The organism is Rhizobium sp. A22-96, from assembly GCF_053521805.1.
Genome location: NZ_JBNWDQ010000001.1, coordinates 573,453 through 687,434 on the forward strand (window position 1 = coordinate 573,453; position 113,982 = coordinate 687,434).

The window sequence follows — 113,982 nt, forward strand, 5'->3', positions numbered from 1 at the left end:
CACGGGCGCTGCCGGTGGCGTCGGCCAGGCGCTGCGTCCGCTTCTGTCGCAAATCGCCGAGAGCGTCGTTCTCTCCGATCTCACGCCGATACATGATCTGCGGCCCAACGAGCGCTTCGTTGCCTGCGATCTCGCCGATCGCAGCGGTGTCGACGAACTGGTTTCCGGCGTCGACGGCATCATCCACCTCGGTGGCATCTCGGTGGAGAAGCCCTTCGACCTGATCATGCAGGGCAATATCCTCGGCCTATACAATCTCTATGAGGCAGCCCGGGCAGCAGGCAAGCCGCGCATTGTCTTTGCAAGCTCGAACCACGCGATCGGCTTCTATCGCCGTGACGAGCGGATTGACAACAAGGTGCCGACGCGGCCGGATTCTCTTTACGGTGTCTCCAAGGTATTCGGCGAAGCGGTCGCGAGCCTCTACTTCGACAAGTTCGGTCAGGAAACTTTGACCGTGCGCATCGGCTCCTGCTTTCCCGAACCGCGCAATCCGCGCATGCTGGCCACCTGGTTCAGCGCAAGGGATTTTCTGTCGCTCTGCGGCTGCGCCTTCGATGCGCCCCGGCTCGGACATACGATCGTCTACGGCGCTTCGGACAATGACGAGCAATGGTGGGACAATAGCCAAGCGGCCTTCCTGGGCTGGCGGCCGCGTGATAGTTCCGCCCCGTGGCGCGCCGAAGTTCTCGCAAGAACACCGCAGGAAGACCCCAACGATCCGGCAGTCATCTACCAGGGCGGCGGCTTTGTCTCAGCCGCTCATCCCGAGGATTGACCGAAGCCGGCCAATCTGTGGCGAACGGCAGGCCGTCAGCCACCGTTGCGGAACAGCTTCCACTTGGTCGGCCGGAAGGCGATGCGGTTACGGTCGAGCGCATCGGCCTTGTTCGGCGGCAGCTCGATCTCGATATGGTCGTGGTTTTCGCCGATATTGATTTCGAGATGCCGCGTGCCAGCAACGCGCCGGCTGGAAAAGAGCAGGCCGGCAATCGCACCGCCATCGCCTTCATGCAGCTCGATATCGTGCGGGCGGAAATAGAGATAGGCATCGCCATCCGGCTCATGCGGCGTGCTCAATCCGAGCGGCCGGTCCTCGAACCATATTTCCCCACTGGTAACGCGCACCTTGACGCGATTGGACTGGCCGATGAAGCCGTACACGAAGGGGGAATTCGGCGTATCGTAGATCTCGTCTGGAGTACCGACCTGCTCGATGGCGCCCTTGTTGAGAACGACGACCCTGTCGGCAAGTTCCAGTGCTTCCTCCTGGTCATGCGTCACGAAAACCGTCGTGTGACCAGTGCGATCGTGAATTTCCCGCAGCCACTTGCGCAGATCCTTGCGCACCTGCGCGTCAAGCGCGCCAAATGGCTCGTCCAGAAGCAGCACATTCGGCTCGACCGCCATGGCGCGTGCCAGCGCCACACGCTGCCGCTGACCGCCTGAAAGCTGCGCTGGATAGCGCTTCTCCAGCCCGTTGAGCTGCACCAGCTCCAGCAGCTCCGTGGCGCGCCGGTAAATTTCCGCGCGTGGCGGACGGCGAGAGGCCGAGCGAACCTTGAGACCGAAGGAGATATTTTCCAGCACGGTCATATGCCGAAACAATGCGTAATGCTGGAACACGAAGCCGATATTACGCTGCTGCACGGTCTTTCGCGAAGCATCCTCCTCACCGAAGAAGATCTGGCCTTCCGTCGGCGTTTCCAGCCCGGCAATCAAACGCAAAAGCGTCGTCTTGCCGGAGCCCGACGGACCGAGAAGCGCAATCAGTTCGCTCGAACGGATATCCAGAGAGACGTCATGCAATGCGGGAAAGCGACCGAATTCCTTGCGCAGGTTTTGAACGCGAACTTCCATCAAAAATTCCTTCAGTGACGCCGGCTGGCTGCGATCTCTTCGCTATAGCGCATTTCCAGCAACGTCTTCAGTATAAGTGTGACAAGGGCAAGCAGGGCCAGCAATGTGGCAACGGCAAAAGCCCCCGAGAAATTATAGTCGTTATAAAGGATCTCGACCTGCAGCGGCATCGTGTTCGTTTCGCCGCGGATATGACCGGAGACGACCGAAACGGCGCCGAACTCGCCCATGGCGCGGGCGTTGCAAAGCAATACGCCGTAAAGCAGACCCCATTTGATGTTCGGCAGCGTGACATACCAGAAGGTCTGCCAGCCATTGGCCCCGAGCGAGAGTGCCGCCTCCTCGTCCGCATTCCCTTGTTCCTGCATCAGCGGGATCAATTCACGGGCTACGAAGGGGAAAGTGACGAACATCGTCGCCAGGACCAGGGCTGGAACAGCAAACAGGATCTGTATGCCATGGCTCTGCAGCCAGGGCCCGAGTGTGCTGCTGGAACTGAACAGCAACACGAACACCAGACCGGATATAACAGGCGAGACGGAGAACGGCAGGTCGATCAAGGTGGTCAGGAACGCCTTGCCCTTGAACTCGAACTTGGCGATCGCCCAGGCTGCTGCGACGCCGCAGACAAGGTTCAGCGGCACGCTGATACCGGCCACGATCAATGTCAGCCGGATGGCGGCGAAGGTCTCGTCGTCGACCAGGGCATCGAAGAAGGCCTCGATACCCTTGCGGAAGGCTTCGACGAAGACTGCAGCCAAGGGCAGCAGCACCATCAGCGTCAGAAAGGTAAGCGAAATAAGCACGAAAATGATGCGTGCCGCACGGCTTTCGGTGATGACCGGATGCTCCAGAGCGGAGGCGGCAGAAAGATCATGTGCCATAGCCATACCTCCTTCTGCTCCAGGACTGGATGAGATTGATGATCAAAAGCATGGTGAAGGAAATGAACAACATCACCGTCGCGATCGCCGTTGCCGCCGCGTAGTTATATTCCTCGAGGCGGATGACGATGAGCAAGGGTGCGATTTCCGAGACATAGGGCTTGTTACCGGCGATAAAGATCACCGAGCCGTATTCGCCGGCGGCACGCGCAAAGGCCAATGCGAAACCGGTGAGCGCGGCGGGCGCCAGCCCCGGCAGCAAGACCCGGGTGATCGTCTGGAAACGGGTCGCCCCCAAGGTTGCGGCCGCCTCTTCGACTTCACGGTCGATCTCTTCCATGACCGGCTGAGCCGTGCGCACCACGAAGGGCAGGCCGACGAAAATCAGCGCGATGACGATGCCAATCGGCGTGAAGGCGATCTTGATGCCGAGCGGCGCCAGGAACTGTCCGATCCAACCGTTCGGCGAATAGAGCGTCGTCAGCGCGATACCAGCCACCGCCGTCGGCAATGCGAACGGCAGATCGACCATGGCATCGATGATGCGCTTGCCGGGAAAGCGGTAGCGCACCAGCACCCAGGCCATGATAAGGCCGAGGACGGCATTGACGAGCGCTGCGATGAAGGCGCCGCCAAAACTCATGCGCAGCGCATAAAGCGTGCGCAGATCAAGAGCCAGGGCCCAGAATTTATCCCAGCCGAGAGAGCTGCTTTTCCATAGCAGTCCAGACAGCGGAATGAGGACGATGAAGATGAGCCAAGCCAAGGTAACGCCGAGCGCCAATCCGAAGCCCGGAATGACACTCGGCTGCCGAAACCGCCACCGTTTGCGGGTTATGGAATGCATTCAGAGTTATTTTCCCGGCTTGTAGACCTGATCGAAGACGCCACCATCGTCGAAGAACTTGGGCTGAGCTTTAGCCCATCCGCCGAAATCGTCAATCGTTGCGAGCTTCAGGTTCGGGAAGCGGGCGATATCCTTGGGATCGGCTGCCGCTGGCTTGATCGGCCGGTAGTAATGCTTGGCAGCGATCTTCTGACCTTCGTCAGAATACAGATAGTTCAGATAGGCTTCGGCGATCTTCCGGGTGCCCTTGGTATCGACATTGCCGTCGACGACAGCGACCGGCGGATCCGCACGGATCGAGAAGGACGGGGTTACGACCTCGAATTTATCCGGGCCGAGTTCGTCAAGCGACAGATAGGCTTCGTTCTCCCACGCGAGCAGAACATCGCCGAGGCCCCGCTGTACGAAGGTCGTCGTTGCGCCGCGCGCACCGGTATCGAGAACCGGGACGTGCTTCAGAAGCTGCGTGAGATAGTCCTGCGCCTTTGCATCGTCGCCGCCATTCGCCTGCTTGGCCCAAGCCCAGGCCGCCAGAATGTTCCATCGCGCGCCGCCCGATGTCTTCGGGTTCGGGGTGATGACTTCCACGCCGTCCTTGACCAGATCAGACCAGTCCTTGATGCCCTTCGGATTACCCTTGCGCACTAGGAAGACGATGGTCGAGGTATAGGGAACGGAATTATTCGGAAACTTGGTTTTCCAGTCGGCCGGAATCTTGTGCGTCGCCTTGGCGATCGCATCGATATCGCCTTCCAGCGCCAGCGTGACGACATCAGCGTCGAGACCGTCGATAACCGAACGCGCCTGCGCGCCGGAGCCGCCATGCGAGGCCTTGATGTTGATAGTCTCGCCGGTATCCTTCTTCCACTTCGCCGCGAATACGGTGTTGAAATCCTTGTACAACTCACGCGTCGGATCGTAGGAAACATTCAGAAGCGTCTTGTCGGCGGCCCATGTCGGCGCAACTGCCGCAACGGAAAAACTGCCGATCAGAACTGCGGTGGCGAGAAGCCGGGAAAGCTTTATCGTCTGCATGGAAAACCCCCTTCGTTAGTTCCTAAACCCTATCAACTTGGTCGTATAAAGTAACGAAGACCGTTCCCGTTTTAAGGAACTCCGGAGAACACCATCCCATAGAATCCAGAAAAGTGAAATCACATTCCCGCTTGGCCGCGGGGGTCCACAATCAGCGGTATCAAACGATGGAGTCGGACATGAAGACGGAGTAGAGTTCGTCCGCCGTTTTTGCCTTCAGCATCGCGGTCAGCACGCCCTCTGTCCTCAAGCGCCTGGCGATTGCGGCAAGCACGTTCAGATAATCGCTGCGACCGCCCTCTCCGAAAAGCAGCACAAAGGCCCATCTGGTCGGGGCATCGTCGATCGCCTCGAAATCCACGGGATGCGCGAAGCGAACCAGCAGGCCACGCGGCCTGGTCATGCCGGCGATCGCCGCATGCGGAACCGCGACACCATTGCCGATACCGGTCGTTCCCAGCTTTTCCCGTGTCTCAAGAGCCCTCAGGACAGTCCCCTCATCCAGGCCAAAACAGCTTGCCGCCTTCGATGACAACATCTGCAGCGCCCGCCATTTGGTTGGGGCGGACACCCCTATGAAGACGTGTTCGGGCAAGATGATAGTAGAAAGGGCCATGGTCGCTCTTGAGGATCGGACAATCGTTAATGCTGGTGTTCATGCGACGGCGATGAGGATCAGGGCGCCTCATCGCGGGGCCGGACAGCGGCTCATTCCGGCTCGCGAAGACGATAGCCGACGCCTGTTTCGGTAGTGATGTAATGCGGCTGATCGGGGATCTGCTCGATCTTCTGCCGGAGCTGGCGGACATAGACGCGCAGATATTGCACGTCCGCGGCCGGCCCCCAGATCTGCTTCAACAGGAACTGATGGGTCAGCACCTTGCCGGCGTGCTGGGCAAGCACCCGCAGAATATCGTATTCCTTCGGCGACAGCTTGATCTCCTTGCCCTCGACCTTGACGATGCGCTTGACGAGATCGATCGAGAGGGCGCCGGTCTGGAAGATCGCCTTTTCACCCTGCTGCTGCAGCCGGTGGCGCAGAGCGACACGAATGCGCGCCGCAAGCTCATTGACGCCAAAAGGCTTGGTGACATAGTCGTCCGCCCCGCTTTCCAGCGCCTTGACGATGCCGGCCTCGTCCGTGCGGCTCGACAGGATGACCACCGGAATCTGCACGCCATCCTCGCGCCATTCCAGCAGCAAATCCTGGCCGGATTTATCGGGCAGTCCGAGATCGAGCACGATCAGGTCCGGTCGGTCCTCATCGACGGAGGCTTTCGCGGCGGCAGCATTCTGCGCCTCGTTGACCGTATAGCCTTGGGCACCGAGGCCGACGCGCAGCAACTTGCGGATCGGCGGCTCGTCATCGACGACGAGAATCTTGACGGCAGTCGTGTTCATTTCAATTCATCCAGCTTCGGGACATCCGTTGGTCTTGGCAGGCGGATGGTGAAGACCGCCCCTTGGCGATCGGTTCTGTTGCCGGCGGCAATCGTGCCGCCCATGGCTTCGATGAAACCGCGGCAGATGGAAAGGCCGAGGCCGGTGCCCGCCCTCACCTGATCACCCTTGCGCACGCGGTAGAAGGTGTCGAAGACGCGCTCGAGATCGGCGGGCGGAATGCCCGGCCCCTCGTCCATGACCCTGAAAACGATATTGTCGATATCCGCCCATGCTTCGAGGCGGATGGCCGAGGCCTCAGGCGCGTATTTCGCGGCATTATCGAGCAGATTGAACAGCACCTGCTCGAACAGCACCGGATCGACCCGCACCATCGGCAGGTCGACAGGTATCTGCACCTCCAAGCGATGGTGGCTCAGAATCTTCTGCGCGCGCCGCAAGGCGCTGCCAACGATATCGCCGCCATAATGCAGAGCATAATTCGGCTCCATCGCGCCTGATTCAATCTTCGTCATGTCGAGCAAATTGACGATGAAACGGTTGAGGCGTTCGGATTCATCGATGACGGTCGACAGAAGATCCACGCGATCTTCATGCGGCAGCGTTTCCAGATAATCGCGCAGTGTCCCGGCGGCCCCCATGATCGCGGCAAGCGGCGTCTTCAAATCATGGGAAATGGAGGTCAGCAGCGCCGAGCGCAGCCTATCCGCCTCGACGGCCAGTTTCGCGCGATCAACGTCTGCCACAAGTTGAACGCGCTCGACGGCGAGCGCGGCCTGATCGGCGAGCGCATCGAGCAATCGTTGCTGCTCCGGCGTGAGCAGCGGCCCATCGCGACGATCGCTATCGAGGCCGATGACGCCGACCGCGGTGCGGCCCGTTCGCAGCGGAACGTAGAGGCGGCGGGCGCCAGGCAAAGTATCCGCGCCGCGCCCTGCCGCATGATTGTGCTCCCAGGCCCAGCGCGCCGCGGCAATATCGGCATCGTCGAGCGTGTCATCAGGTGGATAACCGGCCTTGACCGCGATCGTGCCATCCTCCGGCAGAAGCAGCACGACACGCAGCTTCAGCATCGAGGCGAGCTGAAAAGCCGTTGCCCACAATACGTCGTCAAGCGTGCCGGTGCCGGCGAGCTTCTTGGAAAAGAGATACAGATCTTCCGTCGTTCGCGCCCGCTGGCGTGCAGCGGCGGCCTGCCGCTGCACGGTCGCCGTCAGATTGCTGGCGATGATGGCGACCCCCAGGAAGAAGAAGAAGGCGAGCACGCTTTCCGGATCGCTGATCGTCAAGGTGTAGCGCGGCGGCAGGAAGAAGAAATTGAAAGCCAATGCGCCGAGAATGCAGGAATAGAGTGCCGGGCGCAGCCCTTGCGTCACCGCGGTCGCCAGCACCGCCATCAGGAAGACAAGCGCCAGATTGCGCACATCCAACACCTGATCGAGGATGACGCAGAAGCCGAGCGCAACGGCTACATAGAGCGTTGCCAGAACATAGCCGCGCAACTGGAAGGGAGGAGGCGAAGGCGCTGCCTTGACGCCTCGGCTGGCGGGCTGTCCCTCAGCATCCGTGCCGGAAATGACATGGACGCTGATATCGCCGGCCTTGCGGATCAGATCATAGGAAACCGAACGCCGCGACCAATCCCGCCAGGATCCAATTTTTGGCGAGCCGATGACGATATGGGTGACGTTGTTGCTGGCAGAATGGCGGATCAGTTCCTCTGCCACTTCGCGGCCCGGAATGGTGATGGCTTCGCCGCCGAGCTGTTCGGCAAGCCGCAGCGTTGCGGCTATGGTGTCGCGCTGCACCTCCGTCAGACTGATCGAGCGATTGGTTTCGACATAGACGGCGGCCCAGGGAGCCCGCAGGCGCGAAGCCATCCGCGCGGCATAGCGCACCAGCGAGGCGGAACGCGGATGATGATCGATGGACACCAGCACCCGCTCGCCTGCAGCCCACGGGCCGGAGATTGCATGGGCCTGCATGTGGGTGAGCAACTGATCGTCGACGCGCTGCGCCGTGCGCCGCAGCGCCAGCTCGCGCAGCGCCGTCAGATTGCCGGGCGTGAAATAATTGGTCAGCGCCCGCTCGGCCGTTTTCGACACATAGACCTTGCCGTCATGCAGCCGTTTGATCAGATCATCCGGGGTCAGGTCGATGATCTCGACATCATCGGCCAGATCGATGATCGAATCCGGCACGGTCTCCCGCACCCGGACGCGCGTGATCTGCGAAACGACATCGTTCAGGCTTTCGACATGCTGGATGTTCAGCGTCGTATAGACGTCAATGCCGCGCTCCAGGAGTTCCTTGACGTCGAGGTAGCGCTTCGGATGACGGCTGCCCTGCGCGTTGGTGTGCGCTAGCTCGTCGACCAGCACAAGCTGGGGCCGGCGCTTGAGAATGGCGTCGAGATCCATCTCCTCGAGCGATCGTCCCTTATAGTCGACATCGACACGCGGGATGATTTCGAAGCCCTCGATCAGAGCCTCCGTCTCGCGCCGCCCATGGGTTTCGACCACACCGACGACGACATCAACGCCATCGGCGATCTTCGCCTTGCCGGAAATCAGCATCTCATAGGTCTTGCCGACGCCGGGCGCCGCACCCAGAAAGATTTTCAGCCGCCCGCGTGCCTCGGCCTTCGCTTTTTCCAGAAGCGCGTCGGGTGAAGGCCTGCTCATCATGTCGCGGCTGTCATCTGCCATCAGTGGGTTCGTCTTCCGTTACAAGGTTGAGACGGCCATTGCCGTCCCAACCTTCACAACCTATTGATTCATAGAGGCATCGAGCGCTTGGTTCAATGCCAGTACGTTGACGACAGGCTCACCGAAAATACCGAGCTCCCTGGATTCGACAGCCGCGTCGACGATCGACTTGAGCTTGGCTTCATCCATGTTGCGCGCCTTGGCCACGCGCGGGATCTGAAAGTAGGCATCCTCAGGCGAAATATGCGGATCGAGACCACTGCCCGAGGTCGTGACCAGGTCGATCGGAACCGGCATGTTCGGGTTCTGAGCCTGCAGCGCCGCGGCGTCACCCTTGATGCGGGTCATCAGCGCAGCGCTGGTCGGACCGAGATTGGAGCCGCCGGAATTGGCCGCGTTATATGGAGCAGCAACCGATTTGGTTGGGTCATTCGGGTCCGTTCCTGTCGTCGCCGATAGGCGACCGTGGAAATAGCGGTCTGTGGTGAAGCTCTGGCCGATCAGGCTGGAGCCGATGACCTTCCCATCCTTCTCCACCAAGCTGCCATTGGCCTGATGGGGGAAGAGAGCCTGGGCGACGCCTGTCATGGCGAGCGGATAGGCAAGGCCGGTCAAAACGGTCGTGGCGACGATCATGACGATGGCAGGTCTGATTTGTTTCAGCATGGGAAATCTCCTTAGACCAGGCCAATGGCGGTAATCGCCATGTCGATGGCCTTGATGCCGATGAAGGGTACGATGATGCCGCCAAGGCCGTAGATCAGCAGGTTACGGCTCAGCAGGGCGCCGGCACCGATCGGGCGATAACGAACGCCCTTCAGCGACAGTGGGATCAGCGCAACGATGATCAGGGCGTTGAAGATGATCGCGGAAAGGATGGCGCTCTGCGGCGTGGCGAGCCCCATGATGTTCAGCGTCTTCAGCTGCGGATAGAAGGCAATGAACATTGCCGGGATGATGGCGAAATACTTCGCGATATCATTGGCGATCGAGAAGGTGGTGAGCGCGCCGCGGGTCATCAGCAACTGCTTGCCGATTTCGACGATCTCGATCAGCTTCGTCGGGTCGCTATCGAGGTCGACCATGTTGCCGGCCTCGCGGGCGGCCACGGTGCCGGTGTTCATGGCGACGCCGACGTCGGCCTGGGCTAGAGCCGGGGCGTCGTTGGTGCCGTCACCGCACATGGCGACGAGCTTGCCCTTGGCCTGCTCTTCGCGCATCAGCGCCAGCTTCATTTCCGGAGTTGCCTGGGCGAGGAAATCGTCCACCCCGGCTTCGGCGGCGATAGCAGCAGCCGTGAGCGGATTATCACCCGTGATCATTACCGTGCGGATACCCATGCGGCGCAATTCTGCAAAGCGCTCGCGGATGCCGCCCTTGATGATGTCCTTGAGATGGATAACGCCGAGCAGGCGGCCATCACGGGCAACAGCAAGCGGCGTGCCGCCGGCCTTGGCGATCTCGTCGGCGATCCCCTGCAGCTCGCGAAGCGTCTCGCTGGTGGTACGCGAGATGACAGCCGTGCCATCGCTGCCGCTATTGGCAGCACCGTCCACATAGGCAAGAACCGCATCGACAGCGCCCTTACGGATCGACGAACCCTCGAGATCGACACCGCTCATGCGGGTCTGGGCAGTGAAGGGCACGAAGGTGGCCTTGAGGCTCGTCATGTCGCGACCACGGATGGCATACTTCTCCTTGGCAAGCACGACGATGGAGCGCCCTTCCGGCGTTTCGTCGGCAAGCGAGGCGAGCTGGGCAGCATCGGCCAGATCCTGCTCGCTGACACCCCGAACCGGGCGGAAGGCGGTAGCCTGACGGTTGCCGAGGGTGATCGTGCCGGTTTTATCGAGCAAGAGCGTGTCGACGTCGCCGGCTGCCTCGACGGCGCGGCCCGACATGGCAAGCACATTGAAGCGCACCAGACGGTCCATGCCGGCGATACCGATCGCCGAGAGAAGCGCACCGATTGTCGTCGGGATCAGCGTCACGAACAGGGCAACGAGCACGACCGTCTGGATCGAGCCGCCGGCATAGGCCGCAAAGCTCGGGATCGTGACCGTGGCAAGCACGAAGATCAGCGTCATGCCGGCAAGCAGGATGTTGAGCGCGATCTCATTCGGCGTCTTCTGACGTTCGGCACCCTCGACCAGTGCGATCATGCGGTCGATGAAGGTCGAGCCGGCTGCTGCCGTGATGCGCACGCGGATCTCGTCCGACAGGACCTGCGTGCCGCCCGTGACGGCCGAACGGTCGCCACCCGATTCACGGATGACCGGGGCCGATTCACCTGTGATCGCCGCTTCGTTGACCGAGGCAACGCCTTCGATGACTTCGCCGTCCGACGGGATGATGTCGCCAGCTTCGACCAGCACGACGTCACCGACCTTGAGGCTGGTGCCCGGCACCATCTTGTAGTCGGTGCGGCTGGTGCCGCTCAGAAGCTTCGCCTGGGTCTCCGTGCGCGATTTGCGCAGCGAATCCGCCTGCGCCTTGCCACGGCCTTCGGCGACAGCTTCAGCGAAATTGGCAAACAACACCGTGAACCACAGCCAGATATTGATCTGCAGGGAGAACGCGAGATTGCCGCCGCCGACGATCAGGTCGCGCAGAAACAGAACGGTCGTCAGTGCCGAAACGACGGCGACCACGAACATGACGGGGTTCTTGGCAAGCGTGCGCGGGTTCAGCTTTTTGAAAGCAGCGCCGACCGCCGGAACGAGGATGCGAGAATCCAGAATACTCGCTGATTTTAACTGGCTCATAAGAGGCTCCAGCGTGAAGAGGAAAACGTCAGATCGGAACGCACCGATCAGCCGATTAGAAATCCGAAGATGACAAGGCCGAGAAACAGGGTGACCATCGCCAACAGAATGGCGTCGGAAGCACAGGTCGTTCCCGCCGGGCCACGCCCCCTGTCGAAGGGGCGTGGGTCGATGACTTTTCTAAGCTTGCTCAAAAGCGGCTGGCTCATGGCCTTCACCCCTTAAAAGGTCTGGCCGGCGATCATTGCCAGGTGGTCGACGATCGGTCCGAGCGCGAGGGCCGGGAAGAAGGTCAAGCCGCCGACGATCAGGATCGTACCGACAAGCAGGCCGACGAAGAGCGGGCCATCGGTCGGGAAGGTGCCGGCCGAAGCGGGGACGGTCTTCTTGGTAATCAGCGAACCGGCAATCGCAAGAGCGGGAACGATGACCAGGAAGCGGCCGATCAGCATGACCATGCCGAGGGTGATGTTGTACCAGGGCGTATTGCCGGACAGACCGCCGAAGGCCGAGCCGTTGTTTGCCGCAGCCGAGCTATAGGCGTAGAGGATTTCCGAGAAGCCATGCGGACCGGAATTGCCGACCGAGGCCACTGCCGAAGGCAGCACGACGGAGATCGCCGTGAAGATCAGCATGCCGAAGGGCAGGCAAAGCACGGCAAGCATTGCCATCTTCACTTCTTTGGCCTCGATCTTCTTGCCGAGATATTCGGGCGTGCGTCCAACCATCAGGCCGGCAACGAAGATGGCGATGATGACGAACATCAGGATGCCGTAGAAACCGGCGCCGACGCCGCCGACGATGACTTCGCCAAGCTGCAGGTTGATGAGCGGGATCAAGCCGCCAATCGCGGTGAAGCTGTCGAGCATGCCGTTGACCGCGCCGCAGGATGCAGCCGTGGTGATGACGGCAAACAGTGAGGAGGCGGCGATGCCGAAGCGGACTTCCTTGCCTTCCATGTTGCCGCCCTGCACGCCAAGTGCATGGATCAGCGGATTGCCGGCAGCCTCGGCCCAATAGGTGACGATCACGCCCGCAATGAACAGAGTGCCCATGGCGGCGAGGATGGCCCAGCCCTGACGCTGGCTGCCGACCATACGGCCGAAGACGTTGGTAAGCGCAGCGCCGATGGCGAAGATCGCCAGCATCTGAATGAGGTTGGAGATCGCGTCCGGGTTTTCGAACGGATGGGCCGAGTTGGCGTTGAAGAAGCCACCGCCATTGGTGCCGAGCATCTTGATGGCAAGCTGCGAGGCAACAGGGCCGACAGCGATGGTCTGCTGTGCGCCTTCAAGCGTCGTCGCGTTGACATAGGGCCCGAGCGTCTGCGGCACGCCGAGATAGACGAAGGCAATCGTCAGGACGATGCAGATCGGCAGCAGCACGTAGAGCGTCGCTCTGGTCATATCGACCCAGAAATTGCCGATCGCCTTGCCCGAGGCGCGCGCAAAGGCGCGGATCAGGGCAATGGCTATGGCAATGCCTGTCGCCGCAGATACGAAGTTCTGCACCGTCAGGCCGGCCATCTGCACGAGATAGGACATCGTGCTTTCACCGCCATAGTTCTGCCAGTTGGTATTGGTGACGAAACTGGTGGCCGTGTTGAAAGACAGTTCCGGCCCGACCGCCGTCATGCCCGCCGGGTTATACGGCAAGCCGGCCTGCAGTCGCTGCAGCGCATAGAGCACGAGGAAGCCGGCGAGGCTGAACAGAAGCATGGAGATCGAGTAGGTCGTCCAGTGCTGCTCTTCGCGCTCGTCCGTGCCGGCGAGACGATAAAGTCCCCGCTCCACCGGGCCGAAGACATAAGAGAGAGGTGTGCGCTCGCCGGTAAAGACACGCGTCATATAACCGCCGAGCGGTTTGACGAGCAGGAGAAGGATCCCGATATAAATGAGGATCTGAAGCCATCCGTTGAGGGTCATGGAAGTAACTTTCCCTATCCAGCGCTGTTAGAAGCGCTCGGGGCGAATGAGAGCGTAGATCAGATAAGCGGTGAGAAATAGCGTCACGCCGCCACCGAGGATGTAATCGAGAAGCATTGCCGTCTCTCCGACTAAAGGCTGTCGCAGGCCTTGGTGTAAGCGACACAAATGAGGAAGAATAAAACGCCGATCCCGATAAGAATGATGTCCATCATCGATCGCATTCCTTGCTTGTTATTGTTGACTGCAGAAGCGATGGGAGCGCTCCGGATGAGAAGCACCTCTTTTCATTCTGCCGAGGGAGAAGACCCACTTCGCGTGTATCTTCGCCATACTATATGCGGCCGAACCGCATTAACGTTCGAGACGGCGGGATGAAGGAAGATATAAAAATCTTATAAATGCCGATGTTGCTGACGGCGGCTGGTACACATGCCAACACGATGATCCCACGCCCACTCTCGTTGCCAAATTCATCTAGAGAATCGGGCATGCTCCGTAAGTGCGCCGCCGCTATTTCATTGAATTTCCTTGGTCATCCTCCCAAGACGCCAAGGTCGAGCAAGCGATACAAGCTACCCTCAATGATTGCATGATACAATATGAATTAATGCTAACATAGCTGAAATCAGTGTGATGACATATAAGGCCGTATGTATCGTGCTTGATGCCGCATCCTGCCGATGATCTAGTCCGAGACGAGATGGGTTGCGCCTCCCATAGCCATTCGACCGCCAAACAAAAGAAATGCGAGCCAGTGACGACCAGCATAAGACATATCGCCAAACTCGCAGGAACATCGGTGTCTTCGGTCTCGCGCGTCCTCAACAATAGTGGTTATGCCTCCCCCGAACTCCGCGAACGCGTCGAGACGGCCATCCGCACGCTGAATTACACACCGAGCAAGGGTGCCCGTATGCTGCGCGGCGCGCCGAGCCGGATGATCGGGCTCATGCTGCCGTCAATCGACGTGCCGTTTTTCGGCATACTGGCCCATACCATCGAGCAGGAGTTGTTCCAGCGTGGCTATCAGACGCTGATCTGCAGCACCGCGGAAAATATGGAACACGAGGCGCGCTACATTTCCATGCTGCTGTCCCAGCGCGTCGACGGCGTTATCGTCGCTAGCGCCTTTGGCAGCATCGAGCATTTTGGGGTCTTTCGCGATGCCGATATTCCGATCGTCGCCATCGATCGCGAACTGAACGGCATCGCCGAAGACGCCATCATGGCCGATCACGAGGAGGGTGGACGGCTGATGGCGCGCCATCTGCTTGGTCTTGGCCATCGCTCGATCGCCATCGTCGGCGCGCCATCACATAGTCAGCCGGTCCAGCTTCGCCTTCGAGGCATCACGGCGGAAATGGCGGAGAGTGGGGTCTCGCCCGCAGCCGTTGGCATGGCGGACGAACATAGCTTTGCGGCGGCCTATGGGCTCGCGACCGAGGTTCTTGCCTCCAGGCCCGATATCACAGCCATCATCGGCACATCTGATATTTCGGCCATCGCCGTCATTCATGCGATCCAGGATCGCGGCTTCTCCGTGCCGCGCGACTATTCGGTGATCGGTTTCGACGACCTGCCCGAAACTGCCTATGTATTTCCCCGGCTGACGACCGTGGCGCAGCCGATCCGCGAAGTCGGCCAGCAAGCCACCCGGCGGTTGGAAGCCTTGATCAGGGATCACCAGATGGGGCATGAGCCGGCGACCGGCGCCATCATCAGGGTACCTGTCGCCTTGATCGAGCGTGATTCAACAGGGCCTGTACGCAGCTGATGCGGCCAAGCTCAGGGCCGGACGATGACCTTGATTTCACCGGGTAGCGGCGCGCTGCCGACTACTTCGGCAACATCTTCGAGAGAGATCGTCTTCGTTACCAGCGAATCCAGCTCCAACGCCCCACTCGCCACCATCGCCGCAGCCCGCGCATGCGTGAACGGGTTGAGATAGGCGGCCCTGATCTCGACTTCGTTGACAAGCAGATCGAAAGGCAAAACGGGCACTTCAAGCCCCGCTGGCGTCACGCCGAACAGGACGAAGGTGCCACCCCGCCGCAGCATCTTCACGCCCGTCTGCAACGTCTCGGGGACCCCGGCACACTCGATGACGATGTCGGCGCCGCCTTGCGTCACCTCTCGCGTCAAAGCTACCGTGTCGGAGGCCGTCGGATCAAAGGCGTGTGTGGCGCCCAGACGCAATGCCGCCTCGCGTCTCGATAGTTGTCGTGTGATCAGGATTATCTGGCCTGCACCGGCCTGACGCGCCAATTGCACCATCAGCAGCCCGATGACGCCGCCACCCAGGATGGCGACACTATCTCCCGGGATGATCCTTGCTTTGTCCATCGCATGAATGCAGCAGGCCAGAGGCTCGCAGAAGGCACCATGGACCGGATCGAGATCGGAAGGCAGGATGAATGCCTGGCCACACGGCACCGCGACATATTCGGCAAAGCCGCCATCCCGAGTCACTCCGATAGCATTCAGATTCGCACAGAGGTTCGGGCGCCCACGCCGGCAGGCCGGGCAAGTGCCGCAGGCTATATTCGGGTCGATGGTGACGAGTTCACCACCGGTAAACGACGAGACGCCATCGCCAACCTCCTCCACCAGACCGCAGAATTCATGGCCGAGGGTCACCGGGATCGCTGTCGGATACTCGCCCTTGAACATATGACGATCCGAGCCGCAGATGCCGGCTGCCAGCACCCGGATAACGAGCTCACCCGGTCTGGCGCTCGGCCGCTCGACGCTGCGCATGGCCATGGATCCGGTGGATTCCAATCGTACTGCTCTCATTCTCCTCCTCCGGACATAAAGTTCTGTTGACGGGTGCCGCAGCACCACTCCCCTGAGTACTGTAGCATTGAATGATGCCTGGTAACGACTTCAAGCCGAGCCGTTAGTCATACCGGATGCATCTCCTTCACGTCCGCCAGAAGAACCGACATATGGGGAACGCCATCTGTCGCGGTTGCCCCGGCAAGGCAGCGGGCAGCGGCGGCATGCGCGATGGCGCAAATTCTCTCGACCGGCCAATTCTCATGCAGGCCATAGAGCACCGCGGCACAGAAGGCGTCGCCGGCGCCCACCGTACTGACGATCTCGGTTGGATCGACCGGCCTTGAGCGTGTAACCACAGGCGCGGCACCGGGCGTAAACCAAAAGCAGATCTCCGGCGCATGAATGATCGCCCCTTTAGCAACGCCTGCCGCCAGCAAACGCTCACCGGCCGTCAAAAGACCAGCCTCGATCAAGTCGCCGTTTGCATCGCGAACGGTCACGCCAGTTGCCCGCCCCGCCTCGATCTCATTGATGATCAGGAAATCACAATAGGGCAATGAAGCGCCGACCTTCGCCGCAAACTCCGGATCCTCGCTCGATACGAAATCGACACAGGTGGTAAGACCGGCGTCGCGGGCCGCCTCCAACAGGCGCGATGCTCCCGACCGGCCATCGGCATCGATCCCGTCAAGGCTGGGCAGCAACATGAGATAGCCGAGATAGAAAAGCCGGTAGCCCGCCTCCGCGAAAACCACTGGTGAAATGAGCGCGTCCGTCACGGCATCATTGGCGCCGCCATGATAGAAGAAGGTGCGGTTCTGGCCCGGCACATTCATGACGTGGGTATGCGCCGTCGCCCGACCGGAAAGCACCTGCAAACCGCCGATATCGATGCCGGCGTTCACAAGACGCGTCTTGACGATCTCTCCGTCGATGTCAGCACCGATGCATCCGGCTGCCCCCAGCTTGCCGGGAAAGCCGAGCGAAGCCAAGTCGGCCACAACGTTGGCAGCGCCGCCGCCGACACCAACATCCTGATGGACGATATGGGCGAGATTACCCTGCTCGGGCCAGTAGGACAGCGTGTGAACGCGGTCGACTATGAAGTTTCCCGCGCAAACGATGCCTCTCCGGCTCTGCTTTTCGCTGTCGCGAACCTCCTCCCCGGTTCGCATCAGCCACCTGCCTCGTTCCACAAAGGCCTGAGCGGCGGCTCGTCTTCCTCGATCGCGGCGAAACGCCCGATCGGCTCCAGAAAATAATTATCGCTATTGTCATCGTTGACCTGGCTGACCTCGCCGACGAAGACCGGCCCGCCACCCTTTCGACCATAGAAGCGATGGTAGAGGCCGGTGTGGATCGTCACGCTCTGACCCGGCGACAGAACCAGGGGCTCCCATGCGGCGAGCTTGCGCGGCAATCCGTCCACGGGGACGGTTATATCGTCGTCCAGCACCTTGCCTTCGGCATCGGCCGCTGCAAACTCGATGACGAGATCGCCGCCGGCGCGATTGATGATATCTTCCATCTTCGCCGCATGGCGGTGGGTCGGCGTCACCTGCCCTTCCTCGACGAACAGCAGCTTCTCGGCATAGGTGCGCTCGCCCTCGACACCGACGATGCCGTTGCGCAGGCAGAACAGCACGAGGCCGCATTCGGCGAACCGGCCTGAACCGAAGTCCGTTACGTCCCAGCCGAGTTGATGGCTGCGCAGGTAGCTTGCCGCCTGCGGATTGGCGGCAAAATCCGCCGCATTCCAATATCCCCATTCCGGCAGCGCCCACCGCCAGTGCTCAAGCGTCTTGGTTGCCCGCCGCAACGCCGCGTTGATCTCGGATCGCTTCATCAGGCAGTCTCCCCTTGGTAATTGACGGGCACCACGATGTTTTCGCGACCGGATTTGAGAGCTGCCGTCAAGACGGCGTGATGCGCCTGCGCTTCTGCCGGCGTGGCGCAGCCAAAGCCGTTGGCATTTCCGCCTGCCAGCTCATCGACGAAAGCTGCCCACATCTGCTGGATGGCGTCGGCAAAGCCGAACTCGAAAATCTTGCCGGTTATGGCGGGAAACAGCGAGCCATATCCGAGATCCTCGGTGCTCCAGGCCTGCGCACCGCCGGTATAGTCCATCCACTGCCACTGACGCGGCGATTTCGTGCTGAAGAAGGCGCTCTTCTTCATGCCGAGAACACGAATGTACCAGCTGTTGGATTCGCCGGGCGCGATGCGCCAGGTCTTGAGCACCATCGGGAAATCCTGATCCGCCGTCTGCACGCGACTGCTGATCGTGGCATTGTCCCAGGTGGTGCACGGCGTCATCCCGCCCTTGCCATCGGGGCGCTCGGTGACCTTCTTGACCAGTTGCGCATGCAGCGTGGTCGGGCGCCAGCCGAGGCGCAACGGCACATGCAGGACATGCATGCCGAGATCGCCCATGCAGCCATATTCGCCATTGATCTCGGCCATGCGCTTCCAGTTGATCGGCTTCTGCCGGTCGATATCGGACGAATGGAGAAAGCCGGCTTCGACCTCGAGGATATCTCCCATCTCGCCGCTCTGGGCGAGCGCGATCACCTTCTGTGCACCCGGGAAGAAAGGCATCTCCGACGAGCAGCGGACCAGAAGCGCCGGATGCTCGGCAAGTGCCTCCATGATTGCCCGGTTCTGCGCTGCATCCATGCCGAACGGCTTCTCGCCGAGCAGATGCTTTCCAGCCTTCAGGATATCGATATAGAATTGCTGATGCAGCACATGCGGCACGGCGCAGTAGACGGCGTCGACCTCCGGATTGGCCAGAAGCTCCTTATAGTCTTCGGTGGATTGCCGCACGCTCGGCACATGATCCCTAAACCAGTCGCGCAGCGCGGCATTGGTATCGCAGACGGCGACGATTTCCGGTCGCGCCTTCACATCGGCAAGATGCAGCCAGCGCGCCGCGGCGCTTGCAAATTCGCGCCCCATCAGGCCGCAGCCGATGACGCCGAAACGTAATATCTTGGTCATGTCTCCTCCTCCCAAAAGTGCGTCAGGCGAGATGCCGCGAGGCGTCTTCGACGGAAGCTCCGTCATGGACGATCGCCATCAAGGCGCGCGTCATGCCAGCGGGATTTTGATGCTGGATGACATTGCGGCCATAGACGATGCCGCGAGCGCCCTGCCCCATCAGTTGCTTGGTGCGGGCGAGGATTTCCTGATCCGAAACGCGGCCGCCGCCGCGCACCAGGACCGGCAGCCCCTGAGCAATCTCGATAACGCGATGATATTCCTCGACGTTGTCGCACGGGTCGGCCTTGATGATATCGGCTCCGAGCTCCGCCGCCTGGCGAACGAGCGGCAGGATCTTGTCGATCGCACCATCGACCATATAGGCGCCCTTGGAATTGTCCTGCATGACAAGCGGCTCCACCATCAGCGGCACGCCATAGATTTCGCATTCGCGCTTCAGGCTATTCACGTTGCGCACGCAGGCGCGATAGACCTCGGGCTGGTTCGGCAGCATCAGAAGATTGACGACAACACAGGCAGCGTCGAGTACCACAGCCTGCTCCACACCCCGATCGATGATTTCGGAAAACAGCGCCGAGGGCAGAGGATTGCCGTAGATATTGGCGATATCCGTCCGCAGCACCAAGGCAGGACGATGCTTGCCGGGGATCGCCTGCAGGATGGGCGCAGTTCCCGGCGGAAGCTGAATGGCATCGGGTGCAGCATCGGCGATGACCTTGATCGCCGTCTTCATGTCCTCGATGCCGGCAAGAAAAGTCCGCTCATTGAACATGCCGTGGTCAATGGCGACGTCGAAGCAGTTTCCGGACACGCCGAAAAGGCGGTTGAGCCGCGCGGATTTCATTCATTTCCTCCCAATGTGGTAACGTTTCCACATTCAGATTAGAGAACATGTGTCATGAGTCAAGATGGATGCGGTATCGTTTCCACATCTACCATATTGAGACAAACCGTGCGCAAACTACCGCAGATAGGAGGAATCGAAATCGGCCAGACGCTCCAACCGCTGGCAATCGAGAAGCCTCACCCATCCTTCATGAAAGGTCATCACCTTCAATTCGCGCAACTGCCTGAGAACCCGATTGAAATGAACAGCGGTCAAGCCGAGTGCATCGGCGATCAGCGATTGTGTCAGTGGGCATTGATAGGCCGACCTTGTGCCCAACCCGAGAAGAGCCAGCCTCGAGCCAAGTTCGAGGAAGAAATGAGCCACCCTGTCGATGGGGCGACGCCGGCCGACATCGACCAGATGCTGGACGAGAATGGCTTCATCCCTCAAGGTGGACCAGAGTATCGACATTGCAAGGCGGCCGTTGCCATCAAACGCCTCAACAAGGTCTTCGACATTTATCTCGCCGACCTCGACGCGCGTTACCGCGCAAAGATTGTCGTCGACACTGGACAGCAAGAGCCGCCGAATGCCGATCAGGTCGCCAGGAACATAGAAATTGATGACTTGCCGCGTGCCGTTGCGCATCAGCTTGTAGGAACAAGCCCAGCCTGCGCGAAGAATATACGCGCTTTGAGGCGATTGCCCCTCATGCGTGATATCGGATCCCTTGATAAAGACGCGCTTTCGGATTTGGAGCGCGTCGAGGATCGCCTTGTCTTCAGGCAGGAAGGCAATATGCACATCGAGTTTCCCGGCAATCGGGCTTGCAGGGAGATGAAGATTTCTCGTTTTTGCGCCGGGCAGACTTGAATCATGCGGCATGGGGATGCCTTTAAGGTTCGCTACTGATCAAGATCGATTCACGGCTCCCTCCGGTCAGATATTGTAAGGAAACACTCTCGTCACAAGCCGGGCCCAGATTAACAAATGGTTAGGAAAGTGAAGGGTTCGGCACAACTAGTCGTTCGAAATCCTCAGGATTCACAATGTGTTATAGGCGCACGAGATTGTTGCACCTCACCTCACGGTTCTTGCACTTGTTGGTGAAACGAACGTGATCGGCTCTATTGATTGAGATCATATCGAGGTCGCGCGAAACGGTTCATGACTGGAGTGTGCTCGATTTCTTCAAACCGACGCACCTTAGGAAACACGAACCCATGCCTGCTCAAGAGAGCCGGCAGCAGCTCCTAATGGAGATCGAGATGTTCAAGACGTTCAAACCAGCCATCATGTTCGCCCTTGTGGGTACGACCTTTGCCACCCTTGCGGTCTCGTCTGTCCCCAGCGTTGCTGCGCCGACCTGCGCGACAGACCTTCGGCTCACCAGAACCGAATTGAGTGAAGCCCCTGACGGCCAGCAAAAGACCGAAGCCATGGGGCTCTATACTGCGGCAATGAATGCGCGCCGCGATGGACAGAACGGACAATGTCTGGGAGATCTAAACGAGGCATCCACGGTACTCGCCTATGCTTCCTTGTACCCCGCCGACGCTGGTAGCGTTGGCGTTAACCCGGCCTCAACGCCCTCAACACCGGAGCATACCCATGGCAGCGGTGACCACCACGGGCATGGACATCATTAGACTTGCATGAGTTCGATCGGCAGACGTTCGTCTGGAGATGCCGCCGAGGCTAGGCGGTGCTAACCGGCCCTCAGGTGAGCAAGCTGTGGCACAAGATTGCGAGATGAAGCAGCGAGTACCATCGACATCCCGACCGCGGCTGTCGCTTCGCTCCCAAGCTGCTATTGGCCGCCGCTGGCGACAAATAGCGCGGGATCACAGCCCATAAGGAAAGGTACCATCTATCGATTGCCCTCGGCTTGCGGCGAGGGCAATCCTTTGCGAGGGCACAGGTTTAGGCCTGATGAGCCTCCGTCCCCTGGATAGCAGAAAGCTTCCAGTCGGAACCCGGCTTACGCACGAAGGTCCACAGCTCGACGGTTTCCGAGGGATTGCGATCGTCGCCATCGACGAGCTTCCCCGTCGTGCGATCGACCATGGCGTCGATGCTGGAATAACGCATCGCAAGCGTCGCATATTCGGCATTGTCTTCGCGCCAGGCCTCGGCGATATCCCCCTGCAGCAGATGGACATCGGAAACGCTGTTGCGCACGCCATTCGTTGCGTGTTCTCCGAGTTCCTCGGCCAGATAGGACATTGCCTCGGGTGTGGTCAGCCCACGCAACGTTGCATAGTCTTCCTTGCCATAGGCCGACTGAACTTCGGTCAGAAGTTGTTCGAAGCGATCAAGGTCGGCCTGCTGAAGCCCGATCTCGTCATTCGCCTGTCGCGTCTTCTGCGTGGCGGCGGCTGCTCCGCCGCCGATTACCGGAATGGAGAAGGAAGAGCGCGGCGATGCGCTCGGATTGCTCATTGCATTCGTATTATAGGACGAGCCTGCGCCGGGCGCCGCAAACTGCGTGCGCTGACGGTTTGCGAAAAAGCGCATGGCAAGGCTGATCGCCGCAATGACCAGGCCGATTTGCAGCAACATGCCGAGGAAACCGAAGCCGCCACCAAAGCCCTGGCCGATCAGCATGCCGAGAAGACCGCCGGCAATCAGTCCGCCGATCATCGATCCGCCGAAACCGCCAAAGAAGCCGGGACGCTGCTGCGCGCCGAGCGGCGGCTGGCTAGTAGTTTGTTGCTGGGGAGGCCGCGTCGTCATCGTCCGATCGATCGGAGCAGCCGTCGTCGGGGCTGTCCGCGTTACGGCTGGCGCGTCAAATGTCCGGGTTCCACGGCTGCCGAACCCGCTGGAGCCACCGCGACGTGCGTCGGCATCGGCGAAGGTAGCCAGAACGGATACGGTGGCGAGGGCGACGATAGCTGCGATCTTGGCAAAACGAGGAACTGCACTGAGCATTGGCTCTCCCTGTGAACTCGGCGGAAAACTATTCCGTCCGAATGTGGGTACGCCAAGTTGCGATTGTAAGTTCGTGCGCCCAAAAATTTTAAACGACGTCGCGTCCTGTGTCGGCCGTCTGGGAGACTTTGTTTAGATCGGCGACATGACGCGAAGGCCTAGCCTTCTTCGGCACCATCGAGCAGGCCGTCATAAACTTCCATGAGCGCATTGGTGATCGCCTGCCCAAGCGCATTGCCGGCCTCGCGTAGATCGTCGTCCGTACCGTCGCGCGCCGCCTTGGCGAGATCGAAGCCCTCCCCGCTGACGATCTGCTTTGCCACCTCGATGGCCCAGAGGCCAAAGTCGCCACGATTGTCTATCTTGATCGCGTCTTCCATTACACGTCCCATTCATTCGTCGTGGTCAGGCGTCTATACGCTCATGCCCAGCAAGGCCAGCAGCCATGCTCGGCAATCGAGACGACGGTCACGAGCACTTCAGTCTCCGTAGAATATGGCGCCCGACCGTATATTGTCCATCCGATCAGCCGGCTCTGCCGAGGTTTCCGCCTCCTCTGAACGAACCCCTTATTTCTCGGAATCGTCCCGCAAGTGCGTTGCAAAAGCCATTTTGGCGTTAGAAATTGTGGAAATACACCTCTCCAGGCCCTCAAACAGCAAGAGGCCTCGTGACAATGACGGGCCGCAATGGAAATGATTCCGCTGTAAACAATGCGGGGAAGCATCATGACCACCACAAATGAAATCGCAGACAAGATTGCCGCCGATCACAAGCTCACCAAGGCTCAGGGCAAGGCAATCGTCGAAGCTGTTTTTGCGTCCATCGCCGGAGCAGCATCTTCCGGCGCTGAGACCTCTATTCCAGGCTTCGGCAAATTCAAGGTCAAGGACACGCCGGAACGCGAAGCACGTAACCCGGGAACGGGCGCGACCATCAAGGTTGCTGCAGCAAAGAAACTTACCTTCACGCCGGCTAAGGCGCTCAAGGATGCACTCAACAAGTAATCTTGAGTTTTGAGCCGTTGGGGCTCAGGGCATCGAGCGGCCGGCCCCATTAAGTGAGGCCGGCCCACTAACGCGACCTGATATAATTCTTCAACGCCGCGGGTTCGTCGGTCTGGATGGCGGAGATACCTGCGTCGATCAACCGGCCCCAGATCGATTCCGGATCCCTCAGCGCGGCGGAATCGGTAAAGCCTGCAGAGGAAACCGAGTCGAGCGTGTTGACCCACAGAGCGATACCGGCCTTCTGGAAAAGCGCCTTCCGCTCGACAACCTGTTCAAGCCTGTCGAAATAGATCTCGCACAGGAACGGGTTCAGCTGAAACAGCAGATGAAGCTGGCTAGCCGCATCCGGGGCTTCAAGGCGAGTTTTGGCCATAAATAGAACGGCCTGCGGCGAGACGTTGGCACGGATCCAGGCGAGATCGTCGGCGGTTTTCAGATTGCCCCAAAAATCGACCTGCTGGTCGACGCCCATTGCACGCGCACAGGCAATGACATCCGGGATTAGCTGCCTGTCTTTGACATCGAGATGGATGAAAATGCGATCGCGCGTCAGCTCAAAGACATCCTTCAGGCTCGGCAGCTTTTCGCCCGTCATCGGGTTCGCCTCGCCGCCATCCCGGTCACGCAAAGTGAGGCTGGACAATTGCTGCAAGGTCAGCGCCTCCGGCTCCCGATTGAGGCCAGCCATGCGTTCGAGCGTATCGTCATGCAGAAGGAAAAGCTCGCCGTCGCTGCTGCGCCGGACGTCGATCTCGACCACATCGTAGCCGGCAGACATCGCCCGTTCGATCGAAAGAAGGCTATTTTCCGGTGCGGCGCGCCAGATCCCACGATGAACAACAATCGCGCAGTCGCGTGTGGGATCGGCGACGTAGTCGATATAATTCATGATGCGCCCTTCCAGCCCCAGGCGAATCATCCGCGACTGGCTGCTCCGGGCAGGACCTATCATGCGATCTTGTCAGCTTTGCAAAGCGCTGAGCCTATCGCAGGCGGCGCCAAAAACGACGATCGCAGCCAACAGGCTGCGATCGAGAGAGATTGATTGCTGTTAAATAGCAGTCACTTATCTTTAGAAATTCCAGTCTTCGTCCTCTGTGGCAACAGCCTTGCCGATGACGTAGGAAGAGCCGGAACCGGAGAAGAAGTCGTGGTTTTCATCGGCGTTCGGCGACAGCGCCGAAAGGATCGCCGGATTGACCTTGCAGGCCTCCGCCGGGAAAAGCGCTTCGTAGCCAAGGTTCATCAGCGCCTTGTTGGCGTTGTAGTGCAGGAACTTCTTGACGTCTTCGGTCAGACCGACACCGTCATAGAGTGACTCGGTGTACTTGGCCTCATTGTCGTAGAGCTCGAGCAGCAGATCGAAGGCGAAATCCTTGATCTCCTGCTTGCGCTCTTCCGGCTGCCGGTCCAGCTCGCGCTGGAACTTGTAGCCGATATAGTAGCCATGCACGGCCTCATCACGGATGATCAGACGGATCATGTCGGCGGTGTTGGTGAGCTTGGCGCGGCTCGACCAGAACATCGGCAGATAGAAGCCCGAATAGAACAGGAAGCTTTCGAGGAAGACGCTTGCGACCTTCTTTTTAAGCGAGTCGCCGGATGCATACTGCTCCATGATCAGCGTCGACTTGCGCTGCAGGAACTCGTTCTCCTCAGACCAGCGATAGGCATCATCAACGTCAGGCGTGGAGCACAGCGTCGAGAAGATAGAAGAATAGGACCGCGCATGCACGGCCTCCATGAAGGAGATGTTCGACAGCACGGCTTCTTCATGCTGCGTGGCGGCATCAGCCATCAGCTTCACCGAACCCACACCGTTCTGGATGGTATCGAGCAGCGTCAGGCCGGTGAAGACGCGGATGGTGAGCTGCTGCTCTTCCGGCTTCAGAGTCGCCCAGGACGGAATGTCGTTCGAGAGCGGCACCTTTTCCGGCAACCAGAAATTTCCGGTCAGGCGGTTCCAGACTTCGAGATCCTTGTCGTCCTCGATGCGGTTCCAGTTAATGGCACGGATACGGCTTACCGGCTTGAATTGCATGTTCACGGGAATGTCCTTTTTCAAACCGGAAATCAAAGGGCGCAGGAAACGCAGCCCTGCACCTCGGTGCCGGACAGCGCCATCTGGCGAAGGCGGATGTAGTAGATGGTCTTGATGCCCTTCTTCCAGGCGTAGATCTGCGCCTTGTTGATATCGCGCGTGGTCGCGGTATCGCGGAAGAATAGTGTCAGCGACAGACCCTGATCGACATGCTGCGTCGCCGCCGCATAGGTGTCGATGATCTTTTCCGGCCCGATCTCGTAGGCATCCTGATAGTAATCGAGGTTGTCGTTGGTCATGAAGGCGGCCGGATAATAGACGCGGCCGATCTTGCCTTCCTTGCGGATTTCGATCTTGGAGACGATCGGATGGATAGAGGAGGTCGAGTGGTTGATGTAGGAAATAGAACCGGTTGGAGGCACGGCCTGTAGGTTCTGATTATAGAGACCGCCCTTCATCACGGCCTGCTTCAGCTGCGCCCAATCTTCCTGCGTCGGGATGGCGATACCAGCCGTTTCGAACAGTTCGGCGACGCGTTCGGTCGCAGGCACCCACGCCTGATCGGTATATTTGTCGAAATAGTCGCCGGAGGCATATTTCGAATTCTCGAAGCCCTTGAAGCTCTGTCCGCGTTCGACCGCCAGGAGATTCGAGGCGCGGATGGCGTGATAGGTCACCGTGTAGAAGTAGATATTGGTGAAATCGACACCCTCTTCCGAGCCGTAGAAGATGCGCTCGCGGGCGAGATAGCCGTGCAGGTTCATCTGGCCGAGGCCGATGGCGTGACTGTCATCATTGCCCTTCTCGATCGAAGGCACCGACGAGATGTGGCTCATGTCGGAGACCGCCGTCAGCGCACGGATCGACATCTCGATCGTCTTGCCGAAGTCGGGGCTGTCCATCGCGGCGGCAATATTGAGCGAGCCGAGGTTGCATGAGATGTCCTTGCCCAAATGGGTATAGGAGAGGTCTTCGCTATATTCGCTGGCTTCGCTGACCTGCAGGATTTCCGAGCACAGATTGCTCATGGTGATGCGGCCGGCAACCGGGTTGGCACGGTTCACCGTGTCCTCGAACATGATGTAGGGATAGCCGCTCTCGAACTGGATCTCGGCGATCACCTGGAAGAAGTCGCGCGCCTTGATCTTCTTCTTGCGGATACGGCTGTCAGCCACCATCTCGCGGTACTTTTCGGTCACCGAAATTTCCGTGAACGGCACGCCATAGACCCGTTCCACGTCATAAGGCGAGAACAGATACATATCGTCGTTGTTCTTCGCGAGCTCGAAGGTGATGTCGGGAATGACCACCCCGAGCGACAGCGTCTTGATGCGGATCTTTTCGTCGGCATTCTCGCGCTTGGTATCGAGGAAGCGCATAATGTCAGGGTGATGGGCGTTGAGATAGACAGCACCCGCACCCTGCCGAGCACCAAGCTGGTTGGCGTAGGAGAAGGAGTCTTCGAGCAGTTTCATCACCGGGATGATACCGGAGGACTGGTTCTCGATGTGCTTGATCGGCGCACCGGCCTCGCGAATATTGGTGAGAGACAGCGCCACGCCACCACCGCGCTTGGAAAGCTGCAGGGCGGAATTGATGGCGCGGCCGATCGACTCCATGTTGTCTTCGACACGCAGCAGGAAGCAGGAAACCAGCTCGCCGCGCTGCTTCTTGCCGGCATTGAGGAAGGTCGGCGTCGCCGGCTGGAAGCGGCCGGAGATGATTTCGTCCACCATATCGTGGGCAAGCTGCTCATTGCCGCGCGCCAGCGCCAGCGCAACCATGCAGACGCGGTCTTCATAGCGCTCCAGATAGCGCTTACCGTCGAAAGTCTTCAGCGTGTAGCTGGTGTAATATTTAAAAGCGCCGAGGAACGTCGGAAAACGGAACTTCTTCGCGTAAGCGTGATCGAAGAGATCGCGCACGAAGTTGAACGAATATTGGTCCAGCACTTCCTGCTCGTAGTAGCCCTCGGTCACCAGATAATCGAGCTTTTCCCGCAAGTTATGGAAGAAGACGGTGTTCTGGTTGACGTGTTGCAGGAAATACTGCTTGGCCGCCATGCGGTCCTTGTCGAGCTGGATCTGCCCCTGCTCGTCATAGAGGTTCAGCATGGCGTTGAGGGCGTGATAGTCCAGTGCCGTTTCCGTGGCCTTCGCTGGCCGGTCGAGCGTTAGCGTGTCCAAAATCGTTCCAATCCGTGTCTGACATTCACGACATCATCGTCCGTACCCAGCAGCTCGAACCGGTAGAGGTAAGGCACCTGGCATTTGGTGGAGATGATGTCGCCGGCGATACCGAAGGTCGCCCCGAAGTTGCTGTTGCCCGCGGCAATGACCCCGCGGATGTTTGAACGGTTATCCGCATCATTGAGGAAGCGGATAACCTGCTTGGGCACGGCACCCTTGCCACCTTCACCACAATAGGTAGGGACAATGAGAACGTAAGGACGGGCCACTCGAAGCTCTTCTCCCGCATTGAGAGGAATGCGAGCGGCCGACAAGGCGAGCTTGGCAACGAAGCGATGGGTGTTCTCGGATCTGCTGGAGAAATAGACGATCTCGCCCACCGCCTGGTTCCTCAGGCGAGAGAGCTGATCATGTCAGGGCGGAAACCGGCCCAATGCTGCTCGCCGGCGATGACAACCGGTACCTGACGATAGCCGAGGCCCTGCACGAGCTCATAGGCTTCACTATCGGTGGACACGTCAATGATGGTGTAATCGATACCCTGGCGATCGAGAGCGCGGGTCGTCGCGGTGCATTGGACGCAGGCGGGCTTGCTGTAGACGGTAATGCTCATTGGATATCCTCGTATAGTGATAGGCGTGCAGATGCGTTCGGGCATTAGTCGATGCCCGTGTTGCAGGATGAAAAATGGAGACGGATGCGGTCGAAGACTGGCCGGTTAGAAGGCCGTCACTCGCGTAGCCGGTTATCGGTACTCAAAAACATGGACTTCACCCCGAAGTTATTCTTGCGGGATCTTCGCGGGAGCGAGGGTAACAGCAATCATGCCGCACAGATCCACGCTCGCCATCCGGACACCCCGCCCGTGGACGTTATGCTCGAGGCAGGTCTCCTGGCTCGCGGGTCGCAGCATTCAATCTCGCCTTCCCAAGACACAAGTGTCTCAGTGGCCATGTCGAACGAACGCTCGCCGCTCACAGTTGCGGGGGCAGCTCCGGCTTGGCAATCATCATGACCGCCGACCGAATTCCCGTCTTAGCCTCCAATCCTTGCGAATCGAAGGAACCTCGAACACTATATATAGTATATGAGGTTAAAATTGCGTCAACTGGTTCCGCGCGCCGCCACGGATTTCAATGTTGATAATTTGTGGATAGCACCACCAAACCCTGCATCTGCGGGGCTGGACAACTGCAGCGTTACTTTATAACAATTTATATGTAATGTTATTACATAAAGGATCATTCATGTCCCGCTCCAATCCCGGCACTCTCCTTGCGGCCTCGTCGCTGGCCTGCGCATTGCTGTTTCCATTTCCGTCCGTCGCAGATGAAGAAAGCAAGACGGAAAGCTGGAGGTTATTCATCGCCGATCATAGCTTACCCGTCGTCCATGTCGTAGACCTCGAGAGTGGCAAGGAAATCAGCCGCTTCGACATCGACGGATATGCCGCACTTTCGTTGAGCCAATCCGGCAGGACAGTCTTTGCCGTACAGGGCGAAAAGAATGTTGTGCACGCGCTAGACACCGGCATATCGCTTTCCGACCATGGAGAGCATCGTGATATCGAGCTTTCCGATCCGAAATTGCACTCGACGGTAATCAAGGGCGAAAAGCCTGGTCACGTTGTCACCCACGGCGACGATGTGGCGATCTTCTACGATCGCGGCGGTAAATTCGATCTCCTCTCGGAAGCCGACCTCACCAGGGACAAAGCCGACATCCGTGCATTCGGCACCACTGCCGCACATCACGGCGCTGCTGTCCCGATGGGCAACCATCTCCTGGTGTCAGTGCCGAACACGGCCGTCCCCGTCAAGGATGGCGAATTGCCACCGCGCCTGGGCCTGCGGGTGCTCGACCGCAAAGGCGAGCAGGTCGGACAGGTCGAAACCTGCACCGGCCTACATGGTGAGGCGACATCCGCCCGGCTGGTTGCCTTCGGTTGCGAGGAAGGCGTCCTCGTCGTTCGCCCCGGCGGTATTGACGGCCCGAAGATCGAGATGCTCGCCTATGGTTCCGATATGCCGAAAGGCAAGGTCTCGACCTTGCTCGGCGGCACGTCCATGCAATTCTTCCTGGGCAATTATGGGGAACGGAACATCGTCCTCATCGACCCCGATAACAAGGCCGAGCCCTACAAGCTGATCGAGTTGCCGACACGGCGTATCGACTTCGTGCTCGATGCGGCTGATCCACGCCATGCCTATGTCCTCACGGAAGACGGAAACCTGCATCGCATCGATGTGGTGGAAGGCGGCATCACGAAATCAGGGAGCGTGACTGAACCCTACAGCAAGGATGGCCATTGGCGCGATCCGCGACCACGCCTTGCCATGGCCGGCAATCTCATCGCCATTACCGATCCACGCCATAGCTTGGTGCGCTTGATCGACGGCGAGACGTTGAAGGAGATTCGCAGCATTCCCGTCGAGGGACAGCCCTTTGCAATTGTCGCGGCCGGCGGCTCCGGTGCAGTCCATTAAGGGCGGCGCGCAAGTAGTATCCACTCTATAAGAAGGGAGCCGGTCGCTCGGACCGGCTCTCCATTCCATCAAACAATGAGGAAATTCGAACCGGTGACCGCTTTAGGCGGTCCGCGCAGGAAACACGGCTTTCCAGGAAGCTTCCAAGCGACGCTTCAGCTCATATGACAGGGCACAGACTGCGAAGGTCGCAACCGCGATCGGTAGGAAAGACGATGCTGACAGCAGCCCTGCCCGATCCAGCTCATAGGCGATGAGCAACATGACCGTTTGGTGCAGCACATAATAGGTGAGAATTGCCTTGTTGAGATAACGGACAACGGCATTTTCGGACCTGCACCAAATTCTCGCATAGCCGAGAATCGCCACGATGGCACTCCATTGGAAGATGCCGCCGAACACTCTCCCCGTGGCCACACGCCAAATTTCGGGCGTATCCGACGGCAAGGCGGGAAAGAGCAATGTCAGACCGACCGCGCATACGACGGCCAGGATCATTGCCGGCCTTCGCATATGGACGATGGTATCCCAATAATCGTCGCGGCTTGTCATAATCGCGCCGAGCAGGAAGGACAGCAGGTAAGCGGCGTGGTTGTACCAATCGGTTACGATATCCAGCGTCGGCGGAAACGCCGGTCTCAGCAAAAGCTTGAGCAGAACGAAAAGCAAGGCCGGCATCATCAGCATCCAGCGACCCGATAGCCATACCGCCAAGCGATTTCCAACCGTAGACAACAGGTTTGGCCATATGGATACGGCAAGCGTTATCAGCGCGGTATAGAGCCACAGATAGGCCAAATACCACAGGTGCTGCAGGCCAATCAGCAATGCCTGCCCGCCATTCGGTAAGGAGACCGGAGTGAAGGTCGCATAGTGCCAGAGAAGATCTGTAAAGCTGATGTCGACGCCCTGATCGGCACGCAGCCACACGTACATCTGCGGAGGAATCAGGAACAGAAGACCCAAAACGAAGGGCATCAGCAACTGTCTCGTGCGCGCACTCCGCAAAGCGTCAGGAGAATGCCGCTTCAACAGCATACCTGTCACAGCGCCTGAAATAAGGAATAGCAAAGACATGCGCCAGGGATGTGTCCACAGATGGATCACGTCGAAGACCGGCGAACTGTCCGGCGCCTTCAGCAGAAAGGTCCTCGAATTATACATCAAGCTGACGTGATAGAGGATCAGCAGCATAAACGCTGCAACCCTGACGAAGTCCAGATCGTGTCTGCGCGGCATCCCCAACATGATTTAGCATTCTAGATTGCAACCCTTAATGGATTGCAAAAAGATCACTACAAAATCAGGCCGAGTAAATACCGATGGCACTGAGCGTGCCGATCGCCCCTAGCGCGAAAGCCCCAATCATCGTGACTTTGGCTCTTAGGTCGACCTCTGTTCGCGCGTGCCGATTATCCGATCACCACCATGCGGTGCTTGACAGCAAAATTTTGACCGCTTATTGATACGTATCACTAATACGTATAACTAAATGGATGACGATGAACAGCCGAGCAACGCAAAAAGATGTCGCAAAGGCTGCCGGGGTCTCTCAGGCCACCGTCTCCATGGTGCTGAGCGGCGGCGGCGCGTCCATTCCGGCGGAGACATGGGAGCGGATCACAAAGGCCGCGAAAGATCTCGGTTATGTCCCGAACCGCTTCGCGCAAGCTTTGAAAACCAGCCGTTCGATGACAATCGCCTGCATCGTGCCCGATATCACCAACCCGTTCTATCCGTCACTGATCCGCGGCATACAATCAATCGCCGACGGGCTGAATTACGATGTCATAACGGTCAACACCGACGGAACGCCGGAACGCGAGCGTCACTTTCTCGACTGGGCGCGGCAGGGAAGAGTGGACGGCGTGATCGGCGTCTTCTTCACCTTGAAGGCAAAGGACTTTAGTCCCCTGCTCGAAGCCGGCGTTCCCGTGGTACGCATTGAATCGTCGAAAAAACGCGGCGGAGGCATCCCCGTCGACGATATCTATGTCGACAGTCGCGCGGCGGCTCAGGCGGTGACGGAGTATCTGCTCTCCCTTGGGCACAAGCGCATCGCGCTTGTCGCCGGTCGCGGCGGTCCGCAGGCCCATCGGATCGAGGGGTATCGCACCGCGCTGGCCGGGTTCGGTCATCCCGACCATGTCGTCATCGACGACGAGTTTTCCGAAATGGGAGGCATTCGCGCGGCCGAGAGCATCCTCGAGGGCGATTTTCAGCCGACCGCGATCTTCGCCGCAAACGACCTGATGGCGATCGGCGTGATGCAATCCCTGCGCGAGCGCCGCATTCGGATCCCGGAGGACATCGCGGTCGTCGGTTTTGACGACATTTCTGCCGCCAAGCTCGTCACCCCGACGCTGACGACGGTCGCGCAGTTTCAGTGGAAAATGGGAGAACGTGCCGCGCAGACGCTCATGGAGCGCCTGCGCGGAGAGAAGACCGGTGCAGGAACCGCTGTCGAAATGCCCTTCGACCTCATCGTCAGGGGCTCGACGAACAACGAATAAAAGCAAATCGGGAGGAGAAAACCGATGCATAGACGTACAGTTCTGAAGGCCGGCCTCGGCCTTGCCGCCATGCCGCTCATGTCCCGCCTCGCATTTGCGGCGGATCAGAAACCCGTATCCTTCTGGTATGAGTCCGCGTCGCCGGAAAACCAGGATAATCTCAAGAATATCCTGGTCGATCCGTTCAACGCTGCTCATCCCGAGGACCTTTTGAGCATCGATTTCCGCGGCTCCGACCTCGACAAGCAACTGCGCGTCGCCATGCTGGCCAGCACCGGCCCCGATGTCGTCTTCACGGCCGGTCCGAGCTACGTCGCATCCATGGCCCAGGCTGGCCAATTGTTGCCTTTGGACGATTATGCCAAGAAATACGGGTGGAACGAGCGCCTGCTGCCGCTCTTCCTCGACCTCGGCCGTTATAACGGCAAGCTCTATGCCCTTGCCAAGACCTATGAAACCCTCGGCCTCTTCTACAACAAGACATTGTTCAGCCAGAACAAATGGAATGTGCCGGTGACACTCGCCGAATTCGAGGCACTTGCCGAGGAGATGAAGGCCAAGGGTCTCGTTCCCTTCGGCGCCGGCAATGCCGATTGGCGTCCCGCCAATGAGCATTACGTGTCAATCGCATTCAATTCGATCGCAGGGCCGGAGAATGTCTACAAGGCGCTGACGGGCGCCATCCCCTGGACCGATCCGGCTTTCGTGCATTCGATCGACAAGCTCGCCGAGTGGTGGGACAAGGGTTACTTCGGCGAAAACTACTTCTCATTGACGCTCGAGCAGGCCTTCGCCCAGGTCGCTACTGGCCAGGCCGGCATGGCTCCGACCGGCACTTGGAACTTTACCAACGTCCAGACCTACTTCCCGCAAAACAATGCAGAGCCGGGCTTTGTCGGCTTCCCCAGTGAAAAGGGCGACCCCATTTTTGCGCTCGGCATCGGCTCGACACTGTCGGTCAATGCCAAATCGAGCAATGCCGATGGAGCAGCCACCGTTCTCGACTACATTTTCTCGGATGACTATTACAGCAAGATCAATTCCGCCTGGCAGGGCGAATGGAACCTGCCGCTGGCCGATCTTTCCAAGGTCAAATTGTCCGATAAGGTGCTGCCTCTCTATGAGGAGGCAATGAAGGAACTGTCTGCCGCCGTCAGCGACGGCAAGTATGGCTATACGACCTGGACCTTCCTTCCGCCGGCGACGGACACTTATCTGGTCAGCGGCATGGAGGAGGTCTGGCTCAAGAAAACCACCTCAGCCGACTTCCTCAAGAAGCTTGACGAGACCTTCAAGCAGGAACGCGACGCCGGCAAGGCGCCCGCGGTCCCGCCGCGCGTCTAACTGGACCGCAGCAGGGCGGCGCAAGGCGCGCCGCCCTTCCCCGGAGGATATCATGCATCGACTTTATCTCGTCCCGACGATGATCATCAACGTCGCCATCGTGCTCGTTCCAGCCTTGCTGACGGTGGCGCTCGCATTCTGCAATTGGGACGGCATTTCGGCCCCCACCTTTGCTGGTCTCGACAATTTTCGCGCCCTGGCCGCCGATCGCGTCTTCTGGTCGGCGCTTGGCAACAACATCATCTGGATGCTGGTCTTCCTGACCGTGCCGATCTTCATGGGACTGCTGGCAGCTTCGATGCTGCTGATCGTACGTCGCGGCAGCAACTTCTTTCAGGTCGTCTATTTCCTGCCCGTCGTTATTGCCACGGCCATTACCGCCCGCATCTGGCAGGGTATGATCTATAGCCCGGTCACCGGCGTCTTCGGGCTTCTCAAGAAATATGGCCTGCCGATCCCCAATCCGCTGACCCAGCCGCCGCTCGCCCTCTTCGGTGTCGCGACTGTCGACCTCTGGCATTGGTGGGGTTTTCTGTGCGTGATCTTCTACGCGGCGCTTCGCCAGGTGCCGCAAGAGCAGATCGAGGCGGCCCGCATCGAAGGCGCCACCTATTTCCAGATGATGCGCTACGTGCTGCTTCCCGGCATCAAGCCGACCATCATGCTGCTGATGATCATGACCGTCATCTGGTCGCTGCTGGCCTTCGATTTCGTCTATATCCTCACTCAGGGCGGTCCGGCCTTTTCGAGTGAGCTGCTTTCAACGCTCGCCTACCGCAAGGCCTTCTACGATCTGAACGTCGGACAGGCGGCAGCCGCAGCGTTGGTCATCAGCCTGTTCGGACTGGTCGGCACGTTCTTCTATGTTCGCATCCAAACCAAGGAGGGCGAGCAATGAGACTTGTCGAAAGCCGCCTGACCCTCTGGGTCTGCTACATCCTTCTGGGCATCTTTGCCTTTATCGCGCTCTTCCCTATCGCCCTTCTGGTGCTCAATTCGCTGAAGCCGGCGGCGCAGATCGTCCAGAACCCGCTCGGCCTGCCGCAGCAGATCCGCTGGCAGAACTTCGCCAATGCCTGGAACCACGCGAAATTCTCGAGGACCTTCATCAATTCGCTGATCGTCTCGGGCACGACCATCGCGCTCGTCTGCTCGACCTCGTCGCTGACCGCCTATGTGATCGCACGCCGCAAGATCAAAAGCTGGAAGATCTTCACCTTCTACCTTCTGGCAACGACAACGGCGCCGATCCAGCTCTACATCTTCCCGCTCTATTTCGGCTTCGCAAAACTCGGCCTGATCAACAACATCTTCGGCGTGGCGCTGATCTATACCGCCCTTTACAGCCCCTTCGCAGTGATGCTGCTCAGGACCTATTTCATTGCGGTGCCGAAGGAGCTTGAGGAGGCGGCGATTGTCGATGGCGCCACGCATTGGCAGGTCTTCTGGCGCGTGATGCTCCCCATCGTCTCGCCGGGCATTCTGACCGTGGCGCTGATCATCGGGTTGAATTCCTGGAACGAATTCCTGATCGCCACCACCTTCCTGCAGAAGCAGGAGAACACGACGGCCGTCATCGCCTTCTTTCTCCTGTCCGGCCAATACAGCTCCGACTGGGGCGAGATCATGGCTGCCGCCCTCATCATCGTCGTGCCGGTCGTGGTGCTTTTTGTCTTCATGCAGAAGCGCTTCATCGAGGGCATGGCCGGCGGCTCGGTCAAAGGTTGAATCATTTTCAAGTACATATGGAGTGAGCAATGCAGCTTCCGAACGACTATCTCGAACGCGTCTATGCAGGCGTCCTGGGCAAGCTCATCGGTGTCTATCTGGGCCGCCCTTTCGAGGGATGGACCTATCAGAAGATCATGGAGGAGCTCGGCCCTATCGAATATTACGTGCATGAACGGTTGAACCAGCCGCTCGTTGTGACCGATGACGACGTGGCCGGCACTTTCACTTTTGTTCGCGCGCTTGAGGATTATGGCGTCAAGCCTGACCTCTCGGCCGAGGAGATCGGCAAGGCCTGGCTCAATTACATCGTCGAGGAACGCGCCATCCTCTGGTGGGGCGGCAACGGCAATTCCACCGAGCACACCGCCTGGCTCAATCTCAAGAAGGGCGTGCCCGCGCCGCATTCCGGCTCGATCGCCACGAATGGTCAGGCCGTTGCGGAGCAGATCGGCGCGCAGATCTTCATCGATGGCTGGGCCATGGTGGCCCCCGGTCAGCCGGAACTGGCGGCCAGGCTTGCCGACCAGGCGGGCAAGGTCAGCCATGACGGCGAATCCGTCTACGCCGCCATGCTCTGGGCCGCGATGGAAGCCGAAGCCTTCGTCGCCTCCGACATCGACCACCTCATCGATACCGGCCTGAAGCAGATCCCGAGCGACAGCCTGATTGCCCGGCTGATCGCCGACATCCGCGCCTGGCACAAGGCTCATCCGGATTGGCGCGATACACGCCAGAAGATCCAGGACAAATACGGCTACGACAAATATCCCGGCAACTGCCATGTCGTGCCCAATCATGCGCTGATGATCATGTCGGTGCTCTATGCACCTGATGACTTCCAGAAGGCGCAGATGATCGTCAACACGTCAGGCTGGGATACCGACTGCAATGCCGGCAATGTCGGCTGCCTGCTTGGTATCATGAACGGGCTCGACGGCCTCTCGGAAGGTCCCGATTTCCGCGGCCCGATCGCCGACCGCATGCTCATCTCGTCGGCCGACGGCGGCAACTCCATCAACGACGCCGTTCGCCAGGCCTATTTTCTTGCCAATCTCGGCATGCAGCTGGCGGGTCGCCCCTCCCTTGAGGCACCCAAGAATGGTGCGCAATTCCATTTCTCGCTTCCCGGCAGCCAGCAGGGCTTCCGTCCGCAGGCGGATCTCGATGCCACAAACTCCGTCCGCATCGGCAATACCGAGTTCGAAGGCAGCCGCGCGCTGACTATCGACTATGAAGCACTCGGCCCCTCACAAAGCGCCGTCGTGACGACACCGACTTTCTCCCCGCGTGAAATGCTCGACATGCGGACCTACGATCTGATGGCGACGCCGCTCCTCTATTCCGGCCAGAAACTGAAGGCGCGCGTGAAAGCCGACGAGCGCAATCGCGGCACGATCGAAGCGCGCCTGCGCATCCGGGTCTATGACGAACGCGACCAGCTTCGCGATATCGACGCAGAGCCGGTTGTCGTTCAGGCTGGCGCTGAAGCTCTGCTCCAATGGACCCTTCCCGACACCGGCGGTCAGCCGATCGCCGAGCTCGGCATTGTCGTAACAAGCACCGACAGGCGCGCCGACGGACGGCTGATCGTCGATTATATCCGCTGGGATGGGACACCGAACCTCACGCTCAAGCGCCCGGCCGGCGATGGCGATTTCTGGCGCATGGCCTGGGTCAACGGCGCAAGCTTCTTCTCGAAGCGCTTCCCGGCCGCATTCCGCATCGCGCAGAACCGCGGCGAAGGCATCATCATCCACGGCACGCGCCAATGGACCGATTATCAGGCCTCCGGCAACGTGATGATCCACCTCGGCAATTACGGCGGCCTCGCCGTGCGCACACAGGGCCTGCGCCGCTATTACGGCGCTCGCGTCACGCGCGACGGCAAGATGCAGATCGTGCGGGTGCGCGACGAGGATACGAAGGTGCTGGCCGAAACCGCCTTCAAGACGGAATTCGAGAAGCACATCGCAATGAAGGTCAAGGCGGAGGGCACACGCATCACCTTTGAGGCCGACGGCGTCTCACTGACGGCCGAAGACACCTCCCCCGATGCGTTCCGCGATGGCGGCGTCGGCTTGCTTGTCCACGAAGGGGCGCTTTCGTCGAACGAGATCCGGATCGGAGCGGTATGATGGCAACCGTCACCATTGACAAGGCGCGCAAGGCCTATGGCGCCGTGGATGTCCTCCACGGTGTCTCCGCCGATATTGCAGATGGAGAGTTCGTCGTTCTCGTCGGCCCTTCCGGCTGCGGAAAGTCAACCTTGCTGCGGATGATCGCGGGACTCGAAGACATCAGTGGCGGCACGATCAGTATCGGCGGGCGCGTGGTCAATGACTTGCCGCCCAAACAGCGCGATATCTCCATGGTCTTCCAGAATTATGCGCTCTATCCGCATATGACGGTTGCCGAGAACATGGCCTTCTCGTTGACGCTCGCCGGTGCACCGAAAGCGGAGAAGCAGAAGCGTGTGGAGCAGGCGGCGCAGATCCTCGGCCTCACCGAGCTGCTCGGGCGCTATCCGCGCCAACTTTCAGGCGGGCAGCGGCAGCGTGTGGCCATGGGCCGCTCGATCGTGCGCAATCCGCAGGTGTTTCTGTTCGACGAACCCTTGTCCAACCTCGACGCCAAGCTTCGGGTGGCCATGCGCGCCGAAATCAAGAGCCTGCATCGTCGTCTTGCCACGACCACGGTCTATGTCACTCACGACCAGGTCGAGGCGATGACCATGGCAGACCGCATCGTCGTGATGAATGGCGGCCGCATCGAGCAGGTCGGCAGGCCACTGGAGCTATACGACAACCCTCACAGTACATTCGTCGCCGAGTTCATCGGCTCTCCGGCGATGAATCTGTTGAAAGGACGCTTCGATAATGCCGCCGGCCGGGCCGTCTTCAGAACGAATGACGGCATCATGCTGCCCCTGCCCGCTGGCGCCGCCGAGATGGCAGGCACGGATGCGATCTATGGCATTCGCCCGGAATATTTCGCCATCTCGCCTGCCAATACAGGCATTCCGGCCCGCGTCGTGGTGGTCGAGCCGCTGGGTTCGGAAACGCAAGTGACAGCGAAAGTCGGCGAGCAGACAATCGTCATCGTTTTCCACGAGCGGATCAGCATGGAGCCCGATGAAATCGTCTGGCTGCAGCCGCAAGCAGAGCGCGTCTGCCTGTTCGATGCCAACGGGCGGCGCATCGCCGATACTGCCACGGGCAAGATCCTGCAGCCCGCCTGAGCCGGGACATTTGCCTCAAATCATGGAAGCCCATACGGTGCCGCTCAACCGGCATCGCACAGAGATTTCCGAAATGCCGGTTCGATCAGGCGATCGGGCCGGCAATTCCCGTTCGCACCGCCATGTCGGCCAGACTGACGTCGAGCGTTGCTGGGTCGATCGACTGGCGCACCTGCAGCAGCATCTCGCCGAGATCGACCATCATCTCGCGCACGAACTTCTCCGTGCGGGCGCGGTCTCCCGACACGATGAGACGGAGCAGCGAAATATGGCTCTCGATCATCGTTTCCATCGACGCACTGGGGCCGAGATAGGTATGGAATATCCAGCCGGTGCGGCGATAGAGCGTTTGAAGCGGGATGAGCGTGTTGGCGAGAAGCGGCTCCCCGGATGCCGTCAGGATTGCCTTGTTGAGTAGCCGATCGGTGAAGTTGAACCGCTCAAGGCTGAGATCGGCCTTTGAAGCCTCCATATCCGCGATGAAGGTCCTGAGGATCATATGATCCTGCGGCGTCGCCCGCTCGCTCGCCAGCCCGCAGCCGATCACTTCCATCTCCGTGCGCAGGGGCAGCAATGTCCTCTCCTGCGCCAGATTGACCGGCGCTACACGCAGACCCGAGCGCGGGCTGACGTGAATGAGCTGGTTGCTGGAAAGGCGCTTGACCGCATCGTGAACGGGCGTACGGCCGAGGCCGGATTGCTGTTGCAACTGCTGGATTGTGTAGCGCGCGCCCGGCAGCAGCTCCGTCGAAACGATCATGCTTTCGAGGCGATCATAGGCTTCTTCCGACAGGCTCCGGGGTTGCTTTTCTTTCTTCGTCATCGCGCTGTCGATCTTCTCTCGCCCGGCCTGGCCGTCGCTTCTCATATCCGATCCACAGGGATCGGCATTGACTTTCGGCTGCATATATCAAATTTATTGCCTCATGTGAAATTTCAGATTACTAGCGTGATATTTCATAAGGGGAGGAATTATGGCAATCGAACACACAACCACTGCCGAAGCTCTGCAGCGCCCGTCCACCAATCGCCGCTGGTGGATTGCCGGGCTGCTCGCGATCGGCGTTCTCGTCAATTACTTTGATCGGGTGAATCTCACCGTCGCCTCGCCGCTCATCCAGGATGAGTTTCACATCGGGCCGGCGGAGATGGGCATCCTGTTCAGCGCCTTCGGCTGGACCTACGGCTTTCTGCAAATCCCCGTGGGCATGCTGCTCGACCGCTTCGGTGTTCAGCGCGTCATGCGATGGAGCACTTTCTCCTGGGGCATCGCCTCGGTGATCACGGCCTTTTCGACGGGCATGTCGACGCTCTTTCTATCCCGCATGCTTCTCGGCGTGGCGGAGACCCCAGGCTTTCCGGCCAATTCCAAGGCGACGGGCTATTGGTTTCCGCGCCATGAACGGGGTCTCGCAACGGCTCTCTTTGATGCCGCCGCGAAGTTTTCCAACGTCATCGCCATCCCGCTGGTTGCGTTCCTGATGCTGCATTTCGGCTGGCGCGGTGGCTTCGTCGCCACAGCCATCATCAGCTTCGTCTTCTTTGCGATGTTCTGGCTGTTCTATCGCGATCCCAGCGCCGACAAGAACCTGTCGAGCGAGGAGCGGACCTATCTCAAGGCCGGCGGAGCCGCCCAGGAAGGCGAAGCTGCTGCCAATGCCGTCGGCATGCTTGGCTATCTCCTGCGCAATCGCAAGGTCTGGGGCCTTTCGATCGGCTTTGCCGCCTATGGCTATGCCTTCGCCCTCTTCATCTTCTGGCTGCCGGATTATCTGGTGAAGGAGATGCACATGGACATCCTGAAGTCGGCAACTTTCACGACGATACCCTGGATCTTCGCCACAGCCTCGGATCTGCTGATCGGCGGCTGGCTCATCGACCATCTCATCCGCAAGGGTCATGACGAATCGCAGGTTCGCAAGACGATCATCGTGTTCGGCATGCTGATGGGCCTTGCGGTTGTCGGCGCAGGGCTGACGGCCGATCCCTATTGGGCGATCTTCTGGATCACGATTTCGCTGAGCGGGCTCGCCGCCGCCGCGCCGGCCGGCTGGTCCATCCCGTCGCTGATCGCGCCCAAGGGCGGTGCCGCCACCATCGGCGGTATCATGAACTTCCTCAACAGCGTGACCGGCATCGCCGCGCCGATCATCACCGGCTTCATCGTCGGCGCCACGCAATCCTTCAGCCGCGCCTTCCTTCTGGCTGGCGTCATGCTGGCAATCGGCATCGTCTCCTACGTCTTCGTCCTCGGCCGCATCGAGCAGATCCCCGATCCGAAGGCCTGATTTCGCCTAAAGACCAAGAAAGGTTTCCCATGAAAATCACTAATGCGAAGGTCATCGTCTGCTCGCCCGGCCGTAACTTCGTCACGCTCAAGATCGAGACGGACGAGGGCATTTACGGAATCGGCGACGCCACGGTGAACGGTCGTGAACTGGCCGTCGCCTCCTATCTTCAGGATCACCTCGTCCCCTGCCTGATCGGTCGCGACGCCTCGCAGATCGAGGACATCTGGCAGTATTTCTACAAGGGCGCCTATTGGCGCCGTGGTCCCATCACCATGGCAGCGATCGCCGCTGTCGACGTGGCGCTCTGGGACATTAAGGCCAAGGCGGCGAATATGCCGCTTTACCAGCTCCTCGGTGGCGCCAGCCGCACCCACATGCTGACCTATACCCACGCGAATGGCGAAACGATCGAAGAAACGGCCGACAAGGTTGCCGCCTTCAAGGAGGAAGGCTGGAAGGCGATCCGCGTGCAAAGCGCCGTCCCCGGCCTGCCGATCACTTACGGCGTCGAAAAGGTCGGTTCCCTGGCGCAGGCCGAGGACAAGCCGCGTGAGACGCTCTGGGACACGCCGGCCTATCTTCGTTTTCTGCCGCAGCTTCTCGACCATCTGCGTGACCGCTTCGGCTACGAGCTGCATCTGCTGCATGATGTCCATCATCGCCTGACGCCGCAGGAAGCGGCAGGCCTTGCGAAGGAAGTCGAGCGTCACAAGCTCTTCTGGCTCGAGGATGCGGTTCCAGCCGAGAATCAGGAATCCTATCGTCTCATCCGCCAGCATTCGACCACGCCGCTCGCGCTCGGCGAGGTTTTCAACTCAATCCATGATTGCCGCCAGCTGATCCAAGAGCAGCTGATCGACTATATCCGCACGACGCCGCTGCATGCCGGCGGCATCACCCATGTGCGGCGCATCGCCGATCTCGCCGGCCTCTACCACATCCGCACGGCCTGCCATGGTGCGGCCGACATGTCGCCGATCACCATGGGCGCGGCGCTGCATTTCGATCGCTGGGTGCCGAATTTCGGCACCCAAGAATATGCCTTCCATCCCGACGAAGCCAAGAATGTCTTTCCGCACGAATGGCACTTGAAGGATGGTTATCTCTATAGCGGCGAAAAGCCGGGACATGGCGTCGATATCGACGAGAAGGCGGCAGAGAAATACCCCTATAGACGCGCCTATCTCGATGTTGCCCGGCTTTCGGATGGAACGCTCTGGAGCTGGTAATTTCCTGTGATCGGCCGGCTTTTCCAGGCCGGCCGATCGTCGTCAGTTGCCCTGCCCTTCGCGGATACGATCGGCAAGATCGAGAAAATTCTGGCGCATGCGGCCCAATGTGAAGTCAAGGCCAAACAGGCGGCCTGTATCGCTAAAGCTGATCGACTGAGCGGCCTCGGAATGTTGAAACGCTTCGAAGGCGGCGGCAAGGCTACTATCGGCTTCGGTCAGGAGCTCTGAATCGATCTCGCCGCCGCTGCGCATAGCCTTGCCGCAAGCCTCGGCAAAGCCTGCCTGAGAGCGCAAAACCTGCGCGGCCTGCGGCCCGATGGCCTTCACCACCTCGGCCGGAAATGGCGTTTCCACCAGATGACTGACATAGGTCATGTCATTGCGGATACGCCACAGCGAGCGCGGGATGGCGTCGGATATGCCCTGCCTTGCGAGCCAAAGCGCGCGTTCGCGCTGCGCATCGGCCAGTAGCCCCTCGGCCGCCATCAGGGACTGTCGCAGCCCGATATTCGCCTCCGTCGCCGACACCGCCTCGCCCTTTTCCACGGCAGCCGCCAAAGTTCGCAGTATCTGTGCCGTCACGTCGAGTGCCGATGCGAAGCGATCGAGCACGACGGTGCGAGACCGGGTCGGCAGGATGAACAGGCTGGCAAGGACGCCGACAACGCCGCCCAGCGTGATCTCGGCAATGCGGTCGATCATGAAGACCTCGACCGGAACCGCCTGGGAGTGGGTCAGCATGACGATCGCCGCGGTCAAGCCGGCATTACGCAGGCGCGGTGCGCGCATCGAGGCGAAACTGGCGATCCCGACGACGAAAATAAGGGCGATCCCGATGGCTAGCGGCTCGTGCGGCGTCAGCAATACCGCTGCGCCGCCAAGCACTGCGCCGGCGATCGTCGCTACCAGACGGTCGACAGCCATGCCGGCCGTGGCACCGACCGATGTTTGCATGACGATCAGCACCGTGAACACGGCCCAATAGCCCTGCTGAAGATTGAGGAACTGAGTGATGCTGTAGGTGACCGTGCAGGCAATCATCACGCGCAGCGCCTGTATCGCCGCGCGCTTTGTCTGGATCAATGAGGTTTTCGGCGGAGACGGAGGCCCGCTTTGACGAGATTCCGGCTCGGTCATCGCGCAACTTTCCGCATGGAAACGTGTGTTGACAATGGCCGTTCGGGTCTTGCCCCTCCCTGCTGCAGCGCAGACGCTATGAACCGCATCCGGCTTCCACCATGGCAGCATTTCTTGCGATGTGGAAGAAGCGTGGACTGGGACACCTGCCCCATTCCACGCCTTTGTCATGACCGCGAATAGCGCCTCGCGGCGATTAGTGAACAGCCGTGCTGATCAACCGGTACGGATGGGTTACCTTGAAGTGCGAGATGACTTCGCTCGCCTGCTGGAACACCTTATCAGCGTTCTCAGGGTCCTCATGTGCAAGCTCATCGGCGTTGATGCGGATCGCTTCCGCCATATTGCGTGAAAATTCCGCGAACTTCTGGTCGCCTTCAACCAATGCCTCGCGCGCAGCACCTTCCAATGTCCGGGCGACATCGATCAGGATTTCCTCGCGCTCTTCCGCGCTCAGGGTTTCGATAGATTTCGTTCTGTCTTCCATTTTGATCACTCACTCCGATTAGACGTGACGGTGACCGAGCTCATGAAGCCTCGGTAAGCTACAGCTAAGAAGGGAGAAATCCGGATACAAGATCTTGAAATTTCAGCCGGCGTACCGTGCCTCCAACATATCCAGCTCCCGCACGAGCTTGGTCGCGATTTCGTTGCCGAGCTGCTTTGCCCGGAGCTTTCGAAAGATCTCGCTGCGCTCGGCCCGTACCGCCGCCAGTCGCAATTCCATCTCGATGCGGGTCATGCGCTTGGAAAGCTCCAGCTCTTCGCCCTCACCGGATTGGTTGCGGATGCGCTCGCGGTAGAGCTCCATCACTCTCGACGCCACGTCCACATAGAGGTCCGCATCATCATGGCCCTTGGACAACGAATGCTGAAGGCGGGCTATTTCCGTGATCGCCGCCCGGGCGGCATCGACCCTGGCCGCCGCCTCGTCCTCCTCATGCTTCGTATCTTTCGGAAGCTCGAGATTCTTGAGCAACGGCGGAAGGAACAGTGCTGCCGTTATCAACGACATGATGATCACGCCCATGGCAAGGCAAATGGCGAGATCACGAGCCGGAAAGGGCGAACCGTCGCTCATCGCGAGAGGCAAGGTCAACACACCGGCAAGCGTGATGGCGCCGCGAACACCCGCAAACGAGAAGGCCGCCAGGATACGCCAGTTCGGGGATGTCTGCCGCTGCCGCCTCTGGCGGAAGAGCGTCAGATGAAGCGACAGCCAGACCCAGGTGAAGCGTAGCGCGACAAGACCGAATGTGAGCCCGACAACATAGGCCGCGAGCCACCAGAATTCGTGATGCCCCGTCACCTGAACCGTTGCCGAGGCTCTTGCCGCGATCGACGGAAGTTGCTCGCCGAGAAGCACGAAGATGGTGCCGTTTGCGGCGAACTGGATCATGTCCCATACCGCGCGCTGGCGAACGCGGGTTGCCGCCATCGCGCGCCCGGAATTCTCAACCACGCTCATGGTCGTCCCCGCCGAAACTGCAGCCAGAATGCCGGAGCAATGAACCTGTTCTGCAAGGAGATATGCCGCAAAGGGTATGAGGATACTGACCAGAATCTGCGAGCCGCTCTCCTCACCATAACGCAACGAAACTCGCGTGCTGAGCCAGGTGATGGCCCAGGTGACGCTGACACCGATCGCCAGGCCGCCGATTGCAGTCCAGAGAAAGCTCAGCGTGGCGTCGTAGAGCGAGAAACTGCCCGTCAGCGCCGCGGCAATCGCAAACCTGAGGCAGACCAGACCTGACGCATCATTCAGAAGGGATTCGCCCTCGAGTATGTGCATCATCCGGGGCGGGATCGGCACCCTTTGCGCAATTGCCGAAACGGCAATGGGGTCAGTCGGGGAGATGACGGCCGCCAGCGCGAAGGCAACTGGAAGCGGCATCGCAGGGATCATCCAATGAACGAGGAGGCCGGCGCCGACGACGGTGAAAATCACCAGCCCCAGGGCCAACTCCACGACGATATTCATGTCCTGCCGAAGCTCGTCGGCCGGAATCCGCCACCCGTCCAGGAAAAGTAGCGGCGGCAGAAACAGCAGGAAGAAAATCTCGGGGTCCAGTCTCACGCTGAGATTGGCCGACAGCCCGATGACTGCTCCAAGCGCAATCTGAATAAGCGGCAGCGGCAGGACAATCGGTATCGCACGGGAAACTGCGCCACTAACGACGATCGCCAGAAGAAGGACGAGGGTCGTGGTGATTATTTCCATTATGCTGCCCTCTGCCCCGTATGCCCTGCAACCTTCGCCATCTGCCGCCAAATGCCCTTTCACCCAGAGCTGCCCGAAATGAGAAGGAACATTGATGGCGGCCGGCTATTTGGTCACTGCAGTCTGCCTTTTGCGATCACAAGAGCAAGTTCAAAACGAACCGCGTTCGCCGAAACGGCAAACTTCAGGATCAGACAGATAGGATGAGCAACGTGACTGGCAATTGAGAGAGATCTTATCAACGCCTTGGGCATGGGGTTGGGCCGCCCGCAGAAGGCGACCCCACCTCAAATAGTCTCTAAAGATGATCAGGCGAAGCCCTCGGAAAATTCAGCAGTGCTGCTTCGGAGCACGGAAGAAACCTATTCCGCCGCCACGGCGACGGTGCCTTCCGCCTCCTCCAGTGCACGCACCAGCGGAATGACCTGCTTGCCAAAATACTCCACCTCTTCCTGAAAATGCAGGAATCCAAGCAGGATCAGATCCGCGCCCGCCTGCTTCAGGCGAACGATACGTTCGGCCACCTGCTGTGGCGTGCCGATCAGGTTCGAGCGGAAGCCGTCATTGTACTGCACCAGATCCTCGAAGCTGGATTTTGCCCAATTGCCTTCACCCTCGGGCGAGGACTTGCCGGCATTCTTCACCTCGTGCCCGAAGGCCTTCACCGCTTCGGGATTGGCCTTCTCGATAATCTCGGCGAGGACGGCTTTAGCCTCTTCCTCGGTATCTCGCACAATGGCAAAGGCGTTGACGCCAACGCGCACATGATGACCGTTGTCTCTCGCCTTGGCCTGGATATCCTCGACCTGCTTGGCGATTTCCTCCGGCGTATTGCCATTGGTGAAATACCAATCCGACACGCGCGAGGCCATGTCGCGCGCCGCACGCGACGAACCGCCCTGGAAGATCTCCGGCTGCGGGTCGATCGGCTTCGGCTTCAAGGAATAGTCGGTGAAGCGATAGAAATCGCCGCGGAAGGTAAAGCTTTCCTCGGTCCAGATACCGCGCAGCGCGCGGATGAATTCCTCGGAGCGGCGATAGCGCTCATCATGATCGAGCCAGGGCTCGCCGATGGCATGAAACTCGCCACGGAACCAGCCGCTGACGATGTTGACCGCAACACGGCCGTTGGTGAGATGGTTGATGGTGGCGATCTGCTTGGCTGCAAGCGCGGGCGCCCATGGACCGGGCAGGATGGCCGCGATCACCTTCAGCCGTGTCGTCGCCTCCAGCAGCGAATGACTGAAAGCAACCGATTCATGCTGATATTCGGCGCCGTAACCGGCTGTGAAGCGGATCTGGCTCAGCGCATAATCGAAGCCGTTCGCTTCGGCGATCTGCGCAAGCTTGCGATTGTAGTCGATTGTCCAGCTCGTGCGCTGCTCGATGTTCGAGATGACAAGCCCGCCGGAGACGTTTGGCACCCAGTAGGCGAACTTCAAAGGCTCTCTGTTTACATCGCTCATTGACATCTCCCGGTTTGAAGGCTCTTCAGCCGAGCAGCAAGATCAGGTCCCGCAGCTCACCCGGATATACTCTATAGATTTTATGGCATATCGAACAAACTCATCCCAAGTTTCGGCCATTTCGGGAAAAAGCTGCCTCGTAAAGCCTCAACGATGTGAGCAGTGAAGCATATGGCGGAGTTTCGATCCCAACGAAACACCAGCGGGAACAGCTAAGAAGACGATCGATTAGAATGTTGTCCCGGTTGCCCCACCGTTCAGGGTGAAGTAAGTGAATGCCGCTATGAAAAATGCGACAATGATAATGATCGCCAGCAAACGCTTCAGCCATGGAGGCGTTTGTCTCGGTGGCTTCGGTTTGGGACGGCGCTCAAATTTGACAACATTATCGGACATGCGCATTCGATTAGCGAAGATCAGGCGATTTGCCAATCCGGGACCGGCGTCAACGAGGTGACCTTTCTACAATTGACCTAACAAAACTGCTCACCCTGCTTAAAGTCCTTGGAACCTGCGGCGCATCAGGGGCGGTGCCGGCAAGTTCTCCACAAATGTTGGGATTTGGAAACAAGTGCATCGAACTCGAATTGCGAAGGCAGACGAGCGGGCATTTGAACGTATCTATCTAACCCCCAAAGGTGCCTTCTTGAATATCCTGAATAAAATCCGCCCCTGGACAGCCCAGCAGCGTGCATTGATCGTCCCCTTTCCTAACGAGCAAGATCTGGCAGAGCGCAAATCGAAGACGACTGCCACCGATGGCCCGATCGTTGCATTTTTCACCGAAGGCAGTTTTTACGAACAGGAAAAGGAGCGCATGTCGCGCTCAGCCGAACGCATCGGTCTCAAGGTACAGGCAACGGCATTGCCGAGTGCTGGCAGCTGGGTGCTGAATGCCGGGCTGAAACCAGGTTTTCTGTTGCAGGAAAGAGCGAGGCTGCGCGGACCGCTGCTCTATGTCGACGTCGATGCTGTCTTCCATCGCAATCCCTGGCCGGAACTCCACAAGCTCGATTGCGATATCGCCGCCTACTACGAAGGCAATCAACGCCTGATCAGCGCGACCATCCTCATCAACGACACGCCCGCGGCGGCGCAGCTGCTGGAACGCTGGCGGCAGGGATGCCTTGCCAATCCAGAGATGTGGGATCAGCTCGTTCTTGAGCAGATCATAGCCGAAGATGCGGCGAGCGGCCAATCGCTGTTCCGAGTGGCTAAATTGCCCGCATCCTTCTGCTGGATCTTCGATCGTGTCGAGAATGGAGCCGTCAGCCAGGTCTTCATCGAGCAGCTCCAGGCGAGCCGAGAGGCAACAAAGCGCAAGCGCTGGTTCGGCCGCATCGGCAAGCGCCTCAAGCGCCGGCGCGACCGGGTCGAAGACATAGAGCGTATCTTGAACGGCTACGCTTGAGCCGACAATTGCGGGCTCAAGTCACAGCATGTCGTCCAGGCTCCAATGGTTGTTCCAGCGGGCGTCGATCTCGTCATTGACGTTCTGATAGCGGATATCGGTGGAGAGGCGCAGGCGGTGGCCCTTGTCCTGGTTTGTGGTCGAGGCATGAATCATGAAGGGCGAATGGAGCATGATGTCGCCGGCTTCATAGTCGGCGATCAGCCAGCGGGTGTCGAAACGCTCCGCCATCTCAGGCAGGTCCTTCGATACCCATCCGCCCTCGGTCATGTTGCGATTATAGGCACTTACGCGTTCTTCGGGGCTGAGATCTCCGTTCTGCTCGTTGAACTCACGCTCCATCCTCGCGCCGATTGCGTGCGATCCCTCGAGATAGGTCAGGCCGCCCATTTCTGTGGGGATATCGCCGATGGGAATCCACGATGTCACAACCCTGCTTGTGCCGCCACGCAGATAGACGAGATCATAATGCGCCGGCGTCGCAGTCGTCGTCCCGGGCCGGACATGGCGCATGATCTTGCGCTTGTGCAGATAGGAAATGCCAGCCAGGAATTCGTCCATGAAGCGGGCCATGCGGGGTTGTGTACAGAAGCCCTCGTAGGCCACCGAACGTACCAGAGACATCAGATAGCGATCCACCGCTCTGTTCTCCGGCGCGATCGCTGAGGCGATCCCATCCCGCGGATCTGTTCCCGGTGCAATCAATCCGGTGTTGGCCAGATGACCGAACACCCAGCCACGGAATTCGATGACCTCGCGTCGCGGTAAGAAGCCCTTGAGCCAGACATGGCCATTCTCTTCATAGAGGTGGCGGATTGCCGCGACGCCGATGCCGGGATCGGTGGGAGTGAGATCACCGAGCCGATTTGGTGCCGTCGACAGGATTTTACCGTTGGCAATAAGGCTGAAGCTTTCCTCATCGCCTCGCGTCGTCTGCATGGAAATCGACATTTCACTCACCAGAAATCTGAATTGAAGACCAGTTGAATCTAGCTGCTGAAACTGATTTCCTACATGGAGGAAAATAATACTGGACTTTTCGCTCACCATGAAAACGACGAATGCTATCTATCGCTCACCTCTCGCAACCATGGGAGGGCTGGCTGTTACCGGCAGCGGCAGGCAGCATGTCACGCATTCGGTGAAGACACGAAAATTGCCGAGCTATGCTGCCGTCCTGGTGGAGCATGGCCAAGGGTTCCTCGAAACCGAGGCCGTCGGCCGGCAGAGCGTGAAGGGGCCGGCCCTCTTCTGGCTCGTTCCAAACCGCCAACATTCATATGGGCCGGATGAAGGTGGCTGGAGCGAGCGCTGGGCGCTTTTCGAGGGCTCTTTGGTGCGCGACTTCTTGCGTCTGCGGCTGATCAGCGAACAATCTCCGCTTATCCCCCTCCGCAATCTCGATCGCGTGCAGCGTCTGTTCAGCGGCCTTCACGCCGATCTCCTGGAGGACACCAATCTCGCCAGAGCCTCAGCTGCATCGGCGCTGCACCAGATCGTCATTCTGTCAGCCCGCCAACCGAGCGGAATAACTCCTTCTCCACATGAAGGGCCTGATATCGCCGAGATCATCGAGGCCCTGCGCAGGCGAGCAACGGAACCTCTGGACATGACGGCCTTCGCCGCCGAATACGGCATATCGCCCGCAACGCTGCGCCGGAAGGTGGCGACGGAAGTCGGGCTGCCGCCGAAAGGCTTCCAGCTTCGGGTGCGCATGGACCACGCCAAGGAACTGCTGGCGACGACGGATGACAAGATCGAGATCATCGCCTCCAGGATCGGGTTCGACGATGCATTCTACTTCTCGCGGCTGTTTCACGAGCGGGAAAACTGCACGCCGCGCGAGTTCCGCACCCGCTACCGGAGAAGCTGATTAGCCGAAAGCCGCCGTTTACGCCTCGTCATCCCGGCCGGCAGGACCACGCTCCAAATTCCGCCGCCGCCATGCTGCCGGCGCCTCTCCCATCCGCTTGCGGAAAAAGCGCGAAAAATAGGCCGGATCCTCGAACCCCACCTCGCGGCCGATATCTTCGACAGAGCGGATGGTGAACATCAATAGTCGCTTGGCCTCCAGCAGCCGCCGCTCGAGCAGCATCTCCTTGACGGTGAGCCCGAAAACCTCGCGACATGCCTTGTCAAGCAGATGCGGCGTCGTCGCAAGCAGCTCGACATAGCGGCCAACCGGCCAATCGCTCTTGTAATGCCGATCGACGGCGCTGCGCAGCGATAAGGCAAGGGTGACCATGGGTGAGGCCGATGGCAGCGCGGCGCTGCCGCCGAGCCTGCTCATCAGAGACAGCACGACCCCGATCAATCCCAGCATGACTTTTTCGCTTTGCCCGCCGCGCTCCCTGTATTCGACGCTGATCATCTCCAGCAGCACACCAAGCTTATGCCAGGACGGATCCTCCGGCCGGCCTGTCAGAAAAGTCGGCATGTCCAGGCTGACGTCCACCTGGGGTGCAAGCGCCTTCAGTGTATCGTCCGATACGGATACGACAATGGCATCCGATTGATCGTCAACCTCGAATCCGTGGATGATATTGCTCGGAACAAAGCTGATGGTCGGAGCGGAAAAATTCCAAATCCGATCCTCGATCCGATAATGACCACCACCCTTGTACCAGTATGTGATCTGCCCCATCGACGGATGCTTATGGGAAGCCACATGCCCGAAATGCAGCGTTTTTCGGTCCATGACCGTTTCGACATGCAGGAATCCGACGTCGAGCGCGCGGCTCGGCTCGCCATAGACAAAGAAATTCGGGATTTCGTTTTTCTGCGACATGCCGGAAAAAGTACCAGCGAATTGCCTCCTTTGTCCATGGCCGATGCCACGGCGGAAACGTAGGATCGGTCAAGATCTCAAGGGAGGAATACGAGATGCGAGCTGAAGATCACCGCGGCGACAAGAACCGCCCATTTACCGGCGCCGAATATCTGGAAAGCCTGCGCGATGGCCGCGAAGTCTACATCAATGGCGAACGTATCGCCGATGTGACCACCCATCCATCCATGCGCAATTCCGCCCGCTCGATCGCGCGCATGTATGATGCGCTGCATGATGAAAAGTCCAAGGAACGTCTGACATCGCCGACCGACACCGGATCGGGCGGCTACACTCACAAATATTTCCGCGTGGCGAAATCCTCCGCCGAGCTTGTGGCGCAACAGGGTGCCATCGCCGATTGGGCACGCATGTCCTACGGCTGGATGGGCCGCACGGCCGACTACAAAGCAGCTCTCATGAACACGCTCGGCGCCAATGCCGACTGGTATGGGCCGTTCAAGGACAATGCGCTTTCCTGGCACAAGCGTGCTCAGGAATCGGTGCTCTTCATGAACCACGCGATCGTCAATCCGCCGATCGATCGCCACAAGCCGGCCGATGCCGTCAAGGATGTTTTCGTCCATATCACCAAGGAGACCGATGCCGGCATCTATGTCTCGGGCGCCAAGGTGGTGGCGACATCCTCGGCCCTCACCCACTACAACTTCCTCGCCCAGAGTTCAGCGACGGTGACGGAAGACCCGTCGCTGTCGGTCATGTTCATCGTTCCGATGAATGCCCCCGGGATCAAGATGTTCTGCCGCGTCTCCTATGAGCAAACAGCCAATACCGTCGGCCATCCCTTCGACTATCCGCTGTCGTCGCGTTTTGACGAGAATGACGCGATCCTGGTGCTCGACAATGTCTTCGTGCCCTGGGAGGACGTGCTGGTGTTGCGCGACGCGGCCAAGATCCTCTCGTTCCATCCGGCCTCCGGCTTCATGCACGGCTATTGCTTCCAGGGCTGCACGCGCTTTGCCGTCAAGCTCGATTTCATCGCCGGGCTGCTGGCGAAGGCGCTACGCGCGACGGGTGGCGATGCCTTCCGCGGCAATCAGGCCGCACTCGGCGAAGTGATCGCGCTTCGCCACATGTTCTGGTCCTTCTCAAACGCCATGGCCTACAACCCTCAACCCTGGGCCAACGGCGCGGTACTGCCGAACATGGAGGCGGCCCTTTCCTACCGCACCTTCATGTCGGAGGCCTATCCGCGCGTCATCGAAACGGTGCGCAAGGTCGTCGCCTCCGGCCTTATCTACCTGCCCTCCTCGGCCAAGGATTTCGGCAACCCGGAGATCGACCGCTACCTCGCCCAATATGTGCGCGGTTCCGACAATATGGGTCATATCGAGCGCATCAAGATCATGAAGCTGCTGTGGGATGCGACGGGCACCGAATTCGGCGGGCGCCATGCCCTCTACGAGCTCAATTATGCCGGCGCACCGGAAGAAGTTCGGCTGCAGGTACTGAAAGGCGCCGAGCGCGGCGGTCGGTTGAAGGAGATGGAGGCGCTGGTCGATCGCTGCATGAGCGATTACGACGAAAACGGCTGGACCGGAGATACCTGGCTTCCGCCGCTTGGGCAAACCTCCCCCATCCGCAACGCCGCCGAATGAGGGCTTTGCCATGGAGGAGCAACTCTCGAAAAGCGAATTCCGCAACGCGATGGCGCGTGTCTGCGCGCCGGTCAACGTGATCACGACAAATGGCCCTGCCGGCCGTGGCGGCTTCACCGCCACCGCCATGTGCAGTGTCACCGACGAGCCGCCGACGCTGCTCGTCTGCATGAACAGCCGTTCGGCGCAAACCGGCCTCTTCTTCGAGAACCGCCGTTTCTGCGTCAATGTCCTGACGCAAGAGCACAAGGAACTGGCCGGCTATTTCGCCGGCCAGCGTGCCGAGATGGAAGAGCGTTACGCCGCCGCGAATTGGATCGATTTCCGCTCCGGCAGCCAGGCCTTGTCGGATGCGATCGTCTCCTTCGATTGCCGCCTGACGGAAGCGCGGCTGGTTGGCACGCACCATATCTTCATCGGCGAGGTGATCGATATCCGCAGCCGCAAGGATGGGCATGCGCTGCTCTATTTCGACCGCAACTATGTGCACGTGCCGACGCAGGCAGGGAGTTTCGGCGGCTGAGTGCAAGACCACCGAAGAACGTGATGGGGATGCAGTGAAGCACGGCATCCCCATCACGTCTTGCAGGGTGCCACTATCTCGTCAGGCAGCAGCATCTCCTAGATAGAGACGATGAAGCTGCGCCGGATCATTAGCGAGCGTGGCGCAATCGCCGTCATAGACGATGCCACCTCTGCGCAGCACATAGGCGCGGTCGCCGATCGCAAGGGCAAGGGCCGCGAACTGCTCGACCAGAATAACCGCCATGCCGGCATCAGCCAGTTGCCGGACTGCCCGCATCAGGCGGCTGACGATGACCGGCGCCAGGCCGGACGACATTTCATCGATCATGATCACCTTCGGCCGTGTCAGCAACGATCGGGCGATGACAAGCATCTGTTGCTCGCCGCCGGACAGCATGCCGGCCTTGATATCGCGACGTTGACGCAGCTCCGGAAACAAGTCGTAAGCCTCCTGCAGATCGGCGCCGGGATCGAGCGCGACCTTGAGATTTTCTTCGGTGGTCATTTCCGGAAATACGGTTCGCCCCTGCTCGACGTGGCTGATGCCGGCACGGGCACGCAGGCCCGCGCGCAATTTCAGAAGCTCCGCACCATCCATCGTGGCCGAACCGGACGCTGCCGGAATGATGCCAGAGAGGCTTTCGAGCAGCGTGGTCTTACCGGCCCCATTGGAGCCAAGGAGAACGCTGATCTCTCCGCTCGAAACGGCAAGATCAACGCCGCGAACGACAGGGATGCCGGATCGGTTGACGACGAGACCTTTGATGGAAAGCGCGGTCATTCGGCGGCCTCCTCAAGTTCGATGCCCATATAGGCTTTCTGGACGATCGGCATGGCGAGCACGCTTTGCGGCGCGCCATTGGCGATCACGCGTCCGAAATCGAACACCGTGATCGCCGAGCAGGCCCGCCGCACCAGATCCATGTCATGCTCGATCAGAAGGACGGCACTGCCGAACGCCTCGGGAATGGCGGCAATCCGTTCGCCGAGCCTGACAGCATCGGCGTAGGATTGGCCGGCGGCCGGCTCGTCGAGAAGGATGACGGGCGACCGCGATGCGACCACGCCGGCAACATCGAGCAGCCGCCGTGTACCCGCATCGACCGAAGCGATGGGCGTCTCGGCCGGCGGACAATCGAACCATTGCAGGATGGCGGAAAGCTCGTCGTCGCTGATGGCGCCTGCCGCAAGTCGCACATAGTTGCCAACGCTGAGTTCCGGCGCGATGCGCGTGGTCTGCCACGTACGGCGGATGCCCAGCCGGGCGCGGCTCGTGGCGGAAAGGCCTTCCAGAGGTTTGCCATTCAGCTTCACCGAGCCATCATAGCCAGCGAGAAATCCGGCGATAGCATCGACCATGGTCGACTTTCCAGCGCCGTTCGGGCCGACAAGGCCAACGACCGTGCCTGCCGGCACCTGCAGATTGACCTTGTCCAGCGCGACGACGGCGCCATAGCGGACCGTGAGATCGCTGACCTCAAGCGCTAGCCCTGGTTCGTGCACACCGGCAGCCGGAAGATGGCTCGATCGCCTATGCGTGGAGGCTGCAAGGCGCTTGGGAAGCAGTTTGCGCGCAAGCCGTGCCCAAGTCTCGCTGATGGTTTCGCCCGAGGAAAGGGCATGTACGGCGCCGATTGCGAAGAAGACGTTGCCGACATCCTGCGGCAGGTTGAGCCTGCGCAGCAGTTCGGGAAACAACGTGATCAACATGCCGCCGATGACAGCCCCGAGGGTGAAATGTGCGCCGACCATCGTCGCGACCGCGAAGAGCGCCAGGGATTGCATCATCGAGAAGTTTTCCGAGACCAGTGTCCCGAGATAGCCGGCGAGCAAACCGCCCGACACGCCGGAAATGAAGGCGCTGATCGCAAAGGCGCTTAGCTTTGCGCGAGGAATGGAGATGCCATGTGCCGCCGCCGCCCGCTCCGAGTGTCGGACCGCGAGCCAGGAGGCGCCGAGCCGCGACCGGCTGACGAATTCGAGCGCCACTGCGATCACGCCGTAAGTCAGAAGCACGAAGATGAAGAAGCCGTAGTCGCTCTCAAAGAGCGCCGGGCGCACGACCTGCGTAAACGTCGTCTGGCCTGGAAAAGTGATCGTCGCGAGCACGGTATCGAAGGCTGCGGCAAAGCCGAGGGTAACGATTGCGAGATTGATACCGCGCAGGCGCAACGCCGGCAGGCCTATGGCAATGCCGACGGGCACGGCTGCGAGACCACCGACAATCATCCAGACGACAAGGCCGCCGGGCGCCTCGATGACGTTCAGATATCCGGTCACCCAGGCGCCGACCCCTGCAAAGGACATCTGGCAAAGCGAGATCATGCCGGTGCGCCCGGCGACGAGGCCGAGGCTCTGCAGGGCGATGCCCGTGATGAAAACGGCCGTGAGCAGGAACACCCAGTATTTGGGCAGCAGCAAAAGGATGAGTACGCCGATTGCGGCCAGTGACAGGGCGGTAACGGCGGCTGCGCGGAAACTAGCGTGCTTCATCCCAGCGGGCTCCTCTTTGCGACCACAGGAGGACAGCAAGAATGACGATGAACGGAACGGTGCTGCGATACTGGCTGATGAAATCGACAGCGCTGACGGCGCCTTCCAATACGCCGATCGTCACGCCACCCAAAAGGGCCGCGCGAAAGCTGGCGAAGGCGCCGATCAGGGCCGCGGCCAGAGCCGGCACAACAAGCAGGCTCAACGAAGCAAAATCGGGAGAGCGCAGCGGCGCAATGATCATCAGGGCGAAGGAGGTCACAGCACCAGTCACTGCCCAAACGCCGAGCGCCAAAAGCCTTACCCGAATGCCGATCAACTCGGCCGCCATCGGCCGCTGCGACAGCGCCCGCAATTGTAACCCGATACGGGTGCGAGCCAGAAATTGTTCCGTCAGCACGGTGAAAACGATGGCGAGAACCAAGGTCGTGACAGCAGCCCAAGTCACCTCGACGCCGGCGAGACGGAAGGCCGACCCGGAAATCAGCTCGGGGAAGTTATGCGGATGCTGGCCACCGGTCAGCCGCAGTCCGATGGCGATGATGCCGACCAGAAGAGCGGCCGTCACCGCCGCCTTGGTGGAGGCATTGGCGTTTGCAAACCAGGTGGTCATCACAAGGCCGATCAGAACGCCGGCGAAGGCACCAGCGGCGATGCCCAACAACACCGCCGGTAGCAACGGCACGCCAGCCTCGTGCAGTGCGACCATGATGAAGGTGCCCATGGCACCAATCGCGGCGCCGGTGAAGTTCACCACGGCCACCAGACGATAGGTGAAAATCGCGCAGACCCCCAGGATGGCATAGGCACCACCTGCGGAAAGACCAGCCACAGCGGCTGTAAATAGAGCGTTCATTGCAGAACTCCGGAAGCGGGCAAATCTTGCCTCGCCAGATCAGATCGTCGCATCGAGGCCGATACCCGATCCTGCCCTTCGAATGCAGGATCGGGCACGAAAGCCACTACTTGGCCTTTGCCAGCGTGTACCAATCCGGCGTCTTGACGGTCCATTTGCCGTCGACAAGCTGCATGATCTTGGTCGACTTCATCGGCGAATGCGCACGGGCGTCACCGAAGACGTAAGGGCTGCCGGCCAGCGAATAATGCAGCTCCTTGCCCTCCTTCAACGCGGAGGTCACCGCGTCGCGGCTCACGTCGCCATCGATGCCGGAGATCGTGTCGATCATCACCTTGGCGGCGAGATAGCCGCCTTGGGAGAAGGCAGTCTTTGCGAGGCCGGCCTTGTCCATGGTCTTGATCCAGTCGGCATTCGCCTCGTTGCTTTCGGTATAGGGCTCCCATTCGGTGCCGACATAGATCGGCTGCTTGCTGTCGGCCAGCGCCTTGGCGACACCTTCGGTATAGCCGGGTGCGAGGAACAGCCAGTTGATGCCGGAAATCTTCTGCGCGTCGGCGGTCTTCACCCACTGTACGACGCCCGGCTCGACCTGATTGGTGAGCACCGCATCACAGCCGGCATCGCGCGCTTTGATGACATAGGGCGTCAGATCGCCCTGCGGCGGCAGCGTCATGTCGACAAGACCGACCTTGTTGCCGGTCAGCTTCTGCCAGGCCGCGACCGCATTGCCGTAAGCCTCCTGCGTACCACCGAGGATCAGGAAGAAAGCGCAGACTTTCTTGGCCCCAAGGTTCTTCGTTGCATAGTCGAGCATGACCGTGGTCAGCGTGAAAGGACCGACGTTGACGGGAGAGATGCTCGGTGCGTTGAAGCAAAGGGGATCAACGCCGACACCCTGAACCGCGAGCACTTCGTTGCGGTTGTAAGTGCCAGCATTGACGGCGCAATCGAGCAGGCTTGCGCCACCTGCCAGAGCAACGACGCCCTTGTTGTCAATCAGGTCACGCGCCGCCTGGGCGGCCACCTGCGGATCACCCTTGTCGTCGGCCAGCGAATACTCGATCTTGCAGCCGTTGATGCCACCCGCTTCGTTCAGCTGTTCGAAAACGGCCTTGGTCGCCTTCGGTGCGTCGGAAAAATCGACCACGCCGGTAACAGTGGAAACGGCGCCGATCTTGATCGGACCATCCTTGCAGGTCGGCCCTGCTGCGAAAGCGGATGATCCCGTGAATGCCAGGCCGGCGGTAGCCAAGCCCAGAGCTATGAATGCGGATCTCAATTTCATTTTGTTCCCTTCCTTTTTTATGAATTGCGGCGTTTCCTCTTCGCCGCGCCAGCTAGCGCTGGTAGACAGGCTCACCTGCGAAATAAGTGGTGAGAACCTTGGTGTCGGCGATGCGGTCGGCAGGCACCTCGAAGACATTCTGGTCGAGCACGATAATGTCCGCGGACTTGCCGACGGCGAGCGACCCTGTCTCCGCTTCTATCCGCATCGCCTTCGCCGAATTGAGCGTGTAGATCTCGATCGCCGAGGCGAGATCGATCGCCTGCTCCGCCCAGAGCGATACGCCCGGAAAGGCGCCCGACGGATTCTGGCGCGTGACCAGTCCTTCGATGCCGTTCCATGGGTCCGGGATCGGAATGACAGGCCAGTCCGACCCGCCGGCCAGCAGCGCGCCGGTGGCTTTCAGCGTCGCGATTGGCCAGAAGCGGGTGGCACGCTCCTCGCCCATCGCTTCCTTATGGCCCTCAAGGAAGGTCGTCGGATACCAGATCATCGGGCAGAGATCGGCGACGACGCCAAGCGGGCCGAAGCGGCCGACATCCTCCTCGCGGATGTAGCTCGCATGGGCGATGTGATGCTTGATATCGGTCGGGCCGTTGAAATGCCTGACGGCTTCGACAGCGTCCAGCATCTCGGTGACGGCATAATCGCCGGTGCAATGGATCTTCAGGCCCATGCCGAGCTTTTCTGATTTGTCGATATGACGAACGAGATCGGGATAGCTGACCAATACCTCGCCGCGATATCCCTCTGGATGCGCAGCATCCGCCACATAGGGATCGTGGAAGGCAGCGGTGCGGGCACCGGGAACGCCATCGAGAAAGATCTTCGTGAAATTCGGCCTCACATGCGCGCTGCGATATTCATCCCGCAACGCCAGCAGCTCGTAACCGGAGAGCCCGAACATGAAACTCGGCTCGATCAGTGGCAGCGAGGTGACAGCCCAGGCGGAAAGTTTGCCGCTGATATCAAGATGCTTCAGCGCCTTGAGAATCGGCAGCACCGACGCGGCATCCTGAAAGGCCGTGACGCCATAGGAATTAACGATCTCGACGGCGCGGGCAACGGCTGCCTCGCCCATCTCCTCGGTAAAGGCTTCTGCGGCGGTGCGCTCGACGATGCCGGCAGCGGATTCGATCAGTATGCCGGTCAGCCTGCCTGTCACCGGATCGCGGCCGAAAGAGCCTTGCGGTGGATCGGGCTGATTGTCGGAGATGCCGGCAAGCCGCATCGCCTCGCTGTTGACCCAGCGGTTATGCATGGTCTCGTCGCGCAGTAGCACGGGATGCCCAAAGCTCGCTTCATCAAGCTTCCTGAGGGCAGCCTCGCTATTGAGCGCGGTGATCATATCGGCGCCCCACTGATTGGCGACGATCCACTGCCCCTTTGGCGTCGTCTCGACCTGCGCACGGACATGGGCGCAGATCGCGTCCACCGAAGCGCCCGCCGCAATTTGCGTCTCGAATAGGTCGGCCTGCCCGCCCATCATGATATGATTGTGGATATCGACAAAGCCGGGCATCGCCATCTTGCCCGCGAGATCGATGACTTGCGTTTCAGCGCCCTTCAGCGCCTCGATTTCAGCTCGATTTCCGACAGCCATGATGCGGCCGTTCCCGACGGCGAGAGCCTCCACCCACGGATGGGTCGGCTCGACAGTATAGATTCGTCCATTGGTGAGAATGAGATCGGCAGAGCCGCGCAAAGTATCCATTATCTTGTTCCCGTGTCGGTTCATTATTTGAACCAATCATTCAATTATTAGAGTGATGCAGGGTTTGATGTTTGTCAACATAGTTCACACGTTAATTATATTGACAAGATGGTTGCTGGCTCCAGATTAGTGGCAAGCCGCGCGCATGCGAATTCGGTCGCCCGCGAAGCGAATACTTCGAGGACGCCGAGACCAAATTTGAGCCGGTCGTTTTTCCAGGCCCCTACGCCCTAGAGCTGAATCCATGCCGTTTTCAGATCGACATATTTGTCGAGCGCATGCAGCGATTTGTCGTGGCCGTTACCCGATTGTTTGACGCCGCCGAGCGGCACGCTGTTGTCGGCACCGCCATAGGTGTTGACATGCACGACGCCGGCGCGGATGCCGCGCACCATCCGATGCGCGCGCGACAGGTTCGAGGTCCAGACGGCCGAAGCGAGGCCGTATTCGGTAGCATTGGCAATCTGCAGGGCTTCCGCCTCAGTCTCGAACGGGATAATCGACAGGATCGGACCGAAGACCTCTTCCCGCGCCAGCGTCATCGACGGCGAAACATCGAACACCGTCGGCTGCATGTAGTAACCGCCGGTTTCCTCAAGCAGGCGCGCGCCGCCTGTACGTAGAGCCGCACCCTCGGACAATGCCTGCCCGACATAGCCGAGATCCTTCTTCAACTGGATCTCACTGGAGATGGCGCCAGCTTCCGTCGACAATTGCAGGGGATCGCCGACCTTCATGGCGCCGGCGATCCGCGCGACCTTTTCCGAAAAAGCCTCGTGGATCGATTTCTCGACGAGCAGGCGCGAGCCGGCGACGCAGACTTGGCCGGAATTGCGAAAGATGCCGTAGGCCGAAACTTTTGCCGCCTGATCCAGATCCGGCGCATCGGCAAAGATGATATTCGGAGACTTGCCGCCGAGCTCCAGATAGACGCGCTTCAGGTTGGAGCGTGCCGAATATTCCAGAAGCCGCCGTCCGACAGGGCCGGAACCGGTGAAGGCAAGCACATCGATATCCATGTGCAGTCCGAGTGCCTCACCGCTGACGGCGCCGCGGCCGGTGACGACGTTGAACACACCCTCGGGCAATCCAGCTTCGGCGCAAATTTCGGCGAGCCTCAGCAGCGTCAACGACGCGCCTTCGGCGGGCTTCAGCACGACGGAATTACCCGCCGCAAGTGCCGGCGCGATCTTCCAGGCGCCGATCATGATCGGGAAATTCCATGGCACGATAGCGGCGACAACGCCGATGGGTTCGCGATGTATGAGACCAAGAATATTCTCCGCCGTCGGCGCGATCTCGCCGTATACCTTGTCGATTGCCTCGGCATAGTAGCGAAAGGTGCCGGCTGCACTGCCGGGCTCGGCCTTCAAGGCCATAGAAATTTCCGTGCCGTTATCACGCACGCCGAGCACGGCCAGTTCCAGCGCGTTCTTCTCAATCAGTTCGGCGATCTTCAGCAGCACCTTCTTGCGTTCGGCGGGCGCGGCCCTTGACCAGCCACCCTTCTCAAAAGCGCGCCGTGCAGCCTTGACGGCAAGATCGATATCCTCGGTGCCGGCATCGGCGATCGTGGTCAATCGGGTTCCATCGATCGGGGATATCACGTCCATGGAGGCGCCGCTGACCGGCGGTCGCCAAGCGCCATCGATAAACAGCGATTGCGGGGAAACGGACACTGTCCGGAGCTGATCGATCTTGTCCTGCATCTCATTCTCTCACGAAGGAAAGCGGCGGGCACAATACCCGCCGCTGCTGTTAGAGGATCACATCAAGCTTCCTGTCCGGCACCAAGCCGGGCAAAACCAACAGCGTCCGATGACTTCAGGCGAATGGCGGCCAGAAATCCGATGATACCGGCGATCAGGACAAGGCCCGGCAGCAACACGGCGAGCACGCCATTGGCACCGGCGATCGCGCCGAAATTCGCCGAGATGTAATAGACGAGCGCCAGAAGGATCAGCCCGGTCACAACAGGCAGAATCTTGACTGCGAGTACGTTGTTCTCAAGCCCAGGATTGCGGCTGAAGAATACGACGATCGCAAAGGCGGTAAAGGCCATCAGCAGAATGATTGCCAGCGTGGCGACATTGGTGAGCCATGAGAACAGCGCCAGCACCGGGTCCTGACCCGTCACCGCAAAAAGTGCGATCACAAGCACGGCAATTACCGTCTGGATGATCGAGCCGACATGCGGGCTCTGGAACACCGGATGGGTAACCCCGACCGACTTCGGCAGCAGGCCTTCACGGCCGGCGACATACATGTAGCGCGCCACGCCATTATGGAACGCAAGGATGCCGGCAAAGAGGCTGGTGATAAAGAGAACGCTCATAACCACAGTGATCCAGTGACCAACATAGCGCTCGGCAAGGCCGAAGAGGAAGGTCGTCGGGTCAGCAAGACCCTGCAGGGTAGGCACGAGCTTGTCAGCGCCGGCACCCGTCACCATCAGCCAGGAGGTCAGCATATAGAAGAGGCCGATGATCAGCACGGAGATATAGGTGGCGCGCGGCACGGTCTTGTGCGGTTCGCGTGCCTCTTCACTATAGATCGTCGTCGCTTCGAAACCGATAAAGGCGGCGAAGCAGAACAGAAGACCGATGGCCGGCGTGCCGCTCCAGAAGGCAGTCGGCGTAAAAGGCACGGCGGAGAGGCCGCTATCGCCCCCCTTGACGAAGATCGCGGCGTCGATGACGAGGACGACGAGATATTCCAGAATAACCAGCACCGTCAGCACCTTGGCCGAGAGATCAACACGACGGTAGCCGAAAACGGCAACGAAAGCGATGCCGACAAAGCTCCAGACCCACCAGGGCAGATCAAGGCCAAGCTGCTCTGCAAAAAAGCCCTTGGTCGCGGCACCGAAAAGCCCGAGAACGCCGACCTGCATGGCATTATAGGCGAGGATGGCGATGAGCGCTGCCGCACCGCCCATCAGGCCGCCGAGACCCTGGGCCGTATAGGCATAGAAGGCGCCGGCATTGCGGATATGGCGGGCCATGGCGACATAGCCGACCGCGAATAGAAGCAGAATGCCCGTTACCAGTAGGAAGGTGAGCGGGATGCCAGGCCCATTGCCGAGCATCATTGACAGTGGCACGCCACCGGCGACCGCCGTCAGCGGCGCTGCGGCCGAAACCACCAGGAAGGTCACGGCACCCACGCCGAGACTGTTTTTGCGCAGCTGGTTCTCAGCCGCGCCTTGCGAATTTTGTGTGCTCATTTGCGTTCGTTCCCCTTGTTGAGAGTATCCGATCATCGCTGCGATTGCGCGCAGGCGACCTCCATCAAAACCGGACTGACGAGCGGGGCTTGGGCTTTTGTTGATTTTGCCGCCGTCAGCGCTTATGGTTCATTATTTGAACATTAGCTTCAAATATAGACTTGCAAACATTCCTGGCCTCTGTCAAGTTATTTCGCATGTTAAGTATCTTGGGTCGCTGCTATCGTGCCGCGGCGCAGGGTCTGCGGTCTGATTTGACGAAAGCCATGGCTGGACGCACAGAATCAGACCCTGACCAACCCAAGAGGAGGAACGATGAGCACGATCGGAAAGGCGCTGGCATTGCTGGACACCCTGTCACGACTGGACAAGGAAGCGGGTCTGACCGACATCGCCCGGCTGTGCGCGCTCGACAAGGCAACGGCGCGACGCTTTCTGGTGGAACTGGAGAAGCACGGCTTCGTCGAGCAGGACGCGGATACGCGCCGCTATCGCATCGGTTCCGCGCCCGTTCGCCTCGCCCGTATCCGCGAAGCGCGCTTTCCCTTCCTGCGGGTCGCCATTCCCTTCATCAAGGCGCTCGCCGAATCGTCGACAGAGACAGTGCATCTGTCGGAATTTTCCGGCGAGCAGCTTTCGACCATCCACGTCGAAGACTCACCCCGCGCGCATCGCATCATCGTCGATGTCGGCAGCCTCCTGCCCTTTCACGCCACCGCATCCGGCCTTGCCTTCCTCGCCTTCTGCCCAGCGGCAGAGATCGACAAAGCGCTGAAGAAGCCGTTCGAGAAATTCACTGAACATACCGTCGTCGACCCGCAATTGGTCTGCGGCCTGCTCGATGAGACCAGAGGGCGGGGCTTCTCGATCAGCCATCAGGGGCTCGAGGCCGGGGTCATCAGCACGGCCGCGCCCATCCGCACACCCAGCGGTCGGCCGATCGGCTGCGTCGCCATCGCCGCGCCGCTCTCGCGCACGACGAAAACGGCTATCCACGAATTCGGCGCGCAGGCCATCGCCGCCGCCAATGCCATCTCAGAAAAATATTACGGGTCGGAAAGACCCATGGGAACCATTGCAAACATCAGGAGGACAGATTGATGAGCCCTGCGGCTCCCTCACCAAGGATACTCGTCATCGGAACCGGTGACACCAAATCCGACGAACTGCAATTCATGGCATCCGTCATCAAGGAAGCCGGCGGCCAGCCTGCTATGATGGATGTCAGCATTCTCGGCGACCCGCCCTACATTCCGGATTATTCCAGGCACGACATCGCCAAGGCCGCCGCAACCACCATCGAGGCCATTGCCGAAAGTGGTGACGAAAACAGCGCCATGGCTGCCATGGCAAAGGGCGCGACTGCACTGACTCTCCGGCTTTACGAGGATGGACTTGTCGACGGCATCATCGTGCTCGGCGGCTCCATGGGCACTGATCTGGCGCTCGATGTCGCCGCCGTCCTGCCACTCGGTGTCCCGAAATTCGTGGTTTCCACCATCGCCTATTCGCATCTGATTCCACCGGAACGCATTGCGCCCGACCTGATGATGATCCTCTGGGCCGGTGGTCTCTACGGGCTCAACAGCATCTGCCAGTCGGTTCTCTCGCAGGCCTGCGGCGCCGTCGTCGGAGCCGCAAAGCACGGCACCAAGCCCGACCGCACGCGGCCGCTCATCGGCATGACCTCGCTCGGTTCGTCCTGCCTGAAATATATGAAATATCTGCGACCCGAGCTCGAAAATCGCGGCTACGACGTCGCCGTATTTCATTCCACCGGCATGGGCGGCCGCGCCTATGAAGCCATCGCCTCCAAGGGCGACTTTGCCGCCGTCTTCGACTTCTGCATCCAAGAGGTCAGCAATCATCACTATGGCAGCGTCGTCACCTCCGGGCCGGACAGGCTCGAAAATGCCGGACGCGCCGGCATCCCGCAGATAGTCGCTCCCGGTGCGATCGATATGGTCGATATTCAGGCCTGGCAGGTGCTGCCTGAGATTTTTGCCGATCGGCCCTATCATGCCCATAACCGGCTGATCGGATCGGTAACGACATCTCCGGAGGGGCGGCGTGAAGTCGCCAAGCTGATCGGACAAAAACTCGCGCGTTCCGACGCAAGGATTGCCTTCCTGCTGCCAACCGAAGGGTTGCAGGAGTGGGACAAGCCGGATGAGCCGCTACACGATCCGGAAGGGCTCGACGCCTTTCTCGACGAGATGCGCCGCTCCATTCCGCCCTCCGTTCTGCTTCAGGAGGTCGACGCCCACATCAACGCCCCCGCCTTCTCCGCCGCCGCGCTTGCCATCTTCGATCAATGGGTGGCCGAAGGCATCATTCCGGAGGGGCGTCGATGAGCGTAGAGCGCGCCCTCATTCTCGATTTCGGCGGGGTCGTCACCCGCACCCTGTTCGAGACGCACGACGTCACCGAACGCACGCTTGGCCTTCCAAAGGGATCGCTGACCTGGCTCGGACCATTCGATACCAAGACGGACCCGCTTTGGGTGGCGATGCAGAACCGTGAGATCACGGAACGTGATTATTGGCTGCAGCGCACTGCCGAAGTCGGCAAGCTGGTCGGCGAAGGCTGGACCGATATGCAGACCTTCGTGCGCCGGGCGCGCGGCGCCGAGCCGGAGCTGGTCCTGCGCCGGGAAGCGCGCGATGCCATCCTGCGCGCCAAGGAGGCCGGCCTGAAGCTGGCAATCCTGTCCAACGAACTCGACCTTTTCTATGGCGTCGAGTTCCGCCAGCGTTTTCCGCTGATCGAGCTTTTCGACGTCATCGTCGATGCCACCTACACGAAGATCCTCAAGCCCGATCCCCGCGCCTACGAGCTTGTTCTTGCCGAGCTCAACCTGCCGCGCGAGGCCTGCGTCTTCGTCGACGACCAGAAGAAGAACATCGAGGGCGCCGAAGCCGTGAACTTGCCATACGTGCATTTCGACGTCACCCGCCCCGCCGAAAGCTATGCCCGCGCCCTTGCCATGCTTGGGCTCTGAAACAAGAGGATTAGACATGCGTGAAACCAATTTCATCATCGAAAACAACGCCCGTCACCTGTGGCACCCGATGGCGCACCCCGCAGAAATGCAAGCGCATCCGCCGCGCATCATCAATTCTGGCGAAGGCGTCGAGATCGTCGATATCCAGGGCAAGAAGGTATTGGACGCAGTCGGCGGCCTCTGGAACGTCAATCTCGGCTATTCCTGCGAGCCGGTGAAAAAGGCGATCCGCGACCAGCTCGACGATCTGCCCTATTATTCGACCTTCCGCGGCACGACCAACTCGCCGCTGATTGAACTGTCCTATGAGCTGGCCGAATGGTTCCAGCCGGATGGCCTCAGCCGCTCATTCTTCACGTCTGGCGGCTCAGACTCGGTCGAGACCTGCCTGCGTCTGGCGCGCCAGTACCACAAGGTCAACGGCCAGCCGGAGCGCACCAAGTTCGTCGCGTTGAAGAAGGGCTATCACGGCACGCATTTTGGCGGTGCCTCGGTCAACGGCAATCAGAATTTCCGCCGCAACTATGAGCCGCTGCTGCCGGGCGTCTTCCATCTGCCTGCGCCGTTTGCCTATCGCAACCCGTTCAACACCACCGATGGTACCGAGATCGCAGCGGCCATCGGCCGGCTTTTCGAAGACGAAATCGCCTTCCAGGGCGCCGATACCATCGCCGCTCTGATCGTCGAGCCTGTGCTGGGTGCCGGCGGCGTCATCGTGCCGCACGAGACCTTCCTGCCGTTGATGCGTGAGATCTGCGACCGTCATGGCATCCTGCTGATCGCCGACGAAGTCATCACGGCTTTCGGCCGCACCGGCGCCTGGACCGGATCGCGCCTCTGGGGCGTCAAGCCGGACATGATGTCGACGGCCAAGGCCATCACCAACGGCTATTTCCCTTTTGGCGCGGTGATGATTTCAGACAAGGTCGCCGAGGCTTTCGAGAGCAACAAGAACTCGGTCGGCAATATCGGCCATGGCTACACCTATTCCGGCCACCCGGTCGGTGCTGCCGCTGCACTTGCCACATTGAAAGAAACCAAGCGGCTCGATGTCGCCGCCAATGCCGCCGCCCGCGGCGAAGAACTTCTGGCCGGCCTGAAGGCATTGCAAAACAAGCATGAACTGGTCGGCGACATCAGAGGCAAGGGCCTGATGTGCGCCCTCGAACTTGTCAGCGACCGTGCGAAGAAGAGTGCTGCCGCCAAGGACATCGTCCAGAAGGTCCATGACGCAACCTATGAGGCGGGCGTGATGGTCCGCACCTCCGGCGCCAATGTCATCCTGTCGCCGCCGCTGATTCTGACGGCCGGGGATGTGCAGAAGATCCTGACGGCGCTCGATGCCGGCCTTGCCGCCGCGGGAGCCTGATCATGTCCGATAACGCAGCCCTTATCGCGCGCCGCGACCGGCTTCTCGGCCGCAACATGTCGCTCTTCTACGACGACCCGGTGCATCTGGTTCGCGGCGAAGGCGTCTGGCTCTGGGATGCCGATGGCCGCAAATATCTCGATTGCTACAACAATGTGCCGCATGTCGGCCATTGCCATCCCCGCGTGGTGGAAGCGATCACGAAGCAGGCCTCGACGCTGAACACGCATACGCGCTACCTGCATGAAGGCATTCTCGACTATGTCGAGCGGCTGACGGCAACCTTCGACCAAAGCCTGAACGCCGCGATCCTGACCTGCACGGGCAGCGAAGCCAACGACGTGGCCCTGCGCATGGCGCAGGCTGTAACAGGCAAGACGGGCGTCATCGCCACCAACCACACCTATCATGGCAACACCGCGGCCGTGTCACAGCTATCGACCCGCATGCCACCGGTCGGCGGCTTCGGCGGCCATGTCCGGCATGTGCCGGCGCCGGACAGCTATCGTCCGCTCGGTGGTGAAGGAGGCGAGGCTTTTGCCGCAGCTTTCGCCGCGGAAGTCGAGAAGGCGATTGCCTCGCTTCAGGACACATCGCACGGCTTCTCGGCCATCATCATTGATCCGTTTTTTGCCAATGAGGGCTTTCCCGATCTGCCGCCCGGTTTTCTGGACAAGACGGTCGCAGCCGTGCGCAAGGCCGGCGGCCTCGTGATTACTGACGAGGTGCAACCCGGTTTCGGCCGCACCGGCACGCATATGTGGGGCCACCAGCACGCCGGCATCGTTCCGGATATCGTCACGCTCGGCAAGCCGATGGCCAACGGCCATCCGGTCGGCGGTGTCATTGCCAATATCGACACGATCAATGCCTTCCGCAAGGCGTTCCGCTATTTCAACACCTTCGGCGGAAATCCAGTCTCCTGCGCGGCAGCGATGGCGGTCCTTGATGTCATTGAGGACGAAAACCTTATCGAGAATGCCCGCAATGTCGGCGAATACACACGTAGCGCCTTCAAGCGGCTTGCCGAAAAGCATTCGATCATCGGTGATGTGCGCGGCAGCGGTCTCTTCATGGGCACGGAATTCGTGCTCGACAGGCAAACGAAGGAGCCGGCAGCAGCTCAGGCAACCCGGATCGTAAACGCCATGCGCGAACGCGGCGTGCTGATGGGCAAGATCGGCATTCATCAATGCGCGACGAAGATCCGCCCGCCCATGCCGTTTACCCAAGAGAATGCCGATTACATGTTGTCGATCTTCGACGACGTCCTATCCGGTCTGTGAGGCGGTATGGCTGATCAGTTGCCGCAGACCATCCGCGACGCCCTGCAGAAGCGCGCGCGGGAGGCAATCGCCCATTGGCCGGTGCAGGCACATGAGCCTGTCCTGATGAAGTATCGGGAAAACGCCGTTTTCCGCATTACGCTGGAGGGCGGGCAGTTCGCCGCACTTCGGCTACATCGGCCGGGCTACCACGACGAGACGAGCCTGCGCTCGGAACTGCATTTCATGGCGGCGCTGAAGCTCGGCGGCCTCAATGTGCCGAGCCCGGTTGCGACGAGCAGCAAGCAAAGCCTCGTCCGCTTGCCAGCCAACCGGCATTTTGCCGAACAGCATGCCGATGTGGTGAGCTGGATTGACGGTACGCCACTCGGCCAGAGCGGCGTACCGCTATCGCAACCGGCTGAAAGGCAAGCGGAAATCTTCTTCCGTATCGGCCGGAACATGGCGACCATGCACAATCTCGCCGACGCCTGGCAACCGCCGGAGCGTTTCCGCCGGCCCGCCTGGGACGTGGAAGGCCTGATTGGAGAAAAGCCGCTTTGGGGGCGCTTCTGGGATTGCGCGGGGCTTTCGCGTGATGACGCGGACGCACTTTCGGCATTGCGTGGGGAGTTGCGCCATGCGCTCGCGGAGGCAAGCGGGCACGGCCTCGATTACGGGCTGATCCATGCCGATCTCGTACGCGAGAACATTTTCCTCACGGAAAACGAAAGCAATGTCGCCTTCATCGATTTCGATGATGCGGGCCATGGCTTCCGCCTGTTCGATCTCGCGACGACCCTGCTGAAGAACCGCAACGAGCCGGCCTATCCCACCATCGAGAAAGCCCTGATCAGCGGCTATCGCAGCCGACGCGAGCTTTCAGATGCGGCGCTCGAAATCCTGCCGCTCTTCATGGTCCTCAGAAGCCTCAGCTATATCGGATGGCTCGCCGAACGGCCGGAAATCCCTGGCGCCGCCGAACGCCTGTCGCGTTATGTCAACGAAAGTCTGGAGATGGCGAGAAAGCTCAAGACAGCGGCTTGACATCTTTTCCATAATTGTTAACGTGTTAAGTAAATAAGAGATCGGGAGGACTTGATGCCACATCTCGCCATCGAATATTCGGCAAATCTCGACGGCCGCGCCGATATCGGCGCGCTCTGCGAACGGCTGCTGAAGACGGTTCTAGAGACCGGGCTTTTCGAGGTCGGCGCCGTGCGGGTGCGCGCCTTTCGCGCCGAGCATTACGCCATCGCCGACAGGTTGCCCGAAAACGCCTTCGTCGATCTGAACTTCCGTATCGGCAAGGGCCGTACGGGCGAAGAAAAGAAGCGCACCGGCGAAGCAGTCTTCGCTGCGGCCGTCGATGTTCTCGGGCCACTTTTTGAGACGCCGCATTTCGCCCTTTCGCTGGAGATCCGCGAGATCGATGCGGAATTGAGCTGGAAGAAAAACGCCATCCATCCGCGGCTGCGCGGCAAATAAAAACACACCCCTCGCGGGGTGACGCAACATCAAGGGAAGAGACGATGTCCAAATTGCAGGAAAACATCGCAAAGGCCGAAACCTATCTGGCCCAGTTCAGGGATCGCGGTGTTCTCAACCGTATCAACGGCGAGGACGTGCCGGCTGATGATGGCTCGACCTTCGAGACCATTTCGCCTGTCGATCTGAAGCCGCTTGCCACCGTTGCCCGCGGCAAGGTCGCCGATATCGACCGCGCCGCAAAGGCCGCGAAAGCCGCTTTCGCCGAGTGGGCTGCGATGCCCGGCGACGCGCGCAAGAAGCTCCTGCATAAAATAGCCGACGCGATCGTTGCGCGCGCCGAAGAGATCGCCTTCGTCGAATGCATGGACACCGGACAATCCATGAAGTTCATGGCGAAAGCCGCCCTTCGTGGCGCGGAAAACTTCCGCTTCTTCGCCGATCGTGCTCCGGAAGCCCGTGACGGCAAGACGCTGCGCGCCGAAGGCCAGGTGAACCTGACGACGCGCGTGCCGATCGGCCCGGTCGGCATTATCACGCCCTGGAATACGCCCTTCATGCTGTCGACCTGGAAGATCGCGCCGGCGCTCGCCGCCGGCTGCACCATCGTCCACAAGCCGGCTGAATTCTCGCCGCTGACCGCGCGTCTGCTGGTCGAGATTGCCGAAGATGCCGGCCTGCCGAAGGGCGTCTGGAATCTCGTCAACGGTTTTGGCGAGGATGCCGGCAAGGCTCTGACGGAACATCCCCTGATCAAGGCCATCGGCTTCGTCGGCGAAAGCCGCACCGGCTCGATGATCATGAAGCAGGGTGCCGACACGCTGAAGCGGGTTCACTTCGAGCTCGGCGGCAAGAACCCGGTCATCGTCTTTGCCGATGCCGATCTGGAGCGCGCAGCCGATGCCGCCGTCTTCATGATCTACTCGCTGAATGGCGAGCGCTGCACATCGTCTTCGCGCCTGCTGGTCGAAGAAAGCGTCTACGACAAGTTCACCGCGATCGTCGCCGAGAAGGCCAAGCGCATCAAGGTCGGCCATCCGCTGGATCCCGAAACCGTCGTCGGTCCGCTCGTTCATCCCGTGCACGAAAAGAAGGTGCTGGAATATATCCAGATTGGCCGCTCGGAAGGTGCCACGCTTGCGGCCGGCGGCGAGAAGGTCAATGGCCCCGGTGGCGGTTGTTATGTGTCGCCCACCTTGTTCACCGGTGCCAACAACCGGATGCGCATTGCCCAGGAAGAGATCTTCGGGCCGGTGCTGACGGCGATTCCCTTCAAGGACGAAGCGGATGCATTGGCGCTTGCCAACGACGTCCAGTACGGCCTGACGGGCTATCTCTGGACTTCCGACGTGACGCGCGCCTTCCGTTTCACCGATCATCTCGAAGCCGGCATGATCTGGGTGAACTCGGAAAACGTGCGCCACCTCCCCACCCCGTTCGGTGGGGTGAAGAATTCCGGCATTGGCCGCGACGGCGGCGACTGGTCTTTCGATTTCTACATGGAAACCAAGAACGTCGCCTTCGCCACCAAGCCGCACGCCATCCAGAAACTCGGCGGCTGAGCTGCCAATACACACAATAAGTACGCATAAAGAGGAGGAACAAATGCCCCTGCCGAAACCCAATCTCTATCCGCCCTTCAACATCGTGCGCCTTAGCCACATCGAATTCGGCGTCACCGATCTTGCCAAGTCGCGCGCCTTCTATGTCGATACGCTCGGCCTGCAGGTAACGGACGAAACGGCAGATACGATCTATCTCCGGGCGATGGAGGAACGCGGTCATCACTGCATCGTGCTGAAGAAATCAGACAAGGCCGAAGCCCGCGATCTCGGCTTCAAGGTCTTCAGCGACGAGGATCTCGACAAGGCAGCGCATTTCTTCAAAGGCAAGGATCTGCCGGTCGAATGGGTCGAGCGTCCGTATCAGGCGCGCACTTTCCGCACCCGCGATCCGCATGGTATTCCGCTTGAATTCTATTCGAAGATGGACCGCCTGCCGCCGATCCACCAGAAATATGCGCTCTACAAGGGCGTAAAGCCTCTGCGCATCGACCACTTCAACTGCTTCTCGACCAATGTCGACGAAAGCGTCGCTTTCTATAACGAGCTCGGCTTCCGCGTTACCGAATATACGGCGGATGAAGAAACCGGACGTCTCTGGGCTGCCTGGACCCACCGCAAGGGCGGCGTCCACGACATCGCCTTCACCAATGGCCGTGGCCCGCGTCTGCACCATACTGCCTTCTGGGTGCCGACGCCGCTCAACATCATCGATCTGCTGGACCTGATGGCCACCACCGGCTGGGTCGCCAATATCGAGCGCGGACCGGGGCGCCATGGCATCTCCAACGCCTTCTTCCTCTACATCCTCGATCCGGACGGCCACCGCATCGAGATCTATTGCTCGGACTACCAGACCGTCGATCCAGATCTTGAGCCGATCAAGTGGGATCTGAAGGATCCCCAGCGTCAGACGCTTTGGGGCGCACCGGCTCCCAAATCCTGGTTTGAACATGGTAGCCTGTTTGCCGGTGCGGAAGTGGCAGAGCCTGACCTCAAGGCCCAGCCGATTATCGCTCCTTAAGCGTTACCTTTGAGAGCGGGCGAAAGGCGCCCGCTCTCATCAACGTTCGCAAGCGCGAGGAGGCAGTCATGAATTTGAAAGACGCAACATTGTTCCGGCAGGCAGCACTGGTCGGCGGCGAGTGGATCGAAGCCGATCCTTCCAACGCCATCAAGGTCGACAATCCCGCGACCGGCGAGATCATCGGCCTCGTTCCCAATCTTGGCGCCGCCGAGACCAAGAAGGCGATTGCCGCTGCCGAGATCGCCCAGAAGGAATGGGCCGCCCGCACTGCCAAGGAGCGCTCCGGCATTCTGCGCCGCTGGTTCGAGCTGATGATGGAAAACCAGGACGATCTCGGTCGTATCCTGACGGCCGAACAGGGCAAGCCACTGCCCGAGGCCAAGGGCGAAATCGCTTATGGCGCAAGCTTCGTCGAATGGTTTGCCGAAGAGGCCCGCCGCGTCTATGGCGACATCATCCCCGGACACCAGAAGGACAAGCGCATTCTGGTCATGAAGCAGCCGATCGGCGTCGTCGCGGCCATCACCCCCTGGAACTTCCCCAATGCTATGATCACCCGCAAGGCAGGTCCAGCCTTTGCCGCCGGCTGTGCCATGGTGCTTAAGCCCGCCTCGCAGACGCCGTTTTCGGCCATCGCCATCGCCATTCTTGCCGAGCGCGCCGGCCTGCCGAAGGGTCTCTTCAGCGTCATTACCGGTTCGGCCCGCCAGATCGGCGCCGAGATGACTGCAAGTCCGATCGTGCGCAAGCTGACCTTCACCGGCTCGACCGAAGTCGGCGCCGAGCTTTACAAGCAGAGCGCACCGACCATCAAGAAACTCGGGCTCGAACTCGGCGGCAATGCGCCGTTCATCGTCTTTGACGATGCCGACCTCGATGCTGCCGTCGAAGGTGCGCTGATCGCCAAGTTCCGCAACAACGGCCAGACCTGTGTCTGCGCCAATCGTCTTTATGTGCAGGATGGCGTCTATGATGCCTTTGCCGAGAAGCTTGCCAAGGCAGTCGGTTCGCTGAAGACCGGCAACGGTTTCGACGAGGGCATCAATCTTGGCCCGCTGATCGACGAGGCGGCGCTTGCCAAGGTCGAGGAGCATGTCGCCGATGCCCTTTCCAAGGGCGGCCGTGTTGTCGCCGGCGGTCATCGCCACCAGCTGGGCGGACGTTTCTATGAGGCAACGGTGCTGGCCGATGTCACGCCTGCCATGGCCGTCGCGAAGGAAGAAACCTTTGGGCCTGTTGCTCCCCTCTTCCGCTTCAAGGATGAGGCCGACGTCATCACCCAGGCCAATGACACCGAGTTTGGCCTTGCTTCCTATTTCTACGCCAAGGATCTCGCCCGTGTCTTCCGGGTTGCCGAAGCGCTGGAATACGGCATGGTCGGGGTCAATACCGGCCTGATCTCGACGGCCGAAGCGCCGTTCGGCGGCGTCAAGCTCTCCGGCCTTGGCCGCGAGGGCTCGCGCTACGGCATCGAGGAATTCACCGAAATCAAATATGTCTGCCTCGGCGGAATAGCCTGAGGTCAAGAGAAGGCCATGAAAGCATGACCCATCCTAGATTCCTATCTTTTTCCAGAAACGGCCGTCATGGTTACGGACTTGCGGTCGACGGCGGTGTCGTCGACCTCTCCGCCCGCCACGGCGCGACATGGCCGACTTTGCGCGAAGTGATCGAGGCCGGTCGCCTCGTTCAGCTCGCAGAGGAGGCCAAGACTTTGAAGCCGGATTTCGCGCTCGACGACATCCGCTTCGAAATTCCCATTCCGTCACCGGAAAAGATCATTTGCGTCGGGGTCAACTTCCCCGACCGCAATGAGGAATACAAGGATGGGCAGGCCGCCCCCTCCAACCCTTCGCTTTTCATCCGCTTTCCGCGGTCGTTCACAGGGCACGGCCAGCCCTTGATCCGGCCGCCGGAAAGCCCGCAGCTCGACTATGAAGGCGAGGTCGTCATCGTCATCGGTAAGGCTGGGCGCCGGATCGCCGAAGCCGATGCCTTCTCCCATATCGCAGCCTTGTCGCTCTGCAACGAGGGCACGATCCGCGACTGGGTGCGGCACGCGAAATTCAACGTCACCCAGGGCAAGAACTTCGACAATACCGGCTCGATCGGCCCCTGGCTGATCCCCTTCACCGATGCGGCGCAGCTCGAAGACATCGAGCTCACGACCCGCGTCAACGGCGAAGTGCGCCAGAGCGACCGCAGCAGCCGGATGATCTTCTCCTTCCGCAAGATCATCAACTACATCTCCACCTTCACCACGCTCGTTCCCGGCGACGTTATCGTGACCGGCACGCCGACGGGCGCCGGCGCCCGCTTCGATCCGCCGATCTGGCTGAAGCCCGGCGATGTCGTCGAAGTCGAGGCAGATGGCCTCGGCATCCTGAAAAACACCATCGCCGACGAGGTACTCTGATGCTGTCGCATGATGAAATCCAGGCCGCGGCCGAAAGCCTCGATCAAGCGGAGCGGACGCGTGTCCAGACCGGGCTCCTCTCGCTCAAGCATCCGCAGATGACGATGGACGATTCCTATGCCGTCCAGAGCGCCTGGGTCAAAAAGAAGATCGCAGCCGGCCGCAAGCCGATCGGCTGGAAGATCGGGCTGACGTCGAAGGCAATGCAGTATGCCCTCAACATCAACATTCCGGATTCCGGCGTGCTCTTCGACGACATGGTCTTCGAAGACGGCGCCACCGTGCCGGCCGATCGTTTCATCCAGCCGCGCATCGAAGCGGAAATCGCCTTCGTCATGAAGGCGCCGCTCAAGGGGCCTGATATCTCGATCTTCGACGTGCTGAACGCCACGGACTATGTGACGCCGGCGCTTGAAATCCTCGACACGCGCATCCTTCGGGTCGATCCCGATACCAAGAAGGCGCGCACCATCGTCGATACCATCTCCGATAATGCCGCCAATGCCGGCATCGTCACTGGCGGTCGCGCCGTGAGGCCGGACCAGATCGACATGCGCTGGATGGGCGCGATCGTCAGCCGCAATGCGGAAGTCGAAGAAACGGGTCTCGGTGCCGGCGTGCTCAACCAGCCCGCACGCGGCATCGCCTGGCTTGCCAATCGGCTGTCTCAGTATGGCGATGGCATCGAAGCCGGCCAGATCGTGCTTGCCGGTTCATTCATCCGCCCGATCGAGGCACGGCACGGCGACACGATCAATGCCGATTTCGGTCCCTACGGATCTGTCAGCCTGTTCTTTGCATGAAGGAGTGAACCATGCCTGCGCCCAAGAACCTCTTCAAACAGGCCCTGAAAGAAGGGCGGGCACAGATCGGCCTCTGGCAGGCGCTCGCCAATGCCTACACGGTCGAAATCTCCGCCGGCGCCGGCTATGACTGGCTGTTGCTCGACGGCGAGCATGCGCCGAACGACGTGCCGCTTCTTGTCTCGCAATTGCAGGCGATGAAAGGCACGGCGAGCCACGCAGTGATCCGTCCGCCGATCGGCGAGACCTGGATCATCAAGCAGATGCTCGATATCGGCGCCCAGACCCTGCTGATCCCGATGGTCGAGAGCAAGGAGATGGCCGAGACCATGGTGAAGGCGGTTCGATACCCGCCGCATGGCGTGCGCGGCGTCGGCGCGGCCCTTGCTCGCGCCTCGGCCTTCAACCGCATTCCCGACTATCTCCCAACGGCCAATGACGAGATCTGCCTGCTCCTGCAGGTGGAAAGCCGCGCCGGGCTTGCAGCGCTCGACGATATCGCCTCGACCGAAGGCGTCGACGGCGTCTTCATCGGCCCTGCCGATCTTGCAGCCGACATGGGCTATCTCGGCAAGCCGGGCGCGCCGGAAGTCCAGGCGGAGGTCGAAAAGGCGCTCGCCAAAATTCAATCTCACGGCAAGGCGGCCGGTATCCTCATCGGCGATCTCTCGCTTGCGAAACGCTATCTCGAGCTTGGCGCGACCTTCGTCGCCATCGGCAACGACGTGACCCTGCTTGCCAATGCCACGACCAAGCTGCTGGACGATTTCAAGAAAGCGGAGGCCGCCAAGCAGGCGGCGGAGGCCAAAGTCTACTGATCATGGACGCCGCCCTCCCCGGCGTCGCATGACCCCGCGCTTCGTCACGCAAATCTTCGGCATCAGGCACGCGTTGTGCACGCTCAGTCAAAACCGACTGCACAGCTGGACGCGACGCCTCTGCAAGCATCGGTCATGATGAACCCGAAAGCCAAGAGGAGGAAACATGCGTTTCAAGAACAAGACAGCCCTGATCACCGGCGGCGGTACGGGCATCGGCGCAGCGGTTGCGCGCCGCATCCGGCAGGAGGGCGGCAATGTCGCGCTCGTCGGGCGCCGTCCCGAGCCGCTGAGAAGTGTTGCCGACGAGATCGGCGCGACTATCGTCGCGGCCGATGCCGCCGATGGCGCCGCGATGAAGGCTGCTGTCGAGAAGGTCGTCGAGACCCATGGCGGCCTCGATATCCTGATTGCCAATGCCGGCGGCCATGGTGTTGGGCCGACGGTCAGCATGTCGGATGAGACCTGGGATCTCGCTGTTCGCCTCAATCTGAACACCGCCTTCGTCAGCGCCCGTGAATCCCTGCCGCATCTCATCAAGAACAAGGGCAACATCGTCGTCCTCGCCTCGATCGCCGGGCTCTTTGCCGGGCCGGATGCGGCGGGCTACGTCACCATGAAGCATGGCTGCATCGGCCTCGCGAAATCGCTGGCCCGTGACTATGGCCGCAAGGGCGTGCGCACCAATACCGTCTGCCCCGGCTGGGTCACGACCGCCATGGCCGATGAGCAGATGGAATTCATCGTCGAGAAATACAAGCTGAACAGCATCGAGGAAGCCTATGCGCTCGTCACCAAGGACGTGCCGCTCGGCCGCCCGGCAACCGCCGAAGACGTCGCCAACGCTGTCTGCTTCCTCGCCTCGGGCGAGGCATCGATGATCAATGGTGCAGTGCTCACCGTCGACGGCGGCGCCGGCACCGTCGACCTGCCGACGCTGGCTTTTGTAGAATAGGGGAGAGGAAATACCGATGAACCAGAATCCCAAGGACTGGAAAACCTACGACGAATTCGCCTATGGCATCGACACCAACCGTCTGCCCGCAACGGAGGCCCTGACCGGCTCGTCGCAAAAGATCGTGTTCGACGACGGCCGCACATTGGAGCTTGCCTTTACCAAGGGCGAGGTCAAATGGTCTGATGGCCAAGGCAGCGGCACCGATCTATCCGAGGTGATCGAAGTCGCGCCGAAGACCTATTTCGTCGAGATCATCTTTGCCGGTCGCCCCAAGGAAGCCGAGACGCTGATCCTCAACATCGAAACGCGCCGGGTGCTTTCCATTTACTCGGTCGTTCGCGAGCTCAAGGATTCCGTCGGCGAGCCTCAGGTCGCGCAGATCTTCCGGCCGGGTGTTATAGAAGGGGGCGCCGCAAGCGGGCCGGTGCCGCATGAAAGCCGCGACCTGATTGGGCTTCGGGCGCATTTCACCTACAGCCCCAACCACGTATACGAGCACACCTATCTGTCATCGCAGCGCTATGCCTGGCAATGCCTCGTCGGCGTGCAGCGCGGCCATGGCGATGTCGACCTGACCACCACCTATAAGTTCGACGACAACCTCTACATCTTCACCTTCCGTGAATTCAAGATCGCGGTGGCATCGACATTCTTCTACAATTTCAACGACATGCGCTCGACAGGCAAGTTCCTCGGCATCACCGGCGACGGGCGCATCCAGAACAGTCCGGCCGGCGCCTTCATCCGCAAGGCTTCGATGACCTATTACCTGCCCGGCCAGGAACCAGTGTGAGGACGCCATGCGTAGAGCATTCGATATCGTAAAGGCGCATTACGACGCCAATGATCGCCGCGACATGGATGGCATGCTTGCCGACATCGCCCTCGATTGCCGCTGGACTGAGATGGATGGCTTTCCCTGCGCCGGCACCTATGTCGGCCCGCAGGAAATCGTCAAGAACGTCTTCCAGGCGCTCGGGCAAGCTTTCGACGGGTACACATTCAAGCTCGAACGCCTGCTCGACGCCGGTGACGAGGTTGTTGGTGTCGGAGACTACAGCGGCACCAACAAGCAGACCGGCAAGGCGTTCAAGGCCCGGGTCGTTCATGTCTGGGGCGTGGCGGGAGACAAGATCCGGCGTTTCGAGCAGTTCACGGATACGCTGAGAGTGGCCGAATCCATGAAATGAGAGACGAGGCGGCGCGGCTCCGGCGGGGCCGCCTTGTCAGCTAGGACATATTGGCCTTTCGCCATTGCGACGGCGAGACACCATAGCGATGGCGAAAGACGCGCGAGAAATGCGCGCTGGAGGAAAAGCCGAGCGCAAAGGCGATCTCGGATATTTCTCCGGCGTAGCCGCCGGCATCTCGCAGCTTTTCCGCGGCCTTCTGCACGCGCAGATTCCAGATGTAATCGGAAGGCGTCAGGCACTCGGCTTCGAATGCGCGATAGACGTAACGCACCGAGCAGCCCATGCGCCGCGCGATCATGGTAACAGTCAGATCCGGCCGGTCGAGATTGAGATCGATGAAGTCCCTGATCCGCTGCAGCAGAGTGTGAAGCGGGTTTGCGACCGGCATTACCTGTTGCAGGTCTGTGCCAATCATGGTGCGCACGAGCTCGATCATGGTCTGGCCAACACTTGCGCGCCTGGCCTCGTCAAGATGATCGATCTCATGAATGGTCGAATCCATCAGCGACAGAAGGATCCGGCACATGCCATCCCTATCGGCGTGCGCGGTGAAGGGTTGCGACAACCGCTCTATGGCCGTCGCGGGCAGGCTATGGCGCGGCAATTGCAGCAGCAACTGGCGAACCGGCGTGCTGTTCGTCAGCATGTAGGGACGGCTGGGATCGTAGATGACAAGCGCATTTCGCGAGACGGGCGCATGCATTCCGCCCTGCTTGAGCGAAGCGCTGCCTTCCGTCTGCACGATCAGCTTGATCGCGTCCGGATCATCCGGTGCTGCCATGACATGATCGCCGAAGACGACGTGTCGGTCCGCCTCCAGTCGCGTCAGCCGGCAAGCGCCCAGCATGGCGGATGTCATGCGGCTCTTTTCTTCGTCCGCAGCGCCGAAATCGAGCCGGACATTACCGAAGAGATTGCGCGCCAACCCCGCGAACTCCCGGCCGCAGGCGCTTTCGACATGCCGATGAAGTGCTACAGCCACGATCGATACCCTCAAGAGGTGAGATAACCGCCATCGACCGGCAGGCAGGCGCCGGTGATATAGCGCGCCGCGTCGGACGACAGGAAGACGATCGCATCGGCGACTTCTTCGGAAGCACCCCAGCGGCCAGCCGGGATGCGTCGGAGGATCGGCGTCGAGGCCCCTTCGTCGGCAAACAGTGCGCGGCTCAACGGCGTGACGATCCAGCCGGGTGCCACCGCATTCACGCGGATATCGGCTTGTGCATATTCCTGGGCAAGGGATTTCGTCAGTTGCACGATCGCGCCTTTGCTTGCGGCATAGGCAGGACGATCGGCGGCGCCAAAAGTCGAATACATCGAAGCTATGTTGACGATCGCCGATCCCGCCCGCATGCGCGGACGGGCCAGCCGGCAGCAATCCATGACCGATGTCAGATTGATTGCCATCACCTCGTCGAATGCGACCTTCTCCCATTCGCCCCTATCGCGGCTGACGCCGGTACAATTGATGAGAATGTCGATCACCTCGACCGAAGAGAAGAAGGCTTCCAGCGCACCGGGCTTCAACACATCGATCTCGCGATATTCGATCCGGCTGCTTGCCGGCGCCTTTGAAGCACCGAGACCGAAGCTCAGCACCCGAGCGCCGAGATCGGCAAAGCGCTGGGCGGTCGCCGCCCCTATGCCCGATGTACCACCGGCGATGACGGCCGTTCGCCCAGCAAAAAGATCGGCAGAGAATGTCATGAAGGCTCCTTCGCTTCAGCTTGCCAGATAGGCGCCATGCAGGATGTCCGGCTGGGCTTTGAGCATGGCGGCCGTGCCTGAAAAGACGAGACGCCCGCGCTCCAGCACGAGAGCCTGGTCGGCGAGATCGAGCGCGAGATTGGCGAACTGCTCGATCAGCAGAACGCCGATGCCGCGGGCGGCAGCAATTTTCAATGCTTCGGCCAGGCGCTTGACGACGGAAGGCGCCAGGCCGAGGGACAGTTCGTCGACGATCATGAAGCGGGGCTTGGCGACGAAGGCCTGCGCCATCGCCACCATCTGCTTCTGGCCGCCGGAAAGATTCGATGCCGATTGGCGTCGCCGCTCGGCAAGCTCGGGAAAGATCTCATACGCGTGGGCAAGATTTTCCCGGCGCGCAGCCGCCGACCCGTCGAGCGACGCGACGAGAATATTGTCCTCGACGGATAATTGCCCGAGAACGCGATGCCCTTCCGGCACGAGCGCAAGACCGGCACGGCGAATGCGGTCCGGTGAGAACCCTTCCAGCGCCGTGTCCCCCAGACGCACCGAGCCGCCACGGGTCAGAACGCCCGCCATAGCCATGACCGTGCTCGACTTGCCGGCGCCGTTGGCACCAAGCAATGTCGTGATCTTGCCGGCTGCAACCGAGAAGGAGATATCATGGATGACGCGCTTGCCGCCGCGCTCGACTGTGAGATTTTCGACGCGGACTTCGGATGGCTCGTTCATGTCAAAACTCCCCCAGATAGGCACGCCGCACATTGGGGTCGGCCAGCACGGTCTGCGTCGGGCCAAGGGCCAGGAGCTTGCCGTAGTCAAGCACCATGGTTTCGCTGCACATCGAGCGGATGAGATCGACATCGTGGTCGATGACCAGAACCTGTGCCCGGAATTCTGCGGGGATACGCAGAACCAGCTCGCGAAAGGCCCTGCCTTCTTCTTCGGTCAGGCCTGCAGCCGGTTCATCGAGCAGGATAAGCTTCGGCTCGCCGACCACGCATTTTGCCAATTCGACAAGACGGCGCTGGAAGAGATTGAGGGATTGACCGAGCCTCTCGGCAACATCCGTCAAGCCGACAAAGGCAAGAGCGTGCTCGACTGCACGGGCATGATGCCCGGCACCGACGACATGATCGGCGATCGCGGCAATATTGCCGGCCACCGTCAGATCTTCCACCACCTGTTCCGTCTGGAACGAACGGCGCAAGCCGGCGCGCACCCGCTGCAACGGCGTCATCGGCAGTAACGGCCGATCTCCGAGCGTGACAGATCCCTGCACCGGCTTCACGAAACCGGAGAGCACGTTGAGCAATGTGGTCTTGCCCGCACCATTCGGCCCGATGAGACCTGCGACGGGCGCTGTCAGCACCGCGCTCAGCTCATTGATCGGTCGGACACCGCCGAATTGAACGACGAGATTATCGATCTTGATCATCGCGCCCTCCCCCGCGAAAGAAGGGCATTCAGCCTGATGATGAGAGCCGATATCTGGCCGGCAATGCCTGTCGGTGCGGTTGCCAGTGCATGGAATAGGGCGACGCCGAAAATCCCGATCGTGACATAGCCATCAATACCGAGATCGGTGAGCAAGGCCGGCACGGCACGCAGCAGCAGGCCTGCGATGACGGCGCCGTACCAGTTGAAGACACCGCCGACGATGGCAAGCGCGAAGAGATTGAGGCTGTCAAAAGCGCCGAAGGCACGACCGTCAAGCTGACCGACGTTGCCGGCCAGCAGGCCTCCGGCAAGACCGGCGAGAAAACCACTCAGCGCGAAGGCCCAGGCCTTGTACATCAGGACATTGACACCGCTTGCGATCGCAACAGTCTCGCCCTTGCGGATCAGCGCCCAGGCTCGGCCAGGACGGGCAAGCTTGTGCCACTGCGCAATCAGCAAACCGATCGCGGCCGCCGCACAGACGTAGAGGAAATAGGCCACTTCGCCATCGGCTATGACAGGCCTTGCCAGCATCTCGCGCCCGACACCATCGGCCCGCCCCAGGAAACCCGGGCCGCCATCCGGGAAACCCCATGCGCTGATGATGATCTGGAATGCTCCGGCAAGCATCAACGTCACGAGCGCCAGATAGAGGCCGCGCAGACGCAGTGCCGGTAAGCCGAATACCAATCCCACCACCGAAGCGACGATACCGCCGGCGAGCAGACTCAATTCGAATGGCGGGTGAAAGGCGTGCCCGACACGAAGCGTCACCCAGCCGCCGACACCGACAAGTGCGAACTGGCAAAGCGAGACGAGACCGAGCTGACCATAGAGGATGGCAAGCCCCGCAACGGACAGCGACAGGGCGACGGCGGATGTGGCCGCCGACAGCCAGAAGGAGTTGGCGATCAAGGCAACGACGAGCGCGAAGATCACCATCGTCATAGGCACATGAAGAAGCTGCTTGGGCAGACGCACCATCGATATGCTTTCGGCTGTTGGGGCGCTTGTTTGCTCCTGAATGGTCATCGGTCCTTCAACGCGGCCCTGGCCGTGCCTCCCAGGATGGTGACTGCAACGAGCGCGATGATAAAGGGTGCCGCCGCGCGATAGGGCGAGATCCAGGCAATCGGTGTCAGCACGGCTTCGGCAATGCCGATCAGAATGCCGGCGACGGCCGTTTGCCACAGCGACTGCAACTGTCCGAGGATGGCGGCGGCGATCGCCGGGATGACCAGCAGGGTCAGGAATGTTCCCTGCAGACGGACAAGATCGGCGAGCAGCAGGCCAGCAAAGCCGGAGAAAATGCCGGTCATGATCCAGGCGGCGGTCTCCGTGTAGAGAATGCGCACACCGAGCACGGCGCTGAGATCGCGATCATTGGCAAGTGCCCGCATATCGAGGCCAAGGCGCGTGCGGGTGAGCAGCAGCGTGATGACGACGACCATGACGACCGCGAGAATGATGGCGATGATGCGCGTGAAGGTGAGGCGCACGGCAAAGATGGAAACGAACATCTGGTCGGTCGGAAACTGCAGCCGGCGCGGCAACTCGCCCCAGATGACACCCATGATCGCGATCAGGATCAGTGCCGGCGCAAGGGTCCCGACGGCGCGCACGACGATGTCGCGATGCGACAGCAGGGGCGCAAAGACCCGGCCATAGAGAAAGCTGATCGCCGTCGAGACGGCAACGGCGGCAAGAATGGCGACGGCGAGCGGCATCTTCCACTCCAGCAATTGCCAGGCGCAATGTGCACCGATCGCACCGAAGGCACCGAAAGCGAAATTGAGAACGCCGGTCGCTCTGAACAAGACGACGAGACCGACGCCGGAGAGCGCATAGACGGCGCCGATCCCAAGCCCTGAAATGACGAAGGGTAGAAAATTCATGGATCGATCCTCTACGGCGCAGCGCATCCTTCAGACGCGCAAAGGACGCCGTAACACTTTAGATCAACGCATCGGGCTTTCCGAAAATCGATCCCGATTTTCGGGCTGATGCGTGTGGTCGTTCGGTCCCGCGGCCTCTCAGCCGCGAAACCGATGGCAAAGATCAGGGCTCAGTTGATGCCGGCCGACTTTTCGAAGGCGCGGATGTCTTTGAGTTCGGGATCGGGCGACGGCACGCAGTCGGAGACGACCTTCCATTTTCCGCCCTCGCTGACGGCCATGCGCGTCGTCGAATTGGCGTTGTGGCGCGACTGGCCGTCACCGAAATACCAGGGAGCGCAGAAGATATCGCTCTTGAAGTCCTTGATCTGGCGTACGGCGGCAGAGGCGGTCTCGCGGTTGATGTTCGCCGGATCGAGCGTCATCAGCGCCTTCTCGGCGATACGAGCTGCCAGATAACCGGCCTGGGCGAAGGTGTCGCGCGGGTCGGACTTCTGGCCGTACTGATCCATGACCGCGAGCCAGTTCTGATTGTCCGGGGTCTGCGCATTCAGATCGTTGAATTCCATGTTGACATAGAACTTGTCGTCCCAACCGGAGCCGATGGTTGCGGGAACCGAGAGATCATAGGCCGAGGCAGCGCTCAGGAAGGTGATCGTCTGGTTGAGGCCCTGCTCTTCGGCAGCCGTCAGCAACGGCACGGCCACGCCCTTGGAGAGGCCAAGCACAATGACGTCAGGCTTGCTGGCGGCAGCCTGCAGGATGATCGACGTTGCGTCGGCCGAGCCCGGGTCCATCAGGATCGTCTGTGCGGCAAAGCCCTTTTCCTTGGCAAGCAGCATGACGCCGTCGCAGGACCATGTGCCGACATTCGGAATATTCGGGCTGATGCAGACGACTGACTTGGCGTTGAGCTTATCGAGCGCATAGCCCATCGCACCGAGCATGGAGACGCGTGGCCCAGCATTCGTCGGCGCGATGTTGTCGGCAAAGAAGCATTCGCGTGGCACGCCGACACCGGCCAGCACCAGGATGCCTGCCTTCTTGTAGAGCTCGGCATTGGCGCCGCATTCGACATAGCTGGAATTGCCGACCATCAGCACGGCTTTCTCGTCATTGACGAGCTTGGCCGCCAGCTGCGCAGCGATCTCCGGATTCCACTGGTCGTCCTCGACGAGATATTTGACTGGCCGACCCTTGATGCCGCCATTGGCGTTGAGGCAGTCGAAATAAGCCTTTGCAGCCTTGGTCGAATTCGAGAAATCGTCAGGCCCGGTCTTGCCGGTGATGGCGCCGATGATGATCGGCTCGCCGGTTGCCGGCTTGCCGCTATTGTCGCCGCAGGATGCGGCTGCGTTTGCGCTGAACGCCGAAACGAGCGTCAGGAAAAGGCCGATTGCCAGCCCTCTGAGATTGATAGGCATAGTCTCCTCCAGTTTGTTGTCCCGCTCCCCACGGGATCTTTGCTTCGATGATCTCCGGCTCAGCCGGAAATCGCCTTTCCTGTCATGAGGGCCGCAGCCTTTGCGGCAATCATCATCGTCGGGGCGTTGGTGTTGCCGGATACCAGTGTCGGCATGACGGACGCGTCGCAGACGCGCAGCCCCTCGATCCCTCGCACCTTCAGATCCGGCCCGACGACCGCCATGCGATCGTCGGCGCGACCCATGCGGGCCGTGCCTGCCGGATGGAACACGGTCTTGCAGGATTGGCGGATGTAATCGCGCAAAGCTTCGGGATCTTTCTCAACACCCGGTTTCGGCAACACCCGGCGCTTGACCAGCTTGGCAAGCGCCGGCGCGTCAAGGATGCGGATCGCCGTTTCGACACCGCGCACTAAGGTCTCAATATCGACGGGATCCGACAGCAGATTGGCGTTGAAATCCGTCTGCTCTGCCGGATTGGCGCTCTTCAGCCGTATCCAGCCGCGCGAGCGCGGGCGCAGATAGCATGGGCCGATGCTGAGCCCATGGCCAGGCTCCGGTTCGCGATCGACGAAGCCGATCAGGCACGGCAAGACGTGGAACTGTACATCCGGCTGCCCGGTGCCCGCGGTGTCGATGAAACCGCCGCACTCGACGACATTGGAGGTCAAGAGGCCGCGATGCGATGTCAGATAACGCAGCATGTGGCCGGCGGCCCGCAGCCCCTTGTCATGGCCGAGGATCGAGATCGGCTCGCGCGTCTCGCCTTGCACCGGCACTTCCAGATGGTCCTGATAATTGCTGCCGACCCCAGGCAGATCGGCGACGACCTTGATGCCGAGCGAGGCGAGATGCTCGCCATCGCCAATACCGGAAAGCTGCAGGATCTTCGGCGTGGCGATGGCGCCGGCGGTCAGCGCAATCTCGCGGGATGCCTTGAATATCGTGCCGTCGAGCAGCTCGACACCAACGGCTTTCTGTCCCTCGAACAGGATGCGGGCGACCTTGCGCTCCGTCAGCACGGTCAGGTTCGGCCGCTTCTCCGCCTCGCGCAGGAAGGCCTGCGCCGAACTCCAGCGCCGGCCGCCATAGGTCGTGCTCTGATAGAAGCCGACCCCGGCCTGATCCTCGCCGTTGAAATCGTCATTGTGGGGAATGCCGATTTCAGTCGCCGCCTTGATGAAGGCCTCGCTCAACGGATGCCGATGACGTGGATCGGAGACGCGCAGCCCGCCCTTTTTGCCGTGGAAATGGCCGTTCAGCCGCTCGTTATTCTCAAGCGAGCGGAAGGCCGGCAGCACGTCATCATAGGACCAGCCCTGGCAGCCCATTTGCGACCAGGTGTCGTAATCGTTGCGATGACCGCGAACGTAGATCATCGCATTGACCGAGCTGCCGCCGCCCAGAACATTGCCCTGCGGCACGATGCTCGGCCGCCCGTTCAAGCCCTTGTCAGGGTTCGAAGCATAGGGATGGATGTCGATCCCCTTGCCCAGCACCTTGAAAAAGGTCGCAGGGATATGAATCCAGGGATCGGCATCCCGGCGACCGGACTCGATCAGCAAGACCTTATGCGCCGGGTTTTCCGAAAGCCGGTTCGCCAACACGCAACCAGAGGAGCCGCCACCGACGATGATATAGTCGTAACTCGCCATGGTCAGCTCAACACCGTCTGGATCGTGGTGAACTCTTTCAGTCCTTCGGCGCCGAACTCGACGCCGATACCGGACTGCTTCACCCCACCGAAAGGCGCGTTCGGCTGGATCGTGCCGTGCTTGTTGATCCAAACGGAGCCGCATTCGAGCTGCATCGCATAATGCTTGGCCTTTTCGGCGTCGGCGGACCAGACCGAGCCGCCAAGACCTGCCGGGTTCTGATTGGCGCGCGCAATCACCTCATCGATATCGCTGTAGCGGATGATCGGCAGGGCGGGACCGAACTGTTCCTCATCGACCAGCCGTACGCCGTGATCGACATCGGCAACGAGCGTGATCGGGTAGAAATAGCCAGGCCGATCCATCGGCGCTCCGCCGGTCAGGATACGGCCGCCATGGGCACGCGCATCGTCGACTAGTTCGCGCACCTTGTTGAACTGCATTTCATTCTGCACCGGGCCAAGGATGCTTGCGTCATCCAGACCATCGCCGACGACGATCTTGGCGGTGTAGTCGGCAAGACCCTGGCAAACCTCTTCATAGATGCTGTCATGCACATAGAGGCGTTTTAGCGCCGCGCAGGTCTGGCCGTTGTTGATGAAGGCACCCCAGAACAGGCCTTCGACGATCGCCTTCGGATCGGCATCGGGCAGAACGATGCCGGCGTCGTTGCCGCCAAGTTCCAGCGTCAAGCGCTTCAAGGTCGCGACTGCGGAGGCCATGACCTTCTTGCCGGTTTCCGTCGAGCCGGTGAAGGTCATCTTGGCAATGCCCGGATGGGCCGACAGGGCAGCGCCGATGCTGTTTTCGCCAGTGATAACGTTGACGACGCCCACCGGCAGAACCTCGTTCATGATCTCGACAAGGCGGATGGTCGAGAGCGGCGTCAAAGGAGATGGCTTGATGACGACGGTGTTTCCGGCGCGCACTGCTGGTACGATATGCCAGCAGGCGATCATGACAGGCCAATTCCACGGCGTGATCGAGCCGACGACGCCGACAGGCTTGCGGTGCAACTCGACCCGGCCTTCACTATCGTCCTGCAGGACTTCGACGGGCAGATCGAGTTCGGCGGTATGGCGCGTCCAGGCGAGCGCGGCGCCGATCTCGAAACGCGAGCCAAGACCGTTGAGCGGCTTGCCCTGCTCTCGCGTCAGAATCTGGGCTAGTTCCTCGGCATGTTCATTGATCTTTTCGGCCATGGCACGACAAGCGCCGGCGCGCGCTTCGTTCGAAACCTGCGACCAGGTCTTGAAGGCCTTGGCGGCAGCGGCGACCGCTTGATCGAGGTCTGCTTCCGAGCCGAGCGGCATATAGCCGACAGTGTCACCATTCGACGGATTTGCAACCGGTGCATGATGGGACGTGGCGACAGGCTCGCCGCCGATAAGCAGGGTATACTGCTTCACGATATTCTCCTCCCGTGACTTTCGGGAGGACTATGACTTTTACCGCAAGACCCGTCTTGGGGAGAAACGCGCCTCGTCTTGGACTGGAGCGCAGACTGCGCTTCAGTCCGATTTATGTGCCGGCTCGGTGGGGCGAAGCAGCTCGCTAGGTGCGCAATCGAACAGCTCCTTGAAGCTGCGATTGAAATAGGAAATGTCGTTGAAACCGGCCGAATAGGCAACTTCGGCGATGGTCGTCGGATTGCGTTGCTCTTTAAGCTGCTCGATCTTCTCGCGTGCCAAGCGCAGGCGCTTGTCGCGAATGACGGTCGTGCAGGTCATGCCCATGCCCTGAAAATCCTGCTGCAGGGTGCGGATCGACACACCCAGCCGCGTCGCCAGCCACTTGGCATTGAGATCGGTATCTGTGAGATGCCTGTCGATCAGGATATCGACCATCTGCATGCGCTTGCTCGCGCTGTCGTGCAGCGAGTTCAAACTTGCCGTCTGCATGCCGGTCGACAGAAACGCCTGGCGCGTCGTGTCGAACATCAGCTGGCGAAGGAAAGGCGAGGCCGCTTCGCTGTCCGGCGTCGTCATCATCTTGGCAATCAGCGCCCGCAGCATCATCGCCATCGGATCGCTGGCGACAAGCTTGCGCGCCACATCGAAATCCATCCTGCTATCGGAATACATCAATTGACGCGGCAGATGCAGCGACAGATGGTTGGAGAAGTGGCCCCGGAAATAGAAGGTGGTCGGGCGCGTCGAGTCCACGAGAATGCATTCACCGACATCGAGAATGTTCTGTTGGCCGGAATGTTCGACCCCGCAGACGCCCTCGAGCTGAAGGATCAGGAACAGGTGCTCATTAGCATCGCGACGAATGTCGTCCCAATCGCGGTGAACATAATCGAGATCGTTGGAGACATGGGCAAACTCCATGCCGCACACGTCGATGCGACTGGCGGTCCCGATCACGCTATCGCCGCGTTTCACCGTATGGGGATTGAAATTTCCACAAATACCTTGGAGATCGTCCACCCATTGATCATAGGGTGTCGGCGACCAGGTTCGATCCACGAGGCTGCGGTTCTGCAATAGATCCAACTCTGCCTCCCAACAGTGTCAGCACTGCCGAAGACTGCTACAGATCCCCTCGTTCGTCAATTAAATATTTAACACATTAATTAAATTGAGACGCGGTTTCACTCATCGCCGACCGAGCCGTTATCCAGCTTCAACGCCGCCAATTCCTCCAGCATGTCGAGAAGCTGGTCCACGCGTTCCGCACCAAAGCGAACACCGATGTCGGCATAGACCTTCAGGCTCTCCGGCATGACGTCTTCGACGATCGCCTCTCCCGCCGGTGTGATCTGCAAAAGCACTCTTCTGCCGTCGGCCTCATCCTTGTGCTTGGTGATGAAGCCGCGCTCCTCGAGCGACCGGATCATCCGCGTCAGGCTGGGAGCCAGAATGGATGCCTTGTCGGCAAGCTCCGTTGCATCGAGTTGACCCGCCTCGGAGAGGACGCGAATGACCCGCCATTGCTGTTCGGTGACATCATGCGCGACCAGGATCGGCCGGAAATGGCTCATAACCGCCTCGCGGGCACGCAAGAGCCCTATTGCCAGGGAACGGCGGCGATCGCGCAGCGGCCGTTTTGACTTTGTCTTATCGGCATCGAATCCCGATGGCTGCTTGGCGTCGCTATCTATTTTATCTGGCATGTTCCGCATGTTCGCTGAGCTCACTCTTCTCATTGATTAACATGAGAATCATACAGCGCAAGGTGATCGCAAAATCTCAACCAAACGCCCACAGCAAAGGCGTGGCCCTGTGCCCACTTTCCAGTCATAGTTTTATGGCGTTTGCACGATGCGACCGCTGCCCCGGATCTGCGAACGACGCAGCACCGGGTGCCCGAACAACTCGACATTGCCGCTTCCGGAAATCGACACGTCAGCATCCGCCTGCGCGGTCATCTGTGCGTCGCCGCTGCCGCGAATATCTACCTGCACGGACTTGGCTGTGAGTTCCTGGAGACGCGCCGCGCCTGAACCTGAGATGTCGAGGCCGACGGTATCGGCAGCTCCACTCGCAGCCACACTGCCGCTACCCTTGATGCTCACCCGCAACTGCGGCTGATTGATCTGCGACAGGGTAAGGTCACCACTGCCGAGCAGTTTCCAATTCGATATTGCCGGTCCGGAGAGGCTGACATCGACCCGGGCGTCACCCCAGCCCGGGTCGCAATCCAGGCTTAGTCTGCCACCTGCGATCCGCACGTGATCGAGAAGGGTCGGATCGCCGGTCACCACGGCTTCTGCCTTGTCTCCCGGCTGATATCGAACGGAAGCCGGCAGATCGACCACCATAGTGTCGGTCGCGGTAAATGGCAGCGTCACCTGCTCGCGGGTTGGTGCCGTGGGTTCGCAGGAGGATCGCATTGTGCCCCACAAATGCATGGCATCGACCCGATCCCGCCCGGAAAGCCCGACACCCAGAGACAGAAGAACAACTGCGCCGATCGTTCCGGCTATTGCGACGAGTGCTAACCTTCCAATCATTGTCCTGCTCCTTCAACGCAGCGTGACGAAAGCTTCAAGCCCGCTCATATTCGGGTTGAGCCAAGCGGAAATGCAGGCGCGCGTAATGGCCGAGCATGCGGATGCCCGCGCCCAGAGCCATGAGCAGCAAAGCGCCGCCGCCGATGAGACAGCTTACGAGCCCGGCGCCAATGAGCAACCTCGCCAATATCCCGATGATGGGCCCGCCAATGTGAAACAGCAGGGTTGTCAGGATGATCTTCAAACCGACGACACCAATCACGACAAGCCCGATCGCAACGCCGAAAGTGACAAACATCGTGACGATCAGCAGCGGCAGCAAAAAGAGAATGTCGACGATGGCGAGGCCCGCCAGCGCCATCATGGCGGCCAGAAGGTTCGACACGCTCCAATGCGCCTCGAAGCGACGCAGCCCGGCATCGGCACGCAATTCCCTGGCAATTCTGGCCGGATCGCCCAATGCCGCCGCAACATCGGCTTCGCTGCGTCCCGAAGCCTCGGATTCCGCAAAATGGCCGGCATAGTCGGCGACGATATCCTCGATCTCTTGAGGCGGCAGGCCGGTAAGCCCCAGTCTCAGCGTGCGCAAGAAGGCGTCCCTGGTCATGGCAAATCCTCAAGAAGTTTATCGACAGCGTCAGCAAAGGAACGCCAGTCACGGCGATGAGCTTCAAAAACCGTCTGGCCGAGCGGCGTGAGCCGGTAATATTTGCGCGGCGGCCCATTGGCAGACTCGACGATGCGGGTCGCCACCAGGCCGTCATTCTGCATCCGCCGCATCAGCGGGTAGATCGTACCTTCCCCCATGCCGACAGCCGCAACCAGGGTGCTGGCGATCTCATAGCCATAGCTTTCGCCTCGCGAGAGCACGGCCAGGACGCACAGGTCGAGGGCGCCTTTTCGCAGTTGAACTTGGATCGAGTCGGTCATGAATGCCTCGGGTTTACAAGATACATATAACAAGCTATCTGTTTATGCAAGGTAGCGGCTATTCAAAAACTGAGCCACATCATCCAGTCGGGACAATGACGGCTCAAGGCTTCCTCGTGATGCATGCGCACCGCCCGTTTTCGGGCCTCCACCTCTCGATAAAGGAATTGTTGCAATGACCCGCCTTGGCTTCATTCTTGCCGCTTCCATATCCCTCGTGACCTCGATGGCACATGCCGCCGGCTTCAAACCGATCGAGGTGGCGGGCGAAGGCTCCCTTCCGGCGATCAAGGGCGGTGTCTGGTATCCGTGCTCCCAGCCGGTCGGCGACATCAAGGTCGGCCCCTTCATCATGGCCGCGACTAAGGATTGTCCGGTCACAGGAGAAAAGCTGCCGCTTGTCATCATCTCGCATGGCAGGGGCGGCACGTTTGTCGGTCACCATGACACGGCGGGGACACTGGCGGATGCAGGCTTTGTCGTCGTCGCCATCAGTCACCCCGGTGACAACGCCCTAGACAAAAGCCGCATCGACGACCCCTCGGTCTTCGTCGAGCGACCAGCCGACATCCAGCGGACGCTCGACTTCATGCTCGGCTCATGGCCGGATGCAGCCAAGATCAATGCTGCGCGCATTGGATTTTTCGGCTTCTCGCGTGGCGGATATACCGGCCTCGTCGTCATCGGTGCCAACCCGCATTTCGGCAAGCGCCTGAGAGCGTGTGAGGGCAATGACAGTGCACTTTGCGATCAGGTCCACAAAGGCACGCTTCCGGAACTGACCCATGATCCACGCATCAAGGCCGCTGTGATTGCCGACCCGCTCAGTGTCTTTTTCACGCCGGATAGCTTCAATGCGGTGAAGGTCCCCGTGCAGCTCTGGGGGTCTGAACGCGGCGGCGATGGCGTAACGCCGGAAAGTGTCGTGGCGATAGCCAGTCAGCTGCCGGAAAAGCCCGAATTTCACACCGTACCCAACTCACAGCATTTCGACTTCCTGCCTCCCTGCCCTGCCGAACTGGCAAAGACCGCATTGGTCATCTGCGCAGACCCACCGAATTTCGACCGGGTAGCATTTCATCGGGAATTGAATGCCGCGACACTTGCCTTCTTCCGCAAACATCTGGTGGATGAAAAACAGCCCTGACGGAGAAGGCAGCCACACAGTTGAAACCCGGCCGCGAATCCGATCAGATTGATGCATGATGAAAACAATACGGATAGCGGCAGCGCTGCTATTGCGTCCCGATGGCGATACGCTGCTCGTGCGCAAGCGCGGCACCACTGCCTTCATGCAGCCGGGTGGCAAGATCGAGCCGCAGGAAGCACCCGAGCAGGCTCTTATCAGAGAGCTTTTCGAAGAATTGGGGCTCATCGTGGAAACGCAAGCCTTGACGTTCCTTGGCACGTTCCAGGCACCAGCAGCCAATGAGCCGGAGCATATCGTCGTTGCGGATCTCTTCCGGCTGGATGTCGGCGATATCGCCATTAGGGCGACGGCCGAGATCGAGGAAATCCGCTGGGTCTCTCCCCTCCGTCCCGGCAATTTGCCGATGGCGCCGCTGACCGAGCACCATATCCTGCCGTTTCATCGGCAATGAGGCACCCCGCATCGGAACAGGCCTTGCAGGCTAGCGCCGCCGGAAGACGATGAGGGAATTCATCGAAAAATTGGCAATAAAGGCAATTCCGATCCCGATGATTTTTGCAAGGACCGGCCAGATCCCATAGGCGGAAAGATAGAACGTGATCGACACGTTGATCGACAGGCCGACAAGGGCTGCTGCCAGAAAAGACAGAGCGCGCGTCGCCGAGCGCCAATTCGCTGCAAAAACGAAGATCGATGACGTGATGTAATTGAAGAGGCAGGCAACAACAAAGCCTATTGTCGCGGCCGCGAGCACTCCGAACTGGAGGTTGTTGAAGTAGGAAAACACCGACACGTCGATTATGGCGGCAAGGCCGCCGGTTACGAGATAGCGCACAAAGGTCGACCGAATTTCAGCCGAAAACAAGGATTGCTTCATCGGGCGAGAAATCATCGACGAGCCTAGAACTCCATATTTGCGATGCATATTATCGTTCAAAATTATGACCGCCAGTTGTGCAAAAACCTTGTGGTCGTCACAGCAATCCGCTGCAAGCGAAATATAGCTCACAGAATGGCGAAGATGAGCCCCTATCGAGCCGTACGGGCGCGTGCATCAGCCGCTGAACACTTACTGGCGCCCTCCCCCGACACCGACGGGCGTCTAAAGGTGAAGGTATCGAAATTCGTTCTGACAAAACTATTCGCGATCTTTCCCGCGCCTGAAAGTAGCGTACTGCTTGCGTTGGTCACAATACACAAACCGGCATCTAATATATTTCATCGAAATGTAAATAAATCCGTATTGGAGATGCTATTTAATCTATTGTTCGGTCGATTTCACCATCATAAAAACATTTTGTGTACTAATTTTTTTATTTTATCACGAACAGCATTAGTTATAATGGCGCCCAGAGAATATGAGGCGTTGGAAAATGGAAAAAGAGCATATCGTAGACAATAAAATCTTTGTTGAACTCACCAGCATGATTGTCTCTGCATATATCACGCATAATGTGACTGCACCTGAAGATTTGCCCAGACTCATTCTGGAGACCCACGCGGCACTAACAGGGTCGTTTACCCCCGGCCTTTCAGCGTCGGAAAAGACCCTGAAGCCAGCCGTGCCGATCAAGAAATCCATTACCGAAGAATATCTTATCTGTTTGGAAGATGGTGGGAAGTTTAAGTCGCTGAAACGGCATCTCAACACGAAATATGGGCTTTCCCCCGACGAATATCGAAAGAAATGGGGATTACCTGCGGACTATCCAATGGTTGCAGCATCTTACGCCGCCACAAGGTCGACACTGGCCAAGAAGGCCTTGCTGGGCCACTCGAAACCTGCCGAGAGCCCGGATGCAGCTCCGATACAGCCGCGGCGAAAAGCTGGCTGAATTCGGCCGGCTCTACTTCCGCAACTCCCGCTGGAGCCAATGTATTCGCAACGATAGAGCGGCACCTTGTCGGCGCCGCTCCGCAACTCCCTGACGGCCCACTGCTTAGGCCAACTCGTTAGATGATGTCAGGCCCAAACTATGGAGTTTCGATCGTCTTGGCATTGACCGAGATGGCACGCCCGGCAAACCAGCCGTTGATGGCGGCCCCCAGGCCGAGCAGGACGAACAGAACCGAGCTCCAGGCAAAGCTGCCCGTCCAGCCATGGATCATGCCGACGACGAGCGGGCCGATTGCCGCCAGCAGATAGCCGACAAACTGCGCCATGCCGGAAAGATGTGCAGCAACATGCGCGTCGGGTGAGCGCAGCACGATGACTGTTAGCGCTACCGCAATCAGCCCTCCCTGCCCTATGCCTTGCAGCACGGCCCAGAACCACACGGTCCAAAGCGGCGCAAAGAGCAGGCCCAGCAGGGCCACGACCGCAATCACGCAGAGACTGACATTGATGACGCGCTGATCCCGGCCCTTGACGGCAATATGAGGCGCCACCAGACAGGCAGCCGCCTGCACCATGACCGACACCGATACGATTGCACCCGCCGTCACGCCGTCGAGCCCACGCTCGCGCAGAATGGGAACGAGCCAGCCGAAGATGCAGTAGGCGAGCGCCGATTGCAGCCCCATGAACAGCGTCACTTGCCAGGCAATCCGATCGGTCCAGAGGCCGGTTACGCGAAAACCGCTGCGGCGGGCCTGGCTGCGCGTCCCGAGGACCTGTGGCAGCCAGAGAAGCCCGACCAAGAGGGCCGGCAGGGCCCAAGCAGCAAGCGCACCACCAAGCGATCCGCCAAGGGCATGCTCGATGGGAAGCGTCAGTCCCGCCGCACTGGCCGCGCCAGCACACAGCGCCATCGTGTAGCAACCCGTCATCAGCGCCGCCTTGTCCGGGAAATCCCGCTTGACGACCCCAGGCAGGAGCACATTGCCGACGGCGATGCAGGCACCGGTTAGTGCCGTGCCGAAGAACAGCATGGAAATCGAAGAAAAGCCGCGCAGCGCCGTGCCGAGCGCAAGCAGAAGGATCACGCCCAGCAAGACGCGCTCGGTTCCCACGCGCTGCGCCAACCTCGGCGCGAGTGGCGAAAACAATCCCATGCAGACAACGGGCAACGTCGTCAGAATGCTGGCGCCGAACGAGGACAGATCGAGCCCGGTTCTGATCTCCGGCAAAAGCGCCGACGCGCTGGAAAAGACCGGCCGGAGATTGAAGGCAATCAGCACCAGGCTTGTCCCGAGAACAAACCGGCCAATGGGCGACTTACCTCGATGCGGCTGCGGCGGAGGCAGTTCATCGGCCTCGGCATCGATCAAATCGAGCGGGGAGGCATTCTGTGAAGGCATGGTCATGACATCAGCAACCGATCAAGAGCAGCGATAACGGGAGCCATGAAGCGGCGCACGGCAAAACCGGTCGCTTCCTGATCACCGGATTCAATGGCATCGACGATCGCGATATGCGCCTGCATGTCCGGCTCCGGAATATCCGCGCCAAGCGTCGCCTCGATGGTGTCGGTGATCGACAGAGAAAAGAACTCGTAGATCTCCACCATCGCCCTGTTCTGCGAGGCAGCGATGACGGCCTTGTGGAAGGCAAGATCGCGTTCGATGAAGGCGGCCTTGCCTCCCCCCTCGTAATTTCCGCGCGCGACGAGCAACGCCCGCAACTGGGATATCACCTCGGGGGTATGACGCAGGGCGGCGAGCCGTGCCGCCTCGATCTCAAGGGCCAGCCGGGTTTCGAACTGATCTCTCAAGCCGGCGCGGCGGGCCATGTCGAGAGGGCGCCCGAAATCCGCTGTCGAGCGCACATAGGTGCCAGACCCCTGGCGCGTCTCCAGATAACCTTGCGACGCCAACACTCTCACAGCTTCGCGGATCGTGCCGCGACTGACCGACAGCATCGAGGAAAGCGAGGCTTCATTGGGCAGCTTTTCGCCGACAAGCCAGCGTCGAGCGAGGATTTCGCTGCGAATGGCCTCCACGGCTGTATCCGCAAGGGTGGTTTTGGTCAGGGCGCGCATGGCTCAATCTTGTCAAGTCATCAGATGACTTTATGATTAGTTGAAAGGCGTGACATCGTCAACACGTGTTCGCGCCCATGCCGGATCGCCGGACGCGGGCGGCATTTCTCTATCTGTGCCGTCTGACGCCATCGCAGTAGAGCAAAATGGCAAGGCCCAATAATCCGGCAAGGGCCCCGATGATCACCGTTCCGGAATAGCTGCTGACGGCCGTGTGGTCGGCGCAGGGCTTTCAATAGGTTTCGGATGGTCTGAAACCTGCCGATTGCAAATATATTCGTCTACCGGCAGGCGGCGCTATCGGATGATGCCGCGCCTCGCCATGACGGCCAGACCGACAACGGCCACCAGGGAGAACGCCGCCGGAATGTAGAAAACGTTGGGAAGGCCGAGATAGGCGACACCGACGCCTCCGATCCCGCCGCCAAGCGCACTCGCCAGCGCCGACGAGCTCATGAAAATTGCCGAAGCGGTTGCCACGGCATTCGGAAGAAGTCGCTGGGCGACGATCAGACCGAGAACCATGTACAGGCCCCAGACGCCACCCATCAGTACCTGTCCGGCAAACATACCGATGGCGCTTGGCCACATGGCAAAACACAAATTGGCGACGACGCCGAATGCTGCCGCGATGCACATGAGCCAGAGCGTTCCGATCCGTCGCGCAAGCATGACGCTGAAGGGCATCAGAAGCAGTTCGATCAAGGGCTGCGTTCCGATGACGGCACCCCGGACGCCGGGATCGATCCCAAGGTGTTCTTCCATGTAAAGCAGAAGGAAGCCATACTTGATCGGCTCACCGGCATAGACGAGAACGTAAAGGCCGGTAAACGCCAAGAGAGGCAGCATCTCGGACCAGCGCGTCGAGTTACCCACGCCGGTTGCGTGGCTTGCTCGCGGCCTGGGATTGGCCGAGACACGCAAGGTTCCGAGCGGGATGATCTGCGCCAGGAAACAGATCGACGTTGCCCAGAACATGGCACGCAGGCTCGTTTCGGCTGCGAGCCAGGTGCCGAGAAATGGGCCGACCACCCAGCCTGCCGTCAAGGCTATCCGGGCGATCGCAACCACGCTTTCGTTTGCTCCTGACGTGTTTCTGCTCAGATCGTCATGGATGGCGGTAAAGAGCTGAGATGTGGCCGACCCGGAGAAGCCCAGCACGACGGCACCGATGACGAAGAGTATCCAGGGCGCGTTGGAAACCGCAAATCCGGCCCACCCAAGAGCCCCGGCCATGGCACAGAGCCGGAAGAGACCGAGACGATGGCCGGTCCTGTCGGAGTAATTCCCGACCAGATAACCGGCGACCGGTGCGGCAAGGCCAGTGAGATAGTATAGCCCTGCCACCGGCAGGGATGTTCCGAGTTCCTTTACGAGGAAGACAACGATTTGCGGCAGTGAAGCCGAGACCCCCACCCCCGAAAGAAACAGAGCAAGCGTCGCGCCGCGATACAGCGGCGAGGCCCATACCTGTTGAAGCGCTGTGGCTTTGCTGGAGGCCGCCAGGGATTGTGTGTCCATAAGCTCATCGTCCGTCATAACCGGTTGCCGAAATGTCAGCTCCGGCTAGACGCCACACGATTATCTCGATCGATTGCAGCCAAACCGCTGTTTACCGACCGATGGAAATCACGCCGTCATCCGGGTGCCGCATATCCTTCCGCCAAAGCAGATCGGGACGCAAACGGTTGCATCGCGCTTTGACCCATCCAGCATGGATTGTCCACATCATTCATCACACCAATGACCTCGACCGGGCCTCAGCCGGGTATGGCCCGTGAATAAGCAGCCAGGATGAAGCGCTCCGCTTGATACAAATACTTCTCAAGCGCCTCGGCCGCCGTCGACGTCGCACCCTCCTCGAGATGAGCGAGGATGGTGGCGTTCTGCCCTACATAGGGAGCATGCAGGTATTCCGGGTCTCGTATCAAGCCGAAGACAAGACGCAGCTCCAGCGAAATCTGCGCATAGAATGCGGAGAGCCGAGGGCTATCGGCGAGCTCGACAATGGCAGCATGAAAGGCAATGTCCGCGCTGCCGACCTCCAGCCATTCCCCGAGATCACGATGCCGGATCGCGGCATCGATGGCCGCCCGCATCTTGCCGACGCTCGGATGGCGATGATGCGCGCCGGCAAGCGCCGAACACTCGATGAGCCGACGAATATGGAAGATGTCTATGATCGTCGATATGCTCGGCGTGGTGACGAAAACGCCGCGATTGGCCTCGTGGCGCAGCACACCCTCCGTCGTCAGCAGCCGAAAGACCTCCCGCAGCGTATTGCGCGAAATCTGCAACTCCTCGCACAGAGCCGCCTCGGAGAGATGGCTGCCCGGCGAAAGGGTTCCGCTGATCACGCGCTCCCGAATCCGCGCCGCCGTCAGTTCCGTTACCGTCTGACCGGTTTCCGCAGCAGCCGAAGTCGGCTCGATACTCGCAAGATTTGTCTGCTTCATTTGCTCCCTTGGCGCTTGCGATAAATCGGACTGCGGGTACCTGCTCCATATCTCTGCCCTCCGCCAAGCTACGCATCGCCACAAAGGCTCACAAGCAATCGGATTTCTGATCACAGATATTGGATTGGCTCCTCAACGGCGCCGGTCCGTTGGACGATTCCTCGCAAGTTCCTCCCATTATTTGACATGCATCGCTAAAATTGTTCAACAATGTAGACCAGATTGTTGTTTGATGCTATCTCGTGTTTCAAGAAATATAACGGGAACGCGGATACAGATGACCATTAGGCGTCTGATTTGGAGGAGAATATCGCTTGATTTTCCAGGATCGAATGATTGCGGGCATCAACGCACTAGTATCCAATCCTAACGGCGATCTCGGCGAGGCAACGGCGAAAATGCAAGCACAGGTCATGCGCATCGATCCGCAGATTTCCGGGGCCTGCATTCCCAATACCGAGGTGAGCGCATGACGATGGCGGCGGACGCAAACCGGCAGCTTCTGTCGATCAAGGACCTGACGATCCGGTTCGGCGAAAACCGCGTGGTGGAAGGCCTTTCGCTTTCCGTGGCACCGGGCCGGACGCTCGCAGTCGTCGGCGAATCCGGCTCCGGCAAATCGGTGACATCGCTTTCGATCATGCGGCTTGCCGATATGATGGGTGCACGCTTCGAGAGCGGCAGCATCTCTTTCAACGGCAAGGATCTGCTCAAGCTCTCGCAGAAGGAAGTCCGCTCCATTCGCGGCAAGGAGATCGCCATGATCTTCCAGGAGCCGATGACCTCGCTGAACCCTGTCTTCACCATCGGCGATCAGATCTGCGAAGTCCTGTTGCTGCACGAAAATGTCAGCAAATCTGCGGCCATGGCCGAAGCGCAGCGCCTTCTCGAAATGGTGCGCCTGCCGGATGCGGAAGCGCTGTTGAAGCGTTATCCGCATCAGCTCTCCGGCGGCATGCGCCAGCGCGTGATGATTGCCATGGCGCTCGCCTGCCGCCCCAAGCTTTTGATCGCAGACGAGCCGACGACGGCACTCGACGTCACCATCCAGGCGCAAATTCTCAACATCATGCGGGACCTCCAGAAGGATCTCGGCATGGGCATGATTTTCATCACCCATGACATGGGCGTCGTCGCCGAAATGGCTGACGACGTGGTCGTCATGTGGAAAGGCAAGAAGGTCGAGGAAGGCCCGGTTCGCGAGATATTCGCCAATCCGCAGCATCCCTACACCCGCACATTGCTTGCAGCCGTGCCAAAGCTCGGCAGCATGACAGGAGAGGACTTTCCCAAGCGCCTGCCACTGACTATCCTTGAGGACGGTGAGCCGAAAATCGTCGGCGAAGAGCGGGTTCAAAACACCGCCCGCTATGATCAGCCGCCGCTTCTATCCGTGCGCGATCTCTTCGTGCGCTTCGATATAAGAAAGAATATATTCGGTCAGGTTACGCATCGCTGCAGTGCCGTCCAGAAGGTCGGTTTCGACATTCATCCGGGCGAAACTCTCGCCCTGGTTGGCGAATCCGGCTCCGGCAAATCGACCATCGGCCGCACGATCCAGCAATTGCAGAAGGCACGCTCCGGCGAGATCTCCTTCAACGGCAAGAGCTTCGCCGCGATGTCGGCGCTGGAACGTTTCCGCTTGCGCAGGGACGTGCAATATATTTTCCAGGATCCCTTTGCCTCGCTCGATCCGCGCAAGACGGTCGGCTTCTCGATCGCAGAACCGATCAACACGCACGGCATCATCTCAGCATCAAAGGAGGTGCGCCGCCGGGTGGACGAGTTGCTGGAGCGTGTCGGCCTCTCGTCCGCACATGCGGATCGCTATCCGCACGAATTCTCCGGTGGCCAGCGCCAGCGCGTCTGCATCGCCCGCGCACTCGCCTCCGATCCCAAGCTCATCATCGCCGATGAGGCGCTTTCGGCGCTGGACGTGTCGATCCAGGCGCAGATCATCAATCTGTTCATGGATTTGCAGGCCGAACGCGGCCTTGCCTATCTGTTCATCAGCCATGACATGGCCGTCGTGGAAAAGATCAGCCACCGTGTCGCCGTGCTCTATCTCGGGCAAATCATGGAAATGGGGAGCCGGAGGCAGGTCTTCGAAACGCCGATGCATGATTACACCCGCCGCCTGCTATCCGCCGTGCCGGTCGCCGATCCGACGGTCGAGCGCAAGACCGCGCTGATCGAGGGGGAGATTCCAAATCCCGTGCGTCGCGTCGGCGACGAGCCGCCAATCCTCGCGCGCGAGGAAATCAATTCGGGCCACTTTATCGCAAGAAGCGCCTGAACAGTTTGAGCCACAGCAACGATCTGAAGAGGAAACAGATTCAATGAAAAAAATGAAATGGGGACTGAAAGCCGCCCTGACGGCGCTTGCCTTGTCGAGCGTTGCCATCAACGCCGCGCCGGCGTTCGCAGCCGGCAAACTGACGGTTTCGTCGTCGCAAGACCCAGGCAGCTGGGACCCGATCGATACGTTTCTTGTGGCATGGGCTGCCGTATCGACCAATATCTTCGACGGGCTGACCTATCGCGGGCCGGACCTCAAGCTGGTGCCGGGCCTTGCCGAATCCTGGGAAGAGTTGGATCAGGGCAAGCGCATCCGCTTCAAGTTGCGCCACAATGTCAAATTCCATGACGGCGAGCCTTTCAATGCCGACGCGGTGAAATTCACCTTCGATCGCCTGCTCGGCGAGCAGGGCGCCAAGGGGCCACAGCGCTCCAACTACACCGCGATCGACAGCGTCGAGGTCATCGACGATTACACGGTCGACATGAAGCTGAAGACGCCTGATCCGGTGCTGTTGACCAAGCTTGCCGGCTATGGCGCCATGATCGTTCCGCCGAAATACATCAAGGAAAAGGGCGAGGACTTTTTCAATCTCAACCCGGTCGGTACAGGCGCCTTCAAGTTCGTTTCCTATTCGCCGAAGGTGAACATCAAGCTGGAAGCCAATCCTGATTACTGGGGCGGCGCGCCGAAGATTTCCGAGCTTGAATATCGCTTCATCAGCGAGCCGGCGACAGCCGTTGCCGAGCTTCAGGCAGGCCGCGTCGATCTCGTCATCCCGCCGACCATTCCGATCGGCATGCTTCCAGTCATCCAGGGTGACTCCAAGCTCGAAATTGCCAGCGTTCCCGGCCCAACCGTGGACTCGCTGCGCTTCAATACCCGCGACGGCATAACGGCCGATCCGCGTGTGCGCAAAGCGATCATCATGGCCGTCGATCGCGACACAATCGTCAAATCGATCCTCGCAGGTCAGGGAACCGAGATCGTCAGCTTCCAGAACTCCCTGTCCTTCGGCTACGACCCGAACTTGAAGCCAATCCCCTTTGATCCCGCAGGTGCGAAGAAGCTCCTGACCGAGGCAGGCGTTAAGCCTGGCGCCCCCATCCAGATCGACATTCGCGGCAATGACGCGACCATGAACGAAGTGGCACAGGTCGTAGCAAGCTATCTGCAGATGGTCGGCCTCACCGCTACCATCAAGCCCTATGAGACCAATGTTTTGCTCAACGACATCATCCCGCAGGGCAAGACCGGCGCGATGTTCCAGCAGAAATGGGGTGGCTGGACCTTCGATTACGACAACACGGCCTATTCGATGTACCACTCCGGCGAAAAGTGGAATCCTTATGAAAAGGACACGACGCTGGACAAACTCCTGGAATCCCAGCGTCCGCTCACCGATCGCGCCGCGCGCGAAAAGATCCTGAAGGACATCGGCAAGTATGTCTCCGACAAGGCACTAGAGCTGCCGCTCTACAATTCCAATGCGATCTACGGCGTCAGCAAGCGGGTGAAGGGCTTCGTGCCTGCACCGGATACCCGCATCAAGCTGAACGAAGTCACAGTCGAGTAGTCGTCAAACGTGACGCCGCTGGCCTGACCGGCGGCGTCCCTCCAGAAACTTTCGGGAAAAGAACGTGGCCGGTTTTCTCATCAAGCGATTGCTGCAGGCGATTTTCGTCGTGATCGTCATAACACTGCTCGTCTCCTTCGCCATCCGCCTCACCGGCGATCCCGCCGTGACGATGTTTCAGGGCGGTGGCAGCATGACGGAAGACGACCTGGCGCGCATCCGCACGGCGCTCGGGACCGATCGGCCGTTCATCGTGCAATATCTGACCTTCATGAAGGGGCTGCTGACGCTGGACCTTGGCCGCAGCTTCACTGGCGGAACGCCGGTTTCGCGGCTTATCGCCGATGCCCTGCCCGCCACCTTGTTGCTTGCCTTTATCTCGATGGTCGTCTCGATCGCGGTCTCCATTCCGCTTGGCATCAAAGCCGCGACCGCACGCGGCAAGACCGCAGACCAGATCATTCGCATTCTCTCCCTGCTCGGCCTATCGTTTCCGAATTTCTGGCTGGCGCTGATGATGGTGCTGCTGTTTTCCATCACGCTTGGCTGGCTGCCGCCGAGCGGCATGGTCGGCATTTCGAGTTACGTCATGCCAGCACTGACGATGGGGGTGATCCTGACGGCCACCAACGTCCGGCTGGTGCGCACCGCCATGCTGGAGACGCTGCAATCGCAATACATCATGGTCGCGCGCGCCAAGGGCCTGAGCGAAACCAAGGTGCTTTACAAGCATGCGCTGCGCAATTGCGCCATTCCGCTGATCACCTATTTCGGCATCCAGTTCGGCGGGCTGCTCGGGGGCATCGTCGTCATCGAGCGCGTCTTCAACTGGCCCGGCCTTGGAACTTTGGCGTTCGACGCTGTGGGCGCACGCGACTATCCGGTATTGCAGGGCGTCATCACCGTGCTCGCCCTGTTCATCATCGGCGTCAACCTGTTGGTCGATATCGCCTACGGGCTCGTCGATCCCCGCATCCGCACGGAGTAACCGCCCATGGCCACCAGCACCTCCAGCCGTTCGCGCCTCTCCAGCTTCGAATTCCTGTTCGGCGCAACGCTTACCATCGTCATATGCCTTGCCGCGGTTTTCTCGGATATGCTCTTTCCGGGCGGCGCGGAGAAGATCGATCTGATGGCCCGTCTGGCAAGACCCTTTGCCAGCCTTGCCCATCCCTTCGGCACCGATCCGCTCGGGCGCGACGTGCTTGCTCGCGTCGTGGCCGGCGGCCGGATATCGCTGCTGGTCGGCTTCACCTCGGTGATCGGCGGTGTCGTTCTTGGCGTGCTGGTTGGCCTTGCGGCCGGCTATTATCGCGCCGTGTGGGACATAATCCTCATGCGCTTTGCCGATATTCAGCTCGCCATGCCGTTCATCCTGCTGGCGATCACCTTCATCGCCATCGTCGGCGGCAGCCTTACCAACACCATCATCCTGCTGATCGTGTCGCAATGGGTGCAATATGCCCGCCTCGTGCGCGGCTCGGTGCTGAGCCTGCGGGAGCGCGAATTCATCCTGTCGGCGCGGGCCATCGGCGTGAAAGACTGGCGCATCATCTTCCAGCATCTGCTGCCGAACCTGATCGGCCCGGTGATCGTGCTGATGACGCTGAACATCGCCACCAACATCCTGCTGGAAAGCAGCCTGACATTCCTCGGGCTCGGCGTCGATCCGACCATCCCTAGCTGGGGCGGCATGCTGGCGGACGGGCGCACCTATCTGCAGACGGCATGGTGGGTCAGCCTTTTCCCGGGCCTTGCCATCCTGCTCACCGTGCTTGGCCTCAATCTACTTGGCGACTGGCTGCGCGACAGCCTCGACCCGACAGGCAGAACCACAAGGTAAGACATCATGACGCTGATTTTCGAAAAAGGCTTTGAGCGCACACTCTTGCAGCTCGTCGGGCAAGCAAAACCGGATCAGAATATCGAGGCATGGACCTTCGACGACCGCCAGAGCCGTCGTGAGGCGGAACTCAAGCTTGGCGAGAAGGGCATACGAGCGCGCATCCGCAGCGCTTACAAGCCGCTGGTCAATGCCTTCCTCGAAGAGATCGACCTTGAGGGCGTGGAAGCGATCGAGATCCGCTATCCCGTACACCCGAATGCGCCAGACAATCGCTTCCGGTTGGAGGCCTATCCGCTTGCGGCAATGGTCGGCGACCGCAAGATCGATTTTTTCGCCCGCGGCGACAGCGAATTTCACTATGATGTCTTGCTGAAATCTGCCGCACCAGGCGAGCGCCTTGTAAAGGTCTTGGCACCAAACCGCGTTCACATCGATGCCGCAGGTGAAACGAGCCTCTCCCCGACCGGCTGGGTAGTTACAGAGAGTGGCACGGCCGGCGCACGCCTCCCCTCGGATTACGAAACACTGTTCGAAGATGCGATTGCTGCGGTGACTGGCCACGACTGGGGCGCGACCGAACCCTATTTCGGAGAGCTCAATATCCGCGTCACCCTGCCGGCGGCCGATGAAGCGTTGCCTGTCGGCGACGAGGTCATGAGCCTTAGGGAAGCGCTGCATGAGGATTTCTACTTTTCGCTGCTCGAATTCTTCCAGAAGAAATCCGGGCGACCGCTCGGCGATCGCGGATTGAAGCCCGGCCAGATCGTTCCGGAAATCGTTCAATCCGAGGGGGACATCTCGGTACGGATCGAAACCAAGCCCCTTTCAACCGGTTTCTCCGATGGCCCACAGCAACAGATTGACGTTGCCGAAGAGCCTTTGGCCGCAGAACAGATCGAAGCCGAACTCGATGCCATCGGCGGCGTGCCGTTTGAGGCCACCACGCGCTCCGGCCGCACGGTGAGAGCACGTTATATCAAGGGCAGAGACGCGGCCGTCATGATCAGCGGCGGCCAGCATGCCAACGAGACGACCGGCGGAGCCGGCGCATTGCGCGCGGCGCGGCGGCTGGCTGCGCTCGACGGCGCCCACTTCACCATCTCGCCACTCGAAAACCCCGATGGTTACGCCCTTCACCAGCGCCTGCGCAAAGGCAGCCCGCGCCACATGTATCATGCCGCCCGCTATACGGCGCTCGGCGATGACCTCGAATACCGCACCGAGGAAAACTCCGGTGCCTATCTCTGCGAAAAGAAGATCCGTATCCAAGCGGAGACGCTGAGTGGGGCGCAGCTGCACGTCAACCTGCATGGTTATCCCGCCCATGAATGGACGCGTCCCCTCTCCGGCTATGTCCCACGCAATTTCGCGATGTGGACGCTGCCGAAGGGCTTTTTCCTGATTGCCCGCTATCATTCCGGTTGGGCAACCCAAGCCGAGCAATTGCTGGACAAGGTGACCAGGCATCTTGGCGCTATTCCGGGGCTGTTGGACTATAACAACAGGCAGATCGCGCTCTACGAAACCCATGCAGGCGAGACAGGTTTCCGCATCATCAACGGCTTTCCCTGCCTTTCCGACATTGACGACCGTCACAGCGTGCCAATGACGCTGATCACCGAATATCCGGACGAGACCATTTACGGCCCAGAATTTGTCGCCGGCCACACCGCGCAGATGGAAACCGTACTCTCCGCGTATGCCGCCTGGCAAAAGATCATGGCTTTGAGCTAAGCGGTCCTGTCACAGATTTTGGTCGCACCATGTCGAGAAGTGCGGTCATGGCGCTTGATGTGTAGGCATCCGAGCGGCGCACGAACAGCGTGTCCACCAGCGATCGCTCCGGCGGGAGTTCGTGGACCGCGACCCGGCCGTGCTGCCAGGCTGCGGCAACAATACCTTTGGGAAGAAGGGCGATACCGACGCCTGCCGAGACGCAGCTGATGATGGCATCGAGCGAGCCGAATTCCAGCGGTTTTGCAGTGACGATGCCCATTTCGGCCAGAAGGGTTTCCAGCCGCTGGCGATAGGAGCATCCGATCTGGAAAACGATGGTGCGCAGGTCGGTGATTTTTGCGAGCTCATCCATCGAATGGATCGAGCGGGAAGTGATGAGAACGAGTTCCTCCTGGAACACCACCTGCTGATCGAGATCGGGATGGCTGACCGGCCCCGCGACGAACGCTCCCTCGAGCCTGCACTCCATGACCTCGTCAAGCAGCTTGCGCGTCGTGCCCGTGGTGACGACGAGGCGGACCTCCGGATAGGACTTGGCAAACTGACTGAGCAGCGGAGACAATCTTAAGGCCGTTGTTGTCTCCAGGCTGCCGAGAAGAAGCGCGCCGCTCGGTGAACCATCGTCCTGCGCGGCTGCGCGCGCATCGGCCAGAAGTTTGGTGATGCGCCCAACGAACGGCAGGATGCGCTGTCCGGCCGGCGTGGTCGAAACGCCGCGAGCGTGTCGTTGAAAGAGGCTGACACCCAATTCCTCTTCCAGCACCCGGATGCGCGCCGTCACATTCGACTGCACCGTATGCAGCTCCTGCGCAGCGCGGTTCATGCTGCCGTGCCGGGAAACCGCTTCGAAAAATCTGAGATCGGATATATTCATGCCTCACCTATCTCCAATAGAGATAACTATTCTCATAATAAATCAATTTTAATGATATAGCGAGCGGCCTACTATCTCAAGCACTGATAGCTGAGAGAGTTCCTATGATGGGCACCGCCATACATGAAGCCGAGAGAAGCCATTCCAACGCAAGACTTGCCTGGCGCGCCGTTCTATCGGCATTCTGCGCCAGTCTGATCGGCATCGGGCTCGCGCGTTTCGCCTATACGCCGCTTCTGCCGGTTATTGTCGACGCACATTGGTTCGAACAATCGGCCGCCGCCTATCTCGGCGCAGCGAACCTCACGGGCTATCTGGCCGGCGCACTGCTCGGACGTCCCGTCGCGGCGCGCATCTCCATTGTCTCCACGCTCCGGATCATGATGCTCGCAGCCACGGCAGCGTTCTTTGCCTGCGCCTTCCCCATCGGCTTTGCCTGGTTCTTTGTCTGGCGCTTCGCAGCCGGCTTTGCTGGCGGGGCTTTGATGGTATTGGCGGCGACGACCGTCTTGCCGCTGGTTGCGCCTTCCCGCCGCGGTCTTGCGGGCGGCGTGATCTTCATGGGCATTGGCGCGGGCATCGCCTTGTCTGGCACGCTGGTGCCGCTGCTGCTTCAGCAGGGCCTGCGCGACACATGGTTCGGCCTCGGCGCACTTTCCCTGCTGCTGACCGTTATTGCCTGGGCCGGATGGCCGCAGGAGAGTGAAATATCCCCTGTTCCGCAACATTCCACCCATGTCCCGGCACGCGGAACGCTGCGCGCCCTCTATGTCGAATATGCCCTGAATGCCGCCGGCTGGGTTCCCCACATGATTTTCCTCGTCGATTTCGTCGCGCGAGGGATGGGAAAAGGTCTGCAGGTGGGTGCGGAATATTGGGTGCTGTTCGGGATCGGCGCGACACTCGGGCCCATCCTTGCCGGCCATCTCGCGGATCGTACAGGCTTCGGTGCCGCCATGCGTTTCGCTTTCCTGCTCGAAGCGGTCGCGGTCGCCATTCCCGCCTTTGGCCTCGGGCAGGCATGGCTCATCGCCTCGAGCCTTGTAGTCGGCGCATTCGTGACCGGAACCGTGCCCCTGATGTTGGGGCGGATCGCCGAATTGCTGCCGCATCATCCGGCGCAACAGAAGGCGGCCTGGAGCGTGGCAACGGTATTCTTTGCCCTGTTTCAGGCGGCCGCCGCCTACGGGCTTTCCTTCGCCTTCGCCCGCAGCGGCGGAAACTACCAGCTGCTCTTTTTCATCGGGACGGCGGCGATGGTCCTTGCGCTGGCAATCGATCTTGCTGCGGCAGTGTTCTTCCGCACTCCACGGCAGGAACGCGAGAAACTGAATCCGGCGCAGCATGGCTCGACTGCTGCGGAGTGATGCCGCGACACCAGTCCCGGATATTCGCAGCCGTCGCAAGTTTTTACTGCTCGCGTCATATCATGCCCACATGGCGCCAAAGTTTAAAGCGACTGGAGGTTCATGAGGCATTTTCTGCTGTTGCTAGTCAGCCTGTCCGCCATCTCCATGATGTGGCTCGTGTCTCCGTTGCATGCGCAAGGATTTGTGCGTGCCGACCACAAGCAGATCGTCGATGCCAAGGGCAATCCGCTTATCTTGCGTAGCCTGGGCCTCGGAGGCTGGATGGTTCAGGAAGGCTATATGATGGGCCTGCCCAACCTGAAGGCGCAGCGCGTCATTCGCCACCGTATTTCCGAAATCATCGGCGAGACGAAGACAGAGCAATTCTATCGGGCTTGGCGGGACAATGCCGTAACGAAGGCCGATATCGATGCGATGGGCAAATGGGGCTTCAACAACGTTCGCCTGCCGATGCATTGGAACCTGTTCATCAAGGATATGTCCGGCAAGGATGCCGGCAACCGGATCGTCTGGAACGAAGAAGGGTTTCGCCGCGTCGATGCGCTGATCGAGTGGCTTAGAGCCAACCGCATGTATCTGATCCTCGACATGCATGCCGCGCCGGGCGGCCAGGGGCACGACATTGCCATTTCGGATCGCGATCCGAACAGCCCCTCGCTCTGGGACAGTGGCGAGAACCAGGCGACGATGATCGCGCTCTGGAGCGAGATCGCCAGGCGCTACAAGGACGAGACGACGATTGCCGGCTATGACCTCCTGAACGAACCGAACTGGGGCTTTCAGGACGCAGAAGACAAAGGCGGTTGCCGCGAAACCGCAAACCAGCCGTTGCACGACCTCTATGAGCGTACCATCAGTGCGATCCGCGCGGTCGACACCAACCATATGCTGATCATCGAGGGCAATTGCTGGGGCAACAACTATGCCGGCGTGCTGCCCGTTGCCGATCACAACACGGTGCTGAGCTTTCACAAATACTGGACCCCGACCACGCAAGAGTCGATCGAGCCTTTCCTCAAGCTGCGCGAGCAATATGACATGCCGCTATGGAACGGCGAATCCGGCGAGAATACCAACGACTGGTACGCTCGCGCCGTAGCACTACAGGAGAAGAACGGCATCGGCTGGTCATGGTGGCCGCTGAAGAAGATCGGTCGGGGCAATCCGCTTGAAATCCAGGCGAACGCGAACTATCGCCGCCTGACTGCCTATCTCCGCGGGGAAGGCAAGAAGCCCTCGGCGAAAGACGCCTTCGCAGGATTGATGCAACTAGCGAAAGACAGCCGTTTCGACAGGAATATCCACCATCAAGCTACCATCGATGCATTGCTTGGGCCTGCGCGCAAATCAGGAAATCCGGAGTAGGAGAGCCTCGCCAATTCAGAGGCGACCCTACCCGACGGCATGTCGAATGGCCTTCGAAAGGCGCAGGAGGAATTGCGGTCTCGATGATGCGACGAGCTTCCATGACAAAACAGCTTTCGCCATCTGATGCGGAAGGATGCCGACCGATAGGAACCAGGCGGCCAGCATGGCACGGCGTCTTCGGGATGCATTCATTTCCAGGCTGGCAACAGCGCCGGCGGCGGCAAGCGAAAGCCTGGAATCGCTGGCGACCGGATGCCGCTCCCTGTCGATGCAAAGCGATGCCAGACGCTCCTCGATATGCACGGGGTCATGGAGACCTGCATCATCAGGCACTTCCAGCCCCACCTCCGTTGCCTGGTCCGACAGCGCTTCCAGCCGGCGAAAATCGTGCTCAATACGCCAGCGCGCCCGTTGGCCGAGTTTCTCCGCAAAGACGGAGTGGTTGGCGCCATGAATGCGGTAAGCGCCGAGGCATTCCTCAATAGAGGTGACCTCGCCATGCAGCGGAGCAACCGTGGCCAGGTATCCATCGGCGCCCTGACGAAAGTTCTGCTCGGGGACCGGCATGACCGAATTAAGAACCGAGCGCTTGAATGCCAGACCGCTTGTCACCGTTGTCTGATAGCGACCCTTTCGCAGCAGTTTCGATGTGACGTCGCCGGAATCGAATGGCAATTCTGCAGGCGGAAATACATCCTTTACATGCATCTGCTCGTCAACGATATGCAGCCTGAACTGCACTTGTGCCGTATTCTCCTCCCATGCATCGACAACATCGGATACTGCATTCGGATAAAGATAATCATCCGCATCGAGAAACAGCACGATCTCCCCGCTGCTCGATGCAAAGCCTGTGTTGAATGCGGCAGCATGTCCACCATTCACCTCTCGCAGACACGGCTTTATCCGTGAGCCATAGGAAGCAATGACATCAGCTGTCCCATCGGTTGATGCATCATCGACAACAATAACCTCCGCATCGTCGTAGGTCTGCTCCAGCGCACTGTCGATGCTGCGCCGAAGAAAGCGTGCGTAGTTGTAGTTCGCGATAACAATGGAAACGGGAACATGGTCTTGGATGGAATACATCGCATTGAACCTCGCAATTCTGCTTTGGTCGCGGCGAACCTTCTCACTCAGGTCCTTGTGGCCAAATCGGCTGTCGCCCAGGCTTGGCCTTAGAGGCACATGTGGCACCTCGGAAATATATCAAGCACAATTGTGTGGATCATATTGACCCGCTTTGTCTTCTTGAGGTTCTTCTATTTCAGGCCTGCCGATGATCGGCACTCGCTATCGGAGTGCCGATCAACTCTTCTACCAGGATGGAATGATTTGCATCTCAACCAAGCGTGGTAGCTGGGACGCATTGCTCATCCGAGCAATTACTTCACTTTACCTTATAGCGCGAGGCCGGCACGGTGCGGGACAGATTGGGCATCAATGCCTGTCGTGCATCTTCATAGGCCTTCTGCAGCCCGGCATCCTCGAGCGCCGGGATCGTCACCAACTCACCCTCATCAAATCCAACCAACGAAGCATCGACCATATCCTCGGCGGACATCACGATTTCAGAAGGAAGATGCTCGATAGGCACACCCGCGACGGCCCAGAATTCCGTAGCCGTTGCACCGGGCAGAACAGCCTGCACACGAATGTTCTTGTCTGCGAGCTCATGCTTCAGCGATTGGCTGAAGGCCAGCACGAAGGCCTTCGTGCCGCCATAGACGCCATTCAGCAATTCCGGCGCGATAGCCACAATCGAGGCGATGTTGATGATGGAGCCACCGCCACGCCTTACGAAGCCCGGCACGGCAGCATAGGTCAGCCTCATTAGCGCCGTGACGTTCAACTCGATCATCTGCTGCATCTTGTCGACGTCAGCTTCGAGCGATGTCGCACCGCCGCCAAAACCGGCATTGTTGACGAGCAACGTGATGGCCTCATCTGTCCTTAACACCTGCTCGATGCGATGCTGGTCACTTGCCACGCCAAGATCGGCAGCGATCACCTCGACATTTCGGCCCGTCTCCGTGCGCAGTCGATCGGCAATCGCCAAAAGCCGCTCCTTGTTGCGCGCGACCAGAATGAGATCGAAACCTCGCTTTGCAAGCCGATGCGCGTAAACGGCGCCAATGCCTGATGAGGCACCTGTCACCAATGCTTTTCCTGAGGATGAATTTGTCATCGTTTTGTCCTTTTTCGCGGGGGAGGTCCTATCCGCATGACAAGACAATACGCCTGAAAGCTCACGTCCCAAATGTCATATTCACCACGTTTTCAGCCATTCTGCGCCGATATACCGAGGCGATTGAGCGGAAGAGCCACGGTTATTTGACAGGATCGTCTGTCTGGTAAATACTATAAGCACCTTTTTCAGCCGTAGGCACCGCCATGCATACCATCGGATTTCTCGTCTTCCCCGACTTCCAGATCATGGGTTTCACCGCCATTACTGCCTTCGAGGTTGCAAATCTGGCGGGCGAAAGGGAGCTCTATCGCGTGACGCTCCTGTCGGAGGCAGGTGGGCTCGTGCGCTCGTCGGCAGGGTTCAGTGTCGAAACCGAACCCTTTGGCGACAGTTCGTTTGATTCCCTCTTCATAGGCGCAGCCACACAAGTCTCCTCCATGTCACCGG

107 protein-coding genes and 1 riboswitch (2 of these 108 running past the window's edge) are annotated in these 113,982 nt (G+C 59.9%); of the genes, 45 read left to right on the plus strand and 62 right to left on the minus strand.

Going from position 1 to position 113,982, the window contains the following annotated elements; all coding sequences use genetic code 11:
* A protein-coding gene (locus ACQZ6F_RS02565) for an NAD-dependent epimerase/dehydratase family protein (RefSeq protein WP_449092518.1) crosses the window boundary here: on the plus strand, positions 1-778 show its 3' portion. The gene continues 20 nt to the left of window position 1, outside the view; 778 of the gene's 798 nt are visible here — the last part of the coding sequence; the start codon falls outside the window, past its left edge; its stop codon occupies positions 776-778.
* A 35-nt stretch (positions 779-813) separates the two neighbouring features.
* Here ACQZ6F_RS02565 and ACQZ6F_RS02570 read toward each other — a convergent pair whose 3' ends face one another.
* The 12 genes from ACQZ6F_RS02570 to kdpF all read right to left on the minus strand — a co-directional run bounded on the left by ACQZ6F_RS02570 (position 814) and on the right by kdpF (position 13,542).
* Positions 814-1,860, minus strand: a complete 1,047-nt coding sequence (locus ACQZ6F_RS02570) for a sulfate/molybdate ABC transporter ATP-binding protein (protein WP_449092519.1) — start codon at positions 1,858-1,860, stop codon at positions 814-816.
* 11 nt (positions 1,861-1,871) lie between these two features.
* Positions 1,872-2,744: a sulfate ABC transporter permease subunit CysW gene (gene cysW / locus ACQZ6F_RS02575; protein WP_449092520.1), complete on the minus strand. Its 873-nt coding sequence runs from the start codon at positions 2,742-2,744 to the stop codon at positions 1,872-1,874.
* Entirely contained in the window at positions 2,734-3,591 is an 858-nt protein-coding gene (gene cysT / locus ACQZ6F_RS02580; protein ID WP_449092521.1) for a sulfate ABC transporter permease subunit CysT, read from the minus strand. Before cysT ends, cysW begins: the two co-directional genes overlap by 11 nt.
* A 6-nt stretch (positions 3,592-3,597) precedes the next feature.
* Positions 3,598-4,626, minus strand: coding sequence for a sulfate ABC transporter substrate-binding protein (locus tag ACQZ6F_RS02585; RefSeq protein ID WP_077467997.1), 1,029 nt, complete (start codon positions 4,624-4,626; stop codon positions 3,598-3,600).
* Positions 4,627-4,786: 160 nt separating this feature from the next.
* Positions 4,787-5,242 carry a PTS sugar transporter subunit IIA gene (locus ACQZ6F_RS02590; protein ID WP_449092522.1) on the minus strand — a complete coding sequence of 152 codons (456 nt, stop codon included), beginning with the start codon at positions 5,240-5,242 and terminating at the stop codon, positions 4,787-4,789.
* 92 nt (positions 5,243-5,334) lie between these two features.
* A complete protein-coding gene (locus ACQZ6F_RS02595; protein WP_449092523.1) occupies positions 5,335-6,027 on the minus strand; it encodes a response regulator in 693 nt (230 codons plus the stop codon).
* On the minus strand, positions 6,024-8,735 hold the full coding sequence (locus tag ACQZ6F_RS02600; protein WP_449092524.1) for a DUF4118 domain-containing protein: 2,712 nt from the start codon (positions 8,733-8,735) through the stop codon (positions 6,024-6,026). Before ACQZ6F_RS02600 ends, ACQZ6F_RS02595 begins: the two co-directional genes overlap by 4 nt.
* Before the next feature lie 60 nt (positions 8,736-8,795).
* Positions 8,796-9,401, minus strand: a complete 606-nt coding sequence (locus tag ACQZ6F_RS02605) for a K(+)-transporting ATPase subunit C (protein ID WP_449092525.1) — start codon at positions 9,399-9,401, stop codon at positions 8,796-8,798.
* 11 nt (positions 9,402-9,412) lie between these two features.
* Positions 9,413-11,500 (minus strand): potassium-transporting ATPase subunit KdpB, encoded by a 2,088-nt coding sequence (kdpB, locus tag ACQZ6F_RS02610; protein ID WP_077467992.1) that lies wholly within the window; start codon positions 11,498-11,500, stop codon positions 9,413-9,415.
* 47 nt (positions 11,501-11,547) lie between these two features.
* A complete protein-coding gene (locus ACQZ6F_RS02615) occupies positions 11,548-11,709 on the minus strand; it encodes a hypothetical protein (protein ID WP_158008759.1) in 162 nt (53 codons plus the stop codon).
* A gap of 12 nt (positions 11,710-11,721) precedes the next feature.
* Positions 11,722-13,425, minus strand: a complete 1,704-nt coding sequence (gene kdpA / locus ACQZ6F_RS02620; RefSeq protein WP_449092526.1) for a potassium-transporting ATPase subunit KdpA — start codon at positions 13,423-13,425, stop codon at positions 11,722-11,724.
* A gap of 27 nt (positions 13,426-13,452) precedes the next feature.
* Positions 13,453-13,542 (minus strand): K(+)-transporting ATPase subunit F, encoded by a 90-nt coding sequence (gene kdpF / locus ACQZ6F_RS02625; RefSeq protein ID WP_034509905.1) that lies wholly within the window; start codon positions 13,540-13,542, stop codon positions 13,453-13,455.
* A gap of 640 nt (positions 13,543-14,182) precedes the next feature.
* Here kdpF and ACQZ6F_RS02630 point away from each other — a divergent pair.
* Complete coding sequence (locus tag ACQZ6F_RS02630) at positions 14,183-15,202, plus strand: LacI family DNA-binding transcriptional regulator (protein WP_449092527.1); 1,020 nt, start codon at positions 14,183-14,185, stop codon at positions 15,200-15,202.
* An 11-nt stretch (positions 15,203-15,213) separates the two neighbouring features.
* On the opposite strand, the gene ACQZ6F_RS02635 is transcribed toward ACQZ6F_RS02630, so the two are convergent.
* The 6 genes from ACQZ6F_RS02635 to ACQZ6F_RS02660 form a co-directional block, all read right to left on the minus strand.
* Positions 15,214-16,224 (minus strand): zinc-dependent alcohol dehydrogenase family protein, encoded by a 1,011-nt coding sequence (locus ACQZ6F_RS02635; RefSeq protein WP_449092528.1) that lies wholly within the window; start codon positions 16,222-16,224, stop codon positions 15,214-15,216.
* 107 nt (positions 16,225-16,331) lie between these two features.
* Positions 16,332-17,384 carry a carbohydrate kinase family protein gene (locus ACQZ6F_RS02640; protein WP_449092529.1) on the minus strand — a complete coding sequence of 351 codons (1,053 nt, stop codon included), beginning with the start codon at positions 17,382-17,384 and terminating at the stop codon, positions 16,332-16,334.
* Positions 17,384-18,055 carry a D-lyxose/D-mannose family sugar isomerase gene (locus ACQZ6F_RS02645; RefSeq protein WP_449092530.1) on the minus strand — a complete coding sequence of 224 codons (672 nt, stop codon included), beginning with the start codon at positions 18,053-18,055 and terminating at the stop codon, positions 17,384-17,386. The genes ACQZ6F_RS02640 and ACQZ6F_RS02645 overlap by 1 nt, the downstream gene beginning before the upstream one ends.
* Complete coding sequence (locus ACQZ6F_RS02650; RefSeq protein ID WP_449092531.1) at positions 18,055-19,209, minus strand: Gfo/Idh/MocA family protein; 1,155 nt, start codon at positions 19,207-19,209, stop codon at positions 18,055-18,057. The genes ACQZ6F_RS02645 and ACQZ6F_RS02650 overlap by 1 nt, the downstream gene beginning before the upstream one ends.
* Positions 19,210-19,231: 22 nt before the next feature.
* A complete protein-coding gene (locus tag ACQZ6F_RS02655; RefSeq protein ID WP_449092532.1) occupies positions 19,232-20,056 on the minus strand; it encodes a class I fructose-bisphosphate aldolase in 825 nt (274 codons plus the stop codon).
* A 117-nt stretch (positions 20,057-20,173) separates the two neighbouring features.
* The gene (locus tag ACQZ6F_RS02660; protein ID WP_449092533.1) at positions 20,174-20,845 is read right to left on the minus strand and encodes a Crp/Fnr family transcriptional regulator; all 672 of its coding nucleotides are present in this window, start codon (positions 20,843-20,845) and stop codon (positions 20,174-20,176) included.
* A 419-nt stretch (positions 20,846-21,264) separates the two neighbouring features.
* Between ACQZ6F_RS02660 and ACQZ6F_RS02665 the strand changes: the two genes are divergently transcribed.
* Positions 21,265-21,690, plus strand: a complete 426-nt coding sequence (locus ACQZ6F_RS02665; RefSeq protein ID WP_449092534.1) for a hypothetical protein — start codon at positions 21,265-21,267, stop codon at positions 21,688-21,690.
* 274 nt (positions 21,691-21,964) lie between these two features.
* On the opposite strand, the gene ACQZ6F_RS02670 is transcribed toward ACQZ6F_RS02665, so the two are convergent.
* Together ACQZ6F_RS02670 and ACQZ6F_RS02675 are read right to left on the minus strand one after the other, a co-directional pair.
* Positions 21,965-22,975 (minus strand): Tim44 domain-containing protein, encoded by a 1,011-nt coding sequence (locus tag ACQZ6F_RS02670; RefSeq protein WP_449092535.1) that lies wholly within the window; start codon positions 22,973-22,975, stop codon positions 21,965-21,967.
* Between the two features lie 158 nt (positions 22,976-23,133).
* Positions 23,134-23,355 carry a hypothetical protein gene (locus tag ACQZ6F_RS02675; protein WP_077467982.1) on the minus strand — a complete coding sequence of 74 codons (222 nt, stop codon included), beginning with the start codon at positions 23,353-23,355 and terminating at the stop codon, positions 23,134-23,136.
* A gap of 348 nt (positions 23,356-23,703) precedes the next feature.
* Here ACQZ6F_RS02675 and ACQZ6F_RS02680 point away from each other — a divergent pair, with 348 nt between their 5' ends.
* Positions 23,704-23,982 carry an HU family DNA-binding protein gene (locus ACQZ6F_RS02680; protein ID WP_174074156.1) on the plus strand — a complete coding sequence of 93 codons (279 nt, stop codon included), beginning with the start codon at positions 23,704-23,706 and terminating at the stop codon, positions 23,980-23,982.
* A 67-nt stretch (positions 23,983-24,049) separates the two neighbouring features.
* Here ACQZ6F_RS02680 and ACQZ6F_RS02685 read toward each other — a convergent pair whose 3' ends face one another.
* The 5 genes from ACQZ6F_RS02685 to nrdH form a co-directional block, all read right to left on the minus strand.
* Complete coding sequence (locus ACQZ6F_RS02685; protein WP_449092536.1) at positions 24,050-24,874, minus strand: glycerophosphodiester phosphodiesterase family protein; 825 nt, start codon at positions 24,872-24,874, stop codon at positions 24,050-24,052.
* Between the two features lie 183 nt (positions 24,875-25,057).
* Positions 25,058-26,026, minus strand: coding sequence for a class 1b ribonucleoside-diphosphate reductase subunit beta (nrdF, locus tag ACQZ6F_RS02690; RefSeq protein WP_449093124.1), 969 nt, complete (start codon positions 26,024-26,026; stop codon positions 25,058-25,060).
* Between the two features lie 32 nt (positions 26,027-26,058).
* Positions 26,059-28,212, minus strand: a complete 2,154-nt coding sequence (gene nrdE, locus ACQZ6F_RS02695; RefSeq protein ID WP_449092537.1) for a class 1b ribonucleoside-diphosphate reductase subunit alpha — start codon at positions 28,210-28,212, stop codon at positions 26,059-26,061.
* On the minus strand, positions 28,200-28,595 hold the full coding sequence (gene nrdI / locus ACQZ6F_RS02700) for a class Ib ribonucleoside-diphosphate reductase assembly flavoprotein NrdI (protein ID WP_174074153.1): 396 nt from the start codon (positions 28,593-28,595) through the stop codon (positions 28,200-28,202). The genes nrdE and nrdI overlap by 13 nt, the downstream gene beginning before the upstream one ends.
* Positions 28,596-28,606: 11 nt before the next feature.
* On the minus strand, positions 28,607-28,828 hold the full coding sequence (gene nrdH / locus ACQZ6F_RS02705) for a glutaredoxin-like protein NrdH (protein WP_034479171.1): 222 nt from the start codon (positions 28,826-28,828) through the stop codon (positions 28,607-28,609).
* A gap of 252 nt (positions 28,829-29,080) precedes the next feature.
* A riboswitch (cobalamin riboswitch) is annotated at positions 29,081-29,300 on the minus strand.
* A 162-nt stretch (positions 29,301-29,462) separates the two neighbouring features.
* Between nrdH and ACQZ6F_RS02710 the strand changes: the two genes are divergently transcribed.
* Positions 29,463-30,701 (plus strand): hypothetical protein, encoded by a 1,239-nt coding sequence (locus tag ACQZ6F_RS02710; protein ID WP_449092538.1) that lies wholly within the window; start codon positions 29,463-29,465, stop codon positions 30,699-30,701.
* A 102-nt stretch (positions 30,702-30,803) separates the two neighbouring features.
* Here ACQZ6F_RS02710 and ACQZ6F_RS02715 read toward each other — a convergent pair whose 3' ends face one another.
* Positions 30,804-31,949: an acyltransferase family protein gene (locus ACQZ6F_RS02715; RefSeq protein ID WP_449092539.1), complete on the minus strand. Its 1,146-nt coding sequence runs from the start codon at positions 31,947-31,949 to the stop codon at positions 30,804-30,806.
* A 254-nt stretch (positions 31,950-32,203) separates the two neighbouring features.
* On the opposite strand from ACQZ6F_RS02715, the gene ACQZ6F_RS02720 reads away from it, so the two are divergent.
* The 6 genes from ACQZ6F_RS02720 to ACQZ6F_RS02745 are packed head-to-tail and all read left to right on the plus strand — an operon-like array spanning position 32,204 to position 39,527.
* Positions 32,204-33,214, plus strand: a complete 1,011-nt coding sequence (locus ACQZ6F_RS02720) for a LacI family DNA-binding transcriptional regulator (protein ID WP_449092540.1) — start codon at positions 32,204-32,206, stop codon at positions 33,212-33,214.
* A gap of 24 nt (positions 33,215-33,238) precedes the next feature.
* Positions 33,239-34,558, plus strand: a complete 1,320-nt coding sequence (locus tag ACQZ6F_RS02725) for an ABC transporter substrate-binding protein (protein ID WP_449092541.1) — start codon at positions 33,239-33,241, stop codon at positions 34,556-34,558.
* A 52-nt stretch (positions 34,559-34,610) separates the two neighbouring features.
* On the plus strand, positions 34,611-35,456 hold the full coding sequence (locus tag ACQZ6F_RS02730; RefSeq protein ID WP_077467975.1) for a carbohydrate ABC transporter permease: 846 nt from the start codon (positions 34,611-34,613) through the stop codon (positions 35,454-35,456).
* Complete coding sequence (locus ACQZ6F_RS02735) at positions 35,453-36,286, plus strand: carbohydrate ABC transporter permease (protein ID WP_449092542.1); 834 nt, start codon at positions 35,453-35,455, stop codon at positions 36,284-36,286. Before ACQZ6F_RS02730 ends, ACQZ6F_RS02735 begins: the two co-directional genes overlap by 4 nt.
* Before the next feature lie 29 nt (positions 36,287-36,315).
* Complete coding sequence (locus ACQZ6F_RS02740) at positions 36,316-38,424, plus strand: ADP-ribosylglycohydrolase family protein (protein WP_449092543.1); 2,109 nt, start codon at positions 36,316-36,318, stop codon at positions 38,422-38,424.
* A complete protein-coding gene (locus ACQZ6F_RS02745) occupies positions 38,424-39,527 on the plus strand; it encodes an ABC transporter ATP-binding protein (RefSeq protein WP_449092544.1) in 1,104 nt (367 codons plus the stop codon). Before ACQZ6F_RS02740 ends, ACQZ6F_RS02745 begins: the two co-directional genes overlap by 1 nt.
* A gap of 85 nt (positions 39,528-39,612) precedes the next feature.
* On the opposite strand, the gene ACQZ6F_RS02750 is transcribed toward ACQZ6F_RS02745, so the two are convergent.
* Positions 39,613-40,395, minus strand: coding sequence for a GntR family transcriptional regulator (locus tag ACQZ6F_RS02750; protein WP_449092545.1), 783 nt, complete (start codon positions 40,393-40,395; stop codon positions 39,613-39,615).
* Positions 40,396-40,501: 106 nt separating this feature from the next.
* Between ACQZ6F_RS02750 and ACQZ6F_RS02755 the strand changes: the two genes are divergently transcribed.
* Together ACQZ6F_RS02755 and manD are read left to right on the plus strand one after the other, a co-directional pair.
* Positions 40,502-41,815, plus strand: coding sequence for an MFS transporter (locus ACQZ6F_RS02755; RefSeq protein ID WP_449092546.1), 1,314 nt, complete (start codon positions 40,502-40,504; stop codon positions 41,813-41,815).
* A gap of 29 nt (positions 41,816-41,844) precedes the next feature.
* Complete coding sequence (gene manD / locus ACQZ6F_RS02760) at positions 41,845-43,047, plus strand: D-mannonate dehydratase ManD (protein WP_449092547.1); 1,203 nt, start codon at positions 41,845-41,847, stop codon at positions 43,045-43,047.
* A 42-nt stretch (positions 43,048-43,089) separates the two neighbouring features.
* Here the strand turns inward: manD and ACQZ6F_RS02765 are convergent, their stop codons facing one another.
* The 4 genes from ACQZ6F_RS02765 to sfnG form a co-directional block, all read right to left on the minus strand.
* Positions 43,090-44,133: an FUSC family protein gene (locus tag ACQZ6F_RS02765; protein ID WP_449092548.1), complete on the minus strand. Its 1,044-nt coding sequence runs from the start codon at positions 44,131-44,133 to the stop codon at positions 43,090-43,092.
* A 250-nt stretch (positions 44,134-44,383) separates the two neighbouring features.
* Positions 44,384-44,674 carry a hypothetical protein gene (locus ACQZ6F_RS02770; RefSeq protein ID WP_068393287.1) on the minus strand — a complete coding sequence of 97 codons (291 nt, stop codon included), beginning with the start codon at positions 44,672-44,674 and terminating at the stop codon, positions 44,384-44,386.
* A gap of 102 nt (positions 44,675-44,776) precedes the next feature.
* Positions 44,777-46,408, minus strand: a complete 1,632-nt coding sequence (locus ACQZ6F_RS02775; protein ID WP_449092549.1) for a Na+/H+ antiporter — start codon at positions 46,406-46,408, stop codon at positions 44,777-44,779.
* Positions 46,409-46,770: 362 nt separating this feature from the next.
* A complete protein-coding gene (gene sfnG / locus ACQZ6F_RS02780; RefSeq protein WP_449092550.1) occupies positions 46,771-47,874 on the minus strand; it encodes a dimethylsulfone monooxygenase SfnG in 1,104 nt (367 codons plus the stop codon).
* Positions 47,875-48,520: 646 nt separating this feature from the next.
* Here sfnG and ACQZ6F_RS02785 point away from each other — a divergent pair.
* Positions 48,521-49,285 (plus strand): putative nucleotide-diphospho-sugar transferase, encoded by a 765-nt coding sequence (locus tag ACQZ6F_RS02785; protein WP_449092551.1) that lies wholly within the window; start codon positions 48,521-48,523, stop codon positions 49,283-49,285.
* Between the two features lie 21 nt (positions 49,286-49,306).
* On the opposite strand, the gene ACQZ6F_RS02790 is transcribed toward ACQZ6F_RS02785, so the two are convergent.
* Positions 49,307-50,236, minus strand: coding sequence for a phytanoyl-CoA dioxygenase family protein (locus tag ACQZ6F_RS02790; RefSeq protein WP_449092552.1), 930 nt, complete (start codon positions 50,234-50,236; stop codon positions 49,307-49,309).
* 97 nt (positions 50,237-50,333) lie between these two features.
* Between ACQZ6F_RS02790 and ACQZ6F_RS02795 the strand changes: the two genes are divergently transcribed.
* A complete protein-coding gene (locus tag ACQZ6F_RS02795) occupies positions 50,334-51,158 on the plus strand; it encodes an AraC family transcriptional regulator (protein ID WP_449092553.1) in 825 nt (274 codons plus the stop codon).
* 18 nt (positions 51,159-51,176) lie between these two features.
* On the opposite strand, the gene ACQZ6F_RS02800 is transcribed toward ACQZ6F_RS02795, so the two are convergent.
* A complete protein-coding gene (locus ACQZ6F_RS02800) occupies positions 51,177-52,073 on the minus strand; it encodes a helix-turn-helix domain-containing protein (RefSeq protein WP_449092554.1) in 897 nt (298 codons plus the stop codon).
* A 95-nt stretch (positions 52,074-52,168) separates the two neighbouring features.
* Between ACQZ6F_RS02800 and ACQZ6F_RS02805 the strand changes: the two genes are divergently transcribed.
* On the plus strand, positions 52,169-53,731 hold the full coding sequence (locus tag ACQZ6F_RS02805) for a 4-hydroxyphenylacetate 3-hydroxylase N-terminal domain-containing protein (RefSeq protein WP_449092555.1): 1,563 nt from the start codon (positions 52,169-52,171) through the stop codon (positions 53,729-53,731).
* 10 nt (positions 53,732-53,741) lie between these two features.
* On the plus strand, positions 53,742-54,254 hold the full coding sequence (locus ACQZ6F_RS02810) for a flavin reductase (protein WP_068393308.1): 513 nt from the start codon (positions 53,742-53,744) through the stop codon (positions 54,252-54,254).
* Positions 54,255-54,335: 81 nt separating this feature from the next.
* Here ACQZ6F_RS02810 and ACQZ6F_RS02815 read toward each other — a convergent pair whose 3' ends face one another.
* The 7 genes from ACQZ6F_RS02815 to ACQZ6F_RS02845 all read right to left on the minus strand — a co-directional run bounded on the left by ACQZ6F_RS02815 (position 54,336) and on the right by ACQZ6F_RS02845 (position 63,833).
* Positions 54,336-55,037, minus strand: a complete 702-nt coding sequence (locus ACQZ6F_RS02815) for an ABC transporter ATP-binding protein (RefSeq protein ID WP_077467962.1) — start codon at positions 55,035-55,037, stop codon at positions 54,336-54,338.
* On the minus strand, positions 55,034-56,749 hold the full coding sequence (locus tag ACQZ6F_RS02820) for a branched-chain amino acid ABC transporter ATP-binding protein/permease (RefSeq protein WP_449092556.1): 1,716 nt from the start codon (positions 56,747-56,749) through the stop codon (positions 55,034-55,036). The genes ACQZ6F_RS02815 and ACQZ6F_RS02820 overlap by 4 nt, the downstream gene beginning before the upstream one ends.
* Positions 56,736-57,605, minus strand: a complete 870-nt coding sequence (locus ACQZ6F_RS02825; RefSeq protein WP_449092557.1) for a branched-chain amino acid ABC transporter permease — start codon at positions 57,603-57,605, stop codon at positions 56,736-56,738. Before ACQZ6F_RS02825 ends, ACQZ6F_RS02820 begins: the two co-directional genes overlap by 14 nt.
* 106 nt (positions 57,606-57,711) lie before the next feature.
* Entirely contained in the window at positions 57,712-58,893 is a 1,182-nt protein-coding gene (locus tag ACQZ6F_RS02830; protein WP_449092558.1) for an ABC transporter substrate-binding protein, read from the minus strand.
* Positions 58,894-58,945: 52 nt separating this feature from the next.
* Positions 58,946-60,607, minus strand: a complete 1,662-nt coding sequence (locus ACQZ6F_RS02835) for an amidohydrolase (RefSeq protein ID WP_449092559.1) — start codon at positions 60,605-60,607, stop codon at positions 58,946-58,948.
* Between the two features lie 230 nt (positions 60,608-60,837).
* Positions 60,838-62,316 carry an aldehyde dehydrogenase gene (locus ACQZ6F_RS02840; protein ID WP_449092560.1) on the minus strand — a complete coding sequence of 493 codons (1,479 nt, stop codon included), beginning with the start codon at positions 62,314-62,316 and terminating at the stop codon, positions 60,838-60,840.
* Positions 62,317-62,378: 62 nt separating this feature from the next.
* The gene (locus ACQZ6F_RS02845) at positions 62,379-63,833 is read right to left on the minus strand and encodes an APC family permease (protein ID WP_449092561.1); all 1,455 of its coding nucleotides are present in this window, start codon (positions 63,831-63,833) and stop codon (positions 62,379-62,381) included.
* A 315-nt stretch (positions 63,834-64,148) separates the two neighbouring features.
* Here ACQZ6F_RS02845 and ACQZ6F_RS02850 point away from each other — a divergent pair, with 315 nt between their 5' ends.
* The 16 genes from ACQZ6F_RS02850 to ACQZ6F_RS02925 all read left to right on the plus strand — a co-directional run bounded on the left by ACQZ6F_RS02850 (position 64,149) and on the right by ACQZ6F_RS02925 (position 79,733).
* Entirely contained in the window at positions 64,149-64,934 is a 786-nt protein-coding gene (locus ACQZ6F_RS02850) for an IclR family transcriptional regulator (RefSeq protein WP_449092562.1), read from the plus strand.
* The gene (locus ACQZ6F_RS02855) at positions 64,934-66,187 is read left to right on the plus strand and encodes a Tm-1-like ATP-binding domain-containing protein (RefSeq protein ID WP_449092563.1); all 1,254 of its coding nucleotides are present in this window, start codon (positions 64,934-64,936) and stop codon (positions 66,185-66,187) included. Before ACQZ6F_RS02850 ends, ACQZ6F_RS02855 begins: the two co-directional genes overlap by 1 nt.
* Positions 66,184-66,834: an HAD-IA family hydrolase gene (locus ACQZ6F_RS02860; protein ID WP_449092564.1), complete on the plus strand. Its 651-nt coding sequence runs from the start codon at positions 66,184-66,186 to the stop codon at positions 66,832-66,834. The genes ACQZ6F_RS02855 and ACQZ6F_RS02860 overlap by 4 nt, the downstream gene beginning before the upstream one ends.
* 16 nt (positions 66,835-66,850) lie before the next feature.
* Positions 66,851-68,206, plus strand: coding sequence for an aminotransferase class III-fold pyridoxal phosphate-dependent enzyme (locus ACQZ6F_RS02865; protein WP_449092565.1), 1,356 nt, complete (start codon positions 66,851-66,853; stop codon positions 68,204-68,206).
* A 2-nt stretch (positions 68,207-68,208) separates the two neighbouring features.
* The gene (locus ACQZ6F_RS02870) at positions 68,209-69,492 is read left to right on the plus strand and encodes an aspartate aminotransferase family protein (protein ID WP_449092566.1); all 1,284 of its coding nucleotides are present in this window, start codon (positions 68,209-68,211) and stop codon (positions 69,490-69,492) included.
* A gap of 6 nt (positions 69,493-69,498) precedes the next feature.
* The gene (locus ACQZ6F_RS02875; RefSeq protein ID WP_449092567.1) at positions 69,499-70,518 is read left to right on the plus strand and encodes a homoserine kinase; all 1,020 of its coding nucleotides are present in this window, start codon (positions 69,499-69,501) and stop codon (positions 70,516-70,518) included.
* A 54-nt stretch (positions 70,519-70,572) separates the two neighbouring features.
* The gene (locus tag ACQZ6F_RS02880; RefSeq protein ID WP_449092568.1) at positions 70,573-70,959 is read left to right on the plus strand and encodes a 5-carboxymethyl-2-hydroxymuconate isomerase; all 387 of its coding nucleotides are present in this window, start codon (positions 70,573-70,575) and stop codon (positions 70,957-70,959) included.
* Positions 70,960-71,003: 44 nt separating this feature from the next.
* Entirely contained in the window at positions 71,004-72,521 is a 1,518-nt protein-coding gene (gene hpaE / locus ACQZ6F_RS02885) for a 5-carboxymethyl-2-hydroxymuconate semialdehyde dehydrogenase (RefSeq protein ID WP_449092569.1), read from the plus strand.
* Positions 72,522-72,564: 43 nt separating this feature from the next.
* Positions 72,565-73,545 carry a 3,4-dihydroxyphenylacetate 2,3-dioxygenase gene (gene hpaD, locus ACQZ6F_RS02890; RefSeq protein WP_092707806.1) on the plus strand — a complete coding sequence of 327 codons (981 nt, stop codon included), beginning with the start codon at positions 72,565-72,567 and terminating at the stop codon, positions 73,543-73,545.
* 68 nt (positions 73,546-73,613) lie between these two features.
* Positions 73,614-75,068, plus strand: coding sequence for an NADP-dependent succinate-semialdehyde dehydrogenase (gene gabD / locus ACQZ6F_RS02895; protein ID WP_449092570.1), 1,455 nt, complete (start codon positions 73,614-73,616; stop codon positions 75,066-75,068).
* Positions 75,069-75,091: 23 nt separating this feature from the next.
* Positions 75,092-75,964, plus strand: a complete 873-nt coding sequence (locus tag ACQZ6F_RS02900) for a fumarylacetoacetate hydrolase family protein (RefSeq protein ID WP_449092571.1) — start codon at positions 75,092-75,094, stop codon at positions 75,962-75,964.
* Positions 75,964-76,767, plus strand: a complete 804-nt coding sequence (gene hpaH, locus ACQZ6F_RS02905; RefSeq protein WP_449092572.1) for a 2-oxo-hept-4-ene-1,7-dioate hydratase — start codon at positions 75,964-75,966, stop codon at positions 76,765-76,767. Before ACQZ6F_RS02900 ends, hpaH begins: the two co-directional genes overlap by 1 nt.
* An 11-nt stretch (positions 76,768-76,778) precedes the next feature.
* Positions 76,779-77,585: a 4-hydroxy-2-oxoheptanedioate aldolase gene (gene hpaI, locus ACQZ6F_RS02910; protein ID WP_449092573.1), complete on the plus strand. Its 807-nt coding sequence runs from the start codon at positions 76,779-76,781 to the stop codon at positions 77,583-77,585.
* A 166-nt stretch (positions 77,586-77,751) separates the two neighbouring features.
* Positions 77,752-78,540 carry an SDR family NAD(P)-dependent oxidoreductase gene (locus ACQZ6F_RS02915; protein ID WP_449092574.1) on the plus strand — a complete coding sequence of 263 codons (789 nt, stop codon included), beginning with the start codon at positions 77,752-77,754 and terminating at the stop codon, positions 78,538-78,540.
* Between the two features lie 16 nt (positions 78,541-78,556).
* Positions 78,557-79,336 carry a MoaF C-terminal domain-containing protein gene (locus ACQZ6F_RS02920; protein ID WP_449092575.1) on the plus strand — a complete coding sequence of 260 codons (780 nt, stop codon included), beginning with the start codon at positions 78,557-78,559 and terminating at the stop codon, positions 79,334-79,336.
* Between the two features lie 7 nt (positions 79,337-79,343).
* Positions 79,344-79,733, plus strand: a complete 390-nt coding sequence (locus ACQZ6F_RS02925) for a nuclear transport factor 2 family protein (protein ID WP_449092576.1) — start codon at positions 79,344-79,346, stop codon at positions 79,731-79,733.
* 40 nt (positions 79,734-79,773) lie between these two features.
* Here the strand turns inward: ACQZ6F_RS02925 and ACQZ6F_RS02930 are convergent, their stop codons facing one another.
* From ACQZ6F_RS02930 to ACQZ6F_RS02995, 14 genes are all read right to left on the minus strand, one after another.
* Entirely contained in the window at positions 79,774-80,718 is a 945-nt protein-coding gene (locus tag ACQZ6F_RS02930) for an AraC-like ligand-binding domain-containing protein (RefSeq protein WP_449092577.1), read from the minus strand.
* A gap of 11 nt (positions 80,719-80,729) precedes the next feature.
* The gene (locus ACQZ6F_RS02935) at positions 80,730-81,446 is read right to left on the minus strand and encodes an SDR family NAD(P)-dependent oxidoreductase (RefSeq protein ID WP_449092578.1); all 717 of its coding nucleotides are present in this window, start codon (positions 81,444-81,446) and stop codon (positions 80,730-80,732) included.
* Between the two features lie 15 nt (positions 81,447-81,461).
* Positions 81,462-82,178 carry an ABC transporter ATP-binding protein gene (locus ACQZ6F_RS02940; RefSeq protein ID WP_449092579.1) on the minus strand — a complete coding sequence of 239 codons (717 nt, stop codon included), beginning with the start codon at positions 82,176-82,178 and terminating at the stop codon, positions 81,462-81,464.
* 1 nt (position 82,179) lies between these two features.
* Positions 82,180-82,884 (minus strand): ABC transporter ATP-binding protein, encoded by a 705-nt coding sequence (locus ACQZ6F_RS02945; RefSeq protein ID WP_449092580.1) that lies wholly within the window; start codon positions 82,882-82,884, stop codon positions 82,180-82,182.
* Positions 82,881-83,918, minus strand: coding sequence for a branched-chain amino acid ABC transporter permease (locus ACQZ6F_RS02950; RefSeq protein WP_449092581.1), 1,038 nt, complete (start codon positions 83,916-83,918; stop codon positions 82,881-82,883). The genes ACQZ6F_RS02945 and ACQZ6F_RS02950 overlap by 4 nt, the downstream gene beginning before the upstream one ends.
* On the minus strand, positions 83,915-84,781 hold the full coding sequence (locus tag ACQZ6F_RS02955) for a branched-chain amino acid ABC transporter permease (protein WP_449092582.1): 867 nt from the start codon (positions 84,779-84,781) through the stop codon (positions 83,915-83,917). Before ACQZ6F_RS02955 ends, ACQZ6F_RS02950 begins: the two co-directional genes overlap by 4 nt.
* A 170-nt stretch (positions 84,782-84,951) precedes the next feature.
* Complete coding sequence (locus tag ACQZ6F_RS02960; protein WP_449092583.1) at positions 84,952-86,205, minus strand: ABC transporter substrate-binding protein; 1,254 nt, start codon at positions 86,203-86,205, stop codon at positions 84,952-84,954.
* 59 nt (positions 86,206-86,264) lie between these two features.
* The gene (locus tag ACQZ6F_RS02965) at positions 86,265-87,860 is read right to left on the minus strand and encodes a GMC family oxidoreductase (RefSeq protein WP_449092584.1); all 1,596 of its coding nucleotides are present in this window, start codon (positions 87,858-87,860) and stop codon (positions 86,265-86,267) included.
* 2 nt (positions 87,861-87,862) lie between these two features.
* Positions 87,863-89,269, minus strand: coding sequence for an aldehyde dehydrogenase family protein (locus ACQZ6F_RS02970; protein WP_449092585.1), 1,407 nt, complete (start codon positions 89,267-89,269; stop codon positions 87,863-87,865).
* A 102-nt stretch (positions 89,270-89,371) separates the two neighbouring features.
* On the minus strand, positions 89,372-90,358 hold the full coding sequence (locus ACQZ6F_RS02975) for a helix-turn-helix domain-containing protein (RefSeq protein ID WP_449092586.1): 987 nt from the start codon (positions 90,356-90,358) through the stop codon (positions 89,372-89,374).
* 98 nt (positions 90,359-90,456) lie between these two features.
* On the minus strand, positions 90,457-90,978 hold the full coding sequence (gene hpaR, locus ACQZ6F_RS02980) for a homoprotocatechuate degradation operon regulator HpaR (RefSeq protein WP_449092587.1): 522 nt from the start codon (positions 90,976-90,978) through the stop codon (positions 90,457-90,459).
* A gap of 132 nt (positions 90,979-91,110) precedes the next feature.
* Positions 91,111-91,818 (minus strand): GIN domain-containing protein, encoded by a 708-nt coding sequence (locus ACQZ6F_RS02985; protein WP_449092588.1) that lies wholly within the window; start codon positions 91,816-91,818, stop codon positions 91,111-91,113.
* A 34-nt stretch (positions 91,819-91,852) separates the two neighbouring features.
* The gene (locus tag ACQZ6F_RS02990) at positions 91,853-92,425 is read right to left on the minus strand and encodes a DUF1700 domain-containing protein (RefSeq protein WP_077467931.1); all 573 of its coding nucleotides are present in this window, start codon (positions 92,423-92,425) and stop codon (positions 91,853-91,855) included.
* On the minus strand, positions 92,422-92,748 hold the full coding sequence (locus ACQZ6F_RS02995) for a PadR family transcriptional regulator (protein WP_068393419.1): 327 nt from the start codon (positions 92,746-92,748) through the stop codon (positions 92,422-92,424). The genes ACQZ6F_RS02990 and ACQZ6F_RS02995 overlap by 4 nt, the downstream gene beginning before the upstream one ends.
* A gap of 175 nt (positions 92,749-92,923) precedes the next feature.
* On the opposite strand from ACQZ6F_RS02995, the gene ACQZ6F_RS03000 reads away from it, so the two are divergent.
* Together ACQZ6F_RS03000 and ACQZ6F_RS03005 are read left to right on the plus strand one after the other, a co-directional pair.
* Positions 92,924-93,895: an alpha/beta hydrolase family protein gene (locus tag ACQZ6F_RS03000; RefSeq protein WP_449092589.1), complete on the plus strand. Its 972-nt coding sequence runs from the start codon at positions 92,924-92,926 to the stop codon at positions 93,893-93,895.
* 55 nt (positions 93,896-93,950) lie between these two features.
* Positions 93,951-94,349 (plus strand): NUDIX hydrolase, encoded by a 399-nt coding sequence (locus tag ACQZ6F_RS03005; RefSeq protein ID WP_449092590.1) that lies wholly within the window; start codon positions 93,951-93,953, stop codon positions 94,347-94,349.
* A 30-nt stretch (positions 94,350-94,379) separates the two neighbouring features.
* On the opposite strand, the gene ACQZ6F_RS03010 is transcribed toward ACQZ6F_RS03005, so the two are convergent.
* Positions 94,380-94,775: a GtrA family protein gene (locus ACQZ6F_RS03010; protein WP_169055474.1), complete on the minus strand. Its 396-nt coding sequence runs from the start codon at positions 94,773-94,775 to the stop codon at positions 94,380-94,382.
* Positions 94,776-95,271: 496 nt separating this feature from the next.
* Here ACQZ6F_RS03010 and ACQZ6F_RS03015 point away from each other — a divergent pair, with 496 nt between their 5' ends.
* Positions 95,272-95,733, plus strand: coding sequence for a MucR family transcriptional regulator (locus ACQZ6F_RS03015; protein ID WP_449092591.1), 462 nt, complete (start codon positions 95,272-95,274; stop codon positions 95,731-95,733).
* 139 nt (positions 95,734-95,872) lie between these two features.
* Here ACQZ6F_RS03015 and ACQZ6F_RS03020 read toward each other — a convergent pair whose 3' ends face one another.
* The 4 genes from ACQZ6F_RS03020 to ACQZ6F_RS03035 all read right to left on the minus strand — a co-directional run bounded on the left by ACQZ6F_RS03020 (position 95,873) and on the right by ACQZ6F_RS03035 (position 100,274).
* A complete protein-coding gene (locus tag ACQZ6F_RS03020; RefSeq protein WP_449092592.1) occupies positions 95,873-97,144 on the minus strand; it encodes a CynX/NimT family MFS transporter in 1,272 nt (423 codons plus the stop codon).
* The gene (locus ACQZ6F_RS03025) at positions 97,141-97,818 is read right to left on the minus strand and encodes a FadR/GntR family transcriptional regulator (RefSeq protein ID WP_449092593.1); all 678 of its coding nucleotides are present in this window, start codon (positions 97,816-97,818) and stop codon (positions 97,141-97,143) included. Before ACQZ6F_RS03025 ends, ACQZ6F_RS03020 begins: the two co-directional genes overlap by 4 nt.
* A gap of 297 nt (positions 97,819-98,115) precedes the next feature.
* The gene (locus ACQZ6F_RS03030) at positions 98,116-99,339 is read right to left on the minus strand and encodes an MFS transporter (RefSeq protein WP_449092594.1); all 1,224 of its coding nucleotides are present in this window, start codon (positions 99,337-99,339) and stop codon (positions 98,116-98,118) included.
* A gap of 239 nt (positions 99,340-99,578) precedes the next feature.
* Positions 99,579-100,274 carry a GntR family transcriptional regulator gene (locus tag ACQZ6F_RS03035; protein WP_077467924.1) on the minus strand — a complete coding sequence of 232 codons (696 nt, stop codon included), beginning with the start codon at positions 100,272-100,274 and terminating at the stop codon, positions 99,579-99,581.
* Positions 100,275-100,588: 314 nt separating this feature from the next.
* Between ACQZ6F_RS03035 and ACQZ6F_RS03040 the strand changes: the two genes are divergently transcribed.
* The 6 genes from ACQZ6F_RS03040 to ACQZ6F_RS03065 all read left to right on the plus strand — a co-directional run bounded on the left by ACQZ6F_RS03040 (position 100,589) and on the right by ACQZ6F_RS03065 (position 107,729).
* Positions 100,589-100,747, plus strand: a complete 159-nt coding sequence (locus ACQZ6F_RS03040) for a hypothetical protein (protein WP_449092595.1) — start codon at positions 100,589-100,591, stop codon at positions 100,745-100,747.
* A 2-nt stretch (positions 100,748-100,749) separates the two neighbouring features.
* Entirely contained in the window at positions 100,750-102,570 is a 1,821-nt protein-coding gene (locus tag ACQZ6F_RS03045) for an ABC transporter ATP-binding protein (RefSeq protein WP_449093125.1), read from the plus strand.
* A gap of 43 nt (positions 102,571-102,613) precedes the next feature.
* On the plus strand, positions 102,614-104,149 hold the full coding sequence (locus ACQZ6F_RS03050; RefSeq protein WP_449092596.1) for an ABC transporter substrate-binding protein: 1,536 nt from the start codon (positions 102,614-102,616) through the stop codon (positions 104,147-104,149).
* Positions 104,150-104,213: 64 nt separating this feature from the next.
* Positions 104,214-105,137 carry an ABC transporter permease gene (locus tag ACQZ6F_RS03055; RefSeq protein ID WP_068393444.1) on the plus strand — a complete coding sequence of 308 codons (924 nt, stop codon included), beginning with the start codon at positions 104,214-104,216 and terminating at the stop codon, positions 105,135-105,137.
* A 6-nt stretch (positions 105,138-105,143) separates the two neighbouring features.
* Positions 105,144-105,992, plus strand: a complete 849-nt coding sequence (locus ACQZ6F_RS03060) for an ABC transporter permease (RefSeq protein ID WP_449092597.1) — start codon at positions 105,144-105,146, stop codon at positions 105,990-105,992.
* 6 nt (positions 105,993-105,998) lie between these two features.
* Positions 105,999-107,729, plus strand: coding sequence for a M14 family zinc carboxypeptidase (locus ACQZ6F_RS03065; protein WP_449092598.1), 1,731 nt, complete (start codon positions 105,999-106,001; stop codon positions 107,727-107,729).
* Here ACQZ6F_RS03065 and ACQZ6F_RS03070 read toward each other — a convergent pair.
* Positions 107,713-108,606: a LysR family transcriptional regulator gene (locus ACQZ6F_RS03070; protein ID WP_449092599.1), complete on the minus strand. Its 894-nt coding sequence runs from the start codon at positions 108,604-108,606 to the stop codon at positions 107,713-107,715. The genes ACQZ6F_RS03065 and ACQZ6F_RS03070 overlap by 17 nt on opposite strands.
* Positions 108,607-108,713: 107 nt before the next feature.
* On the opposite strand from ACQZ6F_RS03070, the gene ACQZ6F_RS03075 reads away from it, so the two are divergent.
* The gene (locus ACQZ6F_RS03075) at positions 108,714-109,973 is read left to right on the plus strand and encodes a YbfB/YjiJ family MFS transporter (RefSeq protein ID WP_449092600.1); all 1,260 of its coding nucleotides are present in this window, start codon (positions 108,714-108,716) and stop codon (positions 109,971-109,973) included.
* Positions 109,974-110,075: 102 nt separating this feature from the next.
* Complete coding sequence (locus tag ACQZ6F_RS03080) at positions 110,076-111,341, plus strand: glycoside hydrolase family 5 protein (RefSeq protein ID WP_449092601.1); 1,266 nt, start codon at positions 110,076-110,078, stop codon at positions 111,339-111,341.
* A gap of 27 nt (positions 111,342-111,368) precedes the next feature.
* On the opposite strand, the gene ACQZ6F_RS03085 is transcribed toward ACQZ6F_RS03080, so the two are convergent.
* Positions 111,369-112,433 carry a glycosyltransferase family 2 protein gene (locus ACQZ6F_RS03085; RefSeq protein ID WP_449092602.1) on the minus strand — a complete coding sequence of 355 codons (1,065 nt, stop codon included), beginning with the start codon at positions 112,431-112,433 and terminating at the stop codon, positions 111,369-111,371.
* Positions 112,434-112,734: 301 nt separating this feature from the next.
* Positions 112,735-113,532 (minus strand): SDR family NAD(P)-dependent oxidoreductase, encoded by a 798-nt coding sequence (locus tag ACQZ6F_RS03090; RefSeq protein ID WP_449092603.1) that lies wholly within the window; start codon positions 113,530-113,532, stop codon positions 112,735-112,737.
* Between the two features lie 206 nt (positions 113,533-113,738).
* On the opposite strand from ACQZ6F_RS03090, the gene ACQZ6F_RS03095 reads away from it, so the two are divergent.
* Positions 113,739-113,982 carry the beginning of a GlxA family transcriptional regulator gene (locus ACQZ6F_RS03095; RefSeq protein WP_449092604.1) on the plus strand. Its footprint extends 695 nt past the window's final position, so 244 of the gene's 939 nt are visible here — the first part of the coding sequence; the start codon lies at positions 113,739-113,741; the stop codon falls past the right edge of the window.

Excerpts from the sequence above, each read along its gene's own strand:
- ACQZ6F_RS02570 (WP_449092519.1), bottom strand. The coding sequence starts at position 1,860 with ATGGAAGTTCGCGTTCAAAACCTGCGCAAGGAATTCGGTCGCTTTCCC.
- cysW (WP_449092520.1), bottom strand. The coding sequence starts at position 2,744 with ATGGCACATGATCTTTCTGCCGCCTCCGCTCTGGAGCATCCGGTCATC.
- cysT (WP_449092521.1), bottom strand. The coding sequence starts at position 3,591 with ATGCATTCCATAACCCGCAAACGGTGGCGGTTTCGGCAGCCGAGTGTC.
- ACQZ6F_RS02585 (WP_077467997.1), bottom strand. The coding sequence starts at position 4,626 with ATGCAGACGATAAAGCTTTCCCGGCTTCTCGCCACCGCAGTTCTGATC.
- ACQZ6F_RS02590 (WP_449092522.1), bottom strand. The coding sequence starts at position 5,242 with ATGGCCCTTTCTACTATCATCTTGCCCGAACACGTCTTCATAGGGGTG.
- ACQZ6F_RS02595 (WP_449092523.1), bottom strand. The coding sequence starts at position 6,027 with ATGAACACGACTGCCGTCAAGATTCTCGTCGTCGATGACGAGCCGCCG.
- ACQZ6F_RS02600 (WP_449092524.1), bottom strand. The coding sequence starts at position 8,735 with ATGGCAGATGACAGCCGCGACATGATGAGCAGGCCTTCACCCGACGCG.
- ACQZ6F_RS02605 (WP_449092525.1), bottom strand. The coding sequence starts at position 9,401 with ATGCTGAAACAAATCAGACCTGCCATCGTCATGATCGTCGCCACGACC.
- kdpB (WP_077467992.1), bottom strand. The coding sequence starts at position 11,500 with ATGAGCCAGTTAAAATCAGCGAGTATTCTGGATTCTCGCATCCTCGTT.
- ACQZ6F_RS02615 (WP_158008759.1), bottom strand. The coding sequence starts at position 11,709 with ATGAGCCAGCCGCTTTTGAGCAAGCTTAGAAAAGTCATCGACCCACGC.
- kdpA (WP_449092526.1), bottom strand. The coding sequence starts at position 13,425 with ATGACCCTCAACGGATGGCTTCAGATCCTCATTTATATCGGGATCCTT.
- kdpF (WP_034509905.1), bottom strand. The coding sequence starts at position 13,542 with ATGCTTCTCGATTACATCCTCGGTGGCGGCGTGACGCTATTTCTCACC.
- ACQZ6F_RS02635 (WP_449092528.1), bottom strand. The coding sequence starts at position 16,224 with ATGAGAGCAGTACGATTGGAATCCACCGGATCCATGGCCATGCGCAGC.
- ACQZ6F_RS02640 (WP_449092529.1), bottom strand. The coding sequence starts at position 17,384 with ATGCGAACCGGGGAGGAGGTTCGCGACAGCGAAAAGCAGAGCCGGAGA.
- ACQZ6F_RS02645 (WP_449092530.1), bottom strand. The coding sequence starts at position 18,055 with ATGAAGCGATCCGAGATCAACGCGGCGTTGCGGCGGGCAACCAAGACG.
- ACQZ6F_RS02650 (WP_449092531.1), bottom strand. The coding sequence starts at position 19,209 with ATGACCAAGATATTACGTTTCGGCGTCATCGGCTGCGGCCTGATGGGG.
- ACQZ6F_RS02655 (WP_449092532.1), bottom strand. The coding sequence starts at position 20,056 with ATGAAATCCGCGCGGCTCAACCGCCTTTTCGGCGTGTCCGGAAACTGC.
- ACQZ6F_RS02665 (WP_449092534.1), top strand. The coding sequence starts at position 21,265 with ATGCCTGCTCAAGAGAGCCGGCAGCAGCTCCTAATGGAGATCGAGATG.
- ACQZ6F_RS02670 (WP_449092535.1), bottom strand. The coding sequence starts at position 22,975 with ATGCTCAGTGCAGTTCCTCGTTTTGCCAAGATCGCAGCTATCGTCGCC.
- ACQZ6F_RS02675 (WP_077467982.1), bottom strand. The coding sequence starts at position 23,355 with ATGGAAGACGCGATCAAGATAGACAATCGTGGCGACTTTGGCCTCTGG.
- ACQZ6F_RS02680 (WP_174074156.1), top strand. The coding sequence starts at position 23,704 with ATGACCACCACAAATGAAATCGCAGACAAGATTGCCGCCGATCACAAG.
- ACQZ6F_RS02685 (WP_449092536.1), bottom strand. The coding sequence starts at position 24,874 with ATGAATTATATCGACTACGTCGCCGATCCCACACGCGACTGCGCGATT.
- nrdF (WP_449093124.1), bottom strand. The coding sequence starts at position 26,026 with ATGCAATTCAAGCCGGTAAGCCGTATCCGTGCCATTAACTGGAACCGC.
- nrdH (WP_034479171.1), bottom strand. The coding sequence starts at position 28,828 with ATGAGCATTACCGTCTACAGCAAGCCCGCCTGCGTCCAATGCACCGCG.
- ACQZ6F_RS02710 (WP_449092538.1), top strand. The coding sequence starts at position 29,463 with ATGTCCCGCTCCAATCCCGGCACTCTCCTTGCGGCCTCGTCGCTGGCC.
- ACQZ6F_RS02715 (WP_449092539.1), bottom strand. The coding sequence starts at position 31,949 with ATGTTGGGGATGCCGCGCAGACACGATCTGGACTTCGTCAGGGTTGCA.
- ACQZ6F_RS02720 (WP_449092540.1), top strand. The coding sequence starts at position 32,204 with ATGAACAGCCGAGCAACGCAAAAAGATGTCGCAAAGGCTGCCGGGGTC.
- ACQZ6F_RS02725 (WP_449092541.1), top strand. The coding sequence starts at position 33,239 with ATGCATAGACGTACAGTTCTGAAGGCCGGCCTCGGCCTTGCCGCCATG.
- ACQZ6F_RS02730 (WP_077467975.1), top strand. The coding sequence starts at position 34,611 with ATGCATCGACTTTATCTCGTCCCGACGATGATCATCAACGTCGCCATC.
- ACQZ6F_RS02735 (WP_449092542.1), top strand. The coding sequence starts at position 35,453 with ATGAGACTTGTCGAAAGCCGCCTGACCCTCTGGGTCTGCTACATCCTT.
- ACQZ6F_RS02740 (WP_449092543.1), top strand. The coding sequence starts at position 36,316 with ATGCAGCTTCCGAACGACTATCTCGAACGCGTCTATGCAGGCGTCCTG.
- ACQZ6F_RS02745 (WP_449092544.1), top strand. The coding sequence starts at position 38,424 with ATGGCAACCGTCACCATTGACAAGGCGCGCAAGGCCTATGGCGCCGTG.
- ACQZ6F_RS02750 (WP_449092545.1), bottom strand. The coding sequence starts at position 40,395 with ATGAGAAGCGACGGCCAGGCCGGGCGAGAGAAGATCGACAGCGCGATG.
- ACQZ6F_RS02755 (WP_449092546.1), top strand. The coding sequence starts at position 40,502 with ATGGCAATCGAACACACAACCACTGCCGAAGCTCTGCAGCGCCCGTCC.
- manD (WP_449092547.1), top strand. The coding sequence starts at position 41,845 with ATGAAAATCACTAATGCGAAGGTCATCGTCTGCTCGCCCGGCCGTAAC.
- ACQZ6F_RS02770 (WP_068393287.1), bottom strand. The coding sequence starts at position 44,674 with ATGGAAGACAGAACGAAATCTATCGAAACCCTGAGCGCGGAAGAGCGC.
- ACQZ6F_RS02775 (WP_449092549.1), bottom strand. The coding sequence starts at position 46,408 with ATGGAAATAATCACCACGACCCTCGTCCTTCTTCTGGCGATCGTCGTT.
- sfnG (WP_449092550.1), bottom strand. The coding sequence starts at position 47,874 with ATGAGCGATGTAAACAGAGAGCCTTTGAAGTTCGCCTACTGGGTGCCA.
- ACQZ6F_RS02790 (WP_449092552.1), bottom strand. The coding sequence starts at position 50,236 with ATGTCGATTTCCATGCAGACGACGCGAGGCGATGAGGAAAGCTTCAGC.
- ACQZ6F_RS02795 (WP_449092553.1), top strand. The coding sequence starts at position 50,334 with ATGAAAACGACGAATGCTATCTATCGCTCACCTCTCGCAACCATGGGA.
- ACQZ6F_RS02800 (WP_449092554.1), bottom strand. The coding sequence starts at position 52,073 with ATGTCGCAGAAAAACGAAATCCCGAATTTCTTTGTCTATGGCGAGCCG.
- ACQZ6F_RS02805 (WP_449092555.1), top strand. The coding sequence starts at position 52,169 with ATGCGAGCTGAAGATCACCGCGGCGACAAGAACCGCCCATTTACCGGC.
- ACQZ6F_RS02810 (WP_068393308.1), top strand. The coding sequence starts at position 53,742 with ATGGAGGAGCAACTCTCGAAAAGCGAATTCCGCAACGCGATGGCGCGT.
- ACQZ6F_RS02815 (WP_077467962.1), bottom strand. The coding sequence starts at position 55,037 with ATGACCGCGCTTTCCATCAAAGGTCTCGTCGTCAACCGATCCGGCATC.
- ACQZ6F_RS02820 (WP_449092556.1), bottom strand. The coding sequence starts at position 56,749 with ATGAAGCACGCTAGTTTCCGCGCAGCCGCCGTTACCGCCCTGTCACTG.
- ACQZ6F_RS02825 (WP_449092557.1), bottom strand. The coding sequence starts at position 57,605 with ATGAACGCTCTATTTACAGCCGCTGTGGCTGGTCTTTCCGCAGGTGGT.
- ACQZ6F_RS02830 (WP_449092558.1), bottom strand. The coding sequence starts at position 58,893 with ATGAAATTGAGATCCGCATTCATAGCTCTGGGCTTGGCTACCGCCGGC.
- ACQZ6F_RS02835 (WP_449092559.1), bottom strand. The coding sequence starts at position 60,607 with ATGGATACTTTGCGCGGCTCTGCCGATCTCATTCTCACCAATGGACGA.
- ACQZ6F_RS02840 (WP_449092560.1), bottom strand. The coding sequence starts at position 62,316 with ATGCAGGACAAGATCGATCAGCTCCGGACAGTGTCCGTTTCCCCGCAA.
- ACQZ6F_RS02845 (WP_449092561.1), bottom strand. The coding sequence starts at position 63,833 with ATGAGCACACAAAATTCGCAAGGCGCGGCTGAGAACCAGCTGCGCAAA.
- ACQZ6F_RS02850 (WP_449092562.1), top strand. The coding sequence starts at position 64,149 with ATGAGCACGATCGGAAAGGCGCTGGCATTGCTGGACACCCTGTCACGA.
- ACQZ6F_RS02855 (WP_449092563.1), top strand. The coding sequence starts at position 64,934 with ATGAGCCCTGCGGCTCCCTCACCAAGGATACTCGTCATCGGAACCGGT.
- ACQZ6F_RS02860 (WP_449092564.1), top strand. The coding sequence starts at position 66,184 with ATGAGCGTAGAGCGCGCCCTCATTCTCGATTTCGGCGGGGTCGTCACC.
- ACQZ6F_RS02865 (WP_449092565.1), top strand. The coding sequence starts at position 66,851 with ATGCGTGAAACCAATTTCATCATCGAAAACAACGCCCGTCACCTGTGG.
- ACQZ6F_RS02870 (WP_449092566.1), top strand. The coding sequence starts at position 68,209 with ATGTCCGATAACGCAGCCCTTATCGCGCGCCGCGACCGGCTTCTCGGC.
- ACQZ6F_RS02875 (WP_449092567.1), top strand. The coding sequence starts at position 69,499 with ATGGCTGATCAGTTGCCGCAGACCATCCGCGACGCCCTGCAGAAGCGC.
- ACQZ6F_RS02880 (WP_449092568.1), top strand. The coding sequence starts at position 70,573 with ATGCCACATCTCGCCATCGAATATTCGGCAAATCTCGACGGCCGCGCC.
- hpaE (WP_449092569.1), top strand. The coding sequence starts at position 71,004 with ATGTCCAAATTGCAGGAAAACATCGCAAAGGCCGAAACCTATCTGGCC.
- hpaD (WP_092707806.1), top strand. The coding sequence starts at position 72,565 with ATGCCCCTGCCGAAACCCAATCTCTATCCGCCCTTCAACATCGTGCGC.
- gabD (WP_449092570.1), top strand. The coding sequence starts at position 73,614 with ATGAATTTGAAAGACGCAACATTGTTCCGGCAGGCAGCACTGGTCGGC.
- ACQZ6F_RS02900 (WP_449092571.1), top strand. The coding sequence starts at position 75,092 with ATGACCCATCCTAGATTCCTATCTTTTTCCAGAAACGGCCGTCATGGT.
- hpaH (WP_449092572.1), top strand. The coding sequence starts at position 75,964 with ATGCTGTCGCATGATGAAATCCAGGCCGCGGCCGAAAGCCTCGATCAA.
- hpaI (WP_449092573.1), top strand. The coding sequence starts at position 76,779 with ATGCCTGCGCCCAAGAACCTCTTCAAACAGGCCCTGAAAGAAGGGCGG.
- ACQZ6F_RS02915 (WP_449092574.1), top strand. The coding sequence starts at position 77,752 with ATGCGTTTCAAGAACAAGACAGCCCTGATCACCGGCGGCGGTACGGGC.
- ACQZ6F_RS02920 (WP_449092575.1), top strand. The coding sequence starts at position 78,557 with ATGAACCAGAATCCCAAGGACTGGAAAACCTACGACGAATTCGCCTAT.
- ACQZ6F_RS02925 (WP_449092576.1), top strand. The coding sequence starts at position 79,344 with ATGCGTAGAGCATTCGATATCGTAAAGGCGCATTACGACGCCAATGAT.
- ACQZ6F_RS02935 (WP_449092578.1), bottom strand. The coding sequence starts at position 81,446 with ATGACATTCTCTGCCGATCTTTTTGCTGGGCGAACGGCCGTCATCGCC.
- ACQZ6F_RS02940 (WP_449092579.1), bottom strand. The coding sequence starts at position 82,178 with ATGAACGAGCCATCCGAAGTCCGCGTCGAAAATCTCACAGTCGAGCGC.
- ACQZ6F_RS02945 (WP_449092580.1), bottom strand. The coding sequence starts at position 82,884 with ATGATCAAGATCGATAATCTCGTCGTTCAATTCGGCGGTGTCCGACCG.
- ACQZ6F_RS02950 (WP_449092581.1), bottom strand. The coding sequence starts at position 83,918 with ATGACCATTCAGGAGCAAACAAGCGCCCCAACAGCCGAAAGCATATCG.
- ACQZ6F_RS02955 (WP_449092582.1), bottom strand. The coding sequence starts at position 84,781 with ATGAATTTTCTACCCTTCGTCATTTCAGGGCTTGGGATCGGCGCCGTC.
- ACQZ6F_RS02960 (WP_449092583.1), bottom strand. The coding sequence starts at position 86,205 with ATGCCTATCAATCTCAGAGGGCTGGCAATCGGCCTTTTCCTGACGCTC.
- ACQZ6F_RS02965 (WP_449092584.1), bottom strand. The coding sequence starts at position 87,860 with ATGGCGAGTTACGACTATATCATCGTCGGTGGCGGCTCCTCTGGTTGC.
- hpaR (WP_449092587.1), bottom strand. The coding sequence starts at position 90,978 with ATGCCAGATAAAATAGATAGCGACGCCAAGCAGCCATCGGGATTCGAT.
- ACQZ6F_RS02985 (WP_449092588.1), bottom strand. The coding sequence starts at position 91,818 with ATGATTGGAAGGTTAGCACTCGTCGCAATAGCCGGAACGATCGGCGCA.
- ACQZ6F_RS02990 (WP_077467931.1), bottom strand. The coding sequence starts at position 92,425 with ATGACCAGGGACGCCTTCTTGCGCACGCTGAGACTGGGGCTTACCGGC.
- ACQZ6F_RS02995 (WP_068393419.1), bottom strand. The coding sequence starts at position 92,748 with ATGACCGACTCGATCCAAGTTCAACTGCGAAAAGGCGCCCTCGACCTG.
- ACQZ6F_RS03000 (WP_449092589.1), top strand. The coding sequence starts at position 92,924 with ATGACCCGCCTTGGCTTCATTCTTGCCGCTTCCATATCCCTCGTGACC.
- ACQZ6F_RS03005 (WP_449092590.1), top strand. The coding sequence starts at position 93,951 with ATGATGAAAACAATACGGATAGCGGCAGCGCTGCTATTGCGTCCCGAT.
- ACQZ6F_RS03010 (WP_169055474.1), bottom strand. The coding sequence starts at position 94,775 with ATGAAGCAATCCTTGTTTTCGGCTGAAATTCGGTCGACCTTTGTGCGC.
- ACQZ6F_RS03015 (WP_449092591.1), top strand. The coding sequence starts at position 95,272 with ATGGAAAAAGAGCATATCGTAGACAATAAAATCTTTGTTGAACTCACC.
- ACQZ6F_RS03020 (WP_449092592.1), bottom strand. The coding sequence starts at position 97,144 with ATGACCATGCCTTCACAGAATGCCTCCCCGCTCGATTTGATCGATGCC.
- ACQZ6F_RS03025 (WP_449092593.1), bottom strand. The coding sequence starts at position 97,818 with ATGCGCGCCCTGACCAAAACCACCCTTGCGGATACAGCCGTGGAGGCC.
- ACQZ6F_RS03030 (WP_449092594.1), bottom strand. The coding sequence starts at position 99,339 with ATGGACACACAATCCCTGGCGGCCTCCAGCAAAGCCACAGCGCTTCAA.
- ACQZ6F_RS03035 (WP_077467924.1), bottom strand. The coding sequence starts at position 100,274 with ATGAAGCAGACAAATCTTGCGAGTATCGAGCCGACTTCGGCTGCTGCG.
- ACQZ6F_RS03045 (WP_449093125.1), top strand. The coding sequence starts at position 100,750 with ATGGCGGCGGACGCAAACCGGCAGCTTCTGTCGATCAAGGACCTGACG.
- ACQZ6F_RS03050 (WP_449092596.1), top strand. The coding sequence starts at position 102,614 with ATGAAAAAAATGAAATGGGGACTGAAAGCCGCCCTGACGGCGCTTGCC.
- ACQZ6F_RS03060 (WP_449092597.1), top strand. The coding sequence starts at position 105,144 with ATGGCCACCAGCACCTCCAGCCGTTCGCGCCTCTCCAGCTTCGAATTC.
- ACQZ6F_RS03065 (WP_449092598.1), top strand. The coding sequence starts at position 105,999 with ATGACGCTGATTTTCGAAAAAGGCTTTGAGCGCACACTCTTGCAGCTC.
- ACQZ6F_RS03070 (WP_449092599.1), bottom strand. The coding sequence starts at position 108,606 with ATGAATATATCCGATCTCAGATTTTTCGAAGCGGTTTCCCGGCACGGC.
- ACQZ6F_RS03075 (WP_449092600.1), top strand. The coding sequence starts at position 108,714 with ATGGGCACCGCCATACATGAAGCCGAGAGAAGCCATTCCAACGCAAGA.
- ACQZ6F_RS03080 (WP_449092601.1), top strand. The coding sequence starts at position 110,076 with ATGAGGCATTTTCTGCTGTTGCTAGTCAGCCTGTCCGCCATCTCCATG.
- ACQZ6F_RS03085 (WP_449092602.1), bottom strand. The coding sequence starts at position 112,433 with ATGTATTCCATCCAAGACCATGTTCCCGTTTCCATTGTTATCGCGAAC.
- ACQZ6F_RS03090 (WP_449092603.1), bottom strand. The coding sequence starts at position 113,532 with ATGACAAATTCATCCTCAGGAAAAGCATTGGTGACAGGTGCCTCATCA.